A 91,655-nucleotide genomic window follows, 5' to 3' on the forward strand; every position below is an offset into this window, starting at 1 on the left:
GACCTCTCGCTTATCAGGCGAACGCTCTAACCACCTGAGCTACAGACCCACTGAATGCTCTAATTAAACCATATCAATCTGTGTGGACACTCATAACGATAATCATCGTATAAGGAGGTGATCCAGCGCCAGGTTCCCCTAGCGCTACCTTGTTACGACTTCACCCCAGTCATGAACCACAAAGTGGTGAGCGTCCTCCCGAAGGTTAAACTACCCACTTCTTTTGCAGCCCACTCCCATGGTGTGACGGGCGGTGTGTACAAGGCCCGGGAACGTATTCACCGTGGCATTCTGATCCACGATTACTAGCGATTCCGACTTCATGGAGTCGAGTTGCAGACTCCAATCCGGACTACGACGCACTTTTTGGGATTCGCTTACTCTCGCAAGTTCGCCGCCCTCTGTATGCGCCATTGTAGCACGTGTGTAGCCCTACTCGTAAGGGCCATGATGACTTGACGTCGTCCCCACCTTCCTCCGGTTTATCACCGGCAGTCTCCCTGGAGTTCCCACCCGAAGTGCTGGCAAACAAGGATAAGGGTTGCGCTCGTTGCGGGACTTAACCCAACATTTCACAACACGAGCTGACGACAGCCATGCAGCACCTGTCTTACAGTTCCCGAAGGCACCAAAGCATCTCTGCTAAGTTCTGTAGATGTCAAGAGTAGGTAAGGTTCTTCGCGTTGCATCGAATTAAACCACATGCTCCACCGCTTGTGCGGGCCCCCGTCAATTCATTTGAGTTTTAATCTTGCGACCGTACTCCCCAGGCGGTCTACTTAACGCGTTAGCTCCGAAAGCCACGGCTCAAGGCCACAACCTCCAAGTAGACATCGTTTACGGCGTGGACTACCAGGGTATCTAATCCTGTTTGCTCCCCACGCTTTCGCATCTGAGTGTCAGTATCTGTCCAGGGGGCCGCCTTCGCCACTGGTATTCCTTCAGATCTCTACGCATTTCACCGCTACACCTGAAATTCTACCCCCCTCTACAGTACTCTAGTCTGCCAGTTTCAAATGCAATTCCGAGGTTGAGCCCCGGGCTTTCACATCTGACTTAACAAACCACCTGCATGCGCTTTACGCCCAGTAATTCCGATTAACGCTCGCACCCTCCGTATTACCGCGGCTGCTGGCACGGAGTTAGCCGGTGCTTCTTCTGCAGCTAACGTCAAATGAGTGCGCTATTAACACACCCACCTTCCTCACTGCTGAAAGTACTTTACAACCCGAAGGCCTTCTTCATACACGCGGCATGGCTGCATCAGGCTTGCGCCCATTGTGCAATATTCCCCACTGCTGCCTCCCGTAGGAGTCTGGACCGTGTCTCAGTTCCAGTGTGGCTGATCATCCTCTCAGACCAGCTAGGGATCGTCGCCTTGGTGAGCCCTTACCTCACCAACTAGCTAATCCCACCTGGGCATATCCTGACGCGAGAGGCCCGAAGGTCCCCCTCTTTGGCTCGAAAGCATTATGCGGTATTAGCCATCGTTTCCAATGGTTATCCCCCACATCAGGGCAATTTCCCAGGCATTACTCACCCGTCCGCCGCTCGACGCCGTTATCGCCACCCGAAGGCTTTGATAACTCGTTTCCGCTCGACTTGCATGTGTTAGGCCTGCCGCCAGCGTTCAATCTGAGCCATGATCAAACTCTTCAATTTAAAGTTTTGTTCGGCTCAATGAATACTGATAAGTTCCTAGTGACTAGAAGCTAGTTCCTAGAAAACTTGAATTGACTGTGCTGAATCCGAAGATTCAATGGTCACTCAGTTCATTGAAACCTAATTTGAAGCCGCTCTTTATTAAGAGAAGTTTCTAATTGGATTATCATCAACGAGTGCCCACACAGATTGATAGGTTTATAATGTTAAAGAGCTGTGCTTTTCAAGAAACTTTCTCTCAAAGCGGAGGTGCATTCTAGCGAGTTAATTTGAAGAGTCAAACACTTTTCAAATTTATTTTCTCAAGAAGCTTTTACCTCTCTTAACACTGCTGAAGCCTTGTGGCGTCTGCCGTGTCAGTGGATGCGCATTATAGGGAGCAACAGAAATAGCGCAAGCGAAAAAAGCCTTTTTTTTATCAAAAAACGCCTGACCGACTACTTTTCGATCAGGCACTATTTTATACCTAGTTTACGCGCACACTATCCTAAGCATATACACAAATGCCTGTGGATAACTCAACCTCTAACTGTCTGAATCAAAGAAGTATGAAATGCGTGAGCGTGGGTTTAAGTACTCTTTTACTTTATCTGGAAGCTTAGCAGGCAAAATCGCATTCACTATTTTCAGTTCTTTTTCCGCTAAATCGAGAATCGGCGCTTGAGTCCTTGGCACAGAAGGGTCGTACATCAGCACATTCGGGTAGAGAATATTGCGCGCGTTGACTGAAATGACCAAGCCAACCATGTTGTTGGACAGTTGGACAACGGTACCTGGTGGGTAGACGCCCATAAACTTGATTAAAATGCCGAGGTTTTCGTTGCTATAGAGATGCTTGCAGTTTTTATAAAGGTGAGACAGCGCAACATAAGGGATCTTTTGTTCTGCTTCGATATTGCAGTGACAGAGATTGTCATACGCATTCGCCACCGACACTATTTGCGTCATCATATCTATCTCTTCTTCTTTTAACCCTTGAGGGTATCCAGAACCATCATTCAGTTCATGATGTTGAGTAATGACCGTTTTAGCACTTTCCGGAAAGCTCTCTATTTTATCGGCCAAGTCAAAACCATACTTGGTGTGCAGTTTGAGGTAGTTTTTCTCTGGCTCCGTCAAGGCCGTCTTTTTGCGGACTATTGCCGTTGGGATTTTAACTTTTCCCATATCATGGAATAGCGCAGCAAACGCGACTTCTTTTATCTTGTCTGCATTGAGCTTTTTAGCCTTGGCAATCATCATCGCGATAACCGCAACATTGAGGGAATGAAAATAGATGTCCTCAAATTCACTCTTACCGTTCATGAGGTGTAACGTCACGTTGTCATCGCTAAGCAATTTGTCGACCACATCGCTGACTAACTCCGATGCTTCATCAATGGCTTGTTCTGGTCGGCTGCGAATTTTATTCATCACCGCTCGCATCTTTGACAACGATCGTTCGAACTCTTTTTCACACTGAATCACTCGGCGTCGATAGGCATTGAGCTTTTCTATTTGCTCTTGTTTCTGCTGCCAGAGTTTTTCTGCCTCACTATCAACGCCGGAGTGGTCATTGTCGGCCTCTTCTTCGGGTTGCGCTTTCTGCGGTGGCAGTGGTTCAACATCACTTTGCGCAGGATTGATATAGACGTGCTTAATTCCCAAGTGGCGAATGAGTCGCACTTGCTCTTCGTCTTTTATCTTGAAGCTATTCAATAAGAAAGGGTGCTCATTCCATTTGAGCGGCAGTCGAATGTGCAATCCGGGTTGGAGACGATCGACGGTAATTTTGATGCTAGCCACGACGTTTATACAACTGAATCATTTTGATAACCCAATAATCTTAGATGAATTAGGTGGCGATTTCATCACAAAAAGCCACCCTACCTGACCAACTCATCAACAGACGTGAGCAACGGATTGCTGACGCGGCATGACACCTCAGCAGATTAGACTAGATTGCAGTGCAGCATCCAACGGATGCCAAACTGATCTTCCACTTTACCAAAGCGTGCTCCCCAAAATGTGTCGGCCAAAGGCATCATCACGCGACCTTGCGTCGCGAGCTTATCGAACAGCCTCGCTTGTAAGTCGAGATCGTCAAGCACAATGGATAAGGCGATGGTGTTTCCGCTCAGCTCTTTCGCCACCACGCCATCAGAGAGCATCAATTTATTGCCCATGATGTCAATTTCTGCGTGCATAATCCAATGAGGCTCCGCCCCCTCAATGACCTGAGGTGAATCTTTGAAATATTGCACTGATGTGACGTCTGCCTCAAAACTGTCACGATAAAAATGGAGCGCCTCGGCACATCTTCCAGCGAAAAAGAGATATGGTGTGATTTGATACATTGTCTGACTTCCTGTTGTTTTCTTTAAAAGATAGCTGACAATTCACTAACTCGCGGATAAAGCGAAGAAAAATTCCCCCGTTCTTATCTTGCGCGCAAAGCGCCGACTCGAACCACACTGCGCTAGACGAGGCCTTGTTAATTTCTAATAGGATTCCCCTATCAATAAGATAGCTACAAGCAATTTTATTTAGTCTACGGCGGATGAGAATATACTTTCCGAAAGCAAGAACTGCTCACCCAAAACATTCTGAGGAAAGTAAAGATATGATTAACACTAAGATCAAACCATTCAAAGCGACCGCATTCAAACAAGGTGAATTTGTTGAAGTCACAGAGCAAGACGTTCTGGGTAAATGGGCGGTATTCTTCTTCTACCCAGCAGACTTCACCTTCGTATGTCCAACTGAACTTGGTGACCTAGCAGACCACTACGAAGAGCTTCAAAAGCGCGGCGTAGAAGTGTACTCAGTCTCTACTGATACACACTTTACTCACAAAGCATGGCACGATAGCTCAGACACTATTGGCAAAATCAACTACTACATGCTTGGCGACCAAACTGGCAACATCACCAACAACTTCGGTGTTATGCGTGAAGGTCAAGGTCTTGCAGACCGCGCAACATTCCTGATCGACCCAGAAGGTACGATTCAAGCGATGGAAATCACTGCTGAAGGTATCGGCCGTGACGCAGAAGACCTACTTCGCAAAGTAAAAGCCGCTCAGTACGTCGCTGCTCACCCAGGCGAAGTTTGCCCAGCGAAATGGAAAGAAGGTGAAGAAACACTGGCACCATCTCTAGACCTAGTTGGCAAAATCTAATCTCACTGAGATTGTTGTTCCTCCCCTATTAGGAACCTAATTAAGAGAGCATTCTGGGTCAGATACCTGACGACCTTCTACCCGGTTTGCTCTCTTCCCAACCTGTTTTTATCCAGAGTAACCACTCTTTTGTTTATTTAAGGTAAGTACCACCATGCTAGACCAAGCGATTCAACAACAACTCAAACAATATCTCGCCAACGTAAAAGAAGAGGTTCGTCTAGTGGTTAGCCTAGATGAAAGCAAAGCCGCCAATGACATCCTCGCCTTGGCCAATCAAATCGCTGAGATGAGCGATCTGATCAGTGTTGAACGAGATGATAATGCCAGCGCACGCAAACCTGTGATGGCAGTGACCAACCCGACCAAAGGTACGTCATTGCGCTTTGCCGGCTTGCCAATGGGACATGAATTTACTTCTCTCGTTTTGGCGCTGCTGCACTCTGGCGGTCACCCAATCAAGCTTGAGCCTGAGGTTATTGAGCAAATCGCCGCATTAGACAAAGATCTTGATGTCGAAATTTTTATTTCACTCTCGTGTCAAAACTGTCCAGACGTGGTTCAAGCGTTCAACATGATGGCGGCGATCAACCCGAAAGTGAACGCGACCATGATTGATGGCGCACTCTTCCAAGATGAAGTAAAACAACGTGACATCATGGCCGTACCGAGTGTCTTCGTTAACGGCGAGCTATTCGGTCAAGGCCGCATGTCTCTGACTGAGATTCTTAACAAAGTGGATGACGGCGCGAGCGAGAAAGCCGCGAAAGCTCTGAGCGAAAAAGATCCATACGATGTCTTGGTTGTCGGTGGTGGCCCTGGTGGTAGTGCTGCGGCTCTTTATGCGGCGCGCAAAGGGATTCGCACTGGCGTTGTCGCTAAACGCTTTGGCGGTCAAGTCATGGACACCATGGCGATCGAAAACTTCATTTCAGTGAAACGTACTGAAGGTCCAAAACTGGCGACTGATCTTGCTGAGCACTTAAAAGAGTACGATGTGGACGTCGTAACAGAACAGCAAGCAGAAAAGCTGATGGGCGCGGCGCACACAGAAGATGGTCTGATTCATATCCAACTTGAGAGTGGCGCAACTCTGAAGAGTAAGAGTGTCATTCTAAGCCCAGGTGCACGCTGGCGTGAAATGAACGTTCCGGGTGAGCAAGAGTACCGCAACAAAGGCGTTGCCTACTGCCCACACTGTGACGGCCCACTGTTCAAAGGTAAGAAGACTGCCGTTATCGGTGGTGGTAACTCAGGTATTGAAGCCGCTATCGACCTTGCAGGTATTGTTGAGCACGTGACTGTGTTGGAGTTTGCGGATGTCCTTCGCGCCGACCAAGTCTTGATCAACAAGGCGAACTCGATGCCAAACATCGACATTATTACCATGGCACAAACCACAGAAGTGATTGGTGATGGGAAACGAGTCACGAGCTTGAAGTACAAAGACCGCAACACAGATAAAATCAAAGAGATTGAGTTGTCTGGTATCTTCGTGCAAATTGGCCTCGTACCGAACACGGAATGGTTGAAAGATTCAGAGGTTGCCCTGTCAAATCGTGGCGAAATCGAAGTGGGTAGCCGTGGCGAGACGAGCCTAGAAGGTGTATTTGCGGCGGGTGATGCCACAACCGTACCGTACAAACAGATCATTATTGCGATGGGAGAAGGCGCAAAAGCAAGCCTTGGCGCATTTGACTACTTGATTCGCAAACAAGGATAAATCCCCTTATCGCACATCATTGGCACCGCGTGAAATTTTCACCTCAGAGGAAATTTATCGGGACGCAGTGATCGAACTTTGTGACGAGAAGTATAACAACAAAGGAAGCCCAAAAGACTTAGCCAGCAGCTGCCAACCTGCTGGCTTTTTTTGTCTACAATTTTTTTATCAGCAAAACGGCTTTTAACAGCAATACGGATTGTTGGTACAACCACTGAGCATGAGTGGTGTACATATACTTCTAACATGCACATCGATTATTTTGCTAAGAGTAGATTGGTATGATTAAGCTAGAGCGTGAGTTGTCGTTCTCTCAAAAAACGTACATTATCGGCCTGCCTATGATGGCACTTTCGTTTATCTATTTTACTCGCTATGGGTATGCGACGCCCGACCTGATTGCCACTCTGGTCTTGTCTGCCTTAGTCGTCATTCTCAATCGCCCCACCACTCGCTATGCGCTGCCGTACGTGCTGTATGGGTTTGTTGCTTTGCATATTCATCAAGCCTATGGGGACATCATGCTTCACTTTGAAGTCTTCATCATGTTGGCGTTAATGACGCTCTACAATAACTGGCTGATGGTATTACACGCACTGGTTGCGGCCGCTCTGCATCACGTTTTCTTCTTTTGGATGCAGTCGTCTGGCGTACCGGTATACCTCTTCCCACCGAACAGCAGCTACACCTTAGTTATTGAGCACTGCCTGTATGCCATTTTCCAAGCTAGCGTATCCATGTACGCCTGTCTCGTACTGGATAAAAACCTGCAACGATTGAAATACGTCAGCCGCACTGTCGATCATGTGGTACAAGGTTCGACGTTCAACTTAAATGTGAAACTGCAAGAGCGGGATGAATTTTTCACTCGCTTCAACCAAATCATTCTACAGTTGCAAGACACCGCTAGAATCCAACGCGAATCCGTTGCAGAGCTCTCTCATGTATCCGAGGATTTTGCGGCCAACACCACACGAATTGATCGTGAAATCTCTCGCAATAGTAACAATATCAAGCAAGTCGCAAGCGCGGTGAGCGATCTCAGTGATTCGTTCTCCCATGTTTCACAAACAACCCAAGCTTGCCATCAAAGCGCCCAGCATGCCACCGAGCTGAGCGACGCATCGCTTTCTCAATCGGCAGAATGCCAACATCGATTAGCCCGCATGACCGATATTGTTGACCAGACACGCAGCAACGTCAGCCAAGTCGTGCAAGACGCCAACAGCATTCATCAAATTCTCGAAGCGATCACGAGCATTTCTGAACAAACAAACTTGCTCGCCCTTAACGCTTCCATCGAGGCGGCAAGAGCCGGCGAAGCCGGGAGAGGCTTCGCCGTGGTGGCAGACGAAGTCCGCCAGCTAGCTAATCGCACCAGCGCAAGCGTTGAGGAGATTGGTGTTTCTCTAGGTCAACTAGAGAAAGCAGTCAAACTCTCCACGGGCAATATCAGCGACATGACTGAACTATCGACGCAAGTCTCTAGTGCCGTGGACAATATCATCCAATCGACCGGACAAATCTCGCACAATATCAGCCAAGTGAGTCTCCAGATGTCGCAAGTCGCCGATTCAGTCGATGAGCAACACCGCTCATTAGACCGTCTACAAAGCAATATGTCCGAAGTGGATAACGCCAGTGCTGTGATTGCCGAACAATCTCAGGAGCAGAACGCTGCGATATCAGAGCTAACGCAAGCCACTAGCAAGTTGGCAAGCCTAAGCCAGCGATTCCAGCTCTCTTAATGACCTACCGCTACTTTTTGATCCCGCTGCTATTCGCAGCGGGCTATGTCGCACCGACCTGGTTCAAGTTTGAACCGAAAATGGAGTTCGCCGCGGCGCCTCAAGGGCTTACATTGGTCGACTGCCCAGTGAATGATGGAAGATGCCAAGTCGATGGGTATCAAGTGACGATAAAAAGTGGCCAGTTTTCACCGCTAGAGAGAACCGAGTTTGAGCTCACTTTTCAAGATGAGTCTCCACTCACTGACGTACTCGTTACCTCTGATGATCAACAATTTGGCACCTTAATTGGCCAACCGACACTCGATAAGACCCACTCCTACTCCGTGCTGATCCCCTACTGCACCAATAGCGCCATGCAAATAATCATCATTGACCCCTCGCGCTCGGTTGGCTTACGCCTCTCATTGCTGTTATAACCATTGTACAAACGCATCGGGTTACCTACACTAAACTCAATACAGTGCATAATAAAAACAGTGGTTAGGAGACAAGGATGTTAAATTTCGCTCGCGCCAAAAATGACAAGATTACTCAGTTAGAAAATCAACTTAGCAGCGCTAATCAATTCAAGGAGTCGGTGAAAGAATCGGTTCCTTATATCGAATTCACACCCGATGGGCACATCCGTTTTGCCAACGCTCAGTTTCTCTCTGTTACCGGTTATAGCTTGGAAGAAGTGCAAGGCAAACATCACCGCTTCCTTTGTTTCCCAGAGGACGTTGAGACAGCTGAATACAAGCAACTTTGGAAAGATCTCAATCAAGGCATCCCTAAAACAGGCCGATTCATTCGCAAAAACAAGCAAGATCTCGCATTTTGGGTCGAGGCCACCTATTTTCCGGTCCGCGATCAACATGGGAAAGTCGAGTATGTCGCCAAAGTGGCCTCTGACGTGAGTGATGCTCAGCGAGAGCGTGAGCGCAATCGAGCACTGTTAGACGCCCTGGATAAATCGTTAGCCGTCATCGACTTTGAACCCGACGGCACCATCATTACCGCCAATAAAAACTTCCTCGCGCACATGGGCTACTCATTGGCCGAAATCAAAGGTCAGCACCATCGTATGTTTTGCTTGCCCGAGTTTTATCAGTCCAACCCCAATTTTTGGGCAGAGTTGTCGACTGGTGCCATCAAAACCGGTCTGTTCCAACGGATTGATAAGCATGGGCAACGTATGTGGTTAGAAGCGACTTATAACCCGATTTTCAACCATGAAGGCAAAGTAGTTAAAATCATCAAACTTGCGAGCGATATTACCGATCGTGTCGAAAAAGCCGAGCGAGTCAAAGAAGCCGCCACCACCTCATTCGAGATAGCCCAGCAAACCGTCAACTCTGCGTGTGAAGGGAAAGAGAGCATTGCGCAGCTTCTGACCAACTCTCAAGAGATAAACCGCTCAGTCGCCGAAATGAATGAGTTGGTGACCGCCTTGAATGGTCAGTCGAAAAGCGTTGAAACCATCGTCTCGACCATCAGCGCCATTGCCGAGCAAACCAACCTGCTCGCATTGAACGCTGCAATTGAGGCGGCTAGGGCCGGAGAACAAGGCCGCGGCTTTGCCGTTGTGGCCGATGAAGTGCGTAACCTCGCGGCCAGGACCTCTGAATCTACCTCAGAGATTGCCGACGTTATCGGTGAGAACAGTAAGATCACACAAAAACTCGATGGCAAAATCCAAGCCGTCACCGAAAAAACGTCCCACGGCGAATCTCAAACTGAGCAGATCTCACAAGTGATCGACAGAATCATCGATGACGCAGAAAAAGTGTCTCGAACGGTGGAAAACCTGTCTTAACCCTCTATCGTGATACTGCTAATCGTCGTTCAAACAAAGCCTCGTTTCAACACGGGGCTTTTTTGAAAATGGCGAATGCTAGAAACAACAAAGCCCCGACTTTCGTCGAGGCTTTGTTGTTTAAATATGGTACCGGTGGGCGGACTTGAACCGCCACGCCCGAAGGCAACGGATTTTGAATCCGTCGTGTATACCAATTTCACCACACCGGCATCTTGGGGATGACTCCCTGTTGATGTCTGGCATTATACGTAAGCTTTGCCATCGCGCAAGTGCAAAAAGCTGATTTGCTTATTGTTTGCTGATAAATTCGCCACAAAGTCGTAAGCTGTGCGCAAGCTCTCTTTTCATCACCAGTTTGACACTATATTCTGGCGCCAGTTTTTTAAGGGTAAGTCGTTTTATGTCTAGCAATAGCACCTTGCCACCAGCGGGACTTTTTCGCCGCTTAGGGGCACTTTTTTATGATGGGTTGATCATCATTGCCATCGAAATGATGGCGGCCGGTATCGTTATCGCCATTTTACATGCGCTAATGGCGCTCGGCGTATTTCATGTTGGCCAATACCAAGACGTCAGTGATTTCCTTACGCAGCATCCGGTATGGAGTCCTCTCTACACCTTCTATCTCGCGGCGGTATGGGTCTACTTCTTTGTCTACTTTTGGACAAAAGCGGGCCAAACATTGGGCATGCGTGCCTGGAAACTGCAACTGCAAAATGATCAAGGCGGGCGAATCACGGTGACGCAAGCGCTGATTCGCATTGGCACATCCGGTTTCGGCCTTGCCAATCTTAGTGTGCCTATCGACCCCAAAAAGCGCGGCTTTCACGATATATGGGCTAAAACGCGCGTCGTGGTATTGCCTAAAGCGCAATAACAATCTAATAGGTAATAAAAAAGGAAAGCGATGTGCTTTCCTTTTTTGGTTTCTGTCCCAGCCTAAATCAGCCTGGTCTATTCGGTGCTTAGTCAACACTGAGCTCTTTCAGCATCGAATCTGGTAACGCCAACTCATCGTTCTTATTGACCGAAATGCCCGCGTCAATAATCGCTGTTGCAATCGCTTTGGCTTCATCCAGTGAGTGCATCGCTGCCGTACCGCATTGGTATTCGTTGAGCTCTGGAATCTTGTTCTGGCTTTCCACTTTCAGCACATCTTGCATTGCCGCGAGCCATGCGTCAGCAACTTGAGACTCGGTCGGTGTGCCAATTAGGCTCATGTAGAAGCCTGTACGACAACCCATCGGTGAAATATCGATGATTTCCACGCTCTCACCGTTAAGGTGGTTACGCATGAAACCGGCGTATAGATGCTCAAGGGTGTGGATGCCTTTTTCTGACAAGATGTCTTTGTTTGGGGCGGTAAAACGCAAATCAAACACTGTGATGGTGTCCCCTTTAGGCGTGGTCATCGTTTTTGCCACGCGAACGGCTGGGGCGTTCATACGAGTGTGATCTACGGTAAAGCTATCTAGTAACGGCATGGTCCGTCTCCATTGGTTCCAAGCTCTTGGGAGCTGTTCTATTCTTTTTCTTGGCCCGGCGATAACAGCTAGGCAGATAGTCAAAGCCTAGCAAATCGGCGATGAATGAGCGAGCCTATTGTGGCACGGATTACGCCTGCTGCGATGTTTTTAAGTACGCGAAGTAGTCTTCTAAAAACGCATCAAATGACAGGCTATCTTTCGCTTCAATATCGGCTTGTGCCTCCACTGAGCGCGCGACTTCTTGTTCCATCAGAGACTCACTGTAGGTACGGTATTGGTGAGCTTGATGACGCGCTTTGTACTGACGACCAAACTCTCGGCCCACATTTCCTAAACCGCCTAGGCGCTTGGTGTCTGCCAGCAGTTGCCCTGAAATGGTCAGCTCAGGGTTATCAATCCACTCAAGCAGTGTCTTCGCCACATCTTGGTACGCCTGAACACCGGCGGCCTCATCCATGACTTTGGCGATCGCCGTCAATTCAGAAAATACACGCTTAGCCCAGGTTTGCAACGTTAAGACTTCGCCTTTGCAGCCAATCTGTAACTCAAGACCCGGCTTGCGACCTTCGACAATCACTTTGTTCCAGTTCTCTCGCCAGCACGCTTGCTCACAAAAATCCATCGGCTCAGAGTCACTTAATGCAGCCCATGCTAAGAAGAGGTCGAGGAAGCGAACCTGATCTTCGGTAATACCCACCGAGCTGTACGGGTTCACATCCAGTGAGCGCACCTCAATGTACTCAACCCCGCCTCGGCGCAACGCTTCAGACGGTTTCTCACCGCTTTTGGTCACTCGTTTCGGACGGATAGGCGCGTAGAGCTCATTTTCAATCTGTAAAACGTTGCTATTAAGTTGACGGTACTCACCGTCCACTTTCACGCCTATCTTGGCAAACTTATCTGAAGGCGTGCGAATCGCTTCATTAAGCCCTGCTAAATACTCATCAATGCTATTGAATCCGATCTTGAGGACACTTTGCGCGCTATTGGTGTAGCCCAAATCACTCAAACGCAGTGAGGTGGCGTTCGGCAAATAGAGGGTTTCACCAATGTTTTCAAACGGCAGTTTCGTCTCTCGACCACGAATAAACGAAGAGCAGAGCGCCGGTGACGCGCCAAAGAAATAAGGAATCAGCCACCCAAAGCGGTAGTAATTACGAATTAAGCCGAAGTACGCCTCAGATTTGCTCTCTTGACGCGCCTGCTCATCTTGCTCTCCATAGAGGGCATCCCAGAAACTGTCCGGGAAAGAGAAGTTAAAATGCACACCGGAGATAATTTGCATCAAACTGCCGTAGCGACGCTTCAACCCTTGGCGATACAGCGTTTTCATCTTGCCTGAGTTCGAGTCGCCATATTGAGCAAGGTTGATCAACTCCTCATGCTCGACGTAACAAGGCATCGACAGTGGCCACAGTTTCTCTTCCCCCAGTTTGGTTTGAGTGAAGTGGTGGATGTCTTCAAGCTGCGCCATCAACTGTTCGATGTCGTGCGACACCGGAGTGATGAACTCGAGCAGCGATTCAGAGAAATCCGTCGTGATCCATTGGTTGGTCAACGCCGACCCTAACCCTTGAGGGTGCGGAGTGGTCGCCAAACGCCCGTCTTGATAGCGCAAAGTCTCTCGCTCGACGCCACGGCTAAAGTGTTGGAATACTTCTGGGTTACGAGCGACTCGCTCTAATCGCGCAGCAAAATCTGTCAAAATGAAGTTCACTTATGTTTAATCGTTTCTACGTTCTCAGTTATGTGTACTCTAACGGATGATTTCAAGCTCTTCTATCGGAATCTGTAAACTTTCTAGCTGGGGTTTTAACGATTTCGCATCGCCCACCACGATGATTTGATACTGGCTGGGATCAAACCACTTCGCCGCGAGTGCGTTTAACGTCTCCTTGCTGACCGTTGCCACAATCTGATTTCGTTGCTGTAAATAGTCTTCATCCAATCCGAACGCCAAGATACTGCCTAGCAGTTGCGCTTTTTGTGCCGGCGTTTCGTAGTTGAGTGCATCTTGTTGACCGACGGCAAGACGCAAAAATTTCATCTCCTCATCGCTCATTCCCAGCTGCGCAAACTGTTCAAGCTCGTTACGCATCTCCACCAGTGCAGGCTGTGTGGCGTCTGCTCTAACTTGAGCGGAAAAGACCAAGGCACCCACTTCGCGGTTGGAGGCCAAATAGCCACTGGCACCATAGGTATAGCCTTTGTCTTCCCTTAGGTTTTGATTCAGACGGCTATTGAAATTGCCAGCCAAGTTAAAGTTGGCCAGTTGCGTAAGATAAACCTCTCCGGTTGCGTCAAATGGTAAGCCTTGTCGCACCATACGAATAATCACTTGTGGCGCTCCCGGCTTATCCACTAGGTAGAGCTTTTGCTGGGCAAGTGGCTCAACCGACTGAGGTCGTAGCAATGGCGCCGCCTCGCCTTGCCACTCTTTCAAAAACGCGAGCTGTTTGACGATCTGCCTGCGGCTGATGTCCCCCACAACCACTACTTGCGCACCTTGTGGCGTATAGTGCTGCTGATAAAACGCCTTCACATCGTCTAGGCTAATCGCCTCGACCGAGGCTTGGGTGCCATCGCTCGAACGTTCATAGACACTGCCAGAAAACAGAACTTGTCGCGTGGCTTGTGACGCCAGCCAAGTCGGTTTCTGATGTTGATACACTAGCCCTTCTAACGTCTGCTTTTTAATCCGCTCGAAGTCGTCAGCATCAAAAGCGGGCTTGAACAGCACTTCTTCGACAATCGCCAACGTTGGCGTGAGGTTTTTCTCCAAGGTGGAGATCGACAGTGAGGTGGTGTAATTGCCCGCTCTCACCGAAAGCGTACTGCCCAACGCATCCAGTTTGGCTTGCAGCTCTTCCACACTCGACTCAGTGGTGCCCTCTTCGAGTAACGACGCTGTTAAGTTAGCCAGCCCTTCTTTATCTTGCCGGACATAGCGCTCCCCTGCCGGGAAACTTATCTCAAGCTGAACCGTCGGCGTTTCTGAGCTCACGGTACCAATCAGCTCAGCGCCATTATCAAAATAGACGCGGTACAGCTCAGGCATCGTTGCTTCGACACCCTTGGCGACCTCTGGCATCACCGAGCGGTCAAAATCATCCTCTGCACGTCGATACGCCAGTTGGCTCTCGTCCACTTTTTGGTATTCAGGCAACTGACGCTCAGGGGTGACAAACGTCGCCGGAGCAGCTGCAAGCTCCGCTTTCCCACGCGGAATTACACTTAATGTCACTTTGCGTTGGTCTTTGATAAAACGCTGATACACAGATTGCACGGACTCTGGCGTCACGTTGCGGATCTGCTCTAACTGAGTCTGCATTCTATCTGGCTGACCAAAGAAGGTTTGATTGGATGCCAACTGCGAAACTTTACCGCGCACACTTTGCAGGGCAAAGACGGCGTCAGCTTCCGCCATACCGGTAATTTGCTCAAGGCGCGCTTGAGTGGCCCCTGTTTGCTCGAACTCCTCAAGGGTGTCCATCAGCGCTTGGTAGAGCGGCGTCAACTGCCCTTTGTCACCGGATGGGCCCATGGCATAAACGTAGAAGGTACAGGCAAGTTCAGCGCAATCTTGGAAGGCGCCCGCATCCACAGCCATCTCTGTCTTGACTAAGTTTTGATAGAGCAAGCTATTGGCACCACTGCCCAAAATATTCGCCAATGCATTGAGCGAGGCCTGATTTTGCTCGCCATTGTAAGTGGTTGGCCACCCTACCAACACCATAGGTTGAGAAATGCGATCCTCTAGCGTGACATAGCGATCTTCATTGAGCTGAGCCGGCTGTTTCGGCGCTTTCTCTACCTCTGGTCCTGCCGGAATTGAAGCAAAATACTGGTGAACCCATTCAAGCGTTTGATCCACGTCGATATCGCCACCGATCGTCAGCACGGCATTATTCGGTCCATACCAGCGTAAAAAGAAAGCTTTAAGATCGTTGACATCCACACGGTCTAAATCCTCAACATAACCGATCGTTTGCCACGAATAGGGATGGCCTTCTGGGTACATGGCTTCCGCCATCTTTTCCCACATCAAGCCATACGGGCGATTATCGAAATTCTGCGCTCGCTCGTTTTTCACCGTATCACGTTGGACTTCAAACTTACGTTGTGAGACCGCATCAAGCAAAAATCCCATACGATCGGACTCAAGCCACAACATTTTTTCTAGCTGATTTGAAGGGACAGTTTCAAAGTAGTTGGTTCGGTCACGGTTGGTCGTACCGTTTAACGTACCGCCCGCTTCAGTGATAATTTTAAAGTGTTGCTGATCGCCAACATGTTCGCTGCCTTGGAACATCATGTGTTCAAAAAAGTGGGCAAAGCCGGATTTACCGACTTCTTCCCGCGCAGAGCCTACATGGTAAGTGACGTCCACATGGACAAGAGGATCTGAATCATCCGGAGAGAGGATGACCGTCAACCCGTTGTCGAGGCGATATTTGGCATAAGGGATCATCGCAACGCCAGGCTGAGGCTTTACCTCTTCGATCAGAGAAACGCCCGGAGGGAGAGAAGAAAACAGCGATACTGAAGGAATCGTGCTGCTCGCGCAGCCATACAAAGCAAGGAGAGAAAGGGCACCAAGCCAGAGTTTTCTCATGACATCTCCTAGAAAAGTCCAAAATAAAGCGCAGCTAACGCGCTGTAACGTAATGCCTTACCCAGCAAAATAAGCCAGCAACATGGCCAAAACCGCATTCTCAGCCATCCAGCGGCTAAACAGAGAGGATCGCCAATAATCGGCAGCCAACTGAGCAGCAATGACCAATAGCCGTACTTTTGCAGCCAAGCTACGGCTTTATGACCGTGTTTTTCATCTTGAGTTCGATTTGGTAACCAGAGCCCGAGCCAATAATTGGTGAGCCCGCCCAAGGTGTTACCTAGGCTGGCAACGACGATCACCATCATAGTGGAGAATTGATTGAGACTGAGGGTGGCAACGAGCCCCGCCTCGGAGCCGCCCGGCAGCAGAGTCGCACTGAGAAACCCTGTGATGAAGAGTACCCACAGAGCCGAATCAGAAAACCACAATGCGACCGACTGAAATGCGTGATTAAACGCGTCTAACATTGCATATCAAGCAAGACTTTCCCGCGCGTTCTGCCCGTCTCGATTTGTCGATGTGCATCAGCGACATTGTCCATTGGGTAGACGTGCTGGATTTCCGTTTTAAGTAAGCCAACGCTGACCATATAGACGAGGGCATCTAACTGTTCAGGATTTGGGTCGACCAGCATCCCGGTCGACTCAAAACCCAGAATCTTGGCTTTTTCGCAAATCATCTCAGCACTGATGGTCGGGACCGTGACGACGGTCGCGCCATCTTTTAGGCATTTTAGCGCATCTAATGCGGCGTCACCGCCCACTAGGTCAATCAAGACATCTACGTCTTCAACGCGCTCAGAGACCGGGGCAAACTGATAGTTGACCGCATGTGCGCCCAATGTCGCCAGGTAATCCAAATTGGCTTCCGAACAGGTGGTAAACACTTCCGCTTTCGCCGCGAGCGCCACTTGTACAGCGATGTGCCCCACCCCGCCAGCTCCCGCAAGAATAAGCACGCGTTGCCCTTCTTTGACGCCGGCTTTATCCAGCGCCTGAACAGCGGTTTGCCCAGCCAAAGGCAGAGCGGCAGCCGCCTCCAACGTGATGGCATCAGGCACTAAGGTTAGTAGCGTCTCTGGTACGGCGACATACTGGCTGTAGCCTCCACCTTGCAAAGGAAAGCCAATAAATCCCGCCACTTTATCGCCGACAGCAAAGCGCTGCGCGTCATCGCCCGTTGCTACTATCTCTCCAGCGATATCGTAGCCGGGTACCCAAGGGAGGTTGTCTTTGTTTTGCGCGGCAGCCCAACCGAGCCCTGCACGGGTTTTTACGTCGATAGGGTTAACCCCAGCGAATGCCACTTTAACCAACACTTCGCCGGCTTGAGGCTGAGGCACCGCTGAAGATTGAATCGCTAAGACATCCGGTTCGCCAAATTTCGTGATTACGATTTGTTTGTTTTCCATGTGTACTTTCCCTATCGATAAAAAAAGGGATGCGAAAGCATCCCTTTGAATATATACCAATTCTTAGTGAGAAGTTAACCGAACTGTCGCAATTTCGCCTTGCGTCACTCGCTCGACCTATTGAACCAGTGCCAGTAATATACCGGCGGCCACGGCCGAACCGAGCACGCCGGCCACGTTCGGGCCCATCGCATGCATCAGCAAGAAGTTTTGTGGGTTTGCTTGCAAGCCGACTTTATTCACCACGCGCGCAGCCATAGGTACCGCCGATACACCAGCAGCACCAATCAATGGGTTGATGTCCTCTTTTGACAGCTTATTGAGTAGCTTCGCCATCAAGACACCGCCTGCGGTACCGATACTGAAAGCAACCGCACCCAGCGCTAAGATCCCCAATGTTTCGATGTTGAGAAACTCTTGTGCTTGAAGCTTGGAGCCGACACCCAGACCAAGGAAAATGGTCACTATGTTTATCAACTCATTTTGCGCCGTTTTCGATAAACGCTCCACCACACCGGCTTCACGCATCAAGTTACCTAGACAGAACATACCCACCAACGGCGTCGCCGCTGGCAGGAAGAGGATCGTCATCAACAAAACCGCTAATGGGAAGAGGATCTTCTCTGCTTTACCCACATGACGCAGTTGCGCCATTTGGATCTTGCGCTCCTCAGGCGTAGTCAGCGCTTTCATAATCGGTGGCTGAATGATAGGCACTAACGCCATGTAGCTGTAGGCTGCCACGGCAATCGCGCCGAGCAGATCGGGCGACAATTGGCTGGCAAGGAAAATCGCCGTTGGGCCATCTGCACCACCAATAATGGCGATCGAGGCCGCATCAGGCATACTAAATTCCATACCCGGCACATAGTTAAGCAAGATCGCACCAAACAAGGTGGCGAAGATACCAAACTGCGCCGCAGCACCTAGCCACAAGGTTTTAGGGTTCGCGATCAAAGCGCCGAAGTCCGTCATCGCGCCCACACCCATAAAGATCAACAGCGGGAAAATACCCGATTCGATCCCCACGTAGTAGACATAATAGAGCAAACCGCCCTCTTCGGTAAAACCCGCATTCGGAATATTCGCTAAGATCGCACCAAAGCCGATCGGCAGCAGCAGCAATGGCTCAAAACCTTTGCGGATAGCCAAAAACAGCAGCACACAGCCGACCAAGATCATGCAAATCTGGCCAAATTCGAAGTGAGCGATCCCTGTCTCTGACCACAGAGTCATTAAACCTTCCATGTTACTCCCTTACGCCAAGCTTAATAACGGGGCGCCTACCGTCACGGCATCACCTTCTTTGACATGCAGATCTTGGACGATGCCAGCACGCGCCGCGCGGACTTCGGTTTCCATCTTCATGGCTTCTAAGATGAGTAGGACATCACCTTCTGCCACTTCAGCGCCACTTTGTACGTTCACCTTAAAAATGTTACCCGCCAATGGTGCTGGCACTGTTTCGGCATTGCTTTCTGCCGCAGGTGCAGGAGCCGATGACACCGATTTCGCTGGTGTGACGGAGCTGAGCTGACCTTGAGGGCCTACCTCAACATCGTACACTTGGCCATCGACCTTAACGCTGTAGGTTTCAATTCCGCCTTGAGCGGCAACGCTAGGGGCTGCAACGACAGGCTCTTCTTTACCCGGCGCAGGCTCAAACGCATCTGGATTACGACGGTTTTTAAGGAACTTCAGCCCCACTTGTGGGAAGAGTGCGTACGTCAACACGTCATCAACAGTATCTTGCGCCAACGCGATGCCTTCCGCCTTCGCTTTTGTCAGTAGATCGTCAGTGAGGGTGTCCATCTCATCAACCAAAAGATCCGCAGGACGGCAAGTGATCGCTTCCGCCCCATCCAGCACTTTCGCTTGAAGTTCTGCATTGAGCTCTGCGGGCGCTGCGCCATACTCGCCTTTGAGTATGCCTGCCGTTTCCTTGGTAATGCTCTTGTAACGCTCGCCAGTAAGCACGTTGATCACTGCTTGGGTACCAACGATCTGTGAGGTTGGGGTGACGAGAGGAATGTAGCCAAGATCTTGACGAACACGTGGGATCTCTTCCAGCACTTCATCAAGACGCTCCGCGGCGCCCTGCTCTTTAAGCTGGCTCTCCATATTGGTCAACATGCCGCCAGGTACTTGAGCAATCAAGATACGAGAATCGACGCCTTTCAACTGACCTTCAAATTTCGCGTACTTCTTACGAACCTCGCGGAAATACGCCGCAATAGGTTCAAGCTGATCCAACTTGAGGTTTGTGTCGCGCTCTGTCCCTTCTAGCATTGCCACCACAGTTTCTGTTGGCGTATGGCCATAGGTACAGCTCATCGAGGAGATCGCCGTATCGAGAATATCCACGCCCGCCTCTACCGCTTTCACTGCCGTGGCCGTAGATAGGCCAGTCGTCGCGTGACAATGGAGAGCCAATGGAATGTCCGTTGAAGCTTTAATACGCGTGATCAGCTCTTCGGCTTCGTAAGGCTTAAGCAAGCCAGACATATCTTTAATACAGAGAGAATGACAGCCCAAGTCTTCTAAGCGCTTGGCCAGATCCACCCAAGTATCAGCGTTGTGCACAGGACTGGTGGTGTAAGAGAGCGTACCTTGAGCGTGCGCACCCACATCGACGGTTGCTTTGACCGCTTTCTCGAAGTTTCTCACATCGTTCATGGCGTCGAAAATACGGAACACATCCATACCATTGGCATGGGCACGCTCGACGAATTTCTCCACTACATCATCCGCGTAGTGGCGATAGCCCAATAAATTTTGTCCACGCAGTAACATCTGCATCGGCGTGTTTGGCATCGCTTGTTTCAATGCGCGAAGACGCTCCCAAGGATCCTCTCCTAAGAAACGGATACAGGCATCAAAGGTGGCACCGCCCCATGTTTCTAAAGACCAATATCCGACTTTATCGAGCTCAGCTGCGATAGGTAACATATCTTCAAGGCGCATACGGGTCGCAAACAGCGATTGATGGGCGTCACGAAGTACCACGTCGGTTAACGCTAGTGGTTTAGACATGCTCATTAACTCCTTTTAATCCAGTCCAATACTAATTTGCCGTCTTGGTGCGATATTGATGCACCGCAGCGGAGATCGCCGCTACAACAGTCGGGCTCACCGTAGAAGAGCTGGGTTGAACTTTATTATTTTTAAGTGGGGTGGCGATCGGCTCTGGCACCTCTTCGGGGACCAGTTTCGACATCAGCCGAACGAGATAGACAAGAATAGTGAGGAACAGAAACACAACCGTCATCCCTGTTAACATCAGGGCGGCCGCGTCTACTAGCAGGCTTCCAACATTTTCCATTTTTGCATCCTTTCTTTGTCATCCTGACAAGGAGATAGGCCTCAATGTGGACGTCATTATCCTAAGGGTCGAATAACAAGTCCTGATGGCCTAATAAAACCAGCGCAAAGCTGGTCCATCATTGTTCAGGATAAACCGTTTAATCCCGACAAGAGGTTTAGGATTATCTCGATTGGCTAAACTTTGTCAATTTTGATTCCTGCACTCTTGAGGATAATGCACATTTCTAAGGACGAACACGTCTTACAAATCACATAAATCTGCAATTTCACCGTATCCGAGCACAAATAACTGCTGATTTTATGACGTTATTGCAAATTTGGAGCAATTACTGGGATAGACTTAATGTTTCACGAAAAACTTCATAAAAAACATCAAGTTGTAAATGGAAGGTTGGAGTAGTATTACTAAGATGTTAAAAAGCCCCGCTATCACTAGCGGGGCTTATAATGTGGCGCGCTCGGAAGGATTCGAACCTTCGACCGCCTGGTTCGTAGCCAGGTACTCTATCCAGCTGAGCTACGAGCGCGCAATCTTCTCATTACGAGAAATTTGTGACTATTGGGACACCAATAGTGGTCGGGCTATGCCCTAAAGAGTGGCGCGTCCTGGAGGATTCGAACCTCCGACCGCCTGGTTCGTAGCCAGGTACTCTATCCAGCTGAGCTAAGGACGCGTCGGTTTCACTGATTTTGGTCTATTCGCCATCATCAATCAAACGTTATAGTGGCGCGCTCGGAAGGATTCGAACCTTCGACCGCCTGGTTCGTAGCCAGGTACTCTATCCAGCTGAGCTACGAGCGCGCAATCTTCTCATTACGAGAAATTTGTGACTATTGGGACACCAATAGTGGTCGGGCTATGCCCTAAAGAGTGGCGCGTCCTGGAGGATTCGAACCTCCGACCGCCTGGTTCGTAGCCAGGTACTCTATCCAGCTGAGCTAAGGACGCGTCGGTTTCACTGATTTTGGTCTATTCGCCATCATCAATCAAACGTTATAGTGGCGCGCTCGGAAGGATTCGAACCTTCGACCGCCTGGTTCGTAGCCAGGTACTCTATCCAGCTGAGCTACGAGCGCGCAATGTTCTCATTACAAGAAGGTTGTGAAGTATATCACACAAATTTTCGTCTAAAACAAAAAAATTGACCAAAGGCCAATTAATGGCGGTGAGGGAGGGATTCGAACCCTCGATACGGCTACAAACCGTATACTCCCTTAGCAGGGGAGCGCCTTCAGCCTCTCGGCCACCTCACCGTTTTATTCCCTGGTAAGGAAATATGGCGCGCTCGGAAGGATTCGAACCTTCGACCGCCTGGTTCGTAGCCAGGTACTCTATCCAGCTGAGCTACGAGCGCGCAATGTTTTCCGCTGTTCTTCCAAAGAACGCTTTAAACGAATGCTCTAACGAGCAGTGCAAGAATGGCGGTGAGGGAGGGATTCGAACCCTCGATACGGCTACAAACCGTATACTCCCTTAGCAGGGGAGCGCCTTCAGCCTCTCGGCCACCTCACCGTCTTGCGGAGGCACATATTACGATTTACCAAAAATATGTCAAACACTTTCTTGGCAAAAACGCCATTTTATCCTTCAACCGTTGGGTATTTAATCAAAGCGATGTTAATTCGCTCTTTTCATTCACTTTGTCACCATTGTCGATACAAAAAAGGCTGACAATCGTCAGCCTTTTCACAGGTTAGTAGTTACTTGGTGCAACGTTACCGTTGCCTTTTTCCGCTTGAATTCGCATGTAGATTTCTTCGCGGTGAACGGATACTTCTTTCGGAGCATTGACGCCGATACGTACCTGGTTACCTTTTACACCCAGTACAGTTACTGTTACTTCGTCACCGATCATTAGAGTTTCGCCCACTCGGCGAGTTAAAATTAGCATTCTGTGCTCCTTGAGTAATCTCTGATTTATCTTGCTACTGGGTTATTATCCAACAAAAGGGTTATTTACGTAAACTCTATTGTTGTGACTAATCAACCCCAAAAGGCATGTTTTTCTAAGCAGTCGATCGCCTTTGCAGAAGTGATGTAATGCTCATGCAGTACATTAGCCGCTTTATCAACAGACTCAGGTTCCACCACCAAAGTTAACGATTGCGGGTTAATCGATACATGAATCACGTCAATGGCAACTTCTGACAATAACGCACACGACTGTTCTACCAATCCTTCGACATGCAAACCTACTGCGGTGAGTAAGCTAACAGACCCACTATTGCGGATTTTGTCTTTGAAAACCAGTTCCAGTTTAGAGTATGCGTCCTCTTTTAACACCACGTCGACCCATTCTGCATGCTCGATCACATTCCAGAGATGAATACCTAACATTAAACACTGTTTCTTCAGGCTCTCAAGTGACTCTTTTTCAATACTGATCAGACGCATATCTCGCTGCAGCGCAATACCACAAACCGCATCTTGGCACTCTTCCCCTTTGACTAAGCTGCCAGGGTTAGTATCAAAGGTCGATAACACACGCAGAGGTACATTGTGTTGCCATGCGTACTGTACAGAGGGCAAGTGCAATACCTTCGCCCCTTTACGTGCCATCTCTTCCATGGATGGGAAGTCGATCACTTCTAGCTTTTTCGCGTTGGCCACAACACGAGGGTCACAGGTATATATGCCATCCACATCGGTAAAGATTTGGCACTCATCGGCTTGCAAAGCGCCCGCTAGAGTCACTGCGCTGGTGTCCGAACCGCCGCGTCCCAGTGTGGTGATGTCCCCTTTTTCATTGATCCCCTGAAAACCAGCCACGACCACAATATGGTCTTCCGCCAGCAGTTCATCGATAAGTTGGGTATCAATCTGTTTAATCGTCGCATCATTGTGAACATTATCCGTCACAATGCCTGCTTGTGCTCCGGTAAGTGAACGGGCCGGATAGCCAAGTTTATTGAGCGTCATCGCCAATAAAGCCATCGATACTTGTTCACCAGCAGAGAGCAAAACATCAAGTTCTCTCGCCGTAGGTACGCTGTCTACCTGCTTCGCCAAATCCATCAATCGATTGGTTTCACCAGACATCGCAGACACCACGACAACCACTTGATTACCATCATTTTTCGCGTTAATGATGTGTTTGGCTACCGTATGAATTCTCTCAATAGAACCCACTGAGGTTCCGCCAAACTTTTGCACGATAAGGGGCTTTTTCACCAGTCTTCACCTTCCCAAGACTATGTCTCATTAGGACTGCATTCAATGCGTTGAATATTGTTTGCAGTAGTTAAAACAAAAACCAAGCGGCTTATAGGCTTGATTCATCAGGCCCAATTAAACCACTTGGCTTACAAAAATAAATTACGCCCAATCAAACTAATGATTGAGCGTGATAATTACTCTCGCGATTTTAGAGGCGCTCTTCCAGCCACCCTTGAACGGATTCAAGCGCTTTCGGTAGTGCCGACACATCCGTACCACCAGCTTGAGCCATATCAGGGCGACCGCCGCCTTTACCACCGACTTGTTGCGCGACCATGTTGACCAACTCACCCGCTTTTACTTTGCCGATGAGATCTTTGGTCACGCCTGCGATAAGGCCGACTTTGTCATCGTTGATGTTCGCCAGCATGATGATGCCGCTGCCCATCTGATTTTTGACATCGTCAACCATAACGCGCAGATTTTTGTTGTCCGCACCTTCTAGTGCTGCAATCAGGACTTTAGTACCGGCAATATCTTGTACTTTACCCATGATGTTGGCACTCTCGGCTGCAGCCATCTTATCTTTGAGCTTCTGGATCTCTTTTTCCAAAGATTTGGCTTTCTGCGCAGATTCCGCCAGCTTCTCTTCGTACTTCGCCGCTTGAGCTTCAATCGCATCTAACGCCGCTTCACCCGTTACCGCTTCAATACGACGGATACCCGCTGCAATACCACCTTCTGACGTGATCTTAAAGAGACCAATATCACCCGTATTGGCCGCGTGGATACCACCACACAGTTCGGTCGAGAAGTCACCCATCGATAGTACACGCACTTCATCGTCGTATTTTTCGCCGAACAGAGCCATTGCCCCTTTCTTCTTCGCCGACTCGATGTCCATGATGTTAGTTTCAATCGTATGGTTGCGACGAACCTGGGCATTGACCAAGCGCTCCACTTCTTTCAGTTCAGTCGCGGTTACCGCTTCTAAGTGAGAGAAGTCAAAACGAAGGTTTTCAGGCTTAACCAGTGAGCCTTTTTGCGTGACGTGCTCACCAAGGACTTGGCGCAGCGCTGCGTGAAGTAAGTGCGTGGCTGAGTGGTTGAGAGAGATAGCCGCACGACGCTCAGCGTCAACCAGCGCTTCAACTTGTTCGCCTTTTGCCAGTACACCTTCAGCCAAAACGCCGTGGTGCGCAATCGCATTACCCAACTTCTGAGTATCTTCGACTTTGAATAGGCCTGATTCTGTTTTCAGAACACCCGCATCGCCACATTGACCACCCGATTCTGCATAGAAAGGCGTTTCACCCAGGATTATGATCGCTTTGTCACCTGCCGATAGAGATTCTGCCACTTCACCTTCAACGAAGATTTCAGCCACATGACTCTTACCTTGAGTGCCGGTGTAACCGCAAAATTCGGTTTCCGCTTCCGTTTTAATGGTTGCGTTGTAATCCGTATCGAATTGGCCGGCTTCACGTGCACGCTGACGCTGCTCTTCCATCGCTTTTTCGAAACCCGCTTCGTCGATGGTGAAATCACGCTCACGAGCCACGTCGTTAGTTAAGTCAGCCGGGAAGCCGTATGTGTCATAAAGCTTAAATACGGTCTCGCCATCAAGCTCTTTACCTTCAAGTGCATCCAGTGCTTCATTGAGGATAACCATGCCACGCTCGAGTGTACGGCCAAAGTTTTCTTCCTCAATGCGAAGTACTTTCTCAACAACCGCTTGTTGCTTCTTAAGTTCGTCAGCGGCGCTGCCCATCACTTCAGCCAAAACACCGACAAGCTTGTAGAAGAAGACGCCTTTGGCACCTAGTTTATTACCGTGACGCACAGCACGACGAATAATACGACGCAAAACGTAACCACGGCCTTCGTTTGAAGGCATCACGCCATCTGCGATTAGGAATGAACAAGAGCGAATGTGGTCAGCAATCACGCGTAGCGATTGGTTTGAAAGGTCTTCGCAACCGACCACTTCTGCCGCCGCTTTGATGAGCTTTTGGAATACATCGATTTCGTAGTTTGAATGAACGCCCTGCATGATGGCAGAAATACGCTCAATACCCATGCCCGTATCAACAGCTGGCTTAGGTAGTGGCTCCATCGTACCGTCAGCATGACGGTTGAACTGCATGAATACGTTGTTCCAGATCTCGATGAAACGGTCGCCATCTTCTTCAGGCGTACCCGGACGGCCACCCCAAATGTGCTCACCGTGATCGTAGAAGATTTCGGTACAAGGACCGCATGGGCCAGTATCACCCATGGTCCAGAAGTTGTCTGACTCGTATTGCTTACCGCCCTCTTTGTCACCAATGCGTACGATACGATCGGCGGGAACACCTACTTTTTTGTTCCAGATTTCAAATGCTTCGTCATCGGTCTCGTAGACAGTGACTAAAAGACGATCTTTTGGCAATTGCAATGTTTCGGTCAGAAACTCCCAAGCGAACGCAATGGCATCTTCTTTGAAGTAATCACCAAAACTGAAGTTACCGAGCATTTCGAAGAAGGTGTGGTGACGAGCCGTGAAGCCGACGTTCTCTAGGTCATTGTGTTTACCACCCGCACGTACACAACGCTGAGCCGTAGTTGCTCGCGTGTAGGCACGTTTTTCTGCGCCCAAGAAGCAATCTTTGAATTGGTTCATGCCTGCGTTAGTAAATAGCAGGGTTGGGTCGTTATGCGGTACTAACGATGAACTTTCTACGATTTGGTGTCCTTTGCTTTCAAAGAACTTGAGGAACGCGTTACGAACCTCATCAGTGCTCATGTACATGCAGCTCTTCCTGAAAATAGTCGAGTTAGAATTTTGCCGTATTGTAGATCATGCAGTCAGCTACGACTAGTTTTCTTGAAAAAATGCCGCCGTTGACGGTTGTTCACGCTTAGATTGATGAAAGCGTGTTGAATTAAGAGTCACAATGGCCGTTTAAGGCGTAACTGATTTGTTCAAAGCTGTATCCACGATACTGTAGAAAACGCACTTGTTTAGCGTACGCTTTTTGATCTTGTGCTTTGATGCCTTTGAATTTTTTCTCTGCCGCAAGCTTGGCAAGCTCAAACCAGTCTTGAGGTTCTTCCTCAAGGGCTTGATTGACTGTCGACTCAGCCACTCTTTTTTGTTGCAGCTCTTGGCGAATTCGACGCTCACCATGGCCTTTGTAAACCTGTTGGCGAACCTGGCTCTTGGCATAACGCAGGTCATCGAGATAGCGGTGCTCTAGGCAAAAATTCACCGCCTCTTGAATGTCGGCGTCCTCATAGCCTTTGAGGCTTAACTTCTGTTGCAGCTCATACACGCCGTGATCTCGGCGGCTAAGTAATTGCATCGCAGCTTCTTTACTGGACAGTGTCGGAGGTTGACGTTGATACATAATCGCACAGTGATCCATGACAAGTGAGAGGATGATTCAGTGACTCTCGAATTCAGTAACTCTCGAGAAGGTACCGCCTACTTTTCATATTGAGAATGTAGCGAACATTGAGAGTACAAGAAACGACAAAGCCCCGCATAAGCAGGGCTTTGATGAATGACGCTAAAAGCTTATAGCTCTTCTTGCTCTGGCGCTTGGCCAAATTCTGGCTCTTCAGCTGGGATTGCAGCCGGAGAAAGCAGAAGGTCACGCAACTTTTTATCCAGTGTTTTCGCCGCTTCAGGGTTCTCACGCAGGAACTTACACGCGTTCGCTTTACCCTGACCGATCTTGTCACCGTTGTAGCTGTACCATGCACCGGCTTTTTCTACCATCTTGTGTTTCACACCAAGGTCAATAAGCTCGCCTTCACGGTTGAAACCTTGACCGTACATAATTTGCGTTTCAGCTTGCTTAAACGGCGCAGCAATCTTGTTCTTAACCACTTTGATGCGCGTCTCGTTACCGACCACTTCATCGCCTTCTTTGATAGAACCCGTACGACGGATATCAAGACGGACAGAAGCGTAGAATTTTAGTGCGTTACCACCCGTGGTGGTTTCAGGGTTACCAAACATCACACCGATCTTCATACGAATCTGGTTGATGAAGATACACATACAGTTAGATTGCTTAAGGTTACCCGTCAACTTACGCATTGCTTGTGAAAGCATACGCGCTTGAAGACCCATGTGGCTGTCGCCCATTTCGCCTTCGATTTCAGCCTTTGGTGTCAAGGCAGCAACGGAGTCAATCACCATCACGTCAATCGCACCAGAACGTGCGAGCGCGTCACAAATTTCAAGCGCTTGCTCGCCTGTGTCTGGCTGAGACACTAATAACGCATCGATATCCACACCCAGTTTTTTCGCGTAGACAGGGTCAAGCGCGTGCTCAGCATCGATAAAGGCACACGTTTTACCTTCACGTTGCGCAGCGGCAATCAGTTCAAGCGTTAAGGTTGTTTTACCTGATGATTCAGGGCCGTAAATCTCAACGATACGACCCATTGGTAGGCCACCGGCACCCAGTGCAATATCAAGAGAAAGAGAACCAGTAGAAATCGTTTCCACATCCATTGCGCGGTTGTCACCAAGGCGCATGATTGAACCTTTACCGAATTGCTTTTCAATCTGGCCTAGCGCAGCGGCGAGCGCTTTCTGTTTGTTATCGTCCATTACTTTCTCCAAAACTTTCACCTGAAATTAGGTAAAAATGAATACTTTCTTCAAATCGGGGGTGGCCCGAACACTCTATAAACGTCATTATACTGTTGATTCATACAGTGTCTATAGCTGATCAGCGTTTTTTTGAAATTCAATCGTATGTTACTGATAAGTAAGACTTAACTGTTTTAGCTACGACGTTTTCGCTCGCTGTTGCAACTCTTTATACAGTACTTCTAAAGCGGTTTCGACCGCAGCGGAGCGAACTGCGTCACGGTTCCCATTAAAATGACGCGTCTCGATTTTTTGCCATGAATGACGGTCACACCAAGCAAAACAGACCGTGCCTACCGGCTTCTCTTGCGTTCCGCCTCCTGGGCCCGCGATGCCGCTAATCGCTATCGCGATGCCGGCCCGTGAATGAGCCAATGCTCCCTGCGCCATTTCGCGCACCGTCGGTTCGCTCACCGCGCCATATTGTTCCAAAGTAACAGCACTCACGCCCAGCATCTCTATTTTTGCTTCGTTGCTGTAGGTAATAAACGCTCGGTCAAACCACGCTGAACTGCCAGCGATGTCTGTGATCGCTGTCGCGACACCGCCACCGGTACAGGACTCTGCGGTCGTTAGCACCAAGCCATGTTGAGCCAAGGCTTCACCAACTTGGTGAGATAAATTTTGTTTGCTTTGCATCCTTTGCACCTTTTACCCATTTGGTGATTCACGTATCCTAAGCCGCAATAACCACAAACGAAAGATGTAACCGTGAAAGCAGAACAAAAACATACCCCAATGATGCAGCAGTATCTCAAGTTAAAGGCAGAGAACCCTGACATTCTGCTGTTTTACCGCATGGGGGATTTTTATGAACTGTTTTACGATGACGCAAAACGCGCCTCGCAATTGTTAGACATTTCCCTCACTAAGCGTGGCGCGTCAGCCGGTGAGCCCATCCCGATGGCGGGCGTGCCTTTCCACGCGGTCGAAGGCTATCTCGCCAAGCTGGTTCAACTCGGTGAATCCGTTGCAATTTGTGAGCAGATCGGCGATCCAGCCACCAGCAAAGGCCCTGTGGAGCGTAAGGTAGTGCGCATCGTGACACCCGGCACAGTGACCGATGAAGCCTTACTCTCTGAACGGATCGATAACTTGATTGCCGCGATCTTCCATCACGATGGTCGATTCGGCTACGCGACGCTCGATGTGACTTCCGGTCGCTTTCAGTTGATGGAGCCGCAAAGCGAAGAAGCGATGGCGGCAGAGCTGCAACGCACTTCGCCAAGAGAGCTTTTGTTCCCTGAAGATTTTGAGCCCGTGCATCTGATGTCTTCGCGCAGTGGTAATCGCCGCCGACCAATCTGGGAGTTCGAGCTCGATACGGCCAAGCAGCAGCTGAATCAACAATTTGGCACGCGAGATTTGGTCGGCTTTGGTGTTGAACATGCCAAACTGGGCCTCTGTGCCGCTGGCTGTTTGATCCAGTACGTCAAAGATACGCAACGCACCGCCCTGCCTCATATTCGCTCGCTGACGTTTGATCGCCAAGATCATTCGGTGATCTTAGACGCGGCGACAAGACGCAATTTAGAAATCACGCAAAACCTCGCGGGCGGCACCGACAACACGTTGGCTTCCGTACTCGATCACACCGCAACCCCTATGGGCAGTCGAATGCTCAAACGTTGGTTGCACCAACCGATGCGCGATATCGACACGCTCAATCAGCGTCTCGATGCCATCACAGAACTTAAGCAGCTCGCGCTCTTTACTGAGTTGCAGCCCGTACTCAAACAAGTGGGCGACATTGAACGCATTCTTGCACGCTTAGCGCTACGCAGTGCTCGACCTCGCGATATGGCAAGACTGCGCTTTGCCATGCAACAGTTGCCAGAGCTCGCTGATGTGATGAAAAGTGCTGAGCATCCGTACCTTAAAAAGCTCGCCCAGTATGCTGCGCCGATGGATGAGGTCTGCGAACTGCTTGAGCGCGCCGTTAAAGAGAATCCGCCCGTCGTCATTCGTGACGGAGGGGTGATTGCACAAGGCTACGACGCAGAGCTCGATGAATGGCGCAAATTGGCCGATGGCGCCACCGAATACCTGGACCAACTTGAGCAAGAAGAGCGCGAACGTCACAGCATTGATACATTGAAAGTCGGCTACAACAATGTGCACGGCTTCTTTATTCAGGTCAGCCGTGGCCAAAGCCACCTTGTGCCGCCTCACTATGTTCGCCGCCAAACGTTAAAAAATGCCGAGCGCTATATCATTCCTGAGCTGAAAGAGCATGAAGACAAGGTCTTAAACTCCAAGTCAAAAGCACTGGCGCTTGAAAAGCAGTTATGGGAAGGGCTGTTTGATCTGCTGCTGCCTCATTTAGAGCAGATGCAAAACCTGGCCTCAGCATTGTCACAAATCGATGTGTTGCAAAACCTAGCAGAGCGCGCCGATAGCCTCGACTACTGCCGCCCGATACTCAATGGTGAGATTGGTGTTCATATCCAAGGCGGTCGCCATCCAGTGGTGGAGCAGGTAATGGATGAGCCGTTTATTGCCAACCCCACAGAACTGACGCCACAACGTAAGATGTTGATCATTACCGGGCCTAACATGGGCGGTAAATCGACCTACATGCGCCAGACCGCCCTTATCGCTTTGATGGCGCATATCGGCTCCTATGTGCCCGCCGAATCGGCAACCATAGGCTCGATTGATCGTATATTTACCCGTATTGGCGCTTCCGACGATCTGGCCTCTGGGCGCTCAACCTTTATGGTCGAAATGACGGAAACCGCCAACATCTTGCACAACGCCACGGAGCGCAGCTTAGTGTTAATGGATGAAATTGGCCGTGGCACCAGTACCTACGATGGCTTGTCGCTTGCTTGGGCAAGCGCTGAATGGCTTGCCAAAGAGCTTGGGGCGATGACTCTGTTCGCCACCCACTATTTTGAATTAACAGAGCTGCCCAACCAGATCGCAACCTTAGCCAACGTCCACCTTGATGCGGTGGAGCATGGCGATAGCATTGCCTTTATGCACGCGGTGCAAGAAGGGGCGGCAAGTAAATCCTACGGTCTCGCCGTTGCCGGGTTAGCTGGCGTACCAAAAAGTGTCATCAAACAAGCACGAGCTAAATTGCAGCAGTTGGAATCAATCTCGTTAACCGATGCGCCAGCACCTGCGCGGGCTGGCGTTGATGTGGCTAACCAGCTCAGCTTGATCCCCGAGCCAAGTGAAGTGGAACAGATGCTGGCCAATATTGACCCTGATGATTTAACGCCTCGACAAGCATTAGAAGCGCTGTACCGTTTAAAGAAACATCTCTAAAGCTCAGTACACTATCAAGCCTACAGACAACAAGGCCTCCCGAATATGGGAGGCCTTGTTGTTAACATGCTAGTGAAAGATCACGCCCCGTGGCTACAACTTGCGGCGTAACAGCAACAGCGCAATGGTCAAAAACACCACGCTCGGCATCACCGCACCAAAAACAGGCGGAATGCTGTACACCAAGCTGAGCGGGCCAAAGAATTCACTCGAGATGTAAAAGGTGAAGCCGGCCACCACACCCGATAAAATGCGTGCGCCCATGGTGACACTGCGCAGCGGACCAAAGATAAACGACAGCGCCATCAACATCATCACGGCAATGGAGAAAGGCTGCGTGACTTTACGCCACAGCGCCAATTCATAGCGTGAAGAGTCCTGCTCTGAGGCTTTTAAGTAGGTCACGTAATCGTACAAGCCACCCAGTGACAACTCTTCAGGTTTCACCGTTACCACGGCGAGCTTGTCGGGGGCGAGTGACGTCGTCCAACGATACTCGGGCAGCGCCGTTTTATTGATCTCGACATCGTCCATCATTTCCGTCACTTGGACCTCTTTCATGAGCCAAGTGTTGTCGGACAGGTAATCCACTTTGTTGGCGTACACTACGGTTTGCAGCTTTTTATCGCTGTCAAATCGCCACATGTTCATGCCATAAATCGTGTCGTCTTCGACTTTACCCATAAAAATAAAATCGTTGGCATCACGCGCCCAAACACCAGTGCGCACAGACATAATCGCACCGCCAGAAGTGGCAAACGCTCGTAAGTCACGCGCCATTTTTTGCGCTTGCGGTGCGCCCCACTGACCGAGTAACGTCACCAGCACCATTAACGGCACTGCGGTTTTGAGCACCGACAAACCGATATCTAACTTCGAATAACCCGACGCCTGCATCACCACAAGCTCGGAGCTTGAAGCCAACATACCAAGCCCTATCAAAGCGCCAAGCAATGCCGCCATTGGGAAAAACATCTCGACGTCACGCGGAATACTGAGGACGACAAAAAACAGCGCTTGCAACAAGTCATAGGTGCCACTGCCGACCTTACGCAACTGCTCGACATATTTGATGATGGCCGACAAGCCAACAAACGTAGCCAACACCAGAGACGTCGTGGCAATAATGGTTCTACCTATGTAGAGATCAAGAATCTTAAACACGACTTACGCTGCCTTCTTTTTTCTTTGTCTGAGTCTATCTTTAAAGCGACGAACCGCAATACTGTCCATCGAGTTGATACCCACTGCGGTGAGCAACAACGCCGCGTTAATTGGCCACATGCCGATCATCGTAGGAATAGAGCCATCTTCAAGAGCCGACTTCGTCGCACTGATGGCTAAGAAGTAGGCCAAGTAAATCAATATCGCCGGCCCCATTTTCGCGAAGCGCCCTTGACGAGGGTTAACCGCCGATAACGGCACCACCAGCATGGTAAGCAAAGGGATGCAGACCACTAACGAGAGGCGCCATTGTAACTCCGCTTGTGCGCGTCGGTCAGGGTTGGACAACAGCTCCATCGTCGGAATTGCTTCCCAGTCACGCCCTTTCGCTTTCACATCGCGCTGACCAATCAGTCCCTCGTACTGATCAAACTCAGTGATCATATAATCCACACGCGTTGGCACCCCTTCATAGCGTGTACCATCATACATGCGAATAACCTGACGCCCGTCGCTCAGCTCTTTCACTTCACCAGATTGAGAGAAAGAGACGCTCGGTAAAATGGAGTCTCTCGGGCGCATTTGTGCGACAAAAACGTGTTTGAGTTTTTTACCGTCTATATCATCAATAAAAACAACAGATGATCCATCCGGCGTACCTTGGAAGTGTCCTTTTTTGAGGAGGTCAACGCTATTTTCCGCTTCGACTTCTTCTTGCAATTGAATCAGCTTTTCTTGGCTGTAAGGCGCAAAAACAAACGCGTTGGCGGCGGCAATTAACCCAGTGATCACCGCTAAGTACAAAGCGGCGCGAATCAGGAATTTGTTGCCAATCCCCGTTGCGTTCATCACGGTAATTTCACTTTCTGCGTAGAGACGGCCAAAGGTGAGAAGAATGCCTAAGAATAGACTAAGCGGCAGCATCAAAAGCCCCATTGATGGCATGCTTAAACCGACATAGTGCATGACCAAACTTGCGGGGATATCACCATCGGATGCATCGGCGAGCACTTTGATCAGTTTTTGGCTGAGAAACACCAAAAACAGGATAAAAAATATCGCTAATTGGCTCTTGAGTGTCTCGCGGATCAAATATCTAACAATAATCACGCTGAAATTACCTATACAAAACTTGTTTTTTTAATTGAATCACTATAATTTCCCGATGAACCTTTTGTTTTTAAATTTTTTGGCTAATTGTTAACGCGCTTATTTAAAGATAGTTCCGGTGTAGGAATCAACAAGTAAGACGCCATTATCTAACATTTAGTTCGATTTGTCTTCAGGATGTAGGAGTACGCATGGAGTTCAGTGTAAAGAGTGGCAGCCCAGAGAAACAACGTAGCGCATGTATCGTTGTCGGGGTGTTTGAGCCACGTCGCCTTTCTCCAGTTGCTGAGCAGCTAGATAAAATCAGCGATGGCTATATCAGTTCACTACTTCGCCGTGGTGATCTAGAAGGAAAACCTGGGCAGATGCTACTTCTGCATCAAGTACCTGGTGTGTTGTCTGAGCGAGTTCTGCTTGTCGGTTGCGGCAAAGAGCGCGAGTTGGGTGAACGTCAGTACAAAGAGATTATCCAGAAAACCATCAACACCTTGAACGAAACGGGCTCTATGGAAGCAGTGTGCTTCTTGACTGAGCTGCATGTGAAAGGTCGTGATACCTACTGGAAAGTGCGCCAAGCGGTCGAAGCGACCAAAGATGGCCTCTACACCTTTGATCAGTTTAAGAGCGTCAAGCCTGAAACTCGTCGCCCACTGCGCAAGTTGGTGTTCAACGTACCGACGCGTCGTGAGTTGAACTTGGGTGAAAAAGCGATCGCGCACGGCTTGGCCATCTCGTCGGGTGTCAAAGCGTGTAAAGATCTTGGCAACATGCCACCCAACATTGCGAACCCAGCTTACCTCGCCTCTCAAGCGCGCCGCTTAGCGGACGACTACGAGACGATTACGACGAAAGTGATCGGCGAAGAAGAGATGGAAAAACTGGGGATGAACTCTTACCTAGCGGTAGGCCGCGGTTCGAAAAACGAATCGATGATGTCAATCATGGAATACAAGGGTAACCCAGACGCACAAGCCAAGCCTATCGTATTAGTCGGCAAAGGTCTGACGTTCGATTCAGGCGGTATTTCACTCAAGCCTGGCGAAGGCATGGATGAGATGAAATACGACATGTGTGGCGCTGCCTCCGTGTTTGGCACCATGAAAGCGCTCGCGAAACTCAACCTGCCTATCAACGTGATTGGTGTGCTGGCCGGCTGTGAGAACATGCCAGGCAGCAACGCTTACCGTCCGGGTGATATCCTAACCACAATGTCAGGTCAAACGGTCGAAGTATTGAATACCGATGCCGAGGGCCGTTTGGTTCTGTGTGACGCACTGACCTACGTTGAGCGCTTTGAACCAGAATGTGTCGTGGATGTCGCTACCCTCACTGGTGCGTGTGTGATTGCACTGGGTCACCACATCAGTGGCGTGATCTCAAACCATAACCCGCTGTCTCACGAGCTTATCAACGCTTCTGAGCAAGCGAGCGATCGCGCATGGCGCTTACCGATGGCCGATGAGTACCATGAACAGCTGAAAAGCCCATTCGCCGATATGGCGAACATTGGTGGTCGTCCTGGTGGCACCATTACTGCCGGCTGTTTCTTGTCGAAATTTGCGAAGAAGTACAACTGGGCTCACATCGATATCGCGGGCACTGCTTGGAAATCTGGCGCAGCGAAAGGCTCAACAGGCCGACCAGTCTCTATGCTTGTCCAGTTCCTGCTCAATCGCAGCGGTCAAGATACTGAGGAGTAATCCTCAACCACATCGAAGGGCCGCAAGGCCCTTTTTTGTATACAGGCATCAGTAAATATCATGGCTAACGCGACCTTTTATCTGATTCAATCGGATTCTCCCCAAGCCACCCCTGAGGGGTTGGATGCGTATGCGGTCTTTTTGGCGCAGCACTTTGCCAAACAAGGGGCAAAAGTGTACGTCAACTGCCAACACAAAGCCCACGCGGAAGCCCTTGCTGAGCGGTTTTGGCAAGTGGAACCTGAGCAGTACATCGGCCATAACTTGGTTGGAGAAGGCCCCAAGTATGGCACGCAGATTGAGATCGGCCATCAGCAGGTCCGCCCTTCTTGGCATCGCCAGTTGGTGATAAATATGGCTGAAAATGAGACAACCTTTGCGCATCCGTTTACAGAGGTGGTAGACTTCGTCCCTTGCGACGAAAAAGCCAAGCAGCAAGCGCGAGAACGGTATAAAATTTACCGTCAATCGGGCTTTCAAATGCAAACGATCGCACTCGAACACCACTGATCGTCAATCCTTATAGTTAAGCTCTCTTTTCAGAGAGTTCACTTATAAAGATTGACCTAGATTTACCATTAACCAGAATCAAACCTCCAAGGGGTAGAACGTAGGCTGGCCCTAATCATTAGGTGAATGCACGCCGCCTAGGTTCCATCATCACGAGGCAAAATGAGCGCTATGGAAAAGACATATAACCCAACTTCAATTGAACAAGCTCTATACCAGGCTTGGGAAGAAAAAGGCTACTTTAAGCCGCACGGCGACACGACGAAAGAATCATACAGCATCATGATCCCGCCACCGAACGTCACCGGTAGCCTTCACATGGGCCACGCATTCCAAGACACCATCATGGATACCTTGATCCGTGCCGAACGTATGAAGGGCAAGAACACCCTTTGGCAAGTCGGTACTGACCACGCGGGTATCGCCACACAGATGGTGGTTGAGCGTAAGATCGCGGCAGAAGAAGGCAAAACCAAGCACGATTACGGCCGTGATGCGTTCATCGACAAAATCTGGGAATGGAAAGGCGAATCAGGTGGCACCATCACTAAACAGCTGCGTCGCCTAGGTGCTTCTGTCGACTGGGACCGTGAACGTTTCACTATGGATGACGGCCTATCAAACGCCGTTCAAGAAGTGTTCGTGCGCCTCTACGAAGATGACCTCATCTACCGTGGTAAGCGTCTGGTTAACTGGGATCCTAAACTGCATACCGCAATTTCTGATCTTGAAGTTGAAAACAAAGATAAAAAAGGCCACATGTGGCACTTCCGCTACCCACTAGCGGATGGGGTGAAAACGGCAGATGGCAAAGACTACATCGTTGTCGCCACCACTCGTCCAGAGACGATACTGGGTGATACGGGCGTTGCGGTAAACCCAGAAGATCCTCGCTACAAAGACTTGATCGGCAAAGAGATCCTTCTTCCTATCGTCGACCGCCGCATCCCTATCGTCGGTGATGAGCACGCGGACATGGAGAAAGGCACAGGCTGTGTGAAAATCACCCCTGCGCACGACTTCAACGACTACGAAGTGGGTAAGCGCCACCAGCTACCGATGATCAACATTCTCACCTTTGATGCCAACATCCGTGACGCAGCCGAAGTGTTTAACACGAATGGCGAAGCGAGCGATGCTTACTCAACAGAGATCCCGGCTAAATACCAAGGGTTGGAGCGTTTTGCCGCGCGTAAAGCCATCGTAGCGGAATTTGAAGAGATTGGCCTGCTCGACGAAATCAAAGACCACGACCTCACCGTGCCATACGGCGACCGTGGCGGCGTGGTCATCGAACCGATGCTGACCGACCAATGGTATGTGCGTACTGCTCCTCTTGCAGAAACCGCAACTAAAGCAGTAGAAGACGGCGAAATCCAATTCGTACCTAAGCAATACGAAAACATGTACTTCTCTTGGATGCGTGACATTCAAGACTGGTGTATCTCTCGTCAGCTATGGTGGGGGCACCGTATCCCTGCATGGTACGACAACGACGGCAATGTCTACGTTGGTCGCACTGAAGACGAAGTGCGTGAGAAGAACGGCCTAGCACCGGTTGTGGTACTGCGCCAAGATGACGACGTACTGGATACCTGGTTCTCTTCTGCCTTGTGGACGTTTGGCACACAAGGCTGGCCTGAAAACACAGATGATCTGAAAACATTCCACCCTTCAGATGTGCTGGTCACCGGTTTCGACATCATCTTCTTCTGGGTTGCTCGCATGATCATGATGACTATGCACTTCTGTAAAGATGAAAACGGCAAGCCACAAGTGCCATTCAAGACGGTTTACGTAACGGGTCTCATCCGTGATGAAAACGGCGACAAGATGTCGAAGTCTAAGGGTAACGTGCTTGATCCAATCGACATGATTGACGGCATCGACCTTGAGTCTCTAGTTGAGAAGCGCACCGGTAACATGATGCAGCCTCAACTTGCCGCGAAGATCGAGAAGAACACGCGTAAGACGTTTGAAAACGGTATCGAACCCTACGGTACGGATGCACTGCGCTTCACGCTTGCTGCTATGGCTTCAACGGGTCGTGACATCAACTGGGATATGAAGCGTCTGGAAGGTTACCGTAACTTCTGTAACAAGCTATGGAACGCGAGCCGTTACGTGCTGATGAATACAGAAGAGCAGGATTGTGGCTTCCATTCATCTAACGAACAGGCAGGTGAGATCGAGTACTCACTCGCAGACAAATGGATCGAGTCTCAGTTTGAGCTAGCGGCGAAAGAGTTCAATAGTCACATTGATAACTTCCGTCTGGATATGGCAGCAAACACGATTTACGAATTCATCTGGAACCAATTCTGTGACTGGTACCTAGAGCTCACTAAGCCAGTGCTTTGGAAAGGTAACGAAGCTCAGCAACGTGGTACTCGCCGCACGCTGATCACCGTTCTAGAGAAGACACTTCGTCTTGCGCACCCAGTGATCCCATATATCACAGAAACTATCTGGCAGAGCGTTAAACCACTGGTTGATGGTGTTGAAGGTGAGACGATCATGCTTCAAGCGCTTCCTCAGTTCGACGAAGCGAACTTCAACCAAGCAGCTCTTGATGACATCGAGTGGGTGAAGTCATTCATCACTAGTATCCGTAACCTACGTGCGGAGTACGACATCAACCCAGGTAAGCCGCTTGAAGTGATGCTAAAAGCCGCAAACGCGGAAGACGCAGCTCGTCTAGAAGCGAACAAGCAAGTTCTTGTTTCTCTGGCGAAGCTTGAGTCTGTACGTGTACTGGAAGCGGGTGAAGAAACACCAGCTTGTGCAACGGCACTCGTCGCTAAGTCGGAGCTAATGATCCCAATGGCGGGTCTAATTGACAAAGACGCCGAGCTTGCTCGCCTCGATGGTGAAATCAAAAAGACACAAGGCGAAATCAAACGCATTGAAGGCAAGCTAGGTAACGAAGGCTTCGTGGCTAAAGCACCAGAAGCGGTGGTGGCTAAAGAGCGTGAGAAGCTAGAAGGCTACAAAGAAACGCTCGTGAAGCTTGAAGAGCAAAAAACGACGATTGCCGCACTGTAAGTTCATAAATCAAGTCTGGGAGGCTGGTCATGATGACCAGCCTTTTTTATGTCTTGCTCTTTATCGGCTGAGAACTAAAGTTAAAGTAAAAGCGACAAAGGAGTGACTTGTGCGCGCGCTCGCAGTATCCCTTTCTAGTGCCCTGTTCGCATTGTGGTTCGCCGTGAGTGTCGACGCCACGGCAGAAACCAATAATGGTGAAGTGAATAATGATGAAGACAATAAGATTGTCAAAATTGCCGCAGGTGAGTGGCCACCTTTTATTGGCCAAGAGTTAGAAGAATTCGGATTTGTCGGAAAGACCATTGAGCAGGCGTTTGCGACACAAGGCTATCAAGTCGAATTTCACTTCTTTCCTTGGAAACGGGCCTACAAAGAAGCGAGTGAAGGCGAATTTGTCGCCACCGCGATCTGGATGTTTGCCCAAGAGAGAACCGAACATTTTTATTTCAGCGAACCAGTGGCACAGGAGGAATTTGTTTTTTTTCATCGCAAAAGTGATGACTTTTCTTGGCAGCGTTTAGAAGATTTAGAGGGTAAACACCTTGGCGGTGGGCTGGGCTACAGCTATGGTGAAGAACTGGATGCACTGATCGAGGATGGGCATGTCACCATGCAACGGGTCGCCGACCCTACCAAAGCGTTTCAATTTCTCAAATATCGCCGGGTTGAGCTCGTGCCAGAAGAGAAACACATCGGTCTATTTACGCTCAACAAACTCCCCTATGAAACCCAGGCTCTGATCAGTTTTCACCCTAAGCCATTTTTGACTAATAGTAATTATTTGATGTTCTCCAAAGCGCACCCTGATGGAGAAAAGCTGCTGCGAGTATTCAATCAAGGCTTGAGTCAATTAAAGGCCAGCAGCAGCGAGTAAATCACACCACGCGATTTTGCTCTCGACCGTCAAGAAATGCGTCGATGTTATCAATAAGAATGTCGGCGAGTTTCTGAATCGCGGAGTCGCTACCCCAAGCAACGTGTGGTGTAAGCAGCAGGTTTGGGAGCGAAATATTCGCCAACAAAGGGTTACTCTCATCGGCTGGCTCACTCGTGAACACATCGACCCCCGCCGCCCCTATCTGACCAGACGTCAACGCCGACACCAATGCCTGTTCATCAACTAATCCCCCTCGCCCAGTATTGATCAATATCGCGCTCGATTTCATCAAGCCCAGCTCTGGCTCACCGATGAGGTGAAAGGTCTCATCACTCAGTGGACAGTGCAAACTCACCACATCCGCTTGAGAAAGCGCCGCCTCAAACGGGACATAGCCCTCACGGCACTGATGTTCCCCCTTACGTTCAGCAAAGATCACGTGCATACCGACCGCACTGGCGAGTTGCGCGGTGGCCCGTCCTAATGCCCCGCCGCCCACAATCGCAAGGGTTGCCCCCGCTACATCCCTTATCGGGTGGGTAAAAAAGCAGAACTGCTTGTTGCGCTGCCACTCCCCTTGGGCAATGTCGTGATGGTAGGCACTGAGGTGACGACTCAAGCTAAAGATCATACCCAGCACGTGCTCAGGTACCGATTGGGTGGCGTAACCTTGAACGTTGGTCACAGCAATGCCCAAGCGGCGACACGCTTCAATATCAAGGTTATTGTATCCTGTCGCCGAGACGGCGATGAGTTTGAGTGATGGAAGCTGCTCAAGCACCGTTTCATCGAGTACCACCTTATTGGTGATCGCGACAGTGGCGCCTTGCAGGCGCTCAACTACTTGTTCTGGTGCGGTGAAGTCATAAGCTTGCCAAACGTGCGGATGGCGAGGGGTTGGCAAGGTGATTTGACTTGGAATGGTGGCTCGGTCAAGAAAAACAAGGTTGGGCAGCATAAGGTCTCCTTCAACTGCCCACTCTGTGTCACCGATTATGGTTTGGGCAGTGTTTTATAATCGGGTAATTTTCGCACAGGATCGAAATAATCAAACAGCATCTCTTGTGCCTCGGGATAGAAGTCACAAGGAACAAAAATACTTTTCAGCCAATGACTGCGTGGATGATAAAAGCTCAACTCTGCCGCGTGAAGGGCTAAGCGATCCGAACAGAGCAGCGCCTCACCGCTGGAGTAGAACTCATCACCGACAATCGGGTGGCCGAGTGCTTGCATATGAACGCGCAGTTGATGAGAGCGCCCCGTCACCGGCAACAAGCGCACGATGGTGGTTTTCTCTTCTCGTTTCGCCACTTGGTATAAGGTTTTTGACGGTTTGCCAGTCTCTACACACACTTTCTGCCGCGGGCGATTTGGCCAGTCACAAATCAGCGGTAGATCAATGACGCCCTCTTGCTCACTCACCTCTCCCCATACTCGTGCATAGTACACTTTGTGTGTGAGACGAAACTGAAACTGCTTCTTTAACGCACTTTCTGCGCATTTGTTTTTTGCTAATACCATTAAGCCGGAAGTGGACATATCTAAGCGATGCACCACTTGAATATCCGGGTGCGTCTCTTGCAGTCGTGACCACATGCTGTCGCGATGAGCAGGATCGCGGCCAGGCACAGACAGCAGCCCTGACGGTTTATTGACCGCAAGGATATGTTCATCTTCAAAAACAACCTCCACCCAGGGTTCCCTTGGTGGGTTGTACTCCAGCATGGCCATAAACACTCTCAACTACAATGAATTCGGGCGAAGTATACCCGAAGCCACTCGCAAGAGCACCAGTCTGGCATTTTTGTCGATTATTCACGCTTGAAAAGAAAGTTTCACTCAAAGTGTAAAAAATCTATGACAGACAAAGCAAATGTGTTATTCCTTAATAACCTTGACAGGTAATAAATACAATAAAACACAACATTTCACCCATAGGCCGTAGTATGGAAAGTATCACTTCAGCGCCCCCGAAGGCGCGTTTCTCGTTAGCCCACCTTATTCGCTCATTAGGCCCAGGCATTATGATGGCCGCCGCTGCTGTCGGTGGCTCTCACTTAGTCGCCTCCACCAAAGCGGGCGCCATTTATGGCTGGCAGCTGGCGGCGCTCATTTTGCTCGTCAACGTATTCAAATACCCGTTTTTTCGCGCCGGTGTGCAATACACTATGGGCACAGGCACCAGTTTAGTCGAAGGCTACTCAAAACTTGGCAAACCATACTTGTGGCTGTTTGTCGGCTTAAGTGCGGTCTCCGCTGTGGTCAACACCGCTGCACTGCTAATGTTTAGCGCTAGCTTGCTCGCCTATTTCGTCCCCTTTGATCTCTCAATGCCTGTGCTCAGCATCCTTGTGCTGACCACCTGTTTAGCGATTTTATTTGCCGGCCACTACAAGGCGTTGGATGCGTTATCGAAAACCATCATGGCGGTTCTAACCATTGCCACACTGCTTGCGGTGTGCATCGCATTGGGTAAACCTGCCGAGCCCGTCGTGGGCTTTGAATCCCCATCGCCTTGGACATTAGCCGCAATCGGATTTCTCGTTGTGACCATGGGTTGGATGCCTGCACCGATTGAAATTTCCAGTATCACCTCAATGTGGCTAAAAAGTCAGTGTAAGCAGCAAACGGTGACGCCGCGCTCTGCGCTGTTTGATTTCAACGTGGGCTACATAGGGACAGCGCTGCTGGCGATTGTTTTTCTTTCCTTGGGCGCTTTGGTGCTGCATGGGACAGGCGTTGAGCTTTCAAGCTCTGGCGTCGGCTTCTCGCATCAGTTGGTAGGGCTCTATGCATCGACCATTGGTGAGTGGTCTCGCTACTTGATTGCTGTGATTGCGTTCTTCTGTATTTTTGGTAGTACGATCACCGTGATTGACGGTTATGCGCGTGTGTTGTCTGAATCTCAACGTTTAGTGCAAAAGCAACCAGAAATGAAAAACGGCGTGACGCTGACTTGGATGGTGATCATCTCTGCAGCAGCCCTTGCCATCATCTTGTTTTGGGCCAAAGCGCTACTGCCAATGCTCAATTTTGCGATGATCCTTGCCTTTATCACGACTCCATTTTTCGGTTTACTCAACTACATTCTAGTGACCAAAACCGATCTGCCTAAGCCGCTCGCAATGACATCCTCGCTAAAGTGGCTCTCTATCGCCGGTCTGATTTATCTGTTCGGCTTTTTGGCGGTCTTTATTTGGTGGAAATGGCTTCTTTAGTCATCGGTTTCGTCATCTTTATTTACGATCAAAAAGGCCCTCAACGTTGAGGGCCTTGTACTAATACGTTACTCGCGTTGCGATCACTTAGTTGTGCGCGACGACAATCATACGCAGTGAGTCGAGCTGGTATTGCGCTTGGCGGATGTAACCGGTCAGCGCGGTAATCTGCTCATCAATCGCTTCAATCTCTTCATCACGAATGTTCGGGTTCACCGCTTTCAGGGCCTGCAAACGCTCAAGCTCGCCATTTAGACTCGATTGCATCTCTTTTTGCGCTTGCTCGCGTACAGCTTCCACTTTTTCGACCACCAGCTTGTCACCTGCGGCAATCAGCTGATGCACCTGCGCCTGTACCGAAGAGACCAGTTTAGCCGCAATATGGCGGCCGACCGGGCTGAGCTGACGGTTGAAACTGTCAAACTCCACTTGCGCCGATAAATCATTGCCTTTGCCATCAAGCATGATGCGAATCGGCGTGGTCGGTAAGAAACGGCTGATGCCAGTACGTTTGGGCGCTTGCGCATCCACTTTGTAGATCAGTTCAAGCAGCAGCGTCCCTACGGGCAGAGCCTTGTTTTTCAGCAGTGACACCGCACTGGTCCCCACGCCCTCACTCATCAGCAGATCAATACCGCCTTGAATCATCGGGTGTTCCCAGCTGATAAAGTGCATGTCCTCACGAGACAGCGCCGTATCACGGTCAAAGGTGATGGTTGCGCCTTCGTATGGCAGGCCAGGGTAACTGGGCACCATCATGTGCTCAGAAGGGGTGACCACAAGCGCATTTTCGCCTTTGTCGTCTTGGTTAAGACCAATGGTATCAAACAGGCTCAAGGCGAACGTGACAAGATTCGTATCGCCATCGGTCGCAGCAATCGTATCAACAATCGCTTGCGCTTTCTCACCGCCGTGCGAGTGCATTTCAAGCAGACGGTCACGCCCTTGCTCCAGCTCCGCTTTGAGCGCTTTGTTCATCGCCGCTGATTGAGCAATCACGTCATCCAACTCACTGGTATCCCCACTAGCCAGCATAGTGATCAGCGCATCCGACACCTTGTCGTACACCATGCGACCCGTTGGGCAAGTTTGGGCAAACGCATTCAAACCTTCATTAAACCAACGCGCCAAAATCGCTTGCGAGGTGCCTTCAAGGTAGGGGACATGAATATCGATATCGCGCTGCTGACCAATACGGTCTAAGCGACCGATGCGTTGCTCAAGTAAGTCTGGGTTGAACGGCAGATCAAACATCACCAGTTGGTTCGCAAACTGGAAGTTGCGCCCTTCAGAGCCAATTTCGCTACAGATGAGAACCTGTGCGCCTCCCTCTTCTTGGGCAAAGTACGCCGCCGCTTTGTCGCGTTCTAAAATCGACATACCTTCATGGAATACCGTGGCACGGATGCCTTCACGCTCGCGCAGCGCTTGTTCCAGTTGCAGCGCTGTACTGGCGCGAGAGGCGATCACCAACACCTTTTCACTGCGTTTTTGCGTGATCTTCTCAAGTAACCAATCAACGCGACTATCAAACTGCCACCAGCTCGATTCGTCACCTTCAAACTCTTGGAACAGCTCTTCAGGATAGAGATTTTTCAGCGCACGCTCTTCTGGGCTCATCTTGCCGCCAATCATGCCAGAGACACGCATCGCCGTGGTGTATTGGCTCGGAATCGGCATCGGCACCAAATGCACATTACGCACTGGGAAGCCTTTGATCGCTGCACGCGTGTTACGAAACAGCACGCGCCCCGTACCATGACGATCCATCAAATTATCAATCAACTCTTGACGTGCGGCGGCAATCGCCTGGTCGTCACTGTTGCTCTCGATAATACGAAACAGTGGCTCAACATCTTGCTCAGATAAGAGCTCGGTGATCTGGTTTTTCGCCTCATCCGCCAAGGATTCGCCAGAGAACAGCGCACTGACCGAATCGGCCACCGGGGCGTATTGCTGCTCTTCTTTGACAAACTCTTCATAGTCAAAGAAGCGATCCGAGTCGAGCAATCTCAAGCGTGCAAAATGGCTTTCACGACCTAGCTGTTCAGGTGTCGCGGTGAGCAGGAGTACACCAGGTGTACGCGCAGCCAAGCCTTCAATCACCTGATATTCACGGCTCGGCTGCTCTGGGCTCCACTCTAAATGGTGCGCTTCATCGACCACTAAGAGATCCCAATCGGCGTCAAGCGCTTGCTCGAAGCGCTTGCGGCTCTTGCGTAGAAAATCGAGTGAGCACAGCACATATTGCTGGGTATCGAATGGATTATCGGCTTCCGCGAACGCTTCAATGCAACGCTCTTCATCAAAGATAGAGAAATGCAAATTGAATCGACGCATCATCTCCACCAACCATTGATGCTGAAGCGTTTCTGGCACCACGATCAAAATGCGTTCCGCACGACCCGCCAGCACTTGCTGATGGATGATCATGCCCGCTTCAATGGTTTTTCCTAAGCCCACCTCATCGGCCAACAACACGCGCGGCGCGTGACGACGCCCCACTTCATGGGCGATGTAAAGCTGATGAGGGATCAAGCCCGCACGCATACCACATAAACCGCGCATTGGGCTCTTGTGCTGCTCATATTGGTTCATCAGTGCACGATAACGGAGCACAAAGTTGTCCATACGATCGATTTGACCAGCAAACAGCTTATCTTGAGGTTTATTAAAACGAATCTGGTTGCTGAGCATGATTTCACGTAGCTCGACGTCTTTCTCGTCGTTGTCTTCACGCGTACCGATGTAGGTCAGCAGCGATTGCTCTTCAACCACTTGCTCAATGCGCAATGACCACCCTTGTTGGCTATCCACAACATCCCCTGGGTTAAACGTCACACGAGTCACCGGCGCATCATTGCGCGCGTACACGCGATTCTCTTCGGATGCGGCAAACATCAATGTGACCGTTCTAGCATCCAGTGCGACTACAGTACCTAAACCTAAATCACTCTCTGTATCGCTGATCCAACGCTGGCCCAAAGCAAATGTCATCTATCGACTACCTCTTTCAATCGGTCTGTTGTGAGTCGGGGTACGGCTTATTGATGATAGTGTAGACAATGATTCTCATCATCCCAACCAACAATCAAGATCTGCCCCCAATGCGCCGCTAGAACAGGACTCAAGCCTTTTCCAGCCACACATAAAAAAGGTCGCTAATGGTACTCGAAGCTGTGATATTGGTCACGCACAAACACCTCAATTCTCAACAAATTTTTTGCCACTCTCTGGCTGACATCAAAGTGTAAAAAAGAAGTGGCATTTCTAAAGTGGAAGAGATGGAAACTGACTTATACTTTAAGGGCAGGCGCATCTCTGACAATGGGTTAGTACCTTGGCAATTTCTTGGCTTTACCCCTAACACGGCACAAGAAATGCAATCCATCGAGAGAGCGGTACAGTGAACCAAACGGTCAGCACGAAAAACGCTGACTCACTACGTTGATGATCCACTCGGGTTTGTAGCGACGCCTTGTTAGGCGGCATGTTGAATGGACAGGGCAACGCCTAAGCCATGTCAGCTTCCTGCTCACTGAAGGTGTCACTGCAAAATGACTGCAAGTTACCTCACACAATGAGGATACACCTGACATGGCGCACACGCCGTGCTGCGTATGACAGGTAAGCAAGCCGCGCTGCGGCAAGGAGACGCTTATGGGTGATACGGAACGGAAACTCTTCGTTTTAGACACCAACATCCTTCTTCATGAACCTCACGCAATCTACTCATTCCAAGAGCACGATGTCGTCATACCGATGACGGTCCTCGAGGAGCTCGATAAAATCAAAGACAGCAAACGCGATGTGGCTCGCGACGCCCGTGTCGCCATTCGCGCGCTCGAAGCACTGTTTAAAGACGCCACGCCCGATGAAATATCAGAAGGGATCCCCATCAACCGCGATAAAGAAAGCACAGGTCACATCGCCATTTTGGCGGATTTCGAACTGCAAGAAACCGTCAAAGCCTTCGCAGACAAAGCCGGTGATAACCGCATTCTCAACGCCGTACTCTACTTACAAAACAAGCGTGCGCCGCGAGAAGTGATCCTCATTACCAAAGACATCAACATGCGTTTACGCGCCAAAGGGGCGGGAGTACGTTTTGTTGAGGACTATCGCACCGACCAACTGATCGATGATGTCCAATACCTCACCAAAGGTTACCAACAGATCGAAGGGGAGTTTTGGAGCAAGGTCGATGAAGTCGACAGCCAAACCATTCACGGCCGCACTTACCACACATTGCCGCGCGAGCCGTTTGAACCCACTTACATTAATCAATATGTCTTGGACGATTCGAGCGACTTTGCCGGTCGAGTCGAGGACATCACCAGCGACAAGATCACCATTAAAGATCTCAGCCGGGAGCGATTAATGCACCGTAAAGCGTGGGACATCACTCCAAAAAACATTTACCAAGGCATGGCCCTTGATGCGCTACTCGATCCCAATATCGATTTGGTCATACTGACGGGTTCTGCGGGCAGCGGGAAAACCTTGTTGGCGCTGGCCTGTGCGCTTGAGCAGACGATCGAAAAAGGCATGTTTGATAAAATCATCGTCACCCGAAACACGCCCGATATTGGTGAGTCAATCGGCTTCTTACCCGGCAGCGAGGAAGAGAAGATGATGCCTTGGCTCGCGGCGGTCACCGATACCTTGGAAGCGCTGCACAAACATGATCACTGTACAGAGGGATCGCTCAAGTACATTTGCGACAAAGCCAACATTCAGTTCAAATCGATCAACTTTATGCGCGGGCGATCCATTCAGAATGCGTTCGTGCTGCTGGACGAGTGCCAAAACCTCACGGCGTCTCAAATCAAAACCATCATCACCCGTTGTGGCGAAGGGACGAAAATTGTCTGCTCCGGTAACTTAGCGCAGATTGACTCCCACTACCTCACGCCGGTGACCTCGGGGCTTACCTACATGGTCGAGCGATTTAAAAACTTTGAAGGCAGCGCCAATATTCACCTCAACGGAGTGGTGCGCAGTCGCTTGGCAGAATTTGCAGAAGAGAACTTGTAACCTCACTAAGCAGTCCTGTCACTCACAACCACATTAAGCATTAATAGTCACAAAAAGCGGGATATTATCTATATTCCGCTTTATTTTTAAAATAATTATTCACAAACAACCATCAGATATGTTTAACTATTGGCAAATAATGAATACCGATTCAAGGACTGGTGTATGGCTTTTAATCTTCGTAATCGTAGCTTTCTCAAGCTGCTTGATTTTACCCCCAAAGAGATCCAATTTTTGCTCGACCTTTCTGCGGATTTAAAGAAAGCGAAATATGCCGGAACGGAGCAAAAGAAGCTCGTGGGTAAAAACATTGCCCTTATCTTTGAAAAGTCATCGACACGAACTCGCTGCGCGTTTGAAGTCGCCGCGTTTGATCAAGGTGCGCAAGTCTCTTACATCGGCCCATCGGGTTCACAGATTGGCCATAAAGAGTCGATGAAAGACACCGCGCGCGTACTGGGTCGCATGTACGATGGCATTGAATATCGCGGTTTTGGTCAAGCGATCGTCGAAGAGCTGGGCCAATACGCAGGCGTACCGGTTTGGAATGGTTTGACCGATGAGTTTCACCCGACGCAAATTTTGGCCGACTTCCTTACCATGCTCGAACATGGACGAGGTAAACAGTTGCACCAAATGCGCTTTGCTTACCTCGGTGATGCACGCAACAACATGGGCAACTCTTTGATGGTTGGCGCTGCCAAAATGGGCATGGACATTCGCCTAGTCGCACCGAAAGATTTTTGGCCCGAGGCTGAGTTGGTGGACACTTGTCAAACCATCGCTGCGCAAACAGGGGCAAGCATCACATTGACCGAAGATGTGGCGCAAGGCGTGGAAGGTTGTGATTTCCTTTACACCGACGTTTGGGTGTCGATGGGTGAAGCGCCTGAAGCGTGGGATGAACGCGTGGCCAAAATGACCCCGTATCAAGTCAATGCGGCAACGCTTGAAAAGACCGGCAACCCGCATGTCAAATTCATGCACTGCCTGCCCGCTTTTCACAACGATGAGACCACCATTGGCAAACAAGTGGCCGAGAAATATGGCATGAACGGCCTCGAAGTGACCGAGGAAGTGTTTGAATCTGAGCACTCGATCGTCTTCGATGAGGCAGAAAACCGAATGCACACCATTAAGGCTGTGATGGTCGCCACATTGGGCAGCTAGGATCGAACACAGATCGACACAAAAAACCGCGATGCAATCGCTTGCTCTGCGCAAAGTTCGGCGTATAATGCTCGGCAATTTGTCTGGAGATAGTGAAATATGTCACGTCGTTGGTGTGTTACAAAGCGTGTTACTGCACATAAGCAAACTGGCTTATTTGATGCGACGTTTCTCTATCTTCATTGATTTGTAAAGCCTCCCGTTATGGGGGGCTTTTTTATGCCTAACACTTATTATTTATACCTAACGCATATTATTCATGCCTAACGCATACAACTGGGAAGATGATTATGACAAACTCGCTTTACAACAAGCACATTATCTCCATTCCTGAGCTTTCACGTGAAGAGCTGGAATTGATTGTCAAAACCGCAGGTCAACTCAAAGCTGAGCCAAACCCAGATTTAATCAAAAATAAAGTGGTCGCGAGCTGCTTCTTTGAACCCTCTACACGTACTCGACTCTCATTTGAGACTGCGATTCAACGTATTGGTGGCGACGTGATTGGCTTTGATAATGGCGGCAACACCTCTCTGGCGAAAAAAGGCGAAACCCTAGCTGACTCCGTACAGGTCATCTCCTCTTATGTGGATGCGTTTGTGATGCGCCATCCTCAAGAGGGCGCGGCGCGTCTAGCGTCAGAGTTTTCTAAAGGTGTACCTGTGATCAATGCAGGCGATGGTGCCAACCAGCACCCGACGCAAACCTTGCTCGATCTCTTCTCGATTGCCGAAACCCAAGGCCGTTTAGACAACCTCAACGTTGCCTTCGTCGGTGATCTTAAATATGGCCGCACGGTACACTCGCTGACTCAAGCGCTGGCGAAATTTGATAACGTTCGCTTCTTCTTTATCGCACCTGAAGCGTTAGCGATGCCTGATTACATCTGCGAAGAGCTCGAAGAAGCCGGTATTCGATTTAGCCTTCATACCGATATGGAAAGTGTCATCCCTGAGCTGGATGTGCTGTACATGACACGCGTGCAAAAAGAGCGCTTTGATGAGTCTGAATACGCCCACATCAAATCGGCCTACATCTTAACGGCCGCCATGCTTGAAGGTGCTCGTGAGAACTTGAAAGTGCTTCACCCACTGCCACGCGTCGACGAGATCACCGTGGATGTCGATAAAACACCCCACGCCTACTACTTCGAGCAAGCTGAAAACGGCGTCTACGCTCGTGAAGCGCTACTCGCCCTTGTCCTTAATCCAGACCTTTAATCGCAGGAGACTCCCATCATGGCAAAAGAAAAACAGTTGCAAGTCGAAGCCATCAAAAACGGCACCGTGATTGACCACATTCCCGCGAAAATGGGCATCAAGGTCCTGAAGTTGTTTTCAATGGATGAGTCAAACCAACGCGTGACCGTTGGGTTGAACCTCCCTTCCTCCGCACTGGGCCATAAAGATCTGCTCAAGATTGAAAACGTCTTTATCAGCGAAGAGCAAGCCAACAAACTAGCGCTGTACGCCCCTCATGCCACCGTCAATCAGATTGAAGATTACCGCGTAGTGAAAAAGCTCGCTCTTGAGCTTCCACGTCAAGTCAACAATGTGTTTGCCTGCCCGAACAGCAACTGCATTACCCACAATGAACCGGTAGAAAGCAGTTTCGCGGTAATTGAGAAAAAAGACGAGTTTCGCCTTAGGTGTAAGTACTGTGAGAAAGTGTTCTCACGCGAAGTGGTCACTGAGCGCTAAGCTCACTCAAAGCTTAGTCATTTCATCCCCGCCGCTGCGGGGATGTTTCTTTACCCTTCATTTTTCTTTACTCTTCATTTTTCTTTACCCATCAAGGGATTCACGGCACACTGCTCTATTAAGCGAACGCCTCACTCGTCGAGCACTCGGCCCTGTAAGCGTTACTATCTCATCAGCTAAACACTCATTCAGGAAGAGAGACATGACCAAAGTACTTCATACAGAATCTGCACCAGCAGCGATTGGCCCATACGTACAAGGCGTTGACCTTGGCAACATGGTTCTGACCTCTGGCCAAATCCCAGTCAATCCTGCAACCGGTGAGGTTGCAGAAGATATTGCCGCTCAAGCACGCCAATCACTAGAAAACGTCAAAGCCGTGGTAGAAGCATCAGGCTTGACGGTTTCAGATATCGTGAAGATGACGGTGTTTGTCAAAGATTTGAACGATTTTGGTACGGTGAACGAAGTGTACGGTCAGTTTTTTGATGAGCACAACGTCGCCAACTACCCTGCACGCTCTTGTGTAGAAGTGGCACGTCTACCCAAAGATGTCGGCATTGAAATCGAAGCGATTGCGGTGCGCAAATAACGGCAATGTTCAGGTTGCCTGAGGGGGCTCTAACCTGAGGGCCCCTAAACAGAAAGCGAGCCTAATCCGGCTCGCTTTTTCGCTTTTACTAGCCGCAGATATTGCTCGGCAAGAAGGGTTGATTAGTAAGATCAAGTAAGGGAGAAGATGAGCCCTTCCCCAAGCGCGTCACTCATTCGCCATACGACTCTCGCACATTGGCAAGCTCACTCACCAGCGCCGCGAACTGAAAGCCTGACTTTGGATCTTGGATTAAGGCGATGTTGGTCTGTCTGTCGACCACCAGAACTTCGCCTCGCCCCTCAGCGCATTCGACCATCATACCTTTTGTAACTTGACACACGTCCATTGGGTGACTCCTCTTTTTTGCCTGTTTACGAGAAGTGCCATCGTCAGGATCACCGTCAGACGCGACAAATAAAAACGGCCTCACAAGGAGGCCGCTCAAATCAGAGTGGTTGGTCGTTATTTCACGAACTCAACACCGGTTTGGATATCACCATTTAGTGTCTCTAACATGCCGTCAAGCGCGTCTTTCTCAAACGCACTGAGCGCACCGTAGCTAAGCACTTCTTCAACACCCTCTTTACCCAGTTTTACTGGTTGAGCAAAGAATGGGGCGTGCTCACCATCACCTTCAACGTACGCGTACTCGATGACTTCTTCACCTTGCAGTGCTTTCACCAACGCAAGGCCGAAACGACACGCAGCTTGGCCCATAGAGAGCGTTGCGCTACCGCCACCCGCTTTCGCTTCAACCACTTCTGTACCTGCGTTTTGAATGCGTTTGGTGAGAGCGGCCACTTCTTCGGCGCTAAATTCCACACCTTCCACTTGAGACAGTAGTGGAAGAATCGTCACGCCAGAGTGTCCACCGATCACCGGTACACGCACTTGACCTGGATCTTTGTCTTTCAATTCAGCCACGAAGGTTTCAGAGCGAATCACGTCCAGTGTCGTTACACCAAACAGACGACGCTTGTCGTACACGCCCGCTTTTTTAAGCACTTCAGCGGCGATAGGCACTGTCGTATTCACTGGGTTAGTGATGATGCCCACTAAGGCTTTCGGGCAGACCACCGCGATCTTTTCTGCCAACGACTTAACGATACCTGCGTTGACGTTAAACAAATCGGCGCGATCCATACCTGGCTTACGAGCCACACCTGCAGAAATAAGAACAACATCGGCACCTTCAAGTGCAGGTGTTGGATCTTCACCGGCGTAACCTTTGATAGACACAGGCGTTGGGATGTGGCTTAGATCCGCAGCTACACCCGGCGTCACTGGCGCAATGTCATACAAAGCCAGATCGCAGCCTGCAGGAAGGCGGTTTTTCAGTAAAAGGGCTAGGGCTTGACCGATGCCACCAGCGGCACCAATAACAGCTACTTTCATTGTAGTTCTCCTTGAGATGGATCTCTTATATGTATCTTGTAGGGTATTCTGTACTCAGGTGTGTCCAAGCTAAACCAATCACATCCTGATTACAATCAATTAACGTCAGCTTTGCGACCTTGCGCAATCCACCATTAACGTGCTACAAATTTCACGCGCATTATCCCCTGTTCTACCTTGTATGACAAAGGGTTAAGCCCTCTTTTGTCCTTGGCGTTTTTCGCCAGTTTACAGTGATACGCTAGACAGAATTTCAGCTTTTCCATAGCTATAACTGCATAGCTATGCGAGAATATTCACTTCCTGTATAGACACTACTGGTGGAAGAAACATGCGCCATTCAGAAAAACAAGATAGCTTAGTGAGAGCGTTCAAAGCCCTATTGAAAGAAGAGCGATTTGGCTCGCAAGGTGACATCGTTGATGCACTGAAAAATGAAGGGTTTGACAACATCAACCAATCAAAAGTCTCACGGATGCTGACTAAGTTTGGCGCAGTGCGTACTCGCAACGCCAAAATGGAGATGGTCTACTGCTTACCTGCCGAACTGGGTGTCCCTACCGTTTCAAGCTCACTGCGTGAGTTAGTGCTCGATATCGATCACAACGAGGCCTTAGTCGTGATTCACACAGGCCCAGGCGCGGCGCAGCTGATTGCCCGTTTATTGGACTCTTTAGGCAAAGCAGAAGGTATTTTGGGCGTTGTCGCCGGTGATGACACCATCTTTATTACCCCAACACTGAGCATCACGACCAAGCAACTGTTCAAATCAGTGTGCGAATTGTTCGAGTACACTGGCTAACGTTTCATATTATTGACGCTTTTGATGATCGCGCTGACGCTCATTCAGCGTGATCTATATCACATCCTGATTAAAATCCAACAACCCCGACAAAGTAACCGTAAGCAATTGATTTACTGAAAAAATAATCACAGAACAATCCCTATACATTCTCCTCACAATCAGCCCAAATCGCTACATTAGTTAACATACGTGTAATTATGTGCCAATTTTTTGGTATTATTCAGCCACTTTTTCAACATACGGATTGAAAAAGATGCCGTTTCCAGTAAGAGGAAACGCCCAAAGCAACTACACTTGCTAAGGGGCTAATAATGAATAAGGAAGGGAAATTCATGGCATTGAACAAACTTATTAAAGTCGGTGCGATTGCAGCTGCTGTAATGGGTGCTGGCGCCGTTAACGCACAAGAGTTCATCACAATTGGTACAGGTTCGGTTACGGGTGTTTACTACCCGACGGGCGGCGCTATTTGTAAACTGGTGAACAAAGGCCGTAAAGAACACAATATTCGTTGTTCTGTAGAATCAACCGGTGGTTCGATCTACAACGTGAACACTATCCGTGCTGGTGAGCTGGATTTTGGTATCGTTCAGTCTGACTGGCAATATCACGGTTACAACGGTACAAGTAAGTTTGCTGAACAAGGCCCGTACAAAGATTTACGCGCTATGTTCTCTCTACACACCGAACCATTCAACATCATCGCACGCAGCGATGCGGGCATCGACAACGTGTCTGACCTAAAAGGTAAGCGCGTCAACATCGGTAACCCGGGTTCTGGCGACCGTGCAACCATGGGTGTGGTCATGGAAGCCATGGGTTGGACCAACGACGACTTCAAATTGGCGTCTGAGCTAAAAGGCTCTGAGCGTTCTCAAGCGCTGTGTGACAACAAAATTGACGCGTTCGTTTACGTTGTGGGTCATCCAAATGGATCGATCAAAGAAGCGACCACATCATGTGATGCGAAGCTAGTGTCTGCAACGGGCGAGAAAATCGATGCCATCGTCGCAAACAACCCTTACTACGCATACAGCACAGTACCTGCCGGCATGTACCGCGGCACTGAAAACGACGTAAACAGCTTTGGTGTAGCAGCGACTATGGTAACCACAGCCAACGTGTCTGACGACGTCGCGTACAACGTAGCGAAAGCGGTATTTGAAGATTTCGATACCTTCAAGCGCCTACACCCTGCGTTTGCAAACCTGAAGAAAGAAGACATGGTGAAAGCTGGTCTTTCTATCCCTCTTCACCCAGGTGCAGAGAAATACTACAAAGAAGTTGGCCTACTGAAATAAGCCACTTTGTACAAACCCGGGACATGGCGCTCGGGTTTGTAGCGCCCGTATAAGGGCCGCTCCCAATGTCTCTTTTAGGGTTTCACATTTTTGAAACCCTTCTTCGTTTTATAGTAATAACCCAACGGTACTGAGAATGCAGACCTCGCCGCGCATGGCACGTCGACGATGCAATCAAGGTCACTCTTCCCCACACAATGCCAATACGCTGGGCGGCGCGTGGGCAGGAATAAAGCAATATGGCTTCTTTTCGCTACACTGAAAGAGGCCAATAAAGATTCTGACTGCGACTGACGTCGTGACCGAATGAATCATTTATAACAAGGATAAAGACCATGTCGAAGACAACCACTCCGTCTCCTGATGTGCAAGAAATGGTTGCCCAAGCCGATACTGGCGCGCGTGCCCCTCGTGGCATCGCCGGACGTATCTTATGGTTTGTGCCGCTTTGTTGGTCACTCTTCCAACTTTGGTATGCCTCACCTTTGCCGTTTATTTTCAATTTTGGCGTACTGAACGACACCGAAGCTCGTTCCATTCACCTCATGTTTGCGGTTTTTCTTGCCTTTACTGCCTATCCGGCCATGAAAAACTCTCCGCGCGATACCATTCCCGTGGTGGACTGGTTATTGGCGCTGGCTGGCAGCTTCTCTGCTGCCTACATCTACTTGTTCTACACCGAGCTCGCGGGTCGCTCTGGCGCGCCGACCACATTAGATATTGTGGTTGCGGTCACTGGGATGATTTTGCTCCTTGAAGCGACACGCCGAGCACTTGGGCCACCATTGATGGCGGTAGCCGCGGTATTTTTACTCTATACCTTCGGCGGCCCTTACATGCCAGACGTCATCGCTCACAAAGGGGCGAGCCTCAATAAAGCCATGTCCCACCTTTGGCTCACCACCGAAGGCGTATTTGGTGTCGCACTGGGCGTCTCGACGTCGTTTGTTTTCCTTTTCGTCCTCTTTGGCGCCATGCTTGAGCGTGCTGGGGCTGGCGCTTACTTTATTAAAGTGGCCTTCTCGCTACTTGGTCACATGCGTGGTGGCCCAGCAAAAGCCGCCGTTGTCGCTTCTGGCCTCTCAGGTCTAGTATCGGGCTCTTCGATTGCCAACGTAGTGACCACGGGGACCTTTACCATCCCACTGATGAAACGTGTTGGCTTTCCTGGCACCAAAGCCGGGGCCGTGGAAGTGGCTGCCTCGACCAATGGTCAGTTGACGCCACCAATTATGGGTGCGGCGGCATTCTTGATGGTGGAATATGTCGGGATCTCTTATGTCGAAGTGATCAAAGCAGCGCTGCTACCGGCGCTGATCTCCTACATTGCGCTGATTTACATCGTTCACTTAGAAGCGTGTAAAGCGGGCATGAAAGGTCTACCTCGTCGTCACAATCCGACCTTAGTTCAAAGCCTGCTGTCGTTTACCGGTACCATTTTGGGTCTGTGTATCATCAGTGCCTTGGTTTACTACGGCGTGGGTTGGACTAAGGATGTCTTTGGTGCTGCGGCGACGCCGATTGTCACTGTCGCCCTACTGGTCGCCTACGTGGCTTTGGTTAAGATCTCCGCCAAGTATGCGCACGAAGGCGCCATCGAGATTGATGCTGAACTGACCGAAGTGCCCGATCCCGGCCCAACGGTGAAATCTGGCCTGCATTACCTGCTACCCATTGTGGTCCTAGTGTGGTGTTTGACGGTGGAGCGCTTCTCTCCAGGTCTGTCCGCGTTCTGGGCGACCGTGTTTATGATCTTTATCTTGATCACCCAACGTCCATTAATGGCGTTGATGGCGAAACAGAGCAATCTGCTTCAGCCGGCAAAAGAAGGCTTCGTCGATTTGGCTGAGAGTCTCGTCTCTGGTGCGCGCAACATGATTGGTATCGGCGTCGCCACGGCGGCAGCGGGTACGGTCGTCGGTGTGGTCACCTTAACCGGTATTGGCCTCGTCATGACAGACTTTGTCGAGTTCATCTCCGGCGGTAACATCATCTTGATGCTACTGTTTACAGCCTTGATCAGTTTGATCTTGGGCATGGGTCTTCCGACGACGGCGAACTACATTGTGGTCTCGACCCTGATGGCACCCGTTATCGTTACCTTGGGCGCGCAGCACGGCTTGATCATCCCACTCATCGCAGTGCACTTGTTTGTGTTCTACTTCGGCATCTTAGCCGACGATACGCCACCGGTTGGTTTGGCGGCGTTCGCAGCGGCAGCCATTGCCAAATCGGATCCTATACGTACCGGTATCCAAGGCTTTACCTACGATATTCGAACCGCGATATTGCCGTTTATGTTCATCTTCAACACGCAACTGCTGTTGATGGGGATTGATACCTGGTGGCATCTCGCCTTAACCATCATCTCCTCCATTATTGCGATGTTGATATTCTCCGCCGCGACACAAGGTTGGTGGTTCACCAAGAACAAATGGTGGGAAACGGTACTGCTACTGGTGCTGACCTTCTCCTTCTTCCGCCCGGGTTTCTGGTGGGATATGTTGTACCCAGCGAAAGTTCTTTCACCGGGTGTTGAGGTGGCTCAAATTACTGAAACACTAAAAGTGGGAGAATCGCTCGAATTACGAGTCTCAGGGGAAACTCTGGAAGGGGATATCGTTGAGAAGACGGTGCGCTTGCCTTTCGAAGATAAAGCGAAATCAGCGGACGATCGCCTTGCTTCTATGGGTCTGATGTTAACCGAAGACGCGGGCAAAATGATTGTTGATATGGTCGAGTTTGGCAGCCCAGCGGAATCGGCGGGTATTGACTTCGATTGGGAGATCCAATGGGTAGTCCAGGATGCTGATCGTCCAATGAAGGAGTGGGTATTTGTCCCTGCCCTGCTCATTTTGATCGTCATGGGTCTCAACCAGAAAAAACGAGCTCGTAAGGAACAGCTTGGCGCCTAATAACACTCATACCAAGCAAAGCCGCGCTCTCTAACGAGCGCGGACTTTAGCGGGTATCAATCAGAGAACTAAACATGTACAAACAAATTCTTGTTCCCGTTGACCTCAATGACAAAGGCTTCTGTGACCGAGCAGTCGAACTGGCAGTCTGGCATGCGAAACACTCGAACGCAGAAATTCACCTGCTGAACGTGCTTCCTGGCATTCACATGTCGATGGTCGCGACTTACTTCCCCAAAGATGCGGCGAAGAAAATGAAGCAAGATGTCGAAACGCAGCTCAAGCAGTTCGCGGCACAACACATTGATGAAGACGTGGTGTACAAAGCCCATGTGGCAGAAGGTAAACCCTACAGCACCATTTTGGACTACGCTGAAAAGCTGGGGGCGGATCTCATCATCATGCCAAGCCACAAGCGTTCAAAAATTGATAAGGTGGTGCTAGGCTCTGTGGCAAGTAAAGTCGTACAGAACTCTCCGATTAACGTTATGGTCGTTAAGCCAAACGCGTAACCGGCGCGCCGCGTTGCGAAACGTCTCCTTTTATCAATAGGGCCCTCAACAGAGCGCCCTTTTTCTTTCCTTTTATTCTTTCTTATTTCCCTGTTCAAATCCCAGCCCTGTATCACCAAGGCTTGTTCAATAGTTTTTACCTATTGAATTTATCGAATCGTCCAATTTTCTTTAATGTAAATAGTTATCAATAATATCTCTATCGACAAAACAGAGCATTGGACTTCACCATGAAAAAGACACTGACATTCGCAGCTTTGCACTTTACCATTGCGTTTAGCGTCGCCTACCTACTGACCGGTGATATTTTGATTGGCAGTCTGATCGCGATGATTGAACCTATGGTTAACACCGTCGCCTTCTACTTCCATGAAAAGGCTTGGCAGACACACCCAGCGCTTCGTAAATTGGCCAAATCGACCGGGATTAAAACCACTAGCTTCGCCAGCGTGCACTTTAGCGTCGCGTTTACGGTCGCGTATTTGATGACGGGTAGCTGGTTGATTGGCGGCATCATGGCGGCCATTGAGCCAAGTATCAACACGGTGGCCTACTACTTCCACGAAAAAGTGTGGCAGCGCCAAGACGCGAATTGGCAATGCCACCACGGTGCACACGCATAACGAACAAGGGCCGCTCAGCGGCCCTTGTTGCTATCGAAACAAATTCGAGTTAAGAAGCCCCTACGCCCCGCGCACTGGAAAATGCGTTACGCACAATGACTCACTTAGCCCCAATTCAAAGTGTTGCTTCTGGCCATCTAGCCCCACTTCCAATGCGTATAGGTGCGCTGGATTGGGATCGTTCACATCATAGTAAACGGGCGCTTCGACTTGAAACAGCGCACTGACCGACTGCGCGCGCACATCCAACGGCAAGTGATAGGTCATGCCATTAAATTTCACCGATGCTGAGACGAGACCCGCGTTGTAGGTGTGATAATGCAGCGAGACCAGCAATTCGCAGCCGCCGCCATGATGCCATATCTGCTCGGTCGCCACGTGTTCTAAACGTACGTGACGAATAAACTGCAAATACGGCGCATGCCAAATGCCCATTCTCGGATCCGATAAACGTTGATTGGCGCTCCCTAGCGGACAAACCTCGCCTTCGGCCTCTTCAATCAACGGCTCATCTTCTTCTAAAAACAGTATCTCAAATCGATTTCGTCCCGCTTGCAAATAGGGACGGATCTCTTTTCGCACCTCACTTTGGCTCCCATCGCAGTCAAACAGCGCGACACCATTGAGTCTGACTTCAGCATGGTAATCGATGCCCGACATCACCAAATCCACCGCAGGGAAGGCTAGCATGGCCTCATCGACCTCAATATCGTGCATCAAATGCCATTCTTGCTCAGCAATCTGTTCCTCGCTCATGTCGTCTGGCAACACGGCGCTGAGTGGATTAGGAAACATAAGATCGTCTTGAGGAATAGAGAGATCCGTGAGAGGAGAAAGTTGCCATAAGCCGGCAAGAGATAACTGCATGGGTACGCCGCTGATTTATTGAGCCAGATCAATGTCAGTGATTATAAAGCGTAAAAACAACAATGCCAGTCTTGAGACTGGCATTGAAAACAGGCTGAGCGCTGTGAACGTGAGACGACTCTCAATTACTCGTCATCATCCTCTTCATCATCTGGGTACAAGGCGTCTTCGCCTTCGTAGTAGGTACCCCATCCATCGTAGATGATGTCGTATTTTTCAGCGAGGTGAACCAACTTCTCTACTTGCGCATCAATGGCTTCTGCGTTTAGTGCTGATTCCATGGTGGCGTCGCAGCACAACAGTTTGTTGCCGTCTTCGTCTTCGGTCTCTTCCGCTTCTAATACTTCAAAGCCCATTTTGAATGCTTCCACTACCGCTTTCTCTAGGGTGTCGAAATCTTCAGCAAACAGGTGGTGTTCAATCTCATATAAAGAATCTGGATCACTGCCGTCTTCGAGTAACGCTTGAATGATGTCGCGAGTCTCTTCTTTTTGAATTTCAATTAACTCTTCAACTGATAGATATTCATCTTCATGAGACATAAAGTGTGCTCCAGATAGTAACAACATTGATCAAAAAATAACGCACCGGACTATGACACGGCTGTGCTAATAATACCACCTAGAATCGACTTTGATCCCGTACTTTCTCTGTTTGCTGCGCTTTCACGCCAGATCATCGAACTTATTAACACTTTTTTATCATTTTGCTGTTTTGGTGTTTTGTGTCGAGGGCGACGATCACGTCAGATCATTCACAATGCGTGTTTATGAGGTGGATCTGAATAGCGCCGAGACAAGTAAAACTAACTCAAACCTCATATTTAGTCATCAAAACTGACTAAATGATGCATATCTATTCGGTATAATCTAACAAACTTCCCGCTGCGCTCTAGCACCGAAAACGCATAGTCAGTCACAATCATGTGAATTTCTCCAAATTCACCCATTAGACATAAAAGCCGAAAAACACGAACACAAAAGACACATATATAGAAAATTATTACATTTTTAGAATTAATGATTACAAAGTGCGCTTGCATCTTGATAACATTCTTGCCATAAATACGCTCTGGAATTCTGTGTAAGGAAGCAAAATGAGTAAGTTGTACGTAGGCTCTGAAGTTGGCCAATTAAGACGAGTCCTGTTAAACCGACCAGAGCGAGCACTGACTCACCTCACGCCATCGAACTGCCATGATCTGCTGTTTGACGATGTCTTGGCGGTTGAAGCCGCAGGCGAGGAGCATGACAAGTTCGCTCAGACACTTCGCGATCAAGGTGTGGAAGTCTTACTCCTGCACGACTTGCTGGTTGAAACGCTCGCCGTCCCGCCAGCCAAAGAGTGGTTACTCAACACACAAATCTCCGACCTACGCTTTGGTCCTATCTTCGCCAGAGATTTGCGCCACTACTTGAACGACATGGACAACGAGCACCTCGCGACCGTATTGCTCGGTGGCTTGGCCTATTCTGAGCTGCCAATTCGTTCGTCTTCTATGATGCCTAGCATGCATCGGCCTTTGGATTTCGTCATTGAGCCCCTGCCGAACCACCTCTTTACGCGTGATACCTCATGCTGGGTATACGGCGGCGTCTCACTCAACCCTATGATGAAGCCAGCCCGTCAGCGTGAAACCAACCACCTGCGTGCCATTTACCGCTGGCATCCGGTGTTTGCGGGGCAGGACTTCATTAAATACTTCGGTGATGAAGATCTTCACTACGACAACGCCAATATTGAAGGCGGCGATGTGTTGGTGATCGGCAAAGGCGCGGTGCTGATTGGTATGTCAGAGCGCACAACACCACAAGGGGTTGAGAACCTAGCGGCGACCTTGTTTAAACATGGCCAAGCCAAAGAAGTGATCGCCATTGATCTTCCCAAACATCGTTCGTGTATGCACCTCGACACCGTCATGACTCATATGGATGTCGATACCTTCTCTGTCTATCCAGAGATCATGCGCAAAGATCTGGAGACGTGGCGTTTAAGTGCCAAAGACGATGGCGAGATGCAGGTCGAGAAAGTACCGAGTTTCGTCCACGCCATTGAACAAGCGTTAGGGCTCGATTATTTGAAAATCATCACCACAGGCGGCGATAGCTATGAAGCTGAGCGTGAGCAGTGGAATGATGCCAACAACGTCTTGACGGTGAAACCAGGCGTGGTGATCGGTTACGAGCGCAACGTCTACACCAATGAGAAGTACGACAAGGCGGGCATTGAAGTGTTAACCATTCCCGGCAATGAACTCGGCCGCGGTCGCGGCGGAGCGCGCTGCATGAGCTGCCCCATCGAGCGTGACGGCATTTAAATCCGCCCCAAACAAAAGTGCCTAGTTTTAGAGGCTCTCTCTCAAAACTAGGCACCCAACCACTCTCTAGGAACTAGGTTCTAGCAACTAGGCACTCGCCCCTATTCCGTCCCACCAACCGTCAACGCATCCAGCTTCAACGTCGGCTGACCAACGCCAACCGGCACACTTTGCCCTGCTTTGCCACATACGCCAACGCCACGGTCGATACTGAGATCATTACCGACCATGGAGACTTGCTGCATCGCTTCAATGCCGGAGCCAATCAGCGTCGCCCCTTTGACTGGGCGCGTGATCTTGCCGTCTTCAATCAAGTACGCTTCCGATGCGGAGAACACAAATTTACCCGAGGTAATGTCCACCTGACCACCGCCGAAGTTTGGTGCGTAAAGGCCTTTTTTCACCGTTGAGATAATCTCTTCAGGCGTGTGCTGACCCGGTAGCATGTAAGTATTGGTCATGCGCGGCATAGGTAGGTGAGCATACGACTCACGGCGACCATTACCGGTCGGCGCTACCCCCATCAAACGCGCGTTGAGTTTATCTTGCATGTAACCTTTCAATACGCCATTTTCAATTAAGGTGTTGTATTGACCATGCACACCTTCGTCATCCACGTTGAGTGAACCACGCAAATCTTTCAGCGTGCCATCGTCAACAATGGTACAAAGATCCGAGGTGACTTTGTCGCCCACTTTGCCACTAAAGACCGATGACTCTTTGCGGTTGAAATCGCCTTCCAAGCCATGACCGACCGCTTCATGAAGCAGCACCCCTGGCCATCCCGAGCCTAGCACCACTGGCATCATACCCGCAGGCGCGGCATCCGCCTCTAGGTTGACCAACGCCATGCGAATCGCTTCATCTGCGTATTGATACGCCACTTGCACGCCATCGCTGTCACTTAAGAAGAAATCGTAGCCAAATCGGCCACCGCCGCCTGCACTGCCACGTTCACGGCGCTCGCCGCGCTGTGCGAGTACACTGATTGACAAGCGCACCAACGGACGAACGTCACCGGCGTAGGTGCCGTCTGTTGCCGCGACAAGCATCTGCTCATGGACACCGCTCAGGCTCACCGACACTTCTTTGATCAGTGGCTCTTTGGTACGAATGTAGGCATCGATCTGTTTGAGTAGCGTCGTCTTTTGCTCTTTCTCCCAACTGTCTAACGGATTGACCGCTGCATAGATGTGTTGGTTGTCACTGCGCTTGAAAGCTTGTACCTGAGCATTTTTCCCCTGCTTGGCGATACCGCGCGCTGCGACCGCGCTCTGTTTCAAACCCTCAAGCTGAATTTGGTCGGAGTAAGCAAAACCGGTTTTCTCGCCTGAGACCGCTCGCACACCCACACCGCAATCGATGTTAAATGAGCCATCTTTGATGATGCTGTCTTCCAGAACCAGTGACTCATGCCAACTGGATTGGAAGTAGATATCGGCGTAGTCAATTTGACGAGTCGCGATGCTCGCTAGCGTCTGTGCGACGTCACTTTCGCTCAGCCCAGCTGGTTTCAACAAGGCATCTTCTACAAGGTTAATGGTCATACTTCGCTCTTAACGTTAATGGTTTGACGAGTCGATAGGCATCGCTTATCGAACCGGAATGAATTGATTGTCGAATCGTGAATGTTGCCCAACGGGCATTGCGCTTCGACAGCTTGCGACCTGTTTTATGTCAATCTCGACGACCAGGTTATCGACCTCACGCGCCAGCGTCGCCACCACTTCGCCCCAAGGGGAGATGACCATAGAATGGCCCCAGGTTTCTCGGCCGCCTTCATGTGTGCCCGTCTGATTGACCGCCAGTACCCAAGATTGGGTTTCAATCGCTCTGGCTCTCAATAGCGCTTCCCAGTGCGCTTGACCTGTCACGGCAGTAAACGCCGCCGGGACTAAGATCAGCGTTGCTCCGCGTCTGACAAGCTCATTATACAACTGGGGAAAACGTACATCATAACAGATGGATAAGCCAAGGTGGCCAAAGGGCGTGTCGAGTGTGACGATCTCCTCGCCGGGCGTGAAGGTTTCGGATTCCCGGTAACGTCCGTGACCATCGGCAACATCGACATCGAACATATGCAGTTTATCGTAATGGCCGACAAGGCGTCCGGTGCTGTCGAACACCACAGAGGTCGTGGTCACGCCATTAGCCGTGCGGATCGGCATACTGCCAATGACTAACCACACGCCCCATTGCTGCGCCATGGCGGCAAGCGCCGATTGTAGCGGGCCATCCCCTAAAGGTTCAGCATGCTGGTGATAATCCGCTCGCTGACCAAACACCAGTGCGTTTTCCGGGGTGACCACAAGGCGCGCCCCCGCTTTCGCTACCGCTTCAACCTGCTTGGCGATGTGGGCCAAGTTGTCTTGCGGATTCGGGCCTGAGGTCATCTGAATCAGTGCAACTCGTTCCATGAGTCTTCTCCTTATTTAACCGCGTCGCGTAAGCGCTCTGGCAATTTGAACTCCCCTTTGCTGCGAGACAGTTCTTTGACGACCGGTGAATCCATTGGTCCTTTCACTTCATAATTGACCTGAGTGAACACTTCGACCACCGGTGAAATCACAGTGGTGATGGCGAGGACATACAGCGCCGTCTGCGGCGTCACTGCAAACGCAGTTAAGACGGGAATGCCTGACGTGATGTCTGGGGTGAAATTCACCTCGGCATCCACTGTTCGCGTGTTAAGGTTGGCTAACCCTTTGATGGTCATTTCGCCCGATACCGCATCCATCCGAATATCGTTGGTCAGGAAGACGCCATTTTTAATCTGACCAGAGCCAGTAATGGAGTTGAACGCCATCCCTTTGTCGAACACATCGGTAAAGTCGAGCTGCATTTTTCGGATGATCGAATCCAAACTAAAGAGGCCAAGCAGACGCGCCGCGCCACTGACATCAGAGATCATCCCTTTGCCCAGCTTCACATTGACCTCCCCCTCCATGGTGCTCACTTGTGTGGCCCACGGAGAACCATCCCACTCCACCTCAGAGCGAATATCAAACGGCGCTCGTTGGATGCCTGAGGAGATACCAAATCGCTCCATGACATCACTGTTGTTTTCGCCCGAGACCGCCAGCGTCAGTTGAGTGTGGCTTTGATCGCCGTCCAACGCCCACCAGCCACTCACATCGACCTGGTTGTCCCCGCTTTGGAACGACAGCTTCTTCCACTCTAACTTGTTGTCACGGCGCTGAAGATCCAAATGCGCACGACCCACTTTGTAGCCTTGCACCCAAAAGTCGTCAATCGCTAGAGTAATATTAGGCAATTGGCGATGCAACGCGCGCTCAAAATCGGTGATGAGCGGCGCCTTCTCCACCGGTTGGGTGAGCGGCTCGAGCAGAGGTTCCGGCGTTTGACTCAAGGACTCCTCTAACCCTGGCACGTAGATGTGCAAGCGTTCAAAGGCGACGGAGAGGTCGTAAGGCTCAATATAGTTCGCCTCACCGAGTGCTTCTTGGCTGTCGATGGTCATGTGCCAACCGAGATTCTTGCGCTTGGCGGAGAAGTCGACGTCATTCCATTTGATCCCTGCCAGTTCGAGCTCTTTGACCTTGATCTCTGCCCGTTGTAGCGCGGGGATCTGTGGCATGCTCATCTGACTGATGACCCCTTCAGAAGTAGACTCGCTTGGCTTAAACGCGACGTCTAACCATTGGTCTAGGCTAAATTTATCAATCCGAATTGACGCATCATGGCCAGTGAACGGCGTGAGCTTGTAGCTACCGCGCCCGACCACGAGATTGGTCGCTTGCAACTGCGGCACATCGTCCGTGATATCAATCTCAGCCTGATATTTGACGTGCGGCAATTGCAATCGGGCACTGATGCTCTGCTGATTGCCAGAGGCTTGCAGCAGGGCTTTGCCTTCCACTTTACTCGCTTTATTGAGTGGGTAAGGGTAGTCACTGACAAGGTATTTGAGATCTGCTTCGGTTTCAACCTGATAAGTAAAGCCAACGTCATTAAGCTGAATATCAATGTCACTGCGCCACTGCGCATGGCCGGACAATGGGGTTAGCCAACGCTCACCAAGGTACGGCATCAGAGGTTTGACATCCCAGTCGCCGACCATATCAATGCCGACTCCGTAGCCTTTGGCGACATTCTCGCCATGGAAATCAATCCACACGGACTGATCCAATAGCTCCGCAGAAAGCCCCGCGGCTTGTACCACGTCATTATCAAATTCTATTCGGCCACTGACCGCTTCGAGCGTCATTGGCGGCGTATTGATGGTAACGTGGCTCTGCTTGAGATCCGCATACCCCCAAGCACGCGCCTCTGCACCGCCATGAAATGGGATCATCAACTGGAAGTGTGAGTCCACTTCACCATCCACTTGCACGGCGGTCAGCGCCGCGCCGACAGAATCAACCAATGGCGAAGCGGTCATGTAGTCACGAACCGCGTTGCCTTGGGCGACCGCGTGCGCTTCTATCTCAATATGGCCATTGGGTGCCAAAGCAGGAATACGCCCTGTGATGCGTTTCGCCTCGACATCCATCAAGGTTGCACTTTCGGAATCGAGATACATTGCATCGTTTTGGAACAGCAAATCCAACTGCAAATCGGTGATGGGTGGCCAGGCGGTGTCAAAACTGAACTTGGCCTCTTTTAACCCCACCCACGCTTGAAACATACCGTTATTCTGGTGGTAGGGAAAATTGCCCAACTCGCCATACCAAAGGAGCTTGGCCGTATTGACCCGCCCCGCTTGAATCGCAGTCGACAGGTAATCGGTTAAGCTGCGTCCAAGAGCTAACGTCGGTAAATAGCGCCAAGTTTCGCCAGCGTTGTATAGATCCGCTTCACTGTAAAACGAAAGAAAGGGACTTTTTCCGTTGGGAAAGTCGAGACGAAAGGCGCCTAAGACTTGCAAATCTGGCGTCGCCGCGGTGACCTTATCTGCCCACAAAGACCAACCTTGCTCATCGCGCTGCCAAACGACATCCGCATGGCCTTGTTTGATGTTCAGCGGCGCTTGAAACACCTCACCGTAAGGTAAGACATCGTCAAAAATACTCACTTGCGCGCGCGCTTGATGAAGATCGCCACTCACCGACGCCGTCAAGTAGTGCAGCCCCGGCAAGAGTTCCCATTGCGCCATTTTGCCTTCGCTAAGATCGGCCGAGTAGGTCAGGCTCTGCCAATCGCCATATGCGGACACACGTAAATCTTCCACTAAGCCGCCCACAGCCAGTGTCTCGATCATGTCGGTGGTGGCGGCGGAGTCTGGCGCCAACTTAATCAAAGGCGTCAGCGCTTGGATATCCAGCTGCGAGACATTGAGTTGCCAATGCTGCGGTTGCCAAGCAAAGGCGATATCGAGTTCAGGCCAAGGGGTATTGTCGGTTAAAAACTGAAGTGAGTGAGCATTCACTTGCCAGCCTTGATCTTTGGGCTCAAGCTGCACAATGCCAGATTCGAGCAACAACTCGTGCTGCTGACCCTCTTGCCAAATAAGCTCTGACGACAGCAACTCAACAAAGGCATTCACGGGCTTGCTCTGTTCGAGCGTTAGCCAGCTATTAAAGCTCACTTGTCCTTTTTCAATCCCGGTTTCGTTTTTCAGGTATTTGGTCAACCAAGGGGTAATACGCACATTATCGGCGGAAACATAAAACTCGCCGCTCACATCAACCAGTGAGCCATGATCGATAAAATCCGCTTTGACCTGCGCAGAGTTGAGGTTGCCGTGAACAAAGCTCACTTCTCCATCGGCCAAATGACGGCGACCTTGGTTACGCCACTGCAAATGGCTGATGTCGAGCACACGCTCATTACCATCAATTCCGAGAAAGAGAATTTTGGAGTCGGTCAGCGAAAAGCTGTCTAGCTGCCTAAGCAGTAGCTGATCGAGCTGGGCGATGACGCTGCGCTGCTCACGCCCCGGATTGAGTTCTGGTTTCGATTCTGTCTGCGTCCACTCAATCGAACGTACATCGAGCGCCAACTGATAAACATTAAGATCAGCCACCACAGGCTGCCATTGCAGCAGCGATTGAATCAGGTCGATTTCTATCTCTACCCGTTCGGCAACCACGTCAATCCCGCTGTTTTCCGCCACTTTGGCTTTGACGCCTTGCAACGAGAGTGAGGGGTGCGTGTTGCGCCAAAAACCATGAATGCCTTCAATTTCAAAGTCGAGCGCCGTGCCTTGGTTGACCCATTGCTGGATTTCGATTTGAAAGTGATCGAGCTGCGGCAAGGTGATGCGCAGCGCCGTGACAACAATGGCCAATAGGGCCAAGGTTGACACGACTAACCAAAGAAAGAATCTCGCAACGCGAGTTGCCGTTGTGCTCACAAATTGCCTTTACATCATCACGACATCGAACTGCTCTTGAATGTACAGCGGCTCGGCCTGAATTTTCACTTGCTTGCCAATAAACACTTCGAGCTCTGCCAGCGCATGCGACTCCTCGCCTTGCAGGGTCTCGGCCACCGCAGGTGAGGCATACACCACGAACTTGTCGGCGTCGTATGCACGATTTACTCGAGTGATCTCACGCAAGATCTCGTAGCACACCGTTTCCACGGTTTTGACGCTGCCACGGCCTTCACAGGTTGGGCACGTCGAGCACAGAATGTGTTCAATACTTTCACGCGTGCGTTTACGCGTCATCTCTACTAAGCCTAGCTGGGTAAAGCCATTGATGTTGGTTTTTACGCGATCTTTATTGAGCGCCGCTTCTAGGGAAGTGAGCACGCGTTTTCGGTGTTCATCTTGGCTCATGTCGATGAAGTCAATAATAATGATGCCACCAAGATTGCGCAGACGTAGCTGCCTTGCGATCGCCTGCGTCGCTTCAATATTGGTGTTAAAGATCGTCTCTTCGAGATTGCGACGCCCCACAAACGCGCCAGTGTTTATGTCGACCGTCGTCATCGCTTCGGTCTGATCAATAATCAGATAGCCACCGGATTTGAGTTCAACTTTTCGCTCTAACGATCGTTGGATCTCATTTTCCGTGTCGTACATATCAAAGATCGGCTTATCACCTTCATACAGCTCAAGCTTATCGGTTAGCTCAGGCACGTACTCAGAAGTGAACTCTTTGAGGTTCTCGTATTCAAGGCGCGAATCGACCATGATCTTAGTGATCTCTGTGCCGACAAAGTCACGCAAAATACGCTGCGAAAGACCAAGCTCTCCGTACAACGTAGAGCGCGTCTTATATTTGCTGCGACGCTCCATCACTTTGGACCACAAACGCTTGAGGAACGCGGCGTCTTGCGACAGCTCTTTTTCGTCCGCGCCTTCTGCGGCGGTGCGAATAATAAAGCCGCCGTTCTCATCACAGTAGTGAGCGACCACTTTCTTTAAGCGTTCACGCTCGGACTCCGTCTCAATTCGCTGAGAGACGCCTACGTGGCTCGCCCCCGGCATAAAGACAAGGTAACGTGACGGTAAGGTAATATCGGTGGTGAGACGTGCCCCTTTAGTACCTAGCGGGTCTTTGACCACTTGCACGACAATGTCTTGCCCTTGACGGACAAGCTCAGAGATATCGCGCACCTGAAACTGCTGTTTCTCATTTTCCGCCACACACTCAGTGTGAGGAACGATATCTGACGCGTGAAGAAACGCGGCTTTTTCCAAGCCGATATCGACAAAAGCCGCCTGCATGCCGGGTAGCACACGGCTCACTTTGCCTTTATAGATGTTTCCAACAATCCCTCGTTTTGATTCACGTTCTACGTGGATTTCTTGAAGACTGCCGCCTTCGATCATCGCGACACGAATCTCACTTGGGGTGACATTGATCAGCAACTCTGCACTCATGGGCGCACCTCAAATCTAGTTATAAGAATTCTTTTAAGAGCTGGTCAGTTTCGAATAATGGAAGTCCTACGACAGCGTGATAACTGCCTTCAATACGAGTGACAAAACGTCCGCCAATACCCTGAATACCATAACTGCCCGCTTTATCGCACGGTTCGCCAGTGTGCCAATATTGTTCTATTTCTTGCTCTGACAATGGCTTAAACCATACGTTTGTTGTCACGACAACACTTTCACTTCGCTCGCGGCTCACTAGCGTGACTGCGGTCATCACTTGATGGGCTCGCCCTGACAACATGGATAACATCTGCTTGCAATGGGCAAGGTTTTCTGGCTTTTCCAGCACTTGCCCATCACACACCACAATGGTGTCGCTGCCTAACACGATGGCGTCTTCGCGCAGCGCAAGCCCTGCCAACGCTTTATCTTTAGACAATCGAGTAACGTAGTCCTGCGCTTGTTCCTCTGCCCGTTGGGCTTCTTCTACATCGCTCACCAGTACCTCAAACTCGACCCCGAGCTGGGTCAGCAGCTCTTTTCTGCGTGGTGAGCCTGAGGCTAACACTAACTTGCGTTGAGTTACGTTCATTTAACCTTCCTGCCCTTGCTAACGGACATGCCAATGACGGCGAACTTTGCGCATCAATAGGAACATCCAAGGCCATAAGATGCAGTTGATCGCACCGCTCCACAACGACATCGGATTAAACGTGACATCCTGCACTAAGTATTCACCACAGAAGATCAAGACATCCAGTCCCATCGACATCACGCCAACCAAAATCGCCTGCTGCCACAACGCCATATTACGAATGACTAGGAAGTTAAGCGCCACCACATAGATGATGATCGACATCATCATGCCGCGAATACCGAGCGTCGAGCCAAGCAATAGATCCCACAATAAGCCCACCACCAACGCCGTACCGACGTTGACGCGATGTGGCAACGCCAACACCCAGTAGCAGGTGACAAGAAGCAACCAAGAAGGACGCAGCAGTTCTAGCACACCCGGCCAAGGAATGGTTTGCAGAGTCAGGGCGATCAAAAAGGAGACGCCAACCACCAACTTACCTTTAAGAAGACTATTGCTCATTGCTGGCCTCCTCACCGTCTGGTGGGGTCACCGCTTGTATTTTTTCCTGCCTTGAGTCGTTTGGCCAAATCAACAGTAGGTATCTGAGGCGTTCAAAATCAACCACAGGCTCTGCTTCAATTTGAGCAAATTCGCGCGACGTATCTCGATCGACACTCGCCACATGAGCAACGGGGTAACCTTCCGGATAAACACCGCCTAAACCGGACGTCACTAAGAGATCCCCTTCTCGAATATCCATACTGATCGGGATGTGATCGAGGTTAATGCCGTCAATCTGCCCATCGCCCGAGGCAATGACACGAATATCATTGCGGATCACTTGCACAGGAATCGCACTTTGGCTATCCACAAGCAGCAACACTCGGCTGTTGTGCGCAGAGACATAAGTCACCTGACCGACAATGCCTTTTTCGTTGGCGACCGGCTGCCCAACATACACCCCATCGATATGCCCTTTATCGATCACCACTTGATGACGATACGGTGAGGTATCCACGGCCATCACTTCCGCGACTGCCTTGCGTTCATCACGAATAAATGAAGAGCCGAGCAACTTACGTAATCTCTGGTTTTCTTCGCGATACTGATCCAAAAGTAGCAGATCATTTTTTAAATTGAGCACTTCACGTTTAAGCATTCGGTTGCTTTCCACGACGTCATGACGTGTGTTGAACCGCTCGTAAACGCCGTCAAACATCACACGAGGAATATCGGCTAAGTACTGAATCGGAGCGACCATACTATTGAGGAAGTAACGAAATTGTGTAAACGCACCTAAACGACTATCAGCCAGCATAAGGCTGGCTGATAAAATGACGGCAAAAAACAAGCGTAATTGAAGTGAAGGTCCTCGGCCAAATATCGGCTTCATTAACTCTGAGTTCCTAATTTAGGCATAACGCCTCGCCATTATTCTTCACTAAATAGATCGCCACCGTGCATGTCGATCATTTCCAACGCCTTACCACCACCACGTGCAACACAAGTCAGTGGATCTTCTGCGATCACCACTGGGATACCGGTTTCTTCGGTAAGCAGGCGATCGAGATCTTTCAGCAGTGCGCCACCGCCAGTCAATACCATGCCGTTTTCAGAGATGTCGGACGCAAGCTCTGGTGGACACTGCTCAAGGGCAACCATCACCGCCGATACGATGCCCGTCAGCGGCTCTTGCAGCGCTTCAAGAATTTCGTTGGAGTTTAGGGTAAAGCTGCGCGGCACACCTTCAGCAAGGTTACGACCACGGACTTCAATTTCAACCACTTCATCGCCCGGGTACGCCGAGCCGATCTCGTGTTTGATCTTTTCCGCCGTCGCTTCACCAATCAAGCTGCCGTAATTACGACGGACGTAGTTGATGATCGCTTCATCAAAACGGTCACCACCGATACGCACTGACGATGAATACACCACACCGTTCAGCGAGATCACCGCGACTTCTGTCGTACCGCCACCGATATCGACCACCATAGAGCCGGTCGGCTCAGAGACACGCAGGCCAGCACCGATTGCCGCTGCCATTGGCTCGTCAATCAAGTACACTTCACGCGCGCCCGCACCCAGTGCTGACTCACGAATCGCACGACGCTCAACTTGGGTTGAACCACAAGGTACACACACTAGTACACGTGGGCTTGGCCTAAGCACGCTGTTGTCGTGGACTTGTTTAATAAAGTGTTGCAGCATTTTTTCGGTCACGTAGAAATCGGCAATCACACCATCTTTCATAGGACGAATCGCTGAGATGTTTCCTGGAGTACGACCTAACATTTGTTTTGCTGCATGGCCAACCGCAGCCACGCTTTTACCTGCACGGTTACGATCTTGGCGAATCGCCACAACGGAAGGCTCGTCAAGAACAATGCCCTGTCCTTTAACGTAAATAAGAGTGTTGGCAGTACCTAAATCGATAGATAGGTCATTTGAAAATATGCCACGAAGTTTTTTGAACATATTCTTCGCTCGTCCTGAAAGAATTATAAGATAGAAAATTGCACTAAATGTACCAATGCCTTGCCACTACAGCAAGGCATTGACGTCTAAACATGGGCAGAAACCCGCAATTTCTAACAGATTCCTAACCGAGTGCTAGAATTGAGCAAAATTATTGTCCGGTTAATCCTGGTTCCCCGCGGAAGATAACGCGGTCACTGCCTCGGAATATACCAAAGGTCACGACAGTAGAAGGATCTTCTTCGCCATTGGCTTCATCCACTCTTCTATCATCCGCCCAGCGATAGGTCAGCCAAGGGAGATCATTGTTGCCTGAATCAAGATCCAACCATATCTGCGTCTGCTGACGCACATCGGATTGATTGTCTGCTTCGAGCTTCATTGTCCGACCAGATTGCAGCGTGCCATCCTCTTCTAGCACCACATCGCCAGGGGTCTCTCCATCTTCAACCCACAAGTGGTAGTTGGCACTCGGATCATTCACGCCATACACATGAGTGGAGCTATCTTCATCATTGGTCACAAACTGAGAGCCGTTCCAATACTCAACGCGTAGTGGCGTCACTAGATCATCCGTCATCGTCCCCCCCGTACCAGTGAGAACGGCACGACCGAAGCGAATATCCGGCTGTAGAGTCAGCAAAGTGGCATCGACACTGCCTGGTAGGAAGTCAATCGGGTCAGCATTGGTCACCCCAACCGTTGTAATCGATATCGCTGAGGATAACGCCGACCCGCCACTGTTAAACGGACCATCTTCATACCCCACTGTGGTCTCTGCTTTTTGCCAACACAGCTCTGTGCTACCACAAGCATCTGACGCAGACGAGCTCACCACAAATTCCCCCACACTTTGCCCGCCTACGCCCCAAGACTTGGTCGGTAAAGGCGAGATGAAACGAGTGGTATAGGCGGCATTGCTCTCATACAGAGCAAAGTTCGCTCTTAACGACGCAGCGTAACCGTTGGCAATGTAATTATTGACGATCTCTTGATCGGCATTGAGCGCTTCAACATAAAATGTGACGCTATCCAGCGGCTGGTTCATGTAAACAAACGACTGCCCACTGGGGTAGCGCCAGTCGGTCAAAGGACTCTCTGCCACTTTGAAATATTTCGGATAGAAACGCCCTACATGGCGATATCCTGTATCAATGTTCATCGTTAAGTAAGGCTCTTGAGTGTTGGCTTTTATCATCAAACTGCCCACATCATCCCAGTAGAGATCAGAAAAGCGAATCGGGTTTGCAGCATCATGATCGCTTTCCAAGCCACTATCTGAAGCGAGCAGTGCGGCCGAGGTGCCATCAGCGGGTGTATGCAGCGCACTAGAGAGCTGCACCACAGCGGTGGGGGCATCAGACGCATAGAAATTACTCGTCACTGCTGCATCGCTACAATAGCTAGAGGTCTCAATCTCACCTGTCTCGTTAGTCCCTTGCCAGCGAATAGGACGCACGTTTAACTCAAAACGCTCGCCCGCGGCAACAAAAGCGTCACCGCCCGACGCGGTCCCGGATTTCAATGCCCCACAGATGGCGAACGTCCATGGTCTTGCGTTGACCAAGAATGCCCCAGTTAACTCCCCACCACCATCAATCGGGCAACCGTCAAATCCTGTACAGTCGTAATTGCTGTCCGTTAGCGTCACGTTTAATTGACCTGACTCGCTAAATAGCAGTAAATCGTTAGACTGTCCGCCTGTAAATTGCGGCGAGTAGCTCAACGTCCCTGTGCCGCTACTTGGCTGAATAAGGTTTGAAGTAATTTGAGGCGTGCCACTGTAAGCCGGATCGGCCACCACTGAACCATCATTACAAGCCAATACCGTAGCGGAAACCTCGCTCGGCTTACTGGCAACCATAAACTGATCGTCCGCGTCAAATCGAAACGGTACGAAACGATATTCCCCTGAGGTTTCGCTTTGAACCGCACTGCCCCCTAAGGTCGCTTGTGCATAAAGGTTATCAAACACCTGAGATTGGGTCGCACTCAATAGGTAACTAGCAACGCCATTCGCCGCATTCGCACTGCCGAGTAGCTCGTTGCCACGATAAAATGTCACCACGCCGTTATAGGTCGTATCGGCATTATCACCGTTATAGACGGTTGCGGTTAGGGTAATATCTTCACAAATCAGACTGATGTCGGTCAGTGGGGTGAGCTCTATTGTGTAGTCATCGGCAGGCTGGAAACAGTGGTTATCGGTGGCGATGATTTGGGCCGTGCTATTCATAGAAATGGATCTCGCGGTCACAGCGCCTCGAACGATCGCCGCATTGCTTAAAACGACACGCGCTTCACTGTATAACAAGCCCACAAATTCAGCATCGCTATTTAAATCAACCAAAGCACTTCCTAAATCATGCGCAAGCAAAACAAACTGCCCAGTCCCTTCTTCACCAAAAAAAGTGCCCTGGCTCATATTGATACTTTTAATGTGGATCGTCACTCTCTCGCCATCCGGGATCACAATTCTTCCGCTATTGTTGATATCGATAGACTCAACCCAATAGGTTCCTGAAGTAAACGTCGCGCTGCCATTACCGACAGAAAGGTGCCCTATCGCTTCATTATTGGAAAACTGGATGTCATCTTGCCTGACGTTCACATTCTCTAAGCCGCTATCTGGCGCTTGAAAGCTCTCCAACTCTTGCTTTTCAACCTGCAACCCAGTATCGCCATAACATTGGCCACCATCACAAGCAGAAGTCGCGTTGTCACCTGTAATCGTATTTTGCGCAAAGCCGACAAACCGCCGTCCATTAGAGAGCTGTGCTCCCGAGATCTGTGTCGCGTTATCTAAACGAAGAGTCGCAGAGGTATTATTCTTCCAAGTCTGCGCTGGAGAAGGAAATAGCTGGCACACTTCATTCAATGGCGGTTTATCAAACAGAAAATAGGAGTATGGCTCGACAACGTGCGCACGCTCCGGATCTTTCGCCATATCTTCTTCATTGATCAATGCCACACCGGTTTTAGAGACAGAGCAGCGCCTTAGCCAGCCACCGTTATTACCATTTCGAGTCCGTTTTGAAGCCAGTAAGGTAGGAACGTTGTTGAATCCTGACACCGTAAAGGCACTGACCTGTTGGCAACCTTCCGTAATGGGCTTAATCACCAGATCGTCAATATTGAGCGTGTTTCGTGTCGAACCCTGGCCTAACCAGAATTTACGCCCATTGACGAAGCCCTCACCTAGACCTGCGACAAACGCTACTTGCTCGTCAATGGGCAGTACGGCGTTAGAGGTCACTTCAGAACGGTCCAAAATCAAACTGAAGTTACTTCTGGATGGGTTGAGAGCGATCGGTGTCAGCCACACAGGCTGGGAAGTACTGGAATCGATGTTATTAATAGATTGAATCTGGACCAATACCCCTGGGTCAGAGTCGAAGTTACTGGTTAACCCATAACTGCTGTAATTCACCGTTAAACGACTGTTGCCACCGCCGCCCGCATTCGAATATGTCCGGTTGTATGACACCAAACCCGCCACCAATTTCGCGCCACTACTGAATTCCAGCACGCCCGGCTCCATAACGAAATAATCGATGTTTTCCATCGGCGCATCGACATAAGTCACTGGGTCATCGCCGTTTCCACCACAGCGCCAACGGTTGCCTTGCCACCTAAGTGTCTCACAAGCAGCATCATGGTTGGGGATGAGCTGCGTTACCGTCGCTTGACTCTCGGAGACCGACATAACACGTAAATCGGAGGGGTATTCTGTTGTTTTTGTATCAAAGTTGGAACGACTGGCATCAATCGTCGACATCACAAAAACCAGAGGAGGAGAAGAATAGGTATTACTGAAATTGAACGTACATGAGACCGAAGGCCCTGTCACAGTACAGTCCTCAGCAGCAATGGTGCCAAACTCAAACTGAGGATTGGTATTGACAGAGAAAGCGTGAGCAGACCAAAGGACGCTCAACAGCACGAATAGACGACACAACCTAGACACTAGCACGTTACACTCCAAAGCGGACAGCGGACACCACCTCGTCAATAGATGGTTAACGGAACACTCTAAAAATAGCCTGAACGTGCTAGTTTGTCAGTGACAAAATCACCCAAATCACTCATACAACAAGAATAAATAAACCAAGTCCATGGCTTTTTTAGCGACCGGTGAGCCCTCTTTCCCCTCTAAAGATAACTTTATCGTTACCGCGGTAAATGCCAAAAGTAATCATTGCCGAAGGATCCTCATCGCCTTTATTGCGCCAGTTGTATTGCAACCAAGGTTGAGTAAAGTGACCGTTGCATTCAACATCATTGGGGTTTGCGCCAACTTCATCACCTTGACGTAAATACAATCGAACTTGCTCAAGCCGTTCGCGGTCTGACACATCACGTGAAACAAACAGCTGTTGACTAATACCTTTCTCTACTTGATGGCCAGCACTGCCAAAAGCAGCAGTCGTATCGACACCGGATAAAATACACTGCAAACCGCTGTCAAACTCGGTTGCATTATCTTCTCCATTGGTCACAAAGCGACGACCATCAAAGTATTCCACACGAAGCGGGACACGAATGTCGGCAGTCGTTGCCCCACCGACATCTAACAATGTCATACGACCATAACGCGCGGGGGGCTGCTCTGCCAACTCAGCCTCTAGCACAACCTCATCGCTTGCAAACGACACTGGGTCAAGACCAGAAAGGGTTAAGTTTAAATCCGTTTCTGTCGACAACAGGTCATTGGTATTAAACGGTCCATCTTCCTTAGTCGTAATGGTCCCATCCGCTTTACGAGAAAAGATGACATTATTGAGTTCGGGCTGCCAGACGGCACTATTAATACCATCGTCTTTCCAAGCATCATCAGTATCAAAACCAAGGATCCTGTCTTCATACTCTCCTTCAAGAGCAAGTTGTGCTTGATACGTTGGAGAGAAAAGAGAGTAGTTTCGGACTTTTTGCCCCTTAGCGTTATAGGGATAGACTTCTACCTCGACTTCCTCGTAGGGTTGACCTAAATATGCCGCCTCCCCTTGATTGCTAGGCACATGCCACTTTGTTTTATCAATGCTGAAATAGGCTGGGTAAAAACGGCCAACATGACGATAACCGATGTTGATTTTCTGCCCTAAGTACTCCGTTGCACTGGTATACAGTTTTAGGCTGCCCACTTCACTCCAGCTTAAATCATCCAGTTGATACACACCGCCATCTATGTTGCTTGAGTAATGTGCAATGGAGGTGTCAGTAAAATGACCAGGCGCGCCTCCATTTGGGGAAGCAAGTTGCGCTGCAAGCGATATCGTCGCACTGGGCGCGCTTTCCGCCGAGAAGTTTTGCGTGACGATGGCACTATCACATAGCGCTTGCGTCGTTTCGATTTGCTGGTCGGGGTCTTGCTGACCATCGCTTCCCTGCCAAGCAATGGGTTTGATGAGCGTTGAGAATGATTCCCCAGCGGCAACAAATCCGTTGCCCGATGTTGAACTCCCTGTCTCTAATCTTGGTGCATCGGGCGCATCACAAATCGCAAACGTCCAAGGACGAGCGAGGACGGTTTGGCTGCCACTGTAATCTTTGCATCTGAGATTACCCTCGGCATCTTCGATGCACTCTTGATCCATTAAGGCCAATGAAACCTCGCCAGCTTCTGCGTAGCGAAGCTGGGTTACCGCCACGATTTCGCCATCGACTTTGTTAAACTCAAGAACAAGGTCATCAGGTGCACTGACCCAATCCCCCTCTCTATCTCTTGCTCGTAACTCAATCGACGCAGAGTAAGCCGGATCAGTAGGTTGATCATAAACCGTCTTTGACAGCGTCAGTTCTCGTACTCCCTCAAAATCAACACTTGAGATAGGACGACCACTATCACTGCATTCCAACGGGCGCACTGTGATATCTTCGGCTTTGCCAGCAATCACGCTAAGTGGATTTGGAGAGAGCGCTAGCCGATAAGGCACGAATTTATACTGGGCCTCGACCTCGGTTTGCGTGCGGTTGTCGGTGATATAGGCCGTGACCTTTTTGGTCATGACTGTATCGGATGTGAGGACAATAGATTGATCCAGTACGCCAGACTCAGGTGTCAGTATTTGGGTGCTTCCATTGGTCTGTTCGACCGTCACAGTACCAGTAAAGTTTGTAGCTAGCGTACCATCTTTTTGGGTGACTTGAACTTGAACATCGATGGTTTCACACGTCAGGGCGATATCCGACAAGGGTGTTAACTCTACTCGATAATCACTCAATATTGGTGAATCACAATTTTCTGGAGCTATTGCATTGATTTTGTTTGTATCACCACCTCTAAAAAAAAGCCTCGGTGTAACGATCGCACCAGTATAAGAAAAACGATTGGCTGCATTAATATCAAAGCCTACCGCAGCTGCTAAGGGAGATACATACCAGTGTGCTTTTATCTCAACCCTTTCAAAAAAACCATTTAACCAAAAGTGAGAGCCTTTACCATGTCCAATCAGTACGAGATTGTCTTGATAAGTCCCAGAACCACTATTAATGCTTACACGACTAGCAGCCACATTAAAACTGTTATAGTGAATGACAACAGGCCCCTCTGCGTCTATTGATGCATCATTGTTCGCAATTTTAAACTCGTTTATCCAATATTCTCCTTGCTCCAAAATGAGCTTACTGCCATTCATCCCAAAAGTAATCGTGTCATAACTTCCCGGAACTAATTTTCTCGAACTAGCATCTGGAACATGGATAGACTCACCTTCTACCACAAAACTATCAGGTACGAGTGGTGAACCATTGAAAAGAACTTTGTTCGCATCAATCTTACAGTTTGAAGAGGTCACTCCATCATAAACACAACCGCCAACCCCAGATACCGATGTTGTGTTAAATGACACAGGCTCAGTTGTCGGCATAAAGATCTGATTTCCCGGGTTCCCCGTACCATTACTGATCGTTAAATTATTATGAACAGGTTTCCCATTTGAATAGTTATTCCCAGCTAAATGATCTGGGAAATATGGGCAAATATCAGGGAGCCCAGGCTCAACCACCGGAGGGTCAACATCCTCTTCAAAACAATCAAGGCTTTCAAGCCCAACCCCTGTCCCCTTGATTGTTCCATTTTTCAAATCAGCATCTTTACTTTCTTGCAGCTCTTTAATGCCATTAACAACCCAATAATAGTGCGCGCGACTGGTACTATTGCCCTGACCTCTCTCGACTTCAATTCTAAGTTTATACTCTTGGCCTACGAACAACCTTTGCTCATTAAACACATAACCGCTACCAGATTGGACTTGCTGGGTATACCACAAGGTATCGCTTTCATTTCCACCTGAGAAGACTATCTCTTGGTAATCATTTGACCCAATAACGTCAAACTCGACAACAAAGTCTTCATTGTTGCCATTGACACGGCAAGTTAGTACATCAGGCAACGAAGGCAAGGCTCCACCGAGCAAACCGCCCTCATCTATTTTGAGCTCATTGGTGATTAAAGTCCCCGTCACCGTGGTTCCCTTAAGCATCAGATATTCTTCAGAGAGGATATGCGCATCAACTGTACTGCCATTAGTTAGTTCAGAATCCCCAGTAGTGACGATAATCAGATCATCAGGATTACCAGACTTCACATCAATGCGCCCACCATCAAGCTTGAATTTATTCGCATATAACGTCGACGGGGCTGTCACAGTCAATGTGTTTCCTGACTTTAACAATACCTCTCCGCTAGCTTGGTAAATACCACCGGACAAACTCCCACTTCGATCTTTTAAATTGATGCTGGTCGCCCCATTCGGAGTAGAAAAATCAGGTTTCTGACTCAAACGCAGGCTGGTATCAACTTGACATTGACCATCGTCACAAGCACTGGTGTGGTTACCGTTTAACTTATTATTGTTGCCATAGCCGATGTAAATCCCATTGGTAGCACCACGAATTTGCCCCTTACCACTAAAATCCACCTTAGGGTCGTTATTGAACCACGTTTGCGCTACAGTTTGAGGACGCACGTTGTCAGGTAGGGGCCACTTCGCGTTACCAAAGGCGACAGTGGTCGTCAACATCGCTAGCACTAGCACAATCCATTGTCTCATCATGGCAGCATTACTCCTTCACCCAAATCTGCTGACTGCGTCTTACCTCAGATACGCCTGAACCACAGGTCACGGCCGACTCCAAAATATAGAATTGCGCCCCATCTAAACTGCCGCGGTTCTCACACGAGATCTCTGCCAAGCGGCAGGAAGGGACAGTGCTGAGTAGCTGTTCGGCTTGTTCTTGTATCTGGGTGTCGGTGTCAGCGCATCGCTGGGCAATGGCGGAGTCTTGGCTATCTAGGGGATAAAACAGCGTCATCGCTACTTCATTGATGGAGTGGCTCAAAAGCCACGCTTGTGTGCCGAGGACGTCGCGTGTGTGAGCATCACGGTTAGACCATTCAATGCGACCAAGAGAAGTGGCTAAGAACCCCATCACAACCAGGACAAAAATCACCACAATATACAAATTGCCGCGTTGAGAACGCTGAGAATTACGGAACATTGATCACCTGTATATCTTGCTCAAATCGTGTACTTTCGCCATTTTGGGCAAACTCAACGTTGATATGGACCAAGCCATTACTTTGTACTGTGGCTGGAAGATACTCGAGCGAACCAGATTGGATGACAGAATCAGACAGAGGGTAGGTATCGCGCAACACCACACCACCACTGATACAATATTCACGCTCAGTATTTTTATCAAAAATATAGTGACGATTAGCAATCGAATGAGTCACAAGCGATGACGCGGCACTGGAAATGGCAAAAGCGCCACCAGAGAGCGCGCTGACATTACTATCCAAAGCAATCGTGTTGTCGATAACCTCTAAGCTTGTTGTGGGGTTGATGACCATAGAGAGACCGTTAAAGCTACTCGCATCAAGAGTACCTCCATCTGGTGCATCTTGCCCAACCACAAAATGAATGTCTGCGCCTGAAATTGCGTAAAAGCCCGAATATTCAATCGGGTAAAAGGAAAGGCAATCACCGTCGGAGGTAAACAGGTTAGGTACGGCGTGGCGAACCTCACGAGACATTTTCTCAATGATGAATTTGGCTTGCGTCTGTAAGCGCTGGCGCTCGACTGTATTGGAATACCCTTTCGCACCCAACTCAACAAAGCCTGCAATACCAAGCACCAAAATCCCACCCACGATAATGGTGAGGATCATTTCAATCAGCGTGAAACCACGAGTGCTTCTCATCAGTAGTTCCCCCGAAAACCAATCAAAGTGACGGGTTGGTGATTGCTCGCAGAAATCATCAGTTCAAGTTTCTTTAGTGACGCATCGTTTGGCTGCGCGTAGTCAACCGCCACATCCAAACGGAAGTTTTTGTAACTGCCAGAGGTATCATTAACTAAATGATTGAGGTCGCGACATTGGTTCTCGCCGCCCGGGCCATTAGGTACCCAGCAGCCGATAAAATCATCGACATCATCGTATAACCCCGGCTCATCATCCGTTTCGCCGATATCAAGCCCCAAATTAGGCGTCTCACTACCGGCCAAACCCGAACAGATCTTAGAGCCGATATCCACAGAAGACGAACAGCGCACCAACCCTCCTTGATTATCGCTATGATGATCAAAACCGCGGGCAAGGATTTGCGTCATCACGCTTTGCCCGAGCGCTGCCGCTCGCGTGTCATAGTGTGGATCACTGGAGCGCGCAATTTGCGGCGACAAAAAACTGACTATCGTTACCATTGCCAGCCCCATCACCACAATGACAATCACGCTCTCGATCAGAGTAAAGCCGTTGTGAGATTTCATAAGCAGCTCCCTTTCGAGACATAGCCATTCGCCGCAATGTTGACATTGCATTCGCTTCCACTAGCGATGATTCGAACCGTGATGACTTGATCGGGCTCACCAAGCAGGTTGAACTCCAGCCGTGATGTTAAAGGGAGAAAGGTCACGCCAGATTCCGCCACCCAGTCACTGCGGCCATCCGCTGTGCTACTGCACCCTGCCACTGAACCCACGCAGTTTGGCTGCACGGTTAAAGTATAGGCGTCTGAACTGCTGCCATCAGCGAGGTTGGATTGCATTCGGCTGACTTGAATTTGGCGAATCACCGAAATTACCTGTTCTTGCGCCACAAAGGCAGCAAAGCTGTCTTTGCCAATATAGCGACTCGCCGCATACAGCGAGACAATCGCCACCAGAATAATCACGACGATCAATTCAACTAAAGTAAATCCATTAAGCGCTTGGCGTTTCATCACGTTATGCATCCCCGAACAGTGTTGTGAGTATAACGTAGATTGGCAGGGTAATGATTGATAAATAAGGAAAGATTGGGATGAACACAAAGTAAAAAACCGATATTGACTACACAATATCGGTTTCATCAAACTTAGAGTTAGTAAGAGATTCGCATGTGATGCTAATTTCTCTACATCCACTCAGTTTTTAATTTATCGCCAATCATTAGCAGTCATTCGCATCAGCTACAGTAATCGATGGCCCTGACGCTGATTCAGCAACAGTCATTTTGTAAACGACAACACATTTGCTGTCTGTTGAGCTGTCAGTAAAGGAGTATACAACACTAACATCATCTGCTGCACTTGCATGACCATCAATGACAGCAAAATCACCATTGCTCTCTATCGCATTCCCGATACCTGTAGCCGAAGGGGCTGGGTAGCCATATACAACTTCCACATTCCCATCAACAGTACCACTAATAGACTTTTCAATACCTTGGATTGCTGATTTACCATACACGATCCCAGAAGCCCCAGCCATTGAACCCCTTAGACCTTGCAAAGCAGATGCACGCGCATCACCCTGCAAATTCAAAAATCTTGGCGCTGCGGTAACCGCAAGAATACCTAGAATAACAATTACCACCACTAGTTCGATTAGGGTGAAACCGCCTTGTCTTTTCATAGTTAGATCTCTCTATAGTGAATATCCGCAGGGTTACTGCAAAGTTACGGTCACACGACCAGTTTCAATCTCATACACAAACTCGTGCTCGCTACTGCCTTCTTGCTGAACATAGGTGCAAGTGGAGGCCGAGCTATCGGCTTGCGCAGAATACTTTATATTCGAGTCACTGCTTGCATCCGCTACAGTGCCAACTCGTGGGGGATTTTGCAATAGGTTGTCCATCAAGTCGATGCAGGCTTGGTCGGTCAAACTCGTTGGGTAGTCGACGTTGTTGCTGTTTAATGCTTGCGGGTAACCATCACGAAAACCGGTATCGGCACCGTTGCTGTTTTTTGATCGCGTTAGCCAGAAGTCTACGCCATCGTAATTGACCGTATTGTAGGTTTCCGCGTTGATGGTAACCGATGGCCTTGCCTCAGCTTCCCACTGCGCGCGAGCAGACAATACGCCCGTGGCAAATCCACCAGCGACACCTTGTATACTGGCTTTTTTCGCTTCATCCGTCACGTCGAGAAAACGTGGTAGCGCGGCGACAGCCAGTAGGCCGACCACAACGATCACCACAACGAGCTCCACCAAAGAAAAACCAAACTGTTTGTTAGACATATATGCAACCCAGTAATTAGTACGCCGTATTATACGGATAAAACATAGATACGCTACGAAAGATGGCGATTATACCGACCTATCGCGCCAGAAAAACGACCTTAGTCAAAAACTTACCGTTTTTTAAACTCATCACGATCGATTGATCGGACGAGTAATCATAATGGCAAATATAACCGCGCAAATCAGATTCATCTGAAATATGCCGCGGAGTTTGCCGTAACACTTTCTCTTCAGGGTAGAGCACGCGATACCAGTACGCGCAATCCACATCCCCTTGCTCGTTAAGGGGCAGTGCCCACCCCTTAGCGGAAAAATGCACTTTACGCTGCTCAATCGTGAGCGACGTTGGCTGCTTGGCGAGCAACCATTGCTGTCTATAGTAACTGGCTCGCTCCACAATCCGCTTGGACGCCACGGCAAAGGCGGCGTCGTCCGCTTGATGTTCAACATCTTGCCACACCATACTGTACGTCATGATCAAGATGATCACCAACAGTAGCCATATCACCAACCGTGCCCGCTCGATTACCATGACGCTTATCCTTTGATTGCGTCCAACATGCCCCACATCGGCAAAAAGATCCCGAGCGCCAATATCAAAACCATACCCGCCACCACCACCAGCAAGAATGGCTCTATACGCGCGGTTAAGGTTTTTAAATCGTAGTCCACTTCTCGGTCATAAAAATCAGAGACTTCCATTAGCAAGGCATCAATGCGCCCCGTCTCTTCCCCCACCGACAGCATTTGAATCACCAATGGGGTAAAAATGCCACTATTAACGGCAGTGGACGAAACGGTACTGCCAGCTTCAATCGCCGCTTTCATCTCCATCAAACGATTTTCTAAATAGCGGTTATCCAGCGCCTCGGCGGATAACGCTAATGATTGGTTAAGCGGCACGCCCGCCTTGAGCATCAGAGCAAAGGTTCGTGAAAAACGCGACAGCAGAGCGCGGTTGATAAGCTCTCCAACCACCGGCATCCTCAGGCGAAATTTATCCCACTTCTCTCGTCCATTGTCCGTCCCTACCCAAGAGCGAAAGGCAAACAGCGCCGCGACAATCGCGGCGACCATCCAAGTCCAGTAGTTGACAAAAAAACTGGAGGTGGAGATCAAGATCTTGGTTGGTAGCGGCAAGTCGACGCCAAAACGGGCAAACATACTGGAGAACTGTGGGATCACTTTAACGTTGAGTACAAACATCGCCACAGTGATAAACAAAATCACAAAGGTCGGATAACGCATCGCCGTTTTGATACGTTTGCGGGTTTCCACCTCTTGCTCGTAGTAGTTCGCCAGTTGCAGCAGCGCTTGGTCGAGGCGACCTGTGTTCTCTCCGACCCCAATCATGGAGACAAACAGCGGGCTAAACACCTTAGGGTGCATTTTCATCGACGCAGACAAACTGCGACCGTTGGTCAACTCCTGAGTCACCTCTTCTAGCGCTTCGGTCAGCTGCTTGTGAGCACTGTTTTGCGTCAAGCCTTTCATTGAGCGCAGTAACGGAACCCCTGCTTTGGTCAGGCTGTACAACTGACGACAAAAAATCACCAACACTTCCAGCGGTACACTGGGAGTGAACAGCGCTTTCAAATCGATGTTAAAGCCACTACTGCCGCCCCCTAACGATAGCTCGGTGGGGATGATGCCTTTGTTCATCAACTGCTCTGCGGCGGCGTCTTGTGTCGGCGCCTCAAGCACCCCCGACACCGATGCCCCTTCTAGATTACGCCCTTGGTAACGATAACTCGGCATAGCTCACCTTAGAGATAAATCGCTTGGTTAAAGCCAGAGGAGTCGCCTTCGCCAAGCCCCATCACTTCATCCAAACTCACCACTTCTTGCAGCGCCAGTTCCATCGCGGAGGCAAGCAGCGGCTTGTAGGTTTTTGACTGCCTTGCTACTTGAGCAAAGCCAACGGCGTCATTGGCGCGAAGTTTGTCCATCATATCTAGCTCAAGTTCGAGCATTTCAAACACACCGATACGACCACGATAACCAGTCAGGTTGCAGTTTTGACAACCACGACCACGCACAAACGTCGCCTCCGCTTGATTCGGAAAACGCTGAGCCAGCCATAACTTGCGGCTCTCATCGGGCGTCTCTTCTGTTTTGCAGTCTGGGCACACCTTACGCACTAGACGCTGCGCGACCACGGCTCGCACTGAGCTGGCAACCAAGTAGCCCGGCGCACCCATATCCATCATGCGCAGCGCACTATCAATGGCATCATTAGTGTGCAACGTGCTGAGTACCAAGTGACCCGTCAATGCAGCTCGCAGGCCAATTTCCACCGTCTCTTGGTCACGCATCTCACCAATCAAAATGATGTCTGGGTCTTGACGAAGGAAGGTACGCAGCACCGTTGAGAAGTCTAAATCTATCTTCGGGTTAACTTGAACTTGGTTAACCCGTGGCAAGCGATATTCCACCGGATCTTCGGCGGTGATGATCTTTTTCGCTGGGCTATTGAGCTCGCTAAGTGCACCGTACAAGGTGGTGGTTTTACCGGAACCGGTTGGGCCGGTCACCAAAATCATGCCATGTGGACGTTTGAGCTGACGGCGCAAACGAACCAAGAGATCGTCTGGCATGCCTGACGCTTCAAGCTTTTGAATACCGGAGGATTGGTTGAGCAAACGCATCACCACCGATTCACCATGCTGAACCGGCATGGTCGACATACGAATATCGACCGATTGCCCCTTGGCGCGAATATTAAAGCGGCCATCTTGTGGCAAGCGCTTCTCTGAAATATCAAGATTGGCCATTAGCTTTAAGCGCAGTACCAGAGCGGAAGCGATATTGACTTCATTGAGTAGCGTTTCATGCAGCACACCATCAATACGCTGACGTAAGCGCAGTACATTCGCATCAGGCTCAATGTGAATATCGGAAGCGCCGATTTGGATCGCATCTTCAAACAGCGAGTTGATCAGTTTAACGACTGTCACCTCTTCGCTGTCATCATCTTCAATGGTGTAATCGAACGCGTCCGTGACTTGGTGTTCAGCTTGAAGCTGCTCCGCAAAGGAGGCGATCTCTTTGGTGCGGCGATAGTAACGGTCAAAACCATCCACCAACTGCTTCTCGGGGGCAATGACAAACTCGATGTTGTATTGCGACAGTTGCCCAAGCAGCGCTTCTTGGGCAAACAAGTCTGCCGGGTCGCTCATGGCAACGCGCAGGGTGTCGCCCTCTTGACCAATCACTAAGGCACGCAGACGCCTTGCGTGTACCTCAGGCAACACTTGCACCGCATCGATATCCACATTCGCGCGCGCCAAATCAATCAGCGGTACATTGAGCTGCTGCGATAAGAACGAGAGCATCTGCTGCTCTGACAAAAAGCCCAGTTCAATCAGCGCAGCACCGAGCTTTCTACCGGTCGATTTTTGCGCCGCCAGCGCTTGCTCAACTTGCTGCTCGGTAATGATCCCCTCTTCAACCAACAAGTCACCGAGACGTTTTCTGAGTTTAATTTTCACGGGTGGGCTCCTGTAGTTGAGCAATAATCGCGAGGCGGTCGCGGGCAAATTGTTGAGATTGACTGGATAAGCCGAGATTCGATAGGGCTTGCTGATACGCTTCTTGCGCGCCGTCTAATTCAAACGCGCGCTCTTTGGCAATCGCCAAACCGAGCCACCAGCGCCCGCTGTCAGGTTCACGTTCGGTGAGCGCTTGATAGCTCTCTTTGGCGAGAGCGTTTTGTTGCTGCTTTTGTGCCAGCGCCGCGCGCAAAGAGAGATACTCCACCGAAGCTTGACGTGGCAGATACGCCACTGCGGTCAATGCCGCCGTATTTTGCTGCTCTTTGATGAGCAATGTCGCCAGCGCGATGCGCAGCTCATTGTTCTCTTTGTCTAGGCTGATGCCCTTTTGCAGAATATCGACCGATTTACGCACTTCCCCCTTGCCATAGTAGAGCGCCGCAAGACGTTTTCGGATCTCAAACTCTTCCGGGGTGTAGTTCAGCGCTTGATGATAATGCTCAAGGGCCTCTTTTAAATTGTTACTCTCAAGCGCTTTTTGCCCACGCGCCTGCGCTTTCTCAGCCAATTGTGCAGGCGTCAGTTCAACGTGCTCCACCACCATGCTGCCGCTCGATTCATTTCCCTTCGAGACCGTGCTATTCGAAACAATGCTATTCGAAACAGTGCCACCAACCGAATTGGTACGCGACGTATTGGAAACACTCTCTTCTTGCACCTCGGTGGCGCTTATCGGCGTTGCGACTTTGGCGACCAGCACAGGTTTTTCCACCGCGGGCTTATCGACCACTGTTGGGGAAGACACTCTAGATGGCGAAGAGACATGCTGAGTCGATGGTGCCGATTTTTTCTCAGGCGCAACGTAGACGGCTTGAGCACTTGAGGTGAGTTTCGCTGTTGGTGAAGGTACTGGAGTCGCGTCAGATAGCGGAACGTTCTGCTTTTGTGTCATTTGGTTGATTGCTGTCTCTTGCTGAGAGAGCGCAAAACCACCGACTGCCAGACTTAAGAAAAAGCTCCCCACCACCCAAGGTAGGACACGCACTTGTTTAACGGGCGCAACGACGGCACGTTGCATCGTCTCGTTGGCGCCGGATTGTTTATCCGTCAATTGGGTGAGAGCATTGTTGATGGCACTCATGGTTTAACTCCACCCCCACAACAGTGGGTGTTTAAATTTGGGTTTAACGGTATCGAACGTATCATGAATAGCGTCAAACAAGTCTTGATTTGTTAACTGATGCGCCCCTTTGCTAAAGGCCGACACCAACGCTTTGTGGCACACTTGGTTGATCAATCTCGGATAACCTTGGCTCGCGCGCCATACGGCCTTTTTATGCGCCAGAGACATCAGACTCGCCGGTGCTGACGCGCGCGTTAAGCGGTTGTCGATGTACGCGACCGTTTCGTCTAAATTGAGCGCTCTCAACTTAGCATTAAAGGTGATGCGCTGACGAAACTGACGCAAATGATGCTGCGAGAGGCGCTCATCCAACTCTGGCTGACCCACCAACACGATTTGCAGAAGTTTGCTTTGCTCGGTTTCCAAATTACCAAACAGTCGCAACACTTCCAGTGCATCATCGCTGAGCGCTTGCGCTTCATCGACCAACACCACCACTTTTTTCTCTTGCTGGGCCAGCTCAATCAGCTTGTTGTGGATATCATCGACCACACTCAGCTCATTTTTCGATGACACGCCCAGCTCTTTGGCTATCGCAAAGCGCAGCTTATCGCCGCTCAATGCGGGGTTAGGCAGAAACACCAATTGCACTTGATCGAGAAAGTGACGCGTCATCATCCGACACACCATGGTTTTCCCTGTACCCACTTCTCCCGTCACTTTGATCACGCCCTCGCCCATGCTGAGCGCGGCATTCACGGTTTGAATCGCTTCATAGTGCGGTGCCAAGCCCAAAAACATCTCAGTATTAGGCGTGAGATGAAACGGCTGCTGAGAAAAACCAAAGTGCTCTAAATACATGACCTAGTTATCGTCAGGGAACCACTCAAGCAAGAGATCACGCGAGCGCTCAAGCTCTTTCTGCCAAGTATTGACCCCGACCACCGTCGGTTTAAGCAAAATCACTAGCTCGGTTTTCTGGGTAATTTGGCTGGTGTTTCTAAATAGGTGCCCGAGCGCTGGAATATCACCTAAAAATGGGACTTTCGAGGTTTGATCTAGGGTATTGGATTTCATCAATCCGCCAATAACCACTACGTCACCATCTTGGGCGCGAATCACCGAATCCGACTCTCGAATGGAACTAGTGGCAAGAGGTAATGTGAGGCTATTGCTGCCGTAGGTTATCTCTTTAGTCTCCTCACTGACATCAATCACAGCAGGGTGGACATGGAGTAATACATTGCCTTGATCGTCAATTTGTGGCGTAACATCCAATGAAATACCTGAGAAGAAAGGCGTTAACTCAACATCCGTTGAAGTAGTTGTTGTAGAGCTACTCGAATCGGTATCTGTCGAAAAATCGGTGACGAAGTAACTATCAGTACCTACTTTAATGACCGCTTTCTGGTTATTTGATGCCGTTACTCGTGGGCTAGATAAGACATTCAAATCTCCCTGTGTAGCCATAAAGCTGATCACAGCATCAAAACTCCCGCTAGAAATCACCAAATTAGTCTGTCCCCCCAACAAGGTTCCAATGGCATCAAGTCCAGGTAAAGTTGAGACACTTCCATCCCCACTAATACTCCCTTGACCTAAACTAAAATCGGTGCCGTTGGATGAAAACGCCTTCGACCAATTGATCCCTTGCTGGTAGCCATCACTTAAGGTGACTTCCAAAATCTTGGCTTCCAAGATCACTTGGCGGTGCATACGCTGTTGTGAGACGCCGATGAAATTACGCACTTCTCGAATTTCGTCAGGATACGCGCGTACGGTAATCACACTGGCTTGCGGC

The 91,655-nt window shown here is 49.9% G+C and carries 69 protein-coding genes, 9 tRNA genes, 1 rRNA gene and 2 pseudogenes; 24 read left to right on the plus strand and 57 right to left on the minus strand.

Annotated features, from left to right (window positions below):
• Window positions 1-110: 110 nt before the first annotated feature.
• The 3 genes from AC6R0R_RS13575 to AC6R0R_RS13585 form a co-directional block, all read right to left on the minus strand.
• Window positions 111-1,662, minus strand: a 16S ribosomal RNA gene (locus tag AC6R0R_RS13575).
• A gap of 525 nt (window positions 1,663-2,187) precedes the next feature.
• Window positions 2,188-3,447, minus strand: a complete 1,260-nt coding sequence (locus AC6R0R_RS13580; RefSeq protein ID WP_500627061.1) for a cyclic di-GMP phosphodiesterase — start codon at window positions 3,445-3,447, stop codon at window positions 2,188-2,190.
• A gap of 146 nt (window positions 3,448-3,593) precedes the next feature.
• Complete coding sequence (locus AC6R0R_RS13585) at window positions 3,594-3,998, minus strand: VOC family protein (protein WP_334555126.1); 405 nt, start codon at window positions 3,996-3,998, stop codon at window positions 3,594-3,596.
• Between the two features lie 266 nt (window positions 3,999-4,264).
• On the opposite strand from AC6R0R_RS13585, the gene ahpC reads away from it, so the two are divergent.
• The 6 genes and pseudogenes from ahpC to AC6R0R_RS13615 form a co-directional block, all read left to right on the plus strand.
• Complete coding sequence (gene ahpC, locus AC6R0R_RS13590) at window positions 4,265-4,822, plus strand: alkyl hydroperoxide reductase subunit C (RefSeq protein WP_334555125.1); 558 nt, start codon at window positions 4,265-4,267, stop codon at window positions 4,820-4,822.
• 154 nt (window positions 4,823-4,976) lie between these two features.
• Window positions 4,977-6,545, plus strand: coding sequence for an alkyl hydroperoxide reductase subunit F (ahpF, locus tag AC6R0R_RS13595; protein WP_500627062.1), 1,569 nt, complete (start codon window positions 4,977-4,979; stop codon window positions 6,543-6,545).
• A 281-nt stretch (window positions 6,546-6,826) separates the two neighbouring features.
• On the plus strand, window positions 6,827-8,293 hold the full coding sequence (locus AC6R0R_RS13600) for a methyl-accepting chemotaxis protein (RefSeq protein ID WP_500627063.1): 1,467 nt from the start codon (window positions 6,827-6,829) through the stop codon (window positions 8,291-8,293).
• The gene (locus AC6R0R_RS13605; RefSeq protein WP_500627064.1) at window positions 8,293-8,712 is read left to right on the plus strand and encodes a hypothetical protein; all 420 of its coding nucleotides are present in this window, start codon (window positions 8,293-8,295) and stop codon (window positions 8,710-8,712) included. Before AC6R0R_RS13600 ends, AC6R0R_RS13605 begins: the two co-directional genes overlap by 1 nt.
• Before the next feature lie 77 nt (window positions 8,713-8,789).
• Window positions 8,790-9,566, plus strand: a pseudogene (locus AC6R0R_RS13610) (PAS domain-containing protein); the annotation flags it as partial.
• Between the two features lie 102 nt (window positions 9,567-9,668).
• Window positions 9,669-10,091 (plus strand): annotated as a pseudogene (locus AC6R0R_RS13615) (methyl-accepting chemotaxis protein); the annotation flags it as partial.
• 127 nt (window positions 10,092-10,218) lie between these two features.
• Here AC6R0R_RS13615 and AC6R0R_RS13620 read toward each other — a convergent pair.
• A tRNA-Leu gene (locus AC6R0R_RS13620) sits at window positions 10,219-10,303 on the minus strand.
• 191 nt (window positions 10,304-10,494) lie between these two features.
• Between AC6R0R_RS13620 and AC6R0R_RS13625 the strand changes: the two genes are divergently transcribed.
• Window positions 10,495-10,971, plus strand: coding sequence for an RDD family protein (locus AC6R0R_RS13625; RefSeq protein WP_500627065.1), 477 nt, complete (start codon window positions 10,495-10,497; stop codon window positions 10,969-10,971).
• Between the two features lie 88 nt (window positions 10,972-11,059).
• On the opposite strand, the gene luxS is transcribed toward AC6R0R_RS13625, so the two are convergent.
• From luxS to pncC, 22 genes are all read right to left on the minus strand, one after another.
• A complete protein-coding gene (gene luxS / locus AC6R0R_RS13630) occupies window positions 11,060-11,578 on the minus strand; it encodes an S-ribosylhomocysteine lyase (RefSeq protein WP_334555101.1) in 519 nt (172 codons plus the stop codon).
• Window positions 11,579-11,708: 130 nt separating this feature from the next.
• Window positions 11,709-13,286 carry a glutamate--cysteine ligase gene (gshA, locus tag AC6R0R_RS13635; protein ID WP_500627066.1) on the minus strand — a complete coding sequence of 526 codons (1,578 nt, stop codon included), beginning with the start codon at window positions 13,284-13,286 and terminating at the stop codon, window positions 11,709-11,711.
• A gap of 51 nt (window positions 13,287-13,337) precedes the next feature.
• A complete protein-coding gene (locus AC6R0R_RS13640) occupies window positions 13,338-16,196 on the minus strand; it encodes a M16 family metallopeptidase (RefSeq protein WP_500627067.1) in 2,859 nt (952 codons plus the stop codon).
• A gap of 8 nt (window positions 16,197-16,204) precedes the next feature.
• Window positions 16,205-16,666, minus strand: a complete 462-nt coding sequence (locus AC6R0R_RS13645; RefSeq protein ID WP_334555098.1) for a YqaA family protein — start codon at window positions 16,664-16,666, stop codon at window positions 16,205-16,207.
• Window positions 16,660-17,610, minus strand: a complete 951-nt coding sequence (locus AC6R0R_RS13650; RefSeq protein ID WP_500627068.1) for an NADP-dependent oxidoreductase — start codon at window positions 17,608-17,610, stop codon at window positions 16,660-16,662. Before AC6R0R_RS13650 ends, AC6R0R_RS13645 begins: the two co-directional genes overlap by 7 nt.
• A gap of 117 nt (window positions 17,611-17,727) precedes the next feature.
• Complete coding sequence (locus tag AC6R0R_RS13655; RefSeq protein WP_334555096.1) at window positions 17,728-18,858, minus strand: sodium ion-translocating decarboxylase subunit beta; 1,131 nt, start codon at window positions 18,856-18,858, stop codon at window positions 17,728-17,730.
• Between the two features lie 9 nt (window positions 18,859-18,867).
• On the minus strand, window positions 18,868-20,643 hold the full coding sequence (gene oadA / locus AC6R0R_RS13660; protein ID WP_500627069.1) for a sodium-extruding oxaloacetate decarboxylase subunit alpha: 1,776 nt from the start codon (window positions 20,641-20,643) through the stop codon (window positions 18,868-18,870).
• A 31-nt stretch (window positions 20,644-20,674) separates the two neighbouring features.
• Window positions 20,675-20,932, minus strand: coding sequence for an oxaloacetate decarboxylase subunit gamma (locus AC6R0R_RS13665; protein WP_334555094.1), 258 nt, complete (start codon window positions 20,930-20,932; stop codon window positions 20,675-20,677).
• Between the two features lie 452 nt (window positions 20,933-21,384).
• Window positions 21,385-21,461 (minus strand) — tRNA-Arg (locus tag AC6R0R_RS13670).
• A 70-nt stretch (window positions 21,462-21,531) separates the two neighbouring features.
• Window positions 21,532-21,608: transfer RNA gene (locus AC6R0R_RS13675), tRNA-Arg, on the minus strand.
• 51 nt (window positions 21,609-21,659) lie between these two features.
• Window positions 21,660-21,736, minus strand: a tRNA-Arg gene (locus AC6R0R_RS13680).
• A 70-nt stretch (window positions 21,737-21,806) separates the two neighbouring features.
• A tRNA-Arg gene (locus AC6R0R_RS13685) sits at window positions 21,807-21,883 on the minus strand.
• 51 nt (window positions 21,884-21,934) lie between these two features.
• A tRNA-Arg gene (locus tag AC6R0R_RS13690) sits at window positions 21,935-22,011 on the minus strand.
• 84 nt (window positions 22,012-22,095) lie between these two features.
• Window positions 22,096-22,188 (minus strand) — tRNA-Ser (locus tag AC6R0R_RS13695).
• A gap of 24 nt (window positions 22,189-22,212) precedes the next feature.
• A tRNA-Arg gene (locus AC6R0R_RS13700) sits at window positions 22,213-22,289 on the minus strand.
• A gap of 65 nt (window positions 22,290-22,354) precedes the next feature.
• Window positions 22,355-22,447, minus strand: a tRNA-Ser gene (locus tag AC6R0R_RS13705).
• Between the two features lie 181 nt (window positions 22,448-22,628).
• Window positions 22,629-22,826: a carbon storage regulator CsrA gene (gene csrA, locus AC6R0R_RS13710; protein WP_099611788.1), complete on the minus strand. Its 198-nt coding sequence runs from the start codon at window positions 22,824-22,826 to the stop codon at window positions 22,629-22,631.
• Window positions 22,827-22,918: 92 nt separating this feature from the next.
• Window positions 22,919-24,106: an aspartate kinase gene (locus AC6R0R_RS13715; protein WP_334555093.1), complete on the minus strand. Its 1,188-nt coding sequence runs from the start codon at window positions 24,104-24,106 to the stop codon at window positions 22,919-22,921.
• A 193-nt stretch (window positions 24,107-24,299) separates the two neighbouring features.
• On the minus strand, window positions 24,300-26,882 hold the full coding sequence (gene alaS, locus AC6R0R_RS13720; protein WP_500627070.1) for an alanine--tRNA ligase: 2,583 nt from the start codon (window positions 26,880-26,882) through the stop codon (window positions 24,300-24,302).
• Window positions 26,883-27,015: 133 nt separating this feature from the next.
• Window positions 27,016-27,480 (minus strand): recombination regulator RecX, encoded by a 465-nt coding sequence (recX, locus tag AC6R0R_RS13725; protein ID WP_487901751.1) that lies wholly within the window; start codon window positions 27,478-27,480, stop codon window positions 27,016-27,018.
• A 170-nt stretch (window positions 27,481-27,650) separates the two neighbouring features.
• Entirely contained in the window at window positions 27,651-28,697 is a 1,047-nt protein-coding gene (gene recA, locus AC6R0R_RS13730; RefSeq protein ID WP_500627071.1) for a recombinase RecA, read from the minus strand.
• Window positions 28,698-28,877: 180 nt separating this feature from the next.
• On the minus strand, window positions 28,878-29,378 hold the full coding sequence (pncC, locus tag AC6R0R_RS13735) for a nicotinamide-nucleotide amidase (RefSeq protein ID WP_500627072.1): 501 nt from the start codon (window positions 29,376-29,378) through the stop codon (window positions 28,878-28,880).
• A 72-nt stretch (window positions 29,379-29,450) separates the two neighbouring features.
• On the opposite strand from pncC, the gene mutS reads away from it, so the two are divergent.
• Window positions 29,451-32,015: a DNA mismatch repair protein MutS gene (gene mutS, locus AC6R0R_RS13740; RefSeq protein ID WP_500627073.1), complete on the plus strand. Its 2,565-nt coding sequence runs from the start codon at window positions 29,451-29,453 to the stop codon at window positions 32,013-32,015.
• A gap of 93 nt (window positions 32,016-32,108) precedes the next feature.
• Here the strand turns inward: mutS and lptG are convergent, their stop codons facing one another.
• Together lptG and lptF are read right to left on the minus strand one after the other, a co-directional pair.
• Entirely contained in the window at window positions 32,109-33,179 is a 1,071-nt protein-coding gene (gene lptG / locus AC6R0R_RS13745; protein ID WP_334555074.1) for an LPS export ABC transporter permease LptG, read from the minus strand.
• 3 nt (window positions 33,180-33,182) lie between these two features.
• Window positions 33,183-34,289, minus strand: a complete 1,107-nt coding sequence (lptF, locus tag AC6R0R_RS13750) for an LPS export ABC transporter permease LptF (protein WP_500627074.1) — start codon at window positions 34,287-34,289, stop codon at window positions 33,183-33,185.
• A 191-nt stretch (window positions 34,290-34,480) separates the two neighbouring features.
• Here lptF and pepA point away from each other — a divergent pair, with 191 nt between their 5' ends.
• The 4 genes from pepA (at window position 34,481) to AC6R0R_RS13770 (ending at window position 40,421) form a co-directional block, all read left to right on the plus strand.
• Window positions 34,481-35,989 (plus strand): leucyl aminopeptidase, encoded by a 1,509-nt coding sequence (gene pepA, locus AC6R0R_RS13755; protein WP_334555072.1) that lies wholly within the window; start codon window positions 34,481-34,483, stop codon window positions 35,987-35,989.
• Window positions 35,990-36,049: 60 nt separating this feature from the next.
• Window positions 36,050-36,499 carry a DNA polymerase III subunit chi gene (locus AC6R0R_RS13760; protein ID WP_500627075.1) on the plus strand — a complete coding sequence of 150 codons (450 nt, stop codon included), beginning with the start codon at window positions 36,050-36,052 and terminating at the stop codon, window positions 36,497-36,499.
• Between the two features lie 171 nt (window positions 36,500-36,670).
• A complete protein-coding gene (locus AC6R0R_RS13765) occupies window positions 36,671-39,544 on the plus strand; it encodes a valine--tRNA ligase (protein ID WP_500627076.1) in 2,874 nt (957 codons plus the stop codon).
• Between the two features lie 163 nt (window positions 39,545-39,707).
• On the plus strand, window positions 39,708-40,421 hold the full coding sequence (locus AC6R0R_RS13770) for a substrate-binding periplasmic protein (protein WP_500627105.1): 714 nt from the start codon (window positions 39,708-39,710) through the stop codon (window positions 40,419-40,421).
• 1 nt (window position 40,422) lies between these two features.
• Here AC6R0R_RS13770 and AC6R0R_RS13775 read toward each other — a convergent pair whose 3' ends face one another.
• On the minus strand, window positions 40,423-41,382 hold the full coding sequence (locus AC6R0R_RS13775) for a D-2-hydroxyacid dehydrogenase (protein WP_487901758.1): 960 nt from the start codon (window positions 41,380-41,382) through the stop codon (window positions 40,423-40,425).
• 35 nt (window positions 41,383-41,417) lie between these two features.
• Window positions 41,418-42,155 (minus strand): bifunctional tRNA pseudouridine(32) synthase/23S rRNA pseudouridine(746) synthase RluA, encoded by a 738-nt coding sequence (rluA, locus tag AC6R0R_RS13780; RefSeq protein WP_500627077.1) that lies wholly within the window; start codon window positions 42,153-42,155, stop codon window positions 41,418-41,420.
• Window positions 42,156-42,370: 215 nt separating this feature from the next.
• On the opposite strand from rluA, the gene AC6R0R_RS13785 reads away from it, so the two are divergent.
• Entirely contained in the window at window positions 42,371-43,642 is a 1,272-nt protein-coding gene (locus tag AC6R0R_RS13785; RefSeq protein ID WP_500627078.1) for an NRAMP family divalent metal transporter, read from the plus strand.
• A gap of 87 nt (window positions 43,643-43,729) precedes the next feature.
• Here the strand turns inward: AC6R0R_RS13785 and rapA are convergent, their stop codons facing one another.
• Window positions 43,730-46,639, minus strand: coding sequence for an RNA polymerase-associated protein RapA (gene rapA, locus AC6R0R_RS13790; RefSeq protein WP_500627079.1), 2,910 nt, complete (start codon window positions 46,637-46,639; stop codon window positions 43,730-43,732).
• A 663-nt stretch (window positions 46,640-47,302) separates the two neighbouring features.
• Here rapA and AC6R0R_RS13795 point away from each other — a divergent pair.
• The 5 genes from AC6R0R_RS13795 to AC6R0R_RS13815 all read left to right on the plus strand — a co-directional run bounded on the left by AC6R0R_RS13795 (window position 47,303) and on the right by AC6R0R_RS13815 (window position 52,141).
• Window positions 47,303-48,679 (plus strand): PhoH family protein, encoded by a 1,377-nt coding sequence (locus AC6R0R_RS13795; protein ID WP_500627080.1) that lies wholly within the window; start codon window positions 47,303-47,305, stop codon window positions 48,677-48,679.
• Between the two features lie 165 nt (window positions 48,680-48,844).
• The gene (locus AC6R0R_RS13800) at window positions 48,845-49,849 is read left to right on the plus strand and encodes an ornithine carbamoyltransferase (protein WP_500627081.1); all 1,005 of its coding nucleotides are present in this window, start codon (window positions 48,845-48,847) and stop codon (window positions 49,847-49,849) included.
• Window positions 49,850-50,139: 290 nt separating this feature from the next.
• Window positions 50,140-51,069: an aspartate carbamoyltransferase gene (pyrB, locus tag AC6R0R_RS13805; protein WP_500627082.1), complete on the plus strand. Its 930-nt coding sequence runs from the start codon at window positions 50,140-50,142 to the stop codon at window positions 51,067-51,069.
• Window positions 51,070-51,087: 18 nt separating this feature from the next.
• Entirely contained in the window at window positions 51,088-51,549 is a 462-nt protein-coding gene (gene pyrI, locus AC6R0R_RS13810; RefSeq protein WP_500627083.1) for an aspartate carbamoyltransferase regulatory subunit, read from the plus strand.
• 202 nt (window positions 51,550-51,751) lie between these two features.
• Complete coding sequence (locus AC6R0R_RS13815; protein ID WP_500627084.1) at window positions 51,752-52,141, plus strand: RidA family protein; 390 nt, start codon at window positions 51,752-51,754, stop codon at window positions 52,139-52,141.
• Between the two features lie 172 nt (window positions 52,142-52,313).
• Here AC6R0R_RS13815 and AC6R0R_RS13820 read toward each other — a convergent pair whose 3' ends face one another.
• Together AC6R0R_RS13820 and mdh are read right to left on the minus strand one after the other, a co-directional pair.
• Window positions 52,314-52,490 (minus strand): hypothetical protein, encoded by a 177-nt coding sequence (locus tag AC6R0R_RS13820; RefSeq protein WP_487901766.1) that lies wholly within the window; start codon window positions 52,488-52,490, stop codon window positions 52,314-52,316.
• A gap of 116 nt (window positions 52,491-52,606) precedes the next feature.
• Complete coding sequence (gene mdh, locus AC6R0R_RS13825) at window positions 52,607-53,539, minus strand: malate dehydrogenase (RefSeq protein WP_334555058.1); 933 nt, start codon at window positions 53,537-53,539, stop codon at window positions 52,607-52,609.
• Window positions 53,540-53,870: 331 nt separating this feature from the next.
• Here mdh and argR point away from each other — a divergent pair, with 331 nt between their 5' ends.
• From argR to AC6R0R_RS13850, 5 genes are all read left to right on the plus strand, one after another.
• Window positions 53,871-54,341, plus strand: a complete 471-nt coding sequence (gene argR / locus AC6R0R_RS13830; RefSeq protein ID WP_334555057.1) for a transcriptional regulator ArgR — start codon at window positions 53,871-53,873, stop codon at window positions 54,339-54,341.
• Between the two features lie 335 nt (window positions 54,342-54,676).
• Window positions 54,677-55,645 carry a TAXI family TRAP transporter solute-binding subunit gene (locus AC6R0R_RS13835; protein WP_334555056.1) on the plus strand — a complete coding sequence of 323 codons (969 nt, stop codon included), beginning with the start codon at window positions 54,677-54,679 and terminating at the stop codon, window positions 55,643-55,645.
• Between the two features lie 335 nt (window positions 55,646-55,980).
• On the plus strand, window positions 55,981-58,560 hold the full coding sequence (locus tag AC6R0R_RS13840) for a TRAP transporter permease (protein ID WP_500627085.1): 2,580 nt from the start codon (window positions 55,981-55,983) through the stop codon (window positions 58,558-58,560).
• A gap of 74 nt (window positions 58,561-58,634) precedes the next feature.
• The gene (locus AC6R0R_RS13845) at window positions 58,635-59,072 is read left to right on the plus strand and encodes a universal stress protein (RefSeq protein WP_334555054.1); all 438 of its coding nucleotides are present in this window, start codon (window positions 58,635-58,637) and stop codon (window positions 59,070-59,072) included.
• 230 nt (window positions 59,073-59,302) lie between these two features.
• The gene (locus AC6R0R_RS13850) at window positions 59,303-59,695 is read left to right on the plus strand and encodes a DUF2061 domain-containing protein (RefSeq protein ID WP_334555053.1); all 393 of its coding nucleotides are present in this window, start codon (window positions 59,303-59,305) and stop codon (window positions 59,693-59,695) included.
• Window positions 59,696-59,755: 60 nt separating this feature from the next.
• On the opposite strand, the gene AC6R0R_RS13855 is transcribed toward AC6R0R_RS13850, so the two are convergent.
• The gene (locus AC6R0R_RS13855) at window positions 59,756-60,562 is read right to left on the minus strand and encodes a glycosyl hydrolase 2 galactose-binding domain-containing protein (RefSeq protein WP_500627086.1); all 807 of its coding nucleotides are present in this window, start codon (window positions 60,560-60,562) and stop codon (window positions 59,756-59,758) included.
• Window positions 60,563-60,687: 125 nt separating this feature from the next.
• Window positions 60,688-61,104 carry a ribonuclease E inhibitor RraB gene (gene rraB / locus AC6R0R_RS13860; RefSeq protein ID WP_334555051.1) on the minus strand — a complete coding sequence of 139 codons (417 nt, stop codon included), beginning with the start codon at window positions 61,102-61,104 and terminating at the stop codon, window positions 60,688-60,690.
• Between the two features lie 554 nt (window positions 61,105-61,658).
• On the opposite strand from rraB, the gene arcA reads away from it, so the two are divergent.
• Window positions 61,659-62,879 (plus strand): arginine deiminase, encoded by a 1,221-nt coding sequence (gene arcA / locus AC6R0R_RS13865; protein WP_487901770.1) that lies wholly within the window; start codon window positions 61,659-61,661, stop codon window positions 62,877-62,879.
• 101 nt (window positions 62,880-62,980) lie between these two features.
• Here arcA and tldD read toward each other — a convergent pair whose 3' ends face one another.
• From tldD to mshL, 22 genes are all read right to left on the minus strand, one after another.
• A complete protein-coding gene (gene tldD, locus AC6R0R_RS13870; protein WP_500627087.1) occupies window positions 62,981-64,426 on the minus strand; it encodes a metalloprotease TldD in 1,446 nt (481 codons plus the stop codon).
• Window positions 64,427-64,471: 45 nt separating this feature from the next.
• Window positions 64,472-65,296, minus strand: coding sequence for a carbon-nitrogen hydrolase family protein (locus AC6R0R_RS13875; RefSeq protein ID WP_500627088.1), 825 nt, complete (start codon window positions 65,294-65,296; stop codon window positions 64,472-64,474).
• Window positions 65,297-65,307: 11 nt separating this feature from the next.
• Window positions 65,308-69,195 (minus strand): YhdP family protein, encoded by a 3,888-nt coding sequence (locus tag AC6R0R_RS13880; protein WP_500627089.1) that lies wholly within the window; start codon window positions 69,193-69,195, stop codon window positions 65,308-65,310.
• Between the two features lie 9 nt (window positions 69,196-69,204).
• Window positions 69,205-70,674: a ribonuclease G gene (gene rng / locus AC6R0R_RS13885; protein WP_334555046.1), complete on the minus strand. Its 1,470-nt coding sequence runs from the start codon at window positions 70,672-70,674 to the stop codon at window positions 69,205-69,207.
• Between the two features lie 19 nt (window positions 70,675-70,693).
• A complete protein-coding gene (locus AC6R0R_RS13890; RefSeq protein ID WP_500627090.1) occupies window positions 70,694-71,263 on the minus strand; it encodes a Maf family protein in 570 nt (189 codons plus the stop codon).
• A gap of 18 nt (window positions 71,264-71,281) precedes the next feature.
• Entirely contained in the window at window positions 71,282-71,770 is a 489-nt protein-coding gene (gene mreD, locus AC6R0R_RS13895; protein ID WP_334555044.1) for a rod shape-determining protein MreD, read from the minus strand.
• Window positions 71,760-72,644: a rod shape-determining protein MreC gene (gene mreC / locus AC6R0R_RS13900; RefSeq protein ID WP_500627091.1), complete on the minus strand. Its 885-nt coding sequence runs from the start codon at window positions 72,642-72,644 to the stop codon at window positions 71,760-71,762. The genes mreD and mreC overlap by 11 nt, the downstream gene beginning before the upstream one ends.
• A gap of 38 nt (window positions 72,645-72,682) precedes the next feature.
• Window positions 72,683-73,726: a rod shape-determining protein gene (locus AC6R0R_RS13905; protein WP_500627092.1), complete on the minus strand. Its 1,044-nt coding sequence runs from the start codon at window positions 73,724-73,726 to the stop codon at window positions 72,683-72,685.
• Between the two features lie 151 nt (window positions 73,727-73,877).
• Window positions 73,878-77,693 carry a DUF6701 domain-containing protein gene (locus AC6R0R_RS13910; protein ID WP_500627106.1) on the minus strand — a complete coding sequence of 1,272 codons (3,816 nt, stop codon included), beginning with the start codon at window positions 77,691-77,693 and terminating at the stop codon, window positions 73,878-73,880.
• 157 nt (window positions 77,694-77,850) lie between these two features.
• Window positions 77,851-81,780 (minus strand): hypothetical protein, encoded by a 3,930-nt coding sequence (locus tag AC6R0R_RS13915; protein ID WP_500627093.1) that lies wholly within the window; start codon window positions 81,778-81,780, stop codon window positions 77,851-77,853.
• Between the two features lie 7 nt (window positions 81,781-81,787).
• Window positions 81,788-82,225 carry an MSHA biogenesis protein MshP gene (locus tag AC6R0R_RS13920; protein WP_500627094.1) on the minus strand — a complete coding sequence of 146 codons (438 nt, stop codon included), beginning with the start codon at window positions 82,223-82,225 and terminating at the stop codon, window positions 81,788-81,790.
• Window positions 82,215-82,931 carry a PilW family protein gene (locus AC6R0R_RS13925; protein WP_500627095.1) on the minus strand — a complete coding sequence of 239 codons (717 nt, stop codon included), beginning with the start codon at window positions 82,929-82,931 and terminating at the stop codon, window positions 82,215-82,217. The genes AC6R0R_RS13920 and AC6R0R_RS13925 overlap by 11 nt, the downstream gene beginning before the upstream one ends.
• A complete protein-coding gene (locus tag AC6R0R_RS13930; protein WP_500627096.1) occupies window positions 82,931-83,500 on the minus strand; it encodes a type IV pilus modification PilV family protein in 570 nt (189 codons plus the stop codon). The genes AC6R0R_RS13925 and AC6R0R_RS13930 overlap by 1 nt, the downstream gene beginning before the upstream one ends.
• Window positions 83,497-83,952, minus strand: coding sequence for a prepilin-type N-terminal cleavage/methylation domain-containing protein (locus AC6R0R_RS13935; protein WP_500627107.1), 456 nt, complete (start codon window positions 83,950-83,952; stop codon window positions 83,497-83,499). Before AC6R0R_RS13935 ends, AC6R0R_RS13930 begins: the two co-directional genes overlap by 4 nt.
• A gap of 208 nt (window positions 83,953-84,160) precedes the next feature.
• On the minus strand, window positions 84,161-84,625 hold the full coding sequence (locus AC6R0R_RS13940; protein ID WP_500627097.1) for a prepilin-type N-terminal cleavage/methylation domain-containing protein: 465 nt from the start codon (window positions 84,623-84,625) through the stop codon (window positions 84,161-84,163).
• Window positions 84,626-84,658: 33 nt separating this feature from the next.
• Window positions 84,659-85,234: a prepilin-type N-terminal cleavage/methylation domain-containing protein gene (locus tag AC6R0R_RS13945; RefSeq protein WP_500627098.1), complete on the minus strand. Its 576-nt coding sequence runs from the start codon at window positions 85,232-85,234 to the stop codon at window positions 84,659-84,661.
• 79 nt (window positions 85,235-85,313) lie between these two features.
• Window positions 85,314-85,769, minus strand: coding sequence for an MSHA biogenesis protein MshF (locus tag AC6R0R_RS13950; protein WP_500627099.1), 456 nt, complete (start codon window positions 85,767-85,769; stop codon window positions 85,314-85,316).
• A gap of 5 nt (window positions 85,770-85,774) precedes the next feature.
• The gene (locus tag AC6R0R_RS13955; protein ID WP_500627100.1) at window positions 85,775-86,995 is read right to left on the minus strand and encodes a type II secretion system F family protein; all 1,221 of its coding nucleotides are present in this window, start codon (window positions 86,993-86,995) and stop codon (window positions 85,775-85,777) included.
• An 8-nt stretch (window positions 86,996-87,003) separates the two neighbouring features.
• Complete coding sequence (mshE, locus tag AC6R0R_RS13960) at window positions 87,004-88,728, minus strand: MSHA fimbrial ATPase MshE (RefSeq protein WP_500627101.1); 1,725 nt, start codon at window positions 88,726-88,728, stop codon at window positions 87,004-87,006.
• Window positions 88,718-89,872 carry a tetratricopeptide repeat protein gene (locus AC6R0R_RS13965; RefSeq protein ID WP_500627102.1) on the minus strand — a complete coding sequence of 385 codons (1,155 nt, stop codon included), beginning with the start codon at window positions 89,870-89,872 and terminating at the stop codon, window positions 88,718-88,720. The genes mshE and AC6R0R_RS13965 overlap by 11 nt, the downstream gene beginning before the upstream one ends.
• 3 nt (window positions 89,873-89,875) lie before the next feature.
• Window positions 89,876-90,715 (minus strand): ExeA family protein, encoded by an 840-nt coding sequence (locus AC6R0R_RS13970; protein WP_500627103.1) that lies wholly within the window; start codon window positions 90,713-90,715, stop codon window positions 89,876-89,878.
• 3 nt (window positions 90,716-90,718) lie between these two features.
• On the minus strand, window positions 90,719-91,655 hold a 937-nt coding region (gene mshL, locus AC6R0R_RS13975; protein ID WP_500627104.1), incomplete at its 5' end, for a pilus (MSHA type) biogenesis protein MshL.

This window comes from Vibrio sp. R12-SW3-ISO1, assembly GCF_059834005.1.

Excerpts from the sequence above, each read along its gene's own strand:
- AC6R0R_RS13585 (WP_334555126.1), bottom strand. The coding sequence starts at position 3,998 with ATGTATCAAATCACACCATATCTCTTTTTCGCTGGAAGATGTGCCGAG.
- ahpC (WP_334555125.1), top strand. The coding sequence starts at position 4,265 with ATGATTAACACTAAGATCAAACCATTCAAAGCGACCGCATTCAAACAA.
- ahpF (WP_500627062.1), top strand. The coding sequence starts at position 4,977 with ATGCTAGACCAAGCGATTCAACAACAACTCAAACAATATCTCGCCAAC.
- AC6R0R_RS13600 (WP_500627063.1), top strand. The coding sequence starts at position 6,827 with ATGATTAAGCTAGAGCGTGAGTTGTCGTTCTCTCAAAAAACGTACATT.
- AC6R0R_RS13605 (WP_500627064.1), top strand. The coding sequence starts at position 8,293 with ATGACCTACCGCTACTTTTTGATCCCGCTGCTATTCGCAGCGGGCTAT.
- AC6R0R_RS13625 (WP_500627065.1), top strand. The coding sequence starts at position 10,495 with ATGTCTAGCAATAGCACCTTGCCACCAGCGGGACTTTTTCGCCGCTTA.
- luxS (WP_334555101.1), bottom strand. The coding sequence starts at position 11,578 with ATGCCGTTACTAGATAGCTTTACCGTAGATCACACTCGTATGAACGCC.
- AC6R0R_RS13640 (WP_500627067.1), bottom strand. The coding sequence starts at position 16,196 with ATGAGAAAACTCTGGCTTGGTGCCCTTTCTCTCCTTGCTTTGTATGGC.
- AC6R0R_RS13645 (WP_334555098.1), bottom strand. The coding sequence starts at position 16,666 with ATGTTAGACGCGTTTAATCACGCATTTCAGTCGGTCGCATTGTGGTTT.
- AC6R0R_RS13650 (WP_500627068.1), bottom strand. The coding sequence starts at position 17,610 with ATGGAAAACAAACAAATCGTAATCACGAAATTTGGCGAACCGGATGTC.
- AC6R0R_RS13655 (WP_334555096.1), bottom strand. The coding sequence starts at position 18,858 with ATGGAAGGTTTAATGACTCTGTGGTCAGAGACAGGGATCGCTCACTTC.
- oadA (WP_500627069.1), bottom strand. The coding sequence starts at position 20,643 with ATGTCTAAACCACTAGCGTTAACCGACGTGGTACTTCGTGACGCCCAT.
- AC6R0R_RS13665 (WP_334555094.1), bottom strand. The coding sequence starts at position 20,932 with ATGGAAAATGTTGGAAGCCTGCTAGTAGACGCGGCCGCCCTGATGTTA.
- csrA (WP_099611788.1), bottom strand. The coding sequence starts at position 22,826 with ATGCTAATTTTAACTCGCCGAGTGGGCGAAACTCTAATGATCGGTGAC.
- alaS (WP_500627070.1), bottom strand. The coding sequence starts at position 26,882 with ATGTACATGAGCACTGATGAGGTTCGTAACGCGTTCCTCAAGTTCTTT.
- recX (WP_487901751.1), bottom strand. The coding sequence starts at position 27,480 with ATGTATCAACGTCAACCTCCGACACTGTCCAGTAAAGAAGCTGCGATG.
- recA (WP_500627071.1), bottom strand. The coding sequence starts at position 28,697 with ATGGACGATAACAAACAGAAAGCGCTCGCCGCTGCGCTAGGCCAGATT.
- pncC (WP_500627072.1), bottom strand. The coding sequence starts at position 29,378 with ATGCAAAGCAAACAAAATTTATCTCACCAAGTTGGTGAAGCCTTGGCT.
- pepA (WP_334555072.1), top strand. The coding sequence starts at position 34,481 with ATGGAGTTCAGTGTAAAGAGTGGCAGCCCAGAGAAACAACGTAGCGCA.
- AC6R0R_RS13760 (WP_500627075.1), top strand. The coding sequence starts at position 36,050 with ATGGCTAACGCGACCTTTTATCTGATTCAATCGGATTCTCCCCAAGCC.
- AC6R0R_RS13765 (WP_500627076.1), top strand. The coding sequence starts at position 36,671 with ATGGAAAAGACATATAACCCAACTTCAATTGAACAAGCTCTATACCAG.
- AC6R0R_RS13775 (WP_487901758.1), bottom strand. The coding sequence starts at position 41,382 with ATGCTGCCCAACCTTGTTTTTCTTGACCGAGCCACCATTCCAAGTCAA.
- rluA (WP_500627077.1), bottom strand. The coding sequence starts at position 42,155 with ATGGCCATGCTGGAGTACAACCCACCAAGGGAACCCTGGGTGGAGGTT.
- AC6R0R_RS13785 (WP_500627078.1), top strand. The coding sequence starts at position 42,371 with ATGGAAAGTATCACTTCAGCGCCCCCGAAGGCGCGTTTCTCGTTAGCC.
- rapA (WP_500627079.1), bottom strand. The coding sequence starts at position 46,639 with ATGACATTTGCTTTGGGCCAGCGTTGGATCAGCGATACAGAGAGTGAT.
- AC6R0R_RS13795 (WP_500627080.1), top strand. The coding sequence starts at position 47,303 with ATGGGTGATACGGAACGGAAACTCTTCGTTTTAGACACCAACATCCTT.
- AC6R0R_RS13800 (WP_500627081.1), top strand. The coding sequence starts at position 48,845 with ATGGCTTTTAATCTTCGTAATCGTAGCTTTCTCAAGCTGCTTGATTTT.
- pyrB (WP_500627082.1), top strand. The coding sequence starts at position 50,140 with ATGACAAACTCGCTTTACAACAAGCACATTATCTCCATTCCTGAGCTT.
- pyrI (WP_500627083.1), top strand. The coding sequence starts at position 51,088 with ATGGCAAAAGAAAAACAGTTGCAAGTCGAAGCCATCAAAAACGGCACC.
- AC6R0R_RS13815 (WP_500627084.1), top strand. The coding sequence starts at position 51,752 with ATGACCAAAGTACTTCATACAGAATCTGCACCAGCAGCGATTGGCCCA.
- AC6R0R_RS13820 (WP_487901766.1), bottom strand. The coding sequence starts at position 52,490 with ATGGACGTGTGTCAAGTTACAAAAGGTATGATGGTCGAATGCGCTGAG.
- mdh (WP_334555058.1), bottom strand. The coding sequence starts at position 53,539 with ATGAAAGTAGCTGTTATTGGTGCCGCTGGTGGCATCGGTCAAGCCCTA.
- argR (WP_334555057.1), top strand. The coding sequence starts at position 53,871 with ATGCGCCATTCAGAAAAACAAGATAGCTTAGTGAGAGCGTTCAAAGCC.
- AC6R0R_RS13835 (WP_334555056.1), top strand. The coding sequence starts at position 54,677 with ATGGCATTGAACAAACTTATTAAAGTCGGTGCGATTGCAGCTGCTGTA.
- AC6R0R_RS13840 (WP_500627085.1), top strand. The coding sequence starts at position 55,981 with ATGTCGAAGACAACCACTCCGTCTCCTGATGTGCAAGAAATGGTTGCC.
- AC6R0R_RS13845 (WP_334555054.1), top strand. The coding sequence starts at position 58,635 with ATGTACAAACAAATTCTTGTTCCCGTTGACCTCAATGACAAAGGCTTC.
- AC6R0R_RS13850 (WP_334555053.1), top strand. The coding sequence starts at position 59,303 with ATGAAAAAGACACTGACATTCGCAGCTTTGCACTTTACCATTGCGTTT.
- AC6R0R_RS13855 (WP_500627086.1), bottom strand. The coding sequence starts at position 60,562 with ATGCAGTTATCTCTTGCCGGCTTATGGCAACTTTCTCCTCTCACGGAT.
- rraB (WP_334555051.1), bottom strand. The coding sequence starts at position 61,104 with ATGTCTCATGAAGATGAATATCTATCAGTTGAAGAGTTAATTGAAATT.
- arcA (WP_487901770.1), top strand. The coding sequence starts at position 61,659 with ATGAGTAAGTTGTACGTAGGCTCTGAAGTTGGCCAATTAAGACGAGTC.
- tldD (WP_500627087.1), bottom strand. The coding sequence starts at position 64,426 with ATGACCATTAACCTTGTAGAAGATGCCTTGTTGAAACCAGCTGGGCTG.
- AC6R0R_RS13875 (WP_500627088.1), bottom strand. The coding sequence starts at position 65,296 with ATGGAACGAGTTGCACTGATTCAGATGACCTCAGGCCCGAATCCGCAA.
- rng (WP_334555046.1), bottom strand. The coding sequence starts at position 70,674 with ATGAGTGCAGAGTTGCTGATCAATGTCACCCCAAGTGAGATTCGTGTC.
- AC6R0R_RS13890 (WP_500627090.1), bottom strand. The coding sequence starts at position 71,263 with ATGAACGTAACTCAACGCAAGTTAGTGTTAGCCTCAGGCTCACCACGC.
- mreD (WP_334555044.1), bottom strand. The coding sequence starts at position 71,770 with ATGAGCAATAGTCTTCTTAAAGGTAAGTTGGTGGTTGGCGTCTCCTTT.
- mreC (WP_500627091.1), bottom strand. The coding sequence starts at position 72,644 with ATGAAGCCGATATTTGGCCGAGGACCTTCACTTCAATTACGCTTGTTT.
- AC6R0R_RS13905 (WP_500627092.1), bottom strand. The coding sequence starts at position 73,726 with ATGTTCAAAAAACTTCGTGGCATATTTTCAAATGACCTATCTATCGAT.
- AC6R0R_RS13915 (WP_500627093.1), bottom strand. The coding sequence starts at position 81,780 with ATGATGAGACAATGGATTGTGCTAGTGCTAGCGATGTTGACGACCACT.
- AC6R0R_RS13920 (WP_500627094.1), bottom strand. The coding sequence starts at position 82,225 with ATGTTCCGTAATTCTCAGCGTTCTCAACGCGGCAATTTGTATATTGTG.
- AC6R0R_RS13925 (WP_500627095.1), bottom strand. The coding sequence starts at position 82,931 with ATGAGAAGCACTCGTGGTTTCACGCTGATTGAAATGATCCTCACCATT.
- AC6R0R_RS13930 (WP_500627096.1), bottom strand. The coding sequence starts at position 83,500 with ATGAAATCTCACAACGGCTTTACTCTGATCGAGAGCGTGATTGTCATT.
- AC6R0R_RS13935 (WP_500627107.1), bottom strand. The coding sequence starts at position 83,952 with ATGAAACGCCAAGCGCTTAATGGATTTACTTTAGTTGAATTGATCGTC.
- AC6R0R_RS13940 (WP_500627097.1), bottom strand. The coding sequence starts at position 84,625 with ATGAAAAGACAAGGCGGTTTCACCCTAATCGAACTAGTGGTGGTAATT.
- AC6R0R_RS13945 (WP_500627098.1), bottom strand. The coding sequence starts at position 85,234 with ATGTCTAACAAACAGTTTGGTTTTTCTTTGGTGGAGCTCGTTGTGGTG.
- AC6R0R_RS13950 (WP_500627099.1), bottom strand. The coding sequence starts at position 85,769 with ATGGTAATCGAGCGGGCACGGTTGGTGATATGGCTACTGTTGGTGATC.
- AC6R0R_RS13955 (WP_500627100.1), bottom strand. The coding sequence starts at position 86,995 with ATGCCGAGTTATCGTTACCAAGGGCGTAATCTAGAAGGGGCATCGGTG.
- AC6R0R_RS13965 (WP_500627102.1), bottom strand. The coding sequence starts at position 89,872 with ATGAGTGCCATCAACAATGCTCTCACCCAATTGACGGATAAACAATCC.
- AC6R0R_RS13970 (WP_500627103.1), bottom strand. The coding sequence starts at position 90,715 with ATGTATTTAGAGCACTTTGGTTTTTCTCAGCAGCCGTTTCATCTCACG.